We start from the raw sequence: 111,331 nt of genomic DNA, 5'->3' as shown, positions 1-111,331 counted from the left end.
GCGGATCCTGTACTACACCGGTGTCTCGTACAAGATCGGTGAGGTCCACGACGGCGCCGCCACGATGGACTGGATGGCGCAGGAGCAGGAGCGCGGCATCACGATCACGTCTGCCGCGACGACCTGCCACTGGCCGCTCGACGAGGTCGACCACACCATCAACATCATCGACACCCCGGGCCACGTCGACTTCACCATCGAGGTGGAGCGCTCGCTGCGCGTGCTCGACGGTGCCGTGACGGTGTTCGACGGCGTGGCCGGTGTCGAGCCGCAGTCCGAGACCGTCTGGCGCCAGGCCGACCGCTACGGCGTCCCGCGCATCTGCTTCGTCAACAAGCTGGACCGCACGGGCGCCGAGTTCCACCGCTGCGTCGACATGATCTCCGACCGGCTGGGCGCGACCCCGCTGGTCATGCAGATCCCGATCGGCACGGAGGCGGACTTCAAGGGCGTCGTCGACCTGGTCCGGATGAAGGCGTTCGTCTGGTCGCCCGAGGCGAAGCTCGGCGAGGCGTACGACGTCGTCGACATCCCGGACACGCACCTCGAAGCGGCCGACGAGTGGCGCGGCACGCTGCTCGAAGCCGTCGCCGAGAACGACGAGGAGATGATGGAGCTGTACCTGGAGGGCGAGGAGCCCACCGAGGAGCAGCTCTACGCGGCCGTGCGCCGCATCACCATCGGTTCCGGCAAGGGCGAGGGCACCACCGTCACCCCGGTGTTCTGCGGCACCGCGTTCAAGAACAAGGGCGTACAGCCCCTGCTGGACGCGATCGTGCGGTACCTGCCGTCGCCGCTGGACGTCGAGGGCGTCGAGGGCCACGCCGTCGACAACCCCGACGAGGTCATCGTCCGCCGGCCTTCGGAGGAGGAGCCGCTCTCGGCGCTCGCCTTCAAGATCGCCAGTGACCCGCACCTGGGCAAGCTGACCTTCATCCGGGTCTACTCGGGCCGGCTGAACTCCGGCTCGCAGGTCCAGAACTCGGTCAAGGGCCGCAAGGAGCGCATCGGCAAGATCTACCGGATGCACGCCAACAAGCGTGAGGAGATCGAGTCGGTGGGTGCCGGCGACATCGTCGCCGTCATGGGTCTGAAGCAGACCACCACCGGCGAGACCCTCTCCGACCCGGCGAACCCGGTGATCCTGGAGTCGATGGACTTCCCGGCCCCGGTGATCGAGGTCGCCATCGAGCCGAAGTCGAAGGGCGACCAGGAGAAGCTGGGCGTCGCGATCCAGCGCCTCGCCGAGGAGGACCCGTCCTTCCGGGTCAAGACGGACGAGGAGACCGGCCAGACCATCATCTCGGGCATGGGCGAACTGCACCTGGACGTGCTGGTCGACCGCATGAAGCGCGAGTTCAAGGTCGAGGCGAACGTCGGTAAGCCGCAGGTGGCGTACCGCGAGACGGTTCGCCGGCAGGTGGCGAAGCACGAGTACACGCACAAGAAGCAGACCGGCGGCTCCGGCCAGTTCGCGCGCGTGATCATCGCGCTCGAACCGCTGGAGGGCGACGGCTACGAGTTCGTCAACGAGGTCACCGGCGGCCGTATCCCCAAGGAGTACATCCCCTCGGTGGACGCGGGCAGCCAGGAGGCCATGGAGTTCGGCATCCTCGCCGGATACCCGCTGACGGGCGTGCGTGTGCGCCTGCTGGACGGTGCCTACCACGAGGTGGACTCGTCCGAGATGGCCTTCAAGATCGCCGGCTCGATGGCCTTCAAGGAGGCCGCCCGCAAGGCCGCTCCGGTCCTGCTGGAGCCGATGATGAAGGTCGAGGTCACGACGCCCGAGGACTACATGGGCGACGTGATCGGCGACATCAACTCGCGCCGTGGGCAGATCCAGTCCATGGAGGACCGGGGCGGTGCCAAGCTGGTCACCGGCCTGGTGCCGCTGTCGGAGATGTTCGGCTACGTCGGCGACCTGCGCAGCAAGACGTCCGGCCGGGCGAGCTACTCCATGCAGTTCGACTCCTACGCCGAGGTTCCCAAGAACGTCGCCGAGGAGATCATCGCGAAGGCCAAGGGCGAGTGAAGCCGTAGGCTGTAGCAAACGGCATACGGGGCATACCATCGCAGATCCTCCGGGAGCTGCGGCGGGTGCCCTCGCCGCCGACCACAGTCGAACAGGTCAAGGGCATCCCCCTAGGGGTCCTGACCGGTTCGGAACGACCACCTGAACCCCTCCGTAGAAGGCGGGGGGCGTACAGCACCAGTCCACAGGAGGACCCCAGTGGCGAAGGCGAAGTTCGAGCGGACTAAGCCGCACGTCAACATCGGCACCATCGGTCACATCGACCACGGCAAGACCACTCTTACCGCGGCGATCACCAAGGTGCTGCACGACGCGTACCCGGACCTGAACGAGGCTTCGGCCTTCGACATGATCGACAAGGCTCCGGAAGAGAAGCAGCGCGGTATCACGATCTCCATCGCGCACGTCGAGTACCAGACCGAGTCGCGGCACTACGCGCACGTCGACTGCCCCGGTCACGCGGACTACATCAAGAACATGATCACCGGTGCCGCCCAGATGGACGGCGCGATCCTCGTGGTCGCCGCCACCGACGGTCCGATGCCGCAGACCAAGGAGCACGTGCTGCTCGCCCGCCAGGTCGGCGTGCCGTACATCGTCGTCGCGCTGAACAAGGCCGACATGGTGGACGACGAGGAGATCATGGAGCTCGTCGAGCTCGAGGTCCGTGAGCTGCTCTCCGAGTACGAGTTCCCGGGCGACGACGTCCCGGTCGTCAAGGTCTCCGCGCTGAAGGCGCTGGAGGGCGACGCCGAGTGGGGCAAGACCGTCCTCGACCTGATGAAGGCCGTCGACGAGTCCATCCCGGAGCCGCAGCGGGAGGTCGACAAGCCGTTCCTGATGCCGATCGAGGACGTGTTCACGATCACCGGTCGCGGCACCGTCGTCACCGGCCGTATCGAGCGCGGCATCCTCAAGGTGAACGAGGAAGTCGAGATCATCGGCATCAAGGAAGAGAAGACCAAGACCACGGTCACGGGCATCGAGATGTTCCGCAAGCTGCTGGACGAGGGCCAGGCCGGTGAGAACGTCGGTCTCCTCCTCCGCGGCATCAAGCGCGAGGACGTCGAGCGCGGCCAGGTCATCATCAAGCCGGGCACCGTCACCCCGCACACCGAGTTCGAGGCGACGGCGTACATCCTGTCGAAGGACGAGGGCGGTCGGCACACCCCGTTCTTCAACAACTACCGCCCGCAGTTCTACTTCCGCACCACCGACGTGACCGGCGTCGTGCACCTCCCCGAGGGCACGGAGATGGTCATGCCGGGCGACAACACCGACATGAAGGTGGAGCTGATCCAGCCCATCGCCATGGAGGAGGGCCTGAAGTTCGCCATCCGCGAGGGTGGCCGGACGGTGGGCGCCGGCCAGGTCACCAAGATCATCAAGTGACCTGACGGTAAGCGTTCCCGGGGCCCCGGCCCGCCGATTCGTTCGGCGGGCCGGGGCCTTCGGCGTGGGCGGCCGGTACGCGTGTGCCGGCCGCCGGGCGCGTCCCGGGGGGCGTACGTCAGTTCGTGAAGCGGCGCACGGTCTCCGGGTGGATGACGAGACGCACCTGCTCTGCGGCCAGCATCCCGGCGAGGTCGTCGGCGCGGGCCGGGTCGTCGAGGTCCCAGTAGCGCGCGGCCAGGCGGGCGCACAAGTCGTGGGCCCCGTCGGGCTCCACCGTGGTGCGGCCGGCCACCGACACCCAGCGCTCGCGCTCACCCACCGGCGCGGCGACGACGAGGGAGGCGCGGGGGTCGCGGCGCAGCCGCCGTACCTTGAGCGTGTCCGGCTCCGTGAACAACTGGACCGTGCCCGCGTCGGTGGCCTCGAACCACACCGGCCGGGGCTCCGGCGGCAGCGGCCCCGCGGCCACGGACAGGAACCCGTGCAGGGGGCGGCGGAGGAAGTCGAGGTCCTCGGTGGTCAGCGCACTGGCGTCGGTGCTCATCGCGGCCCTTCCGGTCGGCGAGGGGGAATGCGGGTATCCCACCATGATCCCCCCACGCGGTCCCGCACCACCTTGCGCTCGATACGCCTGGTCCCGCCTGCGCGGCCGGGGAGCCGCCGGGTGTCGGCGGCGCCGGTCGAGCCGAGAAGTACGCGGACCGCGGGGTGCAACCGGAACCGGGTGTGTTCGTGTATTGCCGGTTCAGGCAACCGTTCTCCTTCGCAATACAGAATGGAATTTCAATCGCCTGGTAGGGGCCGTTAGCGGAACGTTCCTGTGTATCCGCGTTATCCACAGGTCCAAAAGTGGGGTGGTGTACGCCGCTGCTGCTCCGATAGCGTCGGCTGCCTGACGTATCGTCACCATTACCGGGAGTTGATCGTGTCCCCCCGCGCCCATTCCGCTGCCGTGATGGCGGCTGCCGCTGCCGCCCTGAGCCTGCTGCTGACCGCCTGCGGCGGCGACGACGACGGCGACCCGTCGTCGGACGACAAGATCCAGGGCGCCGGCAAGACGGATGAGTCGCCATCGCCGAGCGCCTCGGAGGAAGAGGCGCCGGGCAGACCGGAGATCAAGCTGCCGGAGGACCTCACAGTTACGTTCAGCCCTGAGGAGACGGGGGACCCCGAGAAGGACGCGGTTCTACGTGACAACGCCGAGCGTATGAAGGCGGTCCAGTCCGCCATCGCTGGCCTGGACCCGGAGTATGAAGCCCTCAACTACTACAACGCCGACGACGCGCTCGGTGCATCGGCCGAGTGGGTCGAGCAGTTCAAGGATGAGAACCTCACCGTGACCGGTGTCGTCCGCTATGTCGACCGGCAGGTGACGTTGGCGGACGACGGTACCGCGTCGCTCATCTTCTGCGCCGACGAGAGCAAGGGCTACACGAAGAACCTGGAGACGGGGAAGGTGAACGTCACTCCGGTCACGAAGGACAGCTACGTGGTCTACAACACCGAATTGCAGAGGAACGACAAGGGTGTCTGGCGGACCACCAGCGTCATCTCCGAAAGGGGAGCAGACCAGTGTCAGCCGTGAAATCCCTCCTGAGGGTGACGCTGACGAGCTTGTGGCTGCTGCTCCTCGCCGCACCGACTGCCCGAGCCGACATCACCCCGGGCGACGGCGGATCCGAGGGCGACCCCGCGCCGCCCCCGCCCGCCGAGGGCGGTGCTGATGGGCAGAATCTGCACGCGGCGGCCGGCGGGATCGTGGTCGACGACTCGGCGAACCGGGCCGGGGCCGGTGGTGGCTCGGGTGGGGCGTTGGACCCGGTGGGGGACTGGTCGCCGCCGCCGTGCTGGTACGTGCCGATGTACACGCCGCAGCAGTTGAAGAAGGAACGGGAGCACACGTGGTCGTTGGGCTCTACCGGGCATGAGTTCGACAGCATGCAGCGGGACAAATACGTGAACGGCGGCGACAAGCCGGGAACGTACAAGAACTTCAACATGGCCAAGTCCGGCGAGGGCTACTGGTGGGACGGCTACGTGCCGGACGGCGGCGAAGGCGTCCCCGGCGCGCTGGAGTGCGATGACGGACCCTTCTGGGTGGACACGGGCGATCCGCCGCCGGCCGAGTACGAGAACGCCGTCACGCCGGAGATCCTCGCCGGCATCGCGTACGACCGCATCCGGGTGCCCGATACGGAGATCAACCTCAAGCCCGACGCGCAGAACGCGCAGAAGGTGAACCTCCCCACCTGGGCCTGGCTGGACAACGCCACCTTCGAACCCGTCTCGGTCACCGCCGAGGTGCCGGTGCTGCGCTTATGGGCCAGAACCACCGCCACCCCGGTGTCGCTCACCCTCGACCCCGGCACCGACGACGCCGAGCTGCACCCCTCCACGGGCACCTGCCCCCTCAACGACGACGGCTCCATCGGTACCCCCTACACCCCGGACTCGTCGGAGGAGACCCCGCCCTGCGGGCTGACCTACCTGCGCGCCACTCCGGACGACGCGACCTACCCGTTCCGCGCGACGATCACGTGGGAGATCAGCTGGGAGGGCTCCGGCGGCACCGGCGGTGACCTGCCCGACGGCACCTTCGGCACGACCACCGAACTCGAAGTCGACGAGATCCAGTCCGTCGTCCGCTGATGCGTGCAAGGAGCGACACGTGAGCGATCTGTACGTGGACATGGAGACCCTCGACCGGGTCCGGCGCAACATCGAACGCATTTCGGAGCTGATGAAGCGGCCGGGCCGGGAGATGAAAGACGTCGATGGCTGGTCGATGGGCGTGGAGGTACTGGCCCGTCGCATGGACGACTTCGGAGATGAGTGGTCCTACGGGATCGGGCAGATCGAGAAGTTCTCCGACGCCGCCGCCGAGGCGCTGCTGAAGATCAAGCAGGAGTTCCAGCGCGTCGACGCCGAACTTGCGGACGCCCTTCCGGCGCGGGGCGGAGGGAGGGGATGAGCGCGTTACGCCCCGCAGACTTCGCCTCCCTCGGCTTCATGCCCTGCCCGGGCGATGTGGAGGGGGCGGAGGACGTTGCCGGGGTGGTGCGGCGGACGGCGCGGGCGCTGTCGGAGATCTGCCACGTGTTGCACGGGACGGGGCCGGGCGACTGGAAGGGTAAGGCGGCGGAGGCGTTCCGGGAGAAGTTCGAGGACGACTTCCGGCCCAAGATGGACCAGGCCCGTGACTCGTTCGGCATGGCCGCCACTGCTTTGGAGGGCTGGGCCCAGTACATGCGCACCCAGCAGGCGACAGCGCGCCGGCTGGAGCGGGAGGCCGAGGAAGCCGAGCGCGAACTGAGCAAGGCGGTGGGCAGGCTCGACGCGGCCACCGGGGACGACGACAAGCCTCCGGCCGAGAGTTCCCCGGAGCGGTACCGGCAAGCGAGTGCGCCGAGGAGCGGCGGAGTCCGCGAGGAGGAGCAGTGCCGCCAGGCGCAGGACGCGGTCGACACCGCTTCGGTGCGGCTCGAAGATGTGCGCCGCCGCGCCCGCGCGCTTGCCGAGGACTACCGGGCGGAGGGCCACGGAGTCGCCCGGCGCCTCCACGGCGCGATGGAGATCGCCCCGGACGAGCCCGGGCTGTTCGACAAGATCGGCGACGCGATCAGCGATCTGTCCGGCTCGTTCGGCGAGTACCTGGAGACGGTGACCGAGGGCATCGCCAACCTGCCCGACGATGTCGCCCAGTGGGTCGAGGACCACGCGGCCAACATCGCAGCCGTCGGAGACCTCTTCGCTGCTCTCAGCGCCCTGACTGGAGTCATATCAGTCGGCCTCTACACCGTTTCCATTTTTGTCCCAGGCCCCCATATCAAAGCTGCTGCTTTCCTCACCGGCGAGGTATCAGCTGGGATGGCGACCGCGGCTCTTGTCACACACGGGACAGCTCGGATCCTTGGTGCTGACGTGTCGAATCGTACGTTGGCGCAGGATGCTATCGGAGCCGTGCCAACTGGCAAGCACATGAAATTTATTGGCAACACTGGCATGGCTATCGCCGGAAGCCGTCACGCCACGGGGGGTTCGAATGTCGCGCTGGTTGATTCGGTAGTTGGTCTTTTTAGGAACCCCGACAGTCTGAAGAACTTCGTGCCCAAGGATAATCGGCAACGCGCTCAGTTCCTAAGTCCGGCTGCTGGCGGGCCGATGCTCGTGGCAATTGAGAACGCCTGGAATTCGGCGCGAGTGACGGGAGGCTATCGAGAACATGGATGAGCATTCGATTATCCGGAGCTTTGACGGCCGTGAAACATCAGACGTCTCCTTCAGTGGATTCAATTTTGGCAATGTGTGGCAAATTATTGAAATAGCCTATGAATTCGGGTATCAACTTACTGGCGTGTCCCACAGGCGTACCAGTATTCGATTCTCGTTCCGGCGAGATGATAGTGGCATCGCGCGCGCCAGAGCAAGCTGGGCGCATGGGTATTATCGTGTGCACGGGACTTGGGCCAGGCCCGTGCCTAGTGTGCGGCTTACACCTTCCTTGGGTGCGCGTATCGATCACCGGCAAGCTGCGCACGCGCGGTATGATTTGGCCTTCGCGCGAGACAGGGGGTGGGTGCTGCAAATTGCAGGTGTCCTAGCTGCACTGCTCGCCGTCGCATGTTGGCGTTTCCGAGAGGAAGTCGCAATTCTGCTGCCCCTGCTGGGTGTGGGGGGAGTACTGGTAGTCGGGGTCGCACTCACCCCCTTCGTAACACTTAAGCGTCACCAGCGCCTGGAGCGCACCGTCGAGATGTATGAACTTCAGCAGGCGGTTGAACGTGGCTTCATGCCTCCCCCGCCAAGCCCTGATGTTGGCGAGTGCAAGGAGTGATTTGCGATGGCGCTCGTGACGTTTGAGATCCCTGCGGGTTACAACCCAATTCCTGTGGGGCTGAGTCTGGTCCAGGCTCGTGAGCTTATTGCAACTCCCGCTTCTGCGGCGGGGCTTGCAGGTGACAAGGCGGACATCCTGGCGGTCCAGATCCAGCAGTGGTCTGCCGCACTGCAAGCGATCGGGGCCATGTATGCGGGGGCGTACTGGCAGTGGGAGGAAGACCAGCCGAGGTTCGGTGTCCTGCTCGTGGCTGCTCAGCCCTTCGCCTACGGTGACGCCCACCTCGCCTCGCGGGGGCTTGTGAACGCATTGCGTGATCCCGAGGGCGATGCGGTGGCGGCCAGGCCGTTCGACTTGCCCTGCGGGCCCGCGTCTGTCTTCGTGCGGCAGGTCGGCCTGCCCATGCATGGGGACTCGGCGGTCGAGGGCGGCGATTCCGTGGTGCCGGTGGGGGAGTTCCAGGCGCTTGTTCCGGTGCCTCGTGAGCTGTCGGCCGGCCGCGAGGAGATGGTCGTCGTCGCTTTCCAGACGCCGGATCTGGACCACTGGGACGCGTATGCGCAGCACCTCGTGTCCCTGCTGAAGAGCATCGAGTTCGCCGAGGAGCCCGGGGGCGGCTGAGGGGGAATCGGTGGGTGCGGTGCCGGAGTGGGAGAGGTGGGTTTCATGATGCTGAGCTCTCTGCTTCTTTCGAGAGGCGACTCACGCTGACGCTCACGTGCTAGACCATGGGAGGGATTTTTGGACATGGAAGCCGCAGAGATCATCGCTTACTTCGACGGTCGCCCAGCCTTCACCTTATACATCTCCAACCGTGATTCCTTTGAGATCCCGCTAATGATCGACTTGGCCTACGAGTTCGGATACGTGTTCCGCTTCGCCTACCCCGGGCGGTGGACGCAGCGGCTCATTTTCGAACGGGACGACGGGGAGCAGGCGCGGGCCAGGGCGTGGTGGTCGGTGTACCACTACCGCCGGTACGGGACCTGGGGACGCCCGCAGCCTCGGGTGCCGCTGCCTGCTCACATGGGTCCCCGCATCGATCCGTTCGAAGCCGCCAAGGCGCGTCACGCCCTCGGTATGCATCTGAACATGTCGTGGCGAGGGGGGATCATTGCCCAGATCGGGGCATTGCTCGTCGTTGCTGTTTGGCGTCTTCACGACGAGCCGGCGATTCTCATCTCGGTGGTGTCGGTAGGAGTTGCGTTGGCGACTCTTTTTGCTCTCCGGGTTCGGTTTCCGAGTAAGCGCGTGAGGCGCCATCAGCGGACGGTGGCGACGTTCGAGTTGCAGCAGGCGGTTGAGCGGGGGTTCATCCCGCCCCCGCCGTCCGGAAGTCCGGGCGGTTGAGGGCCATCCCTGGGCGAAGAAGTCTCCAAAGGACGGGCGGCCTGACGACCGGGGGAGAGGTGCGATGGGTATGACCGCCTTCGATGACCTCTCGCCGTACTCATATCTTCCCGACAGCATCCCGCCGGGCGGCGCCATGCTCAATGTGGGCTGGCTGGATGTGGGTCGGGACTACCCGGTGGGAAGTACGCCCGAGGGGTTTCTTGAGAAGCTCGGGATTCTCTGTGCCGACCACCCTCAGGCGCGAACACGCGGACGGCACTCGTGCCGGTTGCCGCACCCGAGCGCTCCGCCTCCATATCCGATCACCATCGAGGCAGGTGGCCGCTCCGTAACGCTCGGGGGAGCCGAGGTCCGCGTGGTGGACTGCGGTGGCACCTGGCTGGCCGCGCCAGACCTGATCCACCACTACGTCGCAGCACACCGCTATCGTCCGCCGGACGCGTTCATCGAAGGGGTGATAGGGGCCGAGCGGGCTCGTCGGCTGTAGGCGGATGCCCGAGCCCTGCGCCCCAGCGGGTGGGTGCGCACGGCGTACGCGACGGCAGCGCCGATCGCAGTCCGGGGCGGTTCGCTACGTTTGGCCCCCATCCCGTCGAGGCCGAGGGCCGCCGCCGGGCGGTGGAGTACGCGCGTTCCATCAGGGTCCCCGCGCCGCAGCTGGACTGGCGGGACTGACCCCGGCGGGCGCCTGGCCGCCGTGTACGGCGGGAAAAGGGTTTGAGCGGGTGGTGGCGCGCCGCTACGGTCGTGGTGGACCGTGGAATCGGCTGCTGGAGGTGAGACCCGTGAACGCAATAACCCGTGGGTGCTCCCTCAACCCGTCACGGTCCGGCGGCTGACCTTCGGTGTCGCCCGGAGCGCCCGAGATCGAGGCACTCCTGGGAGGGAGACTCCGATGGATACGAAGCCTTTCCTGGCCGGCCCGAGCGAGAACGCGGTGACGATTGCCCGCGTCGCGGACCGGCAATGGCATGCACTGGACGACGACGTGGTCGTGGGCACCGGCTATGCGGAGCACCGCGCCGACGGTCGCCTGTTCGTGGGCATCGACGCCTGGCACGCCGACACCTTCGACCGGCTCGCCGAGGCGATGCTGCCGGAGCTGCCGGCGCCGCTCTACGCCGTGGTCGACGAGGCCGACGCCGGGCTCGCGGATGCCTGGCGGCGCGCCGGGTTCGCGGTCCGGCGGAGGGAGTGGGAGTACGTCGTCGCGACCGACCCGGGCGTCAATGGGCTCGGGGAGGGCCGGCCGCCCGCGGGCGTGACGATCGTGCCCGCCGGCGAGGTGGACGAGGACCTGCTGCGGGCGGCGCACCGTGCGATCCGTAGCGAGGTGGAAGCCGCCGCGGGGTGGTGGCAGTCGATGCCCGCCGAGGTGATCCTCCGCCCCGGGGGCGACACCGTCGTCGATCCGTCGACGTACGCGGTGGCCGCGGCGCCGGAGGGCTACCTGGGGCTCATCCGGGTGGTGACGGCGAAACGGCCGCGCGTGGGGCTCGTCGCGGTACGGGGCGGCGCGCGGCGCCGCGGCATCGCGCGGGCGTTGCTGGCGCACGCGCTGGGGGTACTGCACCGGGACGGGGCGGACGCTGCCTGGACCGAGGTCCAGGAGTCCAACCAGCCGGCCACCGCCCTCTTCGAGGGCGTCGGTGCGCGGCCGGTGAGCAGCAACCTGGAGCTGGTTCGATGACGAAGGACAAGAACGTCATCGAGGCCGAGGGCCGGGTCGTCGAGTGCCTGCGCAGCGCCATGTTCACCGTGGAACTGGAGAACGGCCACCGGGTGCTCGCGCACATCAGCGGGAAGATGCGCAAGCACTACATCAGGATCAACCTGGAGGACCGGGTGCTGGTGGAGCTGCCGCCGTACGACCTGGCCCGCGGCCGGATCGTCTTCCGGTACCGGAACTAGCGGCGGCCGGGGCCCGGTCACGGCGCGTCCGTGCGCGTGGCCGGGCCCCGGTTACGGTGGGCGGGTGGAGCTGGCCGGGGAGTTGCGTCGTCCGCGGACCGTCGAGGAGGCGGTGGCGGAGCAGCGGCGACTGTGGGGTCTCGTCCGGGTCGAGGGGGCGTACGGCGGGTCGGGGTGGCGGACGGCGGCCGGGGTCGACGTGGCGTACGACGACGAGGCGGGGGTGTGCGCCGCGGCGGTTGCCGTGCTGGAGGTGGAGAGTCTCGACGTCGTCGCGTCGGCGACCGCCGTGTCGCGGATCGCGTTCCCGTACGTCTCCGGCCTGCTGGCCTTCCGGGAGGTTCCCGCGGTCGCGGCGGCGCTGCGCCGGCTGGACGGTCCGCCGGACGTGTTCGTGTGCGACGGATACGGGATCGCGCATCCCCGGCGCGTCGGGCTGGCGAGTCACCTGGGGGTGCTGACGGGGGTCCCGTCGTTCGGGGTGGCGAAGAACCCGCTGTACTTCCGGTGTGAGGCGCCGGGGGCGGAGCGGGGTGCTTCGACCCCGCTTCTGGACGGTACGGAGCCGGTGGGGCGCGCGCTTCGTACGCAGCCGGGGGTGAAGCCGGTGTACGTGTCCGCCGGCCACCTGGTCGGGGCGGACGACGCGTGTGCGGTCACGCTCAGGCTGGCGAGGCGGTACCGCCTCCCCGAGACCACGCGGGTGGCGGACAGGCTGTGTCGCGGGGCGCTGCGTGGAGCCGGCCCGTCGTAGCCGGTGGCCGGTGACCCGTGGCTGGGTGATGGCCTGAGGGCGGGGGCCTCGGTGCGCCCCGTACGGGCCCGGACGCCGCCGTAGCGGCGCCTGTTCGACGCGGAGGCCCCGCACTGGGCCTCCGGCCGCCCGGTGGGGCGGGCCGGGCCGGAGGGGATGCCGGACGGTGGGGCGGCGGCGTGGGGTCAGCTGCGGTCGTACAGGTGGAACTGCTCCCAGCCACCGTTGACGGTCTCGGAGCGGGCGCGCAGCACGTACTGCAGGGAGCCGGTGTAGTTGTTCTCCATCGCGACGAACCGGCCGTTCAGCTCCGACTGGAAGGCCCAGCGGTCGAGGTCCTCATTGTACCAGAGCGAGAAGCGCTCCCAGGCGCCGGCGGTGGTGGAGCGGGCGCGCAGCACGTTCGCCGACTTGCCCGTGAAGTTGCGCTCCACCGCCACGAACCGGTTGTTGGCCTTGGACTTCAGGGCATAGGTCTCGGTGCCCTCGTCCCAGATCAGGTCGAAGGTCTCCCAGCCGCCGGGGCGGGCGGAGCGGGCGCGCAGCACGCCGGTGTGCGGAGCGGAGTAGTTGACCTCGGCGGTCGCGAAGCGGTCGTTGCGGACCGACTGGATCGCGACGGGCTCCGCCGCGTCCGCCGCAGCCACGCGTGCCCGCGCCCCGTCGAGCGCACCGGCCGCCTCCGCGCCCTGCACTTCCTGCCACCCGCCGGGCACCGCCGCCGGCGACGAGCCGGGCTGCGCCGCGGCCGTCTCCAGCGCGGAAAGCCCGAGCGCGCTGCACAGGCTGACCAGTACTACAAGCGTGCGTCTCACGTTGTCCTGTCCTTCACGTCGGTGGATGCCGCGCGGCCCGCCGGGAGACCGGGTGCGCCGGCAGTTGTCGCGGAACGGCGGCGGCCGCCCGCCACACAGCAGCGGCGGACACCAGGACACGGAGATCCCACCCTCTGAATTCCTGCGGGCACCGCAGTCGTGCCCGACAGCCCCACCCTTCCCCTGAGGTGCACTTTTGCATCCCTGTACGAACTTCGGATGGGAACTGGCCATCGCAGGCGCAACGTTCCCGTTTCGTTCACCGAGTATTAGCGAGAGGAACGCCTTTCCTTCCGGAACCGGGAGCGGCCGGAGGGTGTCCCGCGCCGTACCACCTGTGGCCCGAGCAGTTCCCGGCCCTGTCGGCGTCCCTGCTGCGCGGTGCGGCGGACGGCCGCCACGTACGTGATGCTCGGCAACCTCCACGCCTACGGCCCGGTGGCCGGCCCCTCACCCCGGACCACTCGCTCGGGGGCACAGCACCTCGCGCATCATGTCGGCCCTGTCCTCGCCGCGCTTCACCCAGCGGTCGGCCATCGTCTCGATCTGCTCCGGCACGACGGCGGTTCCGCGCTCCATCGTCAGTGACTCGGTCCGGTCGAACGTCGCGGCCAGAGCCCCCTTGACGAGCACGTGCTTCTTGGCGCTCTCCGACGAGTCCCCTTTGGCGTCCTCTGCACCTCGGCTGCCGCAGCCACCTCGCGGCGCCGCGCCATGACGCGGGAGCGGGTGGTGCGCCGTGGCCGCTCGACCCGCGCCGCATGTGATTGCCCTTCGCGGGGCACGCCGCGCATCCTGCGGGGATGCGCTTCTCCGTCAACATCCCCAACTTCGGCGACTTCGCCGACCCCCGCCGCGTGGCGACGCTCGCGGCCGCCGCCGAGGACGCCGGCTGGGACGGGCTCTTCGTCTGGGACCACGTTCTGCACCGGCGGCACCAGGGGCGGCCCTTCGGGGACCCCTGGATGCTGCTGACCGCCGCCGCGCTGGCGACCTCCCGGATCCGGCTCGGCCCTCTGCTGACGCCCGTCCCCCGCTACCGTCCGCAGCAGCTTGCCCGGCAGGTCGCCACCCTGGACCGGCTCACCGGTGGGCGGGTGATCTTCGGCGCGGGGCTGGGCGGCCCCGTCGAGGACGAGTACCGCAGCTTCGGGGACAACGCCGAGCTGCCCGTTCTGGGTGAGCGGCTGGACGAGGGGTTGGAACTGCTGGGGCGCTTCTGGTCCGGTGAGCCGGTCGACCACCGCGGGCGGCACTTCGAGGTACGCGACACCGCCCTGCTGCCCGCCACCGTGCAGCAGCCCCGGCCGCCGGTGTGGATCGGCGGGTTCTGGCCGCGGCGGCCGCCGATGCGGCGGGCGGCGCGGTGGGACGGGGCGGTGCCGTTGTTCGAGTCGGCGCGGCACGGATACGTGCCGGAGCTGGCCGAGGTACGGGACCTCGTCGCGTACGTGCGCGAACACCGCGCGGCGGCCGGGGCCGAGGGGCCCTTCGAGTTCGTACTCGGTGGCGCCACGCCCCCGGACGCGGCCGGGGCGCGGGACGTGATCGGCCCGCTGCACGACGTGGGGGCCACGTGGTGGGACGAACGGCAGATCCAGACCGGCCCGGACCTGGACCGCCTGGCGCCGGTGCTGCGCCGGGTGGAGGCGGGGCCGCCGGTGATCTAGCGGGTGCGGGCGGGGCCGGCGTGGCGGGCGGGGCCGGCGTGGCGGGCGGCGGGTTATGCTCGCCGACCTGTTGTTGTGGAGGGGGCCAGAGCATGCGCAGCGCCGTAGTGACCGCCGGGAACGACCGTATTCGCTGGGTCGAGCTTCCGGGCGGCGAGCCCGCCCGCGTGTACGTCCACGGCCTGGGCGCCACGTCGCCCGTGTACTTCACGGAGGTGGCCGTCGAACCCCGGCTCGCCGGTCACCGCTCGGTGCTGGTCGACCTGCTCGGCCATGGTCACAGCGACCGTCCTGCCGACTTCGACTACACGCTGGAGTCCCACGCCGACGCCCTCGCCGCCGCACTGGAGGCGGCCGGCGTGAGCGGCGCCGAAGTGATCGCGCACAGCATGGGTGGATCGGTCGCGATCGTGCTGGCCGCCCGCCACCCGCAGTCGGTCTCCCGCCTGGTCCTCATCGACGCCAACCTCGACCCCGTCCAGCCCGACCGGGCCGCCAACGGCAGCAGGCTCATCGCCGCCTTCGGCGAGCGGGAGTTCCTGGAGGGCGGCTGGGAGACCGTCCGCGACCGGGCGGGGGAGCACTGGTGGTCCACGATGCGCCTGGCGGACCGCACGGCCTTGTACCGCAGCGCCGCGAACCTTGCCCGGGGCACGACGCCGACGATGCGTGAGCTGCTGCTCGGCCTGGAGATCCCCCGCGCTTACCTGCTGCCGGAAGCGGACGGGCCGTTGCGGGGTGCGGATGACCTCGTGGATGCGGGCGTCGCGGTCGTACCGGTCCCGGATTGCGGCCACAACATCATGCTCGACAACCCGGACGCCTTTGTGCGGGCCACGGCTCGGGTCCTGGCGGACGGTCAGGGGGAGCAGCACCGGCCGGTTGCGTAGGCCCTGGGGCGGTGGGCGGGTGCGTGGCGGTGCGCACAAGTCGGGGCTCGTGGGCGGTTTGCCCCCGTTGGTCGGCGGCGTTACCCGCGGTTCGTACCCTTCGCGATCGTCGCCTCGCCGCCGGCCGGCCCCGCCGTAGCGACCGCGTGGGACCATCTACGGTCATGGACCACGAGGAACCGCTGCCGCCGCCGTCGCTGGCCGAACGGCTCGTCGAACAGGGGCCGCTGGACGAGGACGAGGTCATACGCCTCGGCGTCGCGCTGATCGGCGAGCTGGAGACCGTACGCGAAGAAGGGGCGCCGGCGTACGGGATGCTCTATCCCGCGAGCGTCGTACTGGACGAGGACGGGCCCTGGCTCGTGGACCCCGGGAGCGTCGGGCCACTGCCCGACGCCTACCGGGCGCCGGAACTCGGCGGCACCGGGGCGGCCAGCCGGGCCGGCGACCTCTTCGCGCTCGGCGCGGTGCTGGTGGCCGCCGCCGGCGGGAGCGCGTACGAGGCGGACACGCCGCTCATGACCGCGCACCGCATCGCGCACGACGAGCCCGACCTCCACCCCCTCACCCACGACATCCGTCCCCTCGTCGCCGCGTGCCTCGCACCCGAACCGGAACTGCGGCCCACCGCGGCGGAGACGTTGGAGTGGCTGGCGGCCCTCCTCGGCCGCGAACTCGACGTCGAGGACGATCCGGCCGACGCCGAGACCCCGGAGCCCACCCTGTCCGCCCGCGACCACAAGCACGTCCTCACCGCCGGCCCCGACGGCCTCGCGCTCGGCGCCGAGGGCGGCACGGCCGAGTTCGACTGGACGGAGCTGGAGTCGGTGACGGTCGTCCCGCAGCGCCGGTGGCGCGCCCTCGACGTGGAGGCGGCGACCGCCGACGGCTCGGCCTGGCCGTGCACGGTGCACGCCGGGACCGAGGCGGAGCTGGAACGGTGGACCTTCCAGCTCAACCGCATCCTGCGCCGCTACGCTCCTCGGCGCCGTCGACCAACTGGCCGCACGCGTGGTTGACCCCCTGCTGCACGGAGTCGGGGCCCGGCGTAGACCTTCCCGCGTCCTTGCGTCTTGCGGGGCGAAACTCGGTCTATGCGGCCTGTGAGGTGGCCGAAAAGCGCCGGTCACGGCCGACCGTGAACCCGTGCCGCGGGTTCTGGGAGCGCTGTGGCCACACCCGCCAGGGCGCCGTCCAGCCGGCGCCACCAGGGCCGTGACGTTGGGAGGAGGCAGACGCGGCCGCCCAGGATGTTCCCCGGACCGTCATCACGGTCGTTCACCTGACCTGATTGACAAATGATATGTTCATGCCTCGACCGGTGGGATCAAGTCATGAGTATTTTCGGGGGATGCAATGCGCCGTGCCGTTTCGAGCCGGATTCTGACAGGGGCCACCGCGGGTGTGCTCGCGGTGCTGCTCTCCGCCGGGTGCTCGGTCAGCGTCGGAAGCTCGTCCGACAGCATGAGCAAAGAGGACGTCGCGGAGAAGGCATCGGAAGCCCTGGCCAAGGAGGTCGGCCGCCAGCCCGACGACGTCACCTGCGAGGACGACCTCAAGGCCGAGGTGGGCGCGACTGTCCGCTGCGAACTGACCGACGGCGGGACCAAGGTCGGCGTGACGGTCACCGCGAAGTCGGTCGACGGCGACACGATCCGCATGGACGTCAAGGCAGACGACGCCCCCAAGGCTGACCCCTCCGCGTCCCCCGCCGAGGACGGCTCCGCGTCCCCGGGTACCGGAGGCGCGTCGGAGTCGGTGCCGAGCAGCGAGGTCGAGCGCCAGGGCAGGACTGCCCTGGCGGCGCAGGTCGGCCGGGAGCCCGACAGCTTCCACTGCCCCCAGGACCTGCCGGCTCGGGTGAACGCCACGGTCCGCTGCGTACTCGGCGCGGAAAGCCAGCAGTGGGGTGTGACGGTCACCGCGACATCGGTCGCCGGAGACACGGTTCAGATGGACTTCAAGGTCGACTCGACGCCCATGAGCTGACCTGCACCACGCGCGGCGAGGCCCGCCACGGACGTATCACCCGTCCGCGGCGGGCCTCTTGCGGCCCGGCCGGCTCGGCCCAGGGCCTGCCGTCGCCTTCAGCGGGTCCTGGCGCGGCGGGTCCGGCTGACGCCGGCGCGGTACGCCACGCCGGGTGGACACAGTCACACGGCGTCCAGGATCTCCGCCGCCACGTCCGTCTCGTCTATCGACGTCTCGGGCGTGCTCACCCGGTACGGCTTGTCGAACCCGCCGAACTCCCAGAGCACGCCACCGTACTCGACTATCTTCAGCAGGTACGGTCGGCCTTCGGCCGCGACCTGCACCTCCAGCCTGCTCGGTCCCCCCGTGAAGGTGAGCTTGGTGGTCGGCCGGCCGTTCAGGCTCGCGGCTTCCTTCTTGCCGTGCCTGAGGTTCTTCGGGGTCAGGAGCTGCTCCTCCAACTGGGCACGCTGAGCCTCCGGGCGGCACAGCTCCTCGCGCATGATCTCGGCCTTGTCCGCGCCGCGCTTCACCCATCGGCCGGCCATCGCCGTGATCTGCTCCGGCAACACTTGTCCCTGCCGCAGCGCCGTCTCTCGTATCGCTTCTTCTGTGATGCGGGTGTAGACCCCTGAGTCGTTCACCAGGAAATCTATGGAGCTGTCGTCGCCCTTACTTATGTGCATGTGGCACTCGGGGGTGCCGTCGACGACGGTGCTGCGCACGACCACCGTCCCCTTCGTCAGCGCGTCCTTCGTGGACGTCAGCGACGTCGTCGTGTCGAATGTCGCCGCCAGCGCCTGGTTGACGAGCACGACTGGCCTGGTGTCCTGCGCCTCGTTCTTCTTCGCGTCCTCTTCCGCTCTCTCGGCGGTGTCCCGGCTCCCGCAGCCGGCCATCGCGATCGATAACGCGACCGCGACGACGCAGCCGCCGGTTCTCCGGCCGGATCTGCGGAGGTGATCTGCGAACACCCTCATCACCACTCCTGTGACTGGAAGTTGGGAGGCCGCCCCATCTTCCACCACGAGGTTGCGCCCGCTGCCCCGGGTGTCCCGGCCACCGGGACACCCGGGGCAGCGGGCGCGGTTGCCGGCTCGTGCGGGCTGCCGATCTGCGGGCGCCGTCGCGCCCCGGATACCCCGCGACCAGTGCATTCGCTGGCGGACAATCCTCATCGCCAAGCTCGTCCTGGGCACCGTCCGCGAGGAACCGTACCGCCGCCTCGCCGAGCCGCACGGCGCCGGGTAAGCGCGTACCCCGGCGCGGGGGCCGGGTCCGCCCCACCCCGTTCGCGGCTGTCCCGGGCGCCGGGGTGGCGTCGGGCGCCCCGGATGCCGGGTGGTGCGGTCACAGCAGGTGGTCGGCTTTGCCGGCCTTGATGTCGCGGATGAGCGTGCGGAGGGCTTCGAGGGAGTCGGTGATGTGGTGTTCTTCCTGGCCTGCCACGGCGATGTGGGCGTTGCCTTCCGCGTCCGTTCCTATGCGGAAGCACGAGTTGCCTTCGCCGCAGAACGGGTCTTCCCAGTCGATGGTGGCGGTCATCGTGCTGTCTCCCTACAGTCGGTGCGCGATCTCACGGATGAAGTCGCGGGACTCGTCCGGGGGCAGGGCTGCTTCCTCCTGGCGGTCCAGTTGCGTTCGGTACTTCGCCAGTTGTCCTTCCGCGTGCAGGAAGTCCGGCCCATGCGAGTTGTCGATCTGCACGGTATCCAACTGCGGGACCGGTCCCTCGGCGTAGAGGAGGTTCTGCCCGGCTCCCGGGAACGAGCCGTGATCGAACGGCATGACCTGGATGACGACGTTCTCCCGTTCGGACATGTCGAGTAGGTACTCCAACTGCGCGCGTGCGACCCGCCGGCCGCCGAACTGCATGCGCAGCGCTGCTTCGTGCACGACGGCACGGTAGGCGGTGGGGTCGCCCCCGACGAGCACGTCCTGGCGCTTTGCACGGTGGGCCAGGCGCAGGCCGATCTCGTCGCGGGGCAGGGGCGGCAGGACGGCGCGGAAGACGGCGAGGGCGTGGTCCGAGGTCTGGAGCACTCCCGGGATGTGCACGGTGTTCGCCGCGCGCATCCGGGTGGCGTGGGCCTCCAACTCCGCGATGTCCAGCAGCCCGTGCGGGAGGCTTCCCCGGTACTGCTCCCACCAGCCCTTCGATTCGCGCCGCGTCATCTCGACCAGGGCCTCGACGTACTTCTCGTCGGTGCAGTCGCAGTTGCAGGCCAGCGTCCGCAGCCGCTCCGCGCTGATCGTGCGCTGCCCGGACTCCATGTAGGAGATTTTTCCGCTGTCCAGCCCCAGTAATCCGGCGGCGTACGTGGTGGACATGCCGGCTGACGTACGGATCTTCCGCAGCTCGCTGCCCAGGCGCTGCTGCCGCTGGGTCGGTGTCTTCCTGACGGCCATGCCCTGCCTCCTGCACGAAGTAGAGAATCTCTGAAAGCTGGTAGCAATTCTGCCAACCTACGACTACTCTCGGTTCTGCGCAAGGTACTCACAGCGACGCCGGAAGCGCACCGCGCGAGCATGCCCGCTCTCCCTGGGGCGGCGTGCTCGCGCCCAGGGAGGCAGGCCACCGGCGCGTCCACGACCACCCCCAGCCCGGGAGTACGCCATGCCCCCACACCGCTGCCACCCCACTCCACCCCTCCCGACCCTCCCCACCCGCTGGGCCTTCCCCGCCCACCCCCGGTCCGTCCCCCGCGCGCGCCGGGCCGTCCTCGACGCCCTGCCGCACCGCCACCGCCCTCGCCTCGGCCACGACCTGCAGCTCCTCGCCTCCGAACTCGTCACCAACGCCGTACGCCACGGCACCCGGCCCGCCGAGGACCACCGCGTCGAACTCCTCCTCTGGCCCGCCGACGGCCACTACTGGCTCGCCGTCTCCGACCCCGGCCCCGGCTCGCCCGTCCTCACCCCGGCCCCGCCCGGCGCACCCGCCTGCGGCGGCCGCGGGCTCCTCCTCGTCGACACCCTCTCCGCCGCCTGGGGCGTCGTCCCCCGCCGCGTCTGCGGCAAGGCCGTCGTCGCCGGACTCCCACTCGACGGCCGGTGACCGCGACCCCGATGACCTCGACGCGCCCCGCTGAATGCGACTCCGACCCCGGGCGCGGGGGTGAAGGGACACGCCGGCGGGGGCGGTGACCCCGGCCGGGGCGGCCTGCGGGCGGTCACCGCATCGCGGACACGGGAAGGCGGAGTGCCGCCGCGCTCCGGTGCGGAGCCGGCGGCGCGGGCGTGCCCGAATCGTGGGTCCCCTCGACCCCCGTCGCCCCCTCGTGGTATTTGCGCCGATTGGCGCGAGCCGAGCGCCGTGTGGCACACTATCCAGGTTGCTCGGCTGAGCGTCGATGCTGCGCGCCTCCCGCCGGGAGGACCGGAAGCGAGTCCCACGTATTCGTCGCCCCTCGTCAGGGGCGGAAGTACGGGAATCTTCCGGGAAGCGTCAGCGGGGTGCAGGCCAGGGCACTCGGTGGGATCCTCCCCCCTCTTCCGGCAAGGAAAACTCCTGCGGACCGCGGTCCTCCGTGGACGTCCGTAGGAGAAATGCTTTCGCGGGAGAAATGCGGCGAGGGTTGCGACACGCCCGACCGCGTGGGTCGGGCGACGGTCCGCAGCCCCCGCGGCGGAGGACCGTCGGGTGCCGGAGCGCTACGAGAGAACAGGACTGCTGAGAAGCCATGGCGGGACAGAAGATCCGCATCCGGCTCAAGGCCTACGACCACGAGGTCATCGACTCCTCGGCGAAGAAGATCGTCGAGACGGTGACCCGCACTGGTGCGTCGGTCGCGGGCCCGGTGCCGCTGCCCACAGAGAAGAACGTGTACTGCGTCATCAAGTCGCCGCACAAGTACAAGGACTCGCGCGAGCACTTCGAGATGCGCACCCACAAGCGTCTGATCGACATCCTCGACCCGACCCCCAAGACCGTTGACTCGCTGATGCGCCTGGACCTTCCGGCCGGCGTCGACATCGAGATCAAGCTCTGAGAGGTCGCTGAGAGATGGCTAAGCAGATCAAGGGCGTCCTGGGCGAGAAGCTCGGCATGACCCAGGTCTGGGACGAGAACAACCGTGTCGTCCCCGTGACCGTGGTCAAGGCCGGCCCCTGCGTCGTCACCCAGGTCCACACCGCAGACTCCGACGGCTACGACGCCGTCCAGATCGCCTTCGGCGAGATCGACCCGCGCAAGGTGAACAAGCCCCTCAAGGGCCACTTCGCCAAGGCCGACGTCACTCCCCGCCGCCACCTGGTGGAGATCCGCACCGCGGACGCCTCCGAGTACACCCTCGGCCAGGAGGTGACCGCCGAGACCTTCGAGGCCGGCGTGAAGGTCGACGTGACCGGCAAGAGCAAGGGCAAGGGCTTCTCCGGCGTCATGAAGCGGCACGGCTTCAGCGGCGGCAAGGCCAGCCACGGCGCCCACCGCGTGCACCGCAAGCCCGGTTCCATCGGCGGCTGTGCCACTCCCGGCCGCGTGTTCAAGGGCATGCGGATGGCCGGCCGGATGGGCAACCAGCGGGTCACCACCCAGAACCTGACCGTCCACGCCGTTGACGCGGAGAAGGGGCTGCTCCTCATCAAGGGCGCCGTCCCCGGTCCGAACGGCGGCCTCGTCCTGGTCCGTAGCGCGGCCAAGGGGGCCTGAGGTAATGAGCACCGTTGACATCCTTTCGCCGGCGGGCGAGAAGACCGGGACCGTCGAACTCCCCGCGGAGATCTTCGACGCGCAGGTCAGCATTCCGCTGATCCACCAGGTCGTCACCGCCCAGCTGGCCGCTGCCCGGCAGGGCACGCACAAGACGAAGACCCGCGGCGAGGTCCGCGGCGGCGGCAAGAAGCCGTACCGCCAGAAGGGCACCGGCCGCGCCCGCCAGGGCTCGATCCGCGCTCCGCAGTTCGCGGGCGGCGGCATCGTGCACGGCCCCGTGCCGCGCGACTACTCGCAGCGGACCCCGAAGAAGATGAAGGCCGCCGCGCTGCGCGGCGCCCTCTCGGACCGGGCGCGGCTCGGCCGTGTCCACGTCGTCACCGGCGTGGTCGACGGCGAGGTCTCGACGAAGGCCGCCAGGACCCTCCTCGGCAAGGTCAGCGAGCGCAAGAACGTGCTGCTGGTCATCGAGCGGGACGACGACCTGTCGCTGCTGTCCGCCCGGAACCTGCCCGACGTGCACATCCTGGACGCCGGTCAGCTGAACACGTACGACGTGCTCGTCTCCGACGACGTGGTCTTCACGCAGGCCGCCTTCGAGCGGTTCGTGGCCGGTCCCGTCAAGGGCGGCGGCAAGGGCCAGTCTCCCGTCGATGAGGTCGAGCTCCAGAAGGCTGAAGGGAGCGACGCCTGATGGTCGACATGGAGAAGACCGAGGCTGAGACCGGGGCCGAGGCCGCGGACGAGGCGGCGACCGGGTTCACCGTCACCAGCAAGACCTACGACGACCCGCGCGACGTGCTGCTCAAGCCCGTCGTGTCGGAGAAGAGCTACGCGCTGCTCGACGAGAACAAGTACACCTTCATCGTCGACCCGCGGGCCAACAAGACCCAGATCCGGCAGGCCGTGGAGAAGGTCTTCCAGGTCAAGGTCATCGGGGTCAACACGATCAACCGCCAGGGCAAGCGCAAGCGCACCCGCACCGGCTACGGCAAGCGCGCCGACACCAAGCGCGCCATCGTGACCGTCGCCGAGGGCGACCGCATCGACATCTTCGGCGGCCCGGTCTCCTGACGGAGACCGACAGGGCTGTCCGTCACGGACGAGGACTGAAGAAATGGGTATCCGCAAGTACAAGCCGACGACTCCTGGCCGTCGTGGCGCCAGCGTCGCCGACTTCGTCGAGGTAACGCGGTCCGCGCCGGAGAAGTCGCTGGTCCGCCCCCTGCACAGCAAGGGCGGCCGAAACAATTCCGGTCGTGTGACCGTCCGCCACCAGGGCGGCGGCCACAAGCGCGCCTTCCGCGTGATCGACTTCCGTCGGCACGACAAGGACGGCGTCCCCGCCAAGGTCGCGCACATCGAGTACGACCCGAACCGCACCGCGCGCATCGCGCTGCTGCACTACGCCGACGGCGAGAAGCGCTACATCCTCGCGCCGGCCGGCCTGAAGCAGGGCGACCGCATCGAGAACGGGCCCGGCGCCGACATCAAGCCGGGCAACGCGATGCCGCTGCGCAGCATCCCGGTCGGTACCGTCATCCACGCCATCGAGCTGAAGCCCGGCGGCGGCGCGAAGTTCGCCCGCTCCGCCGGTGCGCACGTCCAGCTGCTGGCGAAGGAGGGCCGCATGGCCCACCTGCGTATGCCGTCCGGCGAGATCCGGCTGGTCGACATCCGCTGCCGCGCCACCGTCGGCGAGGTCGGCAACGCCGAGCAGTCGAACATCAACTGGGGCAAGGCCGGCCGCAAGCGCTGGAAGGGCGTGCGCCCGACCGTCCGCGGTGTCGTGATGAACCCGATCGACCACCCGCACGGCGGTGGCGAGGGCAGGACCTCCGGTGGTCGCCACCCGGTCTCGCCCTGGGGCCAGAAGGAAGGTCGTACGCGTTCGCCGAAGAAGGCGAGCAACAAGTACATCGTCCGCCGCCGCAAGACGAACAAGAAGCGCTAGGAGCGGGTGGAGTAGAGATGCCGCGCAGTCTGAAGAAGGGGCCCTTCGTCGACGACCACCTCCTGAAGAAGGTGGACGTGCAGAACGAAGCAGGCACCAAGAACGTCATCAAGACCTGGTCCCGCCGCTCGATGATCGTCCCGGCCATGCTGGGCCACACGATCGCGGTGCACGACGGCAAGAAGCACGTACCGGTGTTCGTCACCGAGTCGATGGTCGGGCACAAGCTCGGCGAGTTCGCGCCTACCCGCACCTTCAAGGGCCACGTCAAGGACGACCGCAAGTCGCGTCGTCGCTGACCTGCGGAGTGCGAAGACCATGACTCACACCGAAGGGACAACCATGGAAGCCAGGGCCTCCGCGCGCTATGTGCGCGTCACGCCCATGAAGGCCCGCCGTGTGGTGGACCTCATCCGTGGCATGACCGCCACGGAGGCTCAGGCGGTCCTGCGTTTCGCTCCGCAGGCCGCGAGCGGGCCCGTCGGCAAGGTGCTGGACAGCGCCATCGCCAACGCCGCGCACAACTACGACCACACGGATGTCGACAGCCTCTTCGTCAAGGAGGCGTACGTCGACGAGGGCCCGACCTGGAAGCGGTTCCGGCCCCGCGCGCAGGGCCGGGCGTACCGGATCCGCAAGCGCACCAGCCACATCACGCTGGTCGTCGGCAGCAAGGAAGGGACCCGGTAATGGGCCAGAAGGTAAACCCGCACGGGTTCCGGCTCGGCATCACCACCGACTTCAAGTCGCGCTGGTATGCGGACAAGCTGTACAAGGACTACATCAAGGAAGACGTCGCCATCCGCCGGATGATGACGAAGGGCATGGAGCGCGCCGGCATCTCCAAGGTGGAGATCGAGCGCACCCGTGACCGCGTCCGCGTCGACATCCACACCGCCCGGCCGGGCATCGTCATCGGCCGCCGCGGCGCGGAGGCCGACCGCATCCGCGGCGAGCTGGAGAAGCTCACCGGCAAGCAGGTGCAGCTGAACATCCTTGAGGTCAAGAACCCCGAGACCGACGCGCAGCTCGTGGCCCAGGCCGTCGCCGAGCAGCTGTCCTCCCGCGTCTCCTTCCGCCGGGCCATGCGCAAGAGCATGCAGTCCGCGATGAAGGCCGGCGCCAAGGGCATCAAGATCCAGTGCGGCGGGCGGCTCGGCGGCGCCGAGATGTCCCGCTCGGAGTTCTACCGCGAGGGCCGGGTGCCCCTGCACACCCTGCGCGCCAACGTCGACTACGGCTTCTTCGAGGCCCGCACGACCTTCGGCCGCATCGGCGTGAAGGTCTGGATCTACAAGGGCGATGTGAAGAACATCTCCGAGGTCCGCGCCGAGAACGCCGCGGCCCGCGCCGGCAACCGCCCGTCCCGCGGTGGCGGTGGCGGCGGCGGTGGCGGCGGCGACCGCCCGCGTCGCGGCGGTGAGCGCGGTGGCCGCGGCCGTCGTCCGCAGCGCGACCAGCAGCAGGCCCCGGTCGCCGAGGCCGCCCGGGCCGAGGCCGCGAGCACTGGCAGTGCCGCGGGCTCTGCTCCCGAAAGCACCGGAACGGAGGGCTGAACCCATGCTCATCCCTCGCAGGGTCAAGCACCGCAAGCAGCACCACCCGAAGCGCCGCGGCCTCGCCAAGGGCGGCACCGAGCTGGCCTTCGGCGACTACGGCATCCAGGCGGCGACGGCCGCGTACGTCACCAACCGGCAGATCGAGGCCGCGCGTATCGCCATGACGCGGCACATCAAGCGTGGCGGCAAGGTGTGGATCAACATCTACCCGGACCGCCCGCTGACCAAGAAGCCCGCCGAGACCCGCATGGGCTCCGGCAAGGGCTCGCCGGAGTGGTGGGTGGCGAACGTCAAGCCGGGGCGCGTGATGTTCGAGCTGTCGTACCCGAACGAGAAGACCGCTCGTGAGGCGCTGACCCGCGCGGCTCACAAGCTTCCGATGAAGTGCCGGATCGTCCGGCGCGAGGGTGGTGAGTCGTGATGGCCGCCGGTACCAAGACGACCGAGCTGCGCCAGCTGTCCAACGACGACCTCGTGGAGAAGCTGCGCGAGGCCAAGGAGGAGCTGTTCAACCTCCGCTTCCAGGCGGCGACCGGACAGTTGGAGAACCACGGCCGGCTGAAGGCCGTCCGCAAGGACATCGCCCGGATCTACACCCTCATGCGGGAGCGCGAGCTCGGCATCGACACGGTGGAGAGCGCCTGATGAGCGAGACGAATGTGACAGAAGAGACCAAGACCGCGCGCGGCTTCCGCAAGACCCGCGAGGGGCTCGTCGTCAGCGACAAGATGGACAAGACCGTCGTCGTCGCCGTCGAGGACCGCGTCAAGCACGCGCTGTACGGCAAGGTCATCCGCCGTACGAACAAGCTCAAGGCGCACGACGAGCAGAACAGCTGCGGCGTCGGCGACCGTGTCCTCCTCATGGAGACCCGGCCGCTGTCGGCGACCAAGCGCTGGCGCGTCGTCGAGATCCTCGAGAAGGCCAAGTAAGTACTCCTGGGGGGAGCCCCCAGGACGGTTCCGCCAGGCTCGGCGGGTCCCCTCGTACGAGGGTCCCGCCGGGAACCGGCAGACGATCAGGAGATAGACGTGATCCAGCAGGAGTCGCGACTCAAAGTCGCCGACAACACGGGTGCAAAGGAGATCCTCTGCATCCGTGTGCTCGGCGGATCGGGCCGCCGCTACGCGGGAATCGGTGACGTCGTCGTCGCCACCGTCAAGGACGCGATCCCCGGTGGCAACGTGAAGAAGGGCGACGTCATCAAGGCGGTCATCGTGCGCACCGTCAAGGAGCGCCGCCGGCCGGACGGCTCGTACATCCGCTTCGACGAGAACGCCGCCGTCATCCTCAAGGCCGACGGCGACCCCCGCGGCACCCGTATCTTCGGCCCTGTCGGCCGTGAGCTGCGCGAGAAGAGGTTCATGAAGATCATCTCGCTCGCGCCGGAGGTGCTGTAGCAATGAAGATCAAGAAGGGCGACCTGGTTCAGGTCATCACCGGCAAGGACAGGGGCAAGCAGGGCAAGGTCATCGCGGCCTTCCCGCGCGAGGACCGCGTCCTGGTCGAGGGCGTCAACCGGGTCAAGAAGCACACCAAGGCCGGCCAGACGGCCCGCGGGTCCAAGACCGGCGGGATCATCACGACCGAGGCCCCGATCCACGTCAGCAACGTGTCGCTGGTGGTGGAGAAGGACGGCCAGAAGGTCGTGACCCGGGTCGGCTACCGCTTCGACGACGAGGGCAACAAGATCCGCGTTGCCAAGCGGACGGGTGAGGACATCTGATGACTGCCACCACTGCGACCGCCGCGGGCACCCCCCCGCGCCTCAAGCAGCGCTACCGGGACGAGATCCAGGCCAAGCTGAAGGACGAGTTCTCGTACGAGAACGTCATGCAGATCCCCGGCCTGACCAAGATCGTGGTCAACATGGGTGTGGGCGACGCCGCCCGCGACTCCAAGCTGATCGAGGGCGCCATCAAGGACCTCGCCACGATCACCGGCCAGAAGCCGTCGGTGACCCGGGCCCGGAAGTCCATCGCGCAGTTCAAGCTGCGCGAGGGCATGCCGATCGGCGCCCACGCCACGCTCCGCGGCGACCGGATGTGGGAGTTCCTCGACCGGCTGCTGTCGCTCGCGCTGCCGCGCATCCGCGACTTCCGCGGCCTCTCGCCGAAGCAGTTCGACGGCCGGGGCAACTACACGTTCGGTCTCACGGAGCAGGTCATGTTCCACGAGATCGACCCTGACAAGATCGACCGGGTCCGGGGCATGGACATCACCGTGGTCACCACGGCGAGCAACGACGACGAGGGCCGCGCCCTGCTTCGTCACCTCGGCTTCCCGTTCAAGGAGGCATGAGCCGTGGCAAAGAAGGCTCTGATCGCGAAGGCGTCCCGCAAGCCGAAGTTCAAGGTGCGCGGCTACACGCGCTGCCAGCGCTGCGGCCGGCCGCACTCCGTCTACCGCAAGTTCGGCCTGTGCCGTGTGTGCCTCCGTGAGATGGCGCACCGGGGCGAGCTGCCGGGCGTGACCAAGAGCTCCTGGTGATCCGCCGGATCACCGGGACGCTTTGACCGACTACTACGCCGTAGGTCCCCGCTCCACACCCGTCCCCACCGCGACGCGGCTGGGGGAGAGGGACGGAGCAGACAGGAAACCGCGGCGAGAGAGGCCGAAGGCCATCACATGACCATGACCGATCCGATCGCAGACATGCTGACCCGTCTGCGGAACGCGAACTCGGCTTACCACGACACCGTGGCGATGCCGCACAGCAAGATCAAGACGCACATCGCGGAGATCCTCCAGCAGGAGGGCTACATCAGCGGCTGGAAGACCGAGGAGGCCCGCGTGGGCCAGAGCCTCGTCCTGGAGCTGAAGTACGGCCCGAACCGCGAGCGCTCGATCGCCGGCATCAAGCGGATCTCGAAGCCGGGTCTGCGGGTCTACGCAAAGTCCACCAACCTGCCGAAGGTGCTCGGCGGCCTGGGCGTGGCGATCATCTCCACCTCCCATGGGCTGCTCACGGACAAGCAGGCTGGCAAGAAGGGCGTGGGCGGGGAAGTCCTCGCCTACGTCTGGTAACGGAAGGGAACGGAGGTAAAGCCATGTCGCGTATTGGCAAGCTGCCCATCCAGGTTCCCGCCGGCGTGGACGTCACCATCGATGGCCGTACGGTCAACGTGCAGGGTCCCAAGGGCTCCCTCTCGCACACCGTGGTCGCGCCCATCGACGTCGCCCGCGGCGACGACGGCACCATCGTCGTCTCCCGCCCGAACGACGAGCGCAAGAGCCGCGCGCTGCACGGCCTGTCGCGCACGCTGGTGGCGAACATGGTCACCGGTGTGACCGAGGGCTACGTGAAGAAGCTGGAGATCAGCGGCGTCGGCTACCGCGTCCAGGCCAAGGGCTCCGACCTGGAGTTCTCGCTGGGCTACAGCCACCCGATCTTCGTCGAGGCGCCCGAGGGCATCACCTTCAGGGTCGAGAACCCGACGCGCTTCAGCGTCGAGGGCATCGACAAGCAGAAGGTCGGCGAGGTCGCCGCGAACATCCGCAAGCTGCGGAAGCCCGACCCGTACAAGGCCAAGGGCGTCAAGTACGAGGGCGAGCGCATCCAGCGCAAGGTCGGAAAGGCGGGTAAGTAAGCCATGGCATACGGTGTGAAGATCGCCAAGGGCAGTGCCCGCAAGGCGGCCGCCGTGAAGCGCCGGCACATCCGGGTGCGGAAGAAGGTCTCCGGTACGCCGGACCGCCCGCGCCTGGTCGTGACCCGTTCGAACCGCCACATGGTCGCGCAGGTCGTCGACGACATCGCCGGCCACACGGTGGCCTCGGCCTCCTCGATGGACACGTCCATCCGCGGCGCCGAGGGCGACAAGACCGCGCAGGCCAAGCAGGTCGGCGCGCTGGTCGCCGAGCGGGCGAAGGCCGCCGGGATCGAGGCCGTGGTGTTCGACCGCGGTGGCAACAAGTACGCCGGGCGCATCGCCGCCCTGGCCGACGCCGCCCGCGATGCCGGGCTGAAGTTCTGAGAGAGGAAGACCAATGGCTGGACCCCAGCGCCGCGGTGGCGGCGCCGGCGGCGGCGAGCGGCGGGACCGTAAGGGCCGGGACGGCGGCGCTGCCGCCGACAAGACCGCGTATGTTGAGCGCGTTGTCGCGATCAACCGAGTCGCCAAGGTTGTGAAGGGTGGTCGTCGCTTCAGCTTCACCGCGCTGGTCGTGGTGGGCGACGGTGACGGCACCGTGGGTGTCGGGTACGGGAAGGCCAAGGAGGTGCCGGCCGCCATCGCCAAGGGTGTGGAGGAGGCCAAGAAGCACTTCTTCAAGGTCCCCCGGATCCAGGGCACCATCCCGCACCCGATCCAGGGTGAGGAGGCCGCGGGTGTCGTGCTGCTGAAGCCGGCGTCGCCCGGTACCGGTGTGATCGCCGGTGGCCCGGTGCGTGCCGTGCTGGAGTGCGCGGGCATCCACGACGTGCTGAGCAAGTCGCTCGGCTCGTCCAACCCGATCAACATCGTGCACGCCACGACGGCCGCACTGCGGGGCCTGCAGCGCCCCGAGGAGATCGCCGCCCGCCGTGGCCTGCCGCTGGAGGACGTGGCGCCCGCCGCCATGCTGCGGGCCCGTGCAGGGGTGAACGCCTGATGGCACGGCTGAAGATCACCCAGAGCAAGTCCTACATCGGGAGCAAGCAGAACCACCGGGACACGCTGCGTACGCTCGGCCTGCGCCGGCTGAACGACAGCGTGACCCGCGATGACAGTCCCCAGGTGCGCGGCATGGTGCACTCCGTCCGCCACCTGGTGACGGTCGAGGAGGTCGACTGACATGGCCGTCAAGGACGTCAAGGACGCGGCGGAGCAGAAGCCGCTGAAGATCCACAACCTGCGGCCGGCCCCGGGCGCCAAGAAGCCGAAGACCCGTGTGGGTCGCGGCGAGGCGTCCAAGGGCAAGACCGCGGGCCGCGGCACCAAGGGCACCAAGGCCCGCTACCAGGTGCCGGCGCGCTTCGAGGGCGGGCAGATGCCGCTGCACATGCGGCTGCCGAAGCTCAAGGGCTTCAAGAACCCCGCCCGCAAGGTGTACCAGGTGGTGAACCTGGACAAGCTGGCCGAGCTGTACCCCGAGGGCGGCGAGGTCACGGTGTCCGATCTGGTCGCCAAGGGCGCGGTGCGCAGGAACGAGCTCGTGAAGGTGCTCGGCAACGGTGACGTCTCCGTGGCGCTGCAGGTGACCGTCGACAAGGTCTCCGGCTCCGCCCGCGAGAAGATCACCGCCGCCGGCGGCTCGGTCACCGAGCGCGCCTGAGTGTGACGGGCAACCGGGGATGTCCCGCACGGGCATCCCCGGTTGGTCGTTCCACGGTGACCGCACCCCCCGGTAAGGTGGCGTGCACTGTCCCTACCCATGCGGGCGTACGCCGGCATGGGACGTGAACCGACCATCCGCTGAACAAATGACCCGTCAGCCCCCGTGATGAACCATGGGGGCCGCAGGAGGCACCGTGCTCACCGCGTTCGCCCGGGCGTTCAAGACACCCGACCTGCGCAAGAAGCTGCTGTTCGTGCTGGGCATCATCGTGATCTACCGGCTCGGTGCGCAGGTTCCCGTCCCCGGAACCGACTACCAGGCCGTGCAGCAATGCATGGACGAGGCCAACGCCAACCAGGGCCTCTTCGGCCTGGTGAACATGTTCAGCGGTGGGGCCCTCCTGCAGATCACCATCTTCGCGCTAGGGATCATGCCGTACATCACGGCGAGCATCATCCTGCAGCTGCTGACGGTGGTGATCCCGCGGCTGGAGGCCCTGAAGAAGGAGGGCCAGTCCGGCACCGCGAAGATCACGCAGTACACCCGCTATCTGACCGTGGCCCTCGCCGTGCTGCAGGCCACCGGTCTGGTGGCCACCGCACGCAGCGGCTCGCTGTTCCCGCAGTGTGCGGTCAACGACCAGATCATCCCCGACGACTCGATCTTCAAGATCATCACGATGGTGATCGTCATGACCGCCGGCACCGCGACGGTCATGTGGCTCGGTGAGCTGATCACCGACCGCGGCATCGGCAACGGCATGTCGATGCTGATGTTCATCTCGATCGCCGCCGGCTTCCCCGGCGCCCTGTGGAACATCAAGCAGTCCGGCAAGATCATCGACGGCTGGGGCGAGTTCGTCGTCGTCATCGCGCTCGGCCTGGCGATGGTCGGCCTGGTGGTCTTCGTCGAGCAGGCGCAGCGCCGCATCCCCGTGCAGTATGCGAAGCGCATGATCGGCCGCCGCTCCTACGGCGGCACCTCGACGTACATCCCGCTGAAGGTGAACCAGGCGGGTGTCATCCCGGTCATCTTCGCGTCCTCGCTGCTCTACATCCCCGCCCTCATCGTGCAGTTCACCGGCTCCACGTCCGGCTGGGCGCAGTGGATCGAGGAGAACTTCGTCACCGGCGACCACCCCGTCTACATCATCACGTACTTCCTCATGATCGTGTTCTTCGCGTTCTTCTACGTGGCGATCACGTTCAACCCCGAGGAGGTCGCCGACAACATGAAGAAGTACGGTGGCTTCATCCCGGGCATCCGGGCCGGCCGTCCCACCGCGGAGTACCTCAGCTTCGTACTCAACCGGATCACCTGGCCGGGCTCGCTCTATCTGGGTCTGATCGCGCTGGTACCGACAGTGGCGTTGGTGCTGTTCAACGCGAACCAGAACTTCCCCTTCGGCGGTACGAGCATCCTCATCATCGTGGGTGTCGGCTTGGAGACGGTGAAGCAGATCGAGAGCAAGCTGCAGCAGCATCACTACGAAGGGTTCCTCCGCTGATGCGAATCGTCCTCGTCGGGCCTCCCGGTGCGGGCAAGGGCACGCAGGCGGCCCTGCTCGCCGAGAACCTGTCCATCCCGCACGTCTCCACCGGTGACCTGTTCCGTGCCAACATCAGCCAGGGCACGGAGCTGGGCCGCCAGGCGAAGGCGTACATGGAGGCGGGCAACCTGGTGCCGGACGAGGTGACCGTGGGGATGGCCTGGGACCGGATGGGGCAGCCCGACGCCGCGGGCGGCTTCCTGCTCGACGGCTTCCCGCGGAACGTGGCGCAGGCGGTGGCGCTCGACGGGCTGCTGAAGGAGGCCGGGCTTGAGCTGGACGCGGTGCTCGACCTGGAGGTGCCGGAGGATGAGGTCGTCAAGCGCATCGCCGGCCGGCGGATCTGCCGCAACGACAGCAGCCACGTCTTCCACGTCGAGTACTCCCCGCCGGAGCGCGAGGGCGTGTGCGACGTCTGCGGCGGCGAGCTGTACCAGCGCGAGGACGACAACGAGGACACCGTCCGCCGCCGGCTGGAGGTCTACCACGAGGAGACCGAGCCGATCATCGACTACTTCAAGGCCCAGGGCCTGGTGACCACGATCTCGGCGCTGGGCTCCGTGGCCGAGGTCACCCGGCGGGCCATGGAGGCCCTGCCCGGACAGCGCGGCTAGGCGGCCGCGAGCCGCCGTTCCGGTCGTCCGCCGGCTCCGCCCCGAGGGGCGGGGCCGGCGAAGCCGTCCAGCGGGCCCGTGCGGGCGCGGTACGGGCGCCGTACGGGCCGCGTGGGGACGTCGTACGCACTGATGTGCGGCCCGCGCCCGGGCGCACGGGCGCGGGCACGTATCGTGGACGGGGGAGAGCGTCCCTCGTCGGCCCAGGAGGCAGCAGTCGAAATGGTGGAGATCAAGACCCCGGAACAGATCGCGAAGATGCGGGCCGCCGGTCTCGTCGTCGCGGCCATGCACCGGGCGTGCGCCGCCGCGGCCGTGCCCGGGGCCACCACGAAGGACCTCGACGAGATCGCCGCCAAGGTCCTCGCCGACCACGGCGCCAAGCCGAACTTCCTGGGGTACGGGGGCTTCCCCGGCAACATCTGCACGTCCGTCAACGACGTCGTCGTCCACGGCATCCCGGACCGCGCGACGGTGCTGCGCGACGGCGACGTGATCTCCATCGACGCCGGCGCCATCGTCGACGGCTGGCACGCGGACGCCGCCCTCACGGTCTTCGTGGGGTCCGGTCACGCCGCCGAGCTGCACGAGCTGAGCCGGGTGACGGAGGAGTCGATGTGGGCCGGCATCGCGGCCGTGCGCAAGGGCAACCGGCTCGTGGACATCTCCGCGGCGATCGAGGGCTACATCCGCCGCCAGCCGCGCCCGGCCGCCGGCAAGTACGGCATCGTCGAGGAGTACGGGGGCCACGGCATCGGCTCGCAGATGCACATGGACCCGCACCTGCTGAACTACGTCGACAAGCGCCGCGGCCGCGGCCCGAAGCTGGTCCCCGGCTTCTGCATCGCGATCGAGCCGATGGTCAGCCTCGGCACCCCGCGCACCCACGTGCTGGCGGACGAGTGGACGGTCAAGACGGACGACGGCAGCTGGTCGAGCCACTGGGAGCACTCCGTGGCCCTCACCGAGGCCGGGCCGCTGGTGCTGACCGCCCCGGACGGCGGCCGGGAGAAGCTCGCCGGGTACGGGGTGACGGCGGCCCCGGACCCGCTCGGCTGACGCCCCCGGCCCGGCGCCCCGGCGGCACCCCGCCGGTCACCCCGCGTCACCCCCGCCCGACGCTTAACGATCTTGCGGAGCGGGCAGACTCCCGATTTCGCCTTTCGGGAGCCGGTCGCGTAGACTGACTCGTCGGTCCCTGTGCACCCGTGTGCCCCGGACCATCCAGGTAGCCGAATCCGGAAGGTGAAGCGCTCAAGCATGGCCAAAAAACAAGGGGCCATCGAGATCGAGGGCACCGTCGTCGAGTCTCTGCCGAACGCGATGTTCAAGGTGGAACTCCAGAACGGGCACCAGGTCCTCGCGCACATCAGCGGCAAGATGCGGATGCACTACATCCGTATCCTTCCCGACGACAGGGTCGTGGTGGAGCTGTCTCCGTACGACCTGACGCGCGGACGGATCGTCTACCGCTACAAATGAGCCCGGGAGGGTCCCGCACCCACCCTCGCGGCCGGAAGGGTCGTGGCTGGACAGGCAAGCCCTGTCAAGCTCCCCGGAGCGATCCAGGGGAGACACTGCGGGCGCGCTCGCAGTGAACTTCAACGCTACAAGTAGATCTTGCTTCGTCCCGCTCCCGTGGGGCGGGGCACCCGACCCGGAGAACCTCCAGACACATGAAGGTCAAGCCGAGCGTCAAGAAGATCTGCGACAAGTGCAAGGTGATCCGCCGTCACGGCCGGGTCATGGTCATCTGCGAAAACCTGCGCCACAAGCAGCGCCAGGGCTGACGTACGCCGACCTGACCCACCGCCTTGCACCGCTCGCAGCTCATCGCGCGACGCAACAAGCGAACAAGTAAAGAAGCAGTCACCCGACCCCCACGAACGTGTGTGGGACGACACCCCCGGCTCGGAGGCCGGGGACCCGGCTCGTAGCGAACCACGGGAACGGTGCTGCGGAAGACCTCCGACAGACACAGGAGCCTTGAATGGCACGCGTTGCAGGTGTCGACATCCCGCGCGAGAAGCGCGTGGAGGTCGCCCTCACCTACGTGTTCGGCATCGGCCGGACGCTCTCCCAGCAGACGCTGGCCGCGACCGGGATCAGCCCCGACACCCGCGTCCGCGATCTGACCGAGGAGGAGCTCGTCAAGATCCGCGAGTTCGTGGACAACAACCTCAGGACCGAGGGTGACCTCCGCCGCGAGATCCAGGCGGACATCCGGCGCAAGGTCGAGATCGGCTGCTACCAGGGCCTGCGGCACCGCCGCGGACTGCCCGTGCACGGCCAGCGCACCTCCACCAACGCCCGCACCCGCAAGGGTCCGCGTCGCGCCATCGCCGGCAAGAAGAAGCCGGGCAAGAAGTAGTCCGCAGCGGTCCGCTCTGTGCGCCCGCATCGCTGCAGGACCGACCACCTCCACGGGAGATAACACCGAATGCCTCCGAAGAGCCGAGCGGCCGGGGCCAAGAAGGTCCGCCGCAAGGAAAAGAAGAACGTGGCCCATGGCCACGCCCACATCAAGAGCACGTTCAACAACACGATCATCTCGATCACCGACCCGACCGGGAACGTGATCTCGTGGGCCTCCGCCGGCCATGTCGGCTTCAAGGGCTCGCGCAAGTCGACGCCCTTCGCCGCCCAGATGGCCGCCGAGTCCGCCGCCCGCCGCGCCCAGGAGCACGGCATGCGCAAGGTCGACGTCTTCGTGAAGGGTCCCGGCTCCGGCCGCGAGACCGCGATCCGCTCCCTCCAGGCCACCGGCCTTGAGGTCGGGTCCATCCAGGACGTCACGCCCACCCCGCACAACGGCTGCCGCCCGCCGAAGCGCCGCCGGGTCTGAGAAAAGCGAAGTAGGAGACGACAAGACATGGCGCGTTACACCGGGGCCGACTGCAAGCGTTGCCGTCGGGAGAAGCAGAAGCTCTTCCTCAAGGGAGCCAAGTGCGAGAGCGCTAAGTGCCCGATCGAGATCCGTCCTTACCCCCCGGGTGAGCACGGGCGCGGGCGCACCAAGGACAGCGAGTACCTGCTGCAGAAGCGCGAGAAGCAGAAGTGCGCGCGCATCTACGGGGTGCTGGAGAAGCAGTTCCGCGGTTACTACAACGAGGCCAACCGGCAGTCCGGCAAGACCGGTGAGAACCTGCTGCGCATCCTCGAAACGCGGCTGGACAATGTGGTCTACCGGGCCGGCTTCGCCAAGTCCCGCGACCACGCCCGCCAGCTGGTCCGGCACGGCCACATCACGGTCAACGGGCGCAAGACCGACATCCCGTCGGCCCGCGTCGTGCCGAACGACATCATCGAGGTCCGCGAGTCCTCCAGGAACCTGACCCCCTTCCAGGTGGCGCAGGCGGAGGCCGGCGACAGGACCGTCCCGGCGTGGCTGGAGGCGATCCCGTCGAACCTGCGGATCCTCGTGCACAGCCTGCCCGAGCGCCAGGTGATCGACACCCAGGTGCAGGAGCAGCTCATCGTCGAGCTCTACTCGAAGTAGTTCTTCGGGGCAGTGCTCGCGGGTGCGGGCGGTACGGCACGTTTGTGGCGTACCGCCCGTATCCTGGTCAGTACAGCGGACGTCATATAGCGGGCGTCCACGACTGAAGGAAACACACCATGCTGATCGCTCAGCGTCCCTCCCTCACCGAAGAGGTCGTCGAGGAGTACCGCTCCCGGTTCGTCATCGAGCCGCTGGAGCCCGGCTTCGGCTACACCCTCGGCAACTCCCTCCGCCGTACGCTCCTCTCCTCGATCCCGGGTGCAGCAGTAACGAACATCCGGATCGACGGCGTCCTGCACGAGTTCACCACCGTGCCGGGCGTCAAGGAGGACGTCACCGACCTCATCCTCAACATCAAGCAGCTCGTCATCTCCTCCGAGCACGACGAGCCCGTCGTGATGTACCTGCGCAAGCAGGGCCCGGGCGTGGTGACCGCCGCCGACATCGCCCCGCCGGCCGGCGTCGAGGTGCACAACCCGGACCTGGTCCTCGCCACGCTCAACGGCAAGGGCAAGCTGGAGATGGAGCTGACCGTCGAGCGCGGCCGCGGCTACGTCTCCGCCGTGCAGAACAAGCAGGTCGGCCAGGAGATCGGCCGGATCCCGGTCGACTCCATCTACTCCCCGGTGCTCAAGGTCAGCTACAAGGTCGAGGCCACCCGCGTCGAGCAGCGCACCGACTTCGACAAGCTGATCGTCGACATCGAGACCAAGGCGTGCATGCGCCCGCGCGACGCGGTCGCCTCCGCCGGCAAGACCCTGGTCGAGCTGTTCGGCCTCGCCCGCGAGCTGAACATCGACGCCGAGGGCATCGACATGGGCCCGTCCCCCACGGACGCCGCCCTGGCCGCGGACCTGGCGCTGCCCATCGAGGAGCTGGAGCTGACGGTCCGCTCGTACAACTGCCTCAAGCGCGAGGGCATCCACTCGGTGGGCGAGCTGGTGGCCCGCTCCGAGGCGGACCTCCTCGACATCCGCAACTTCGGCGCGAAGTCGATCGACGAGGTCAAGGCGAAGCTGGCCGGCATGGGCCTGGCCCTGAAGGACAGCCCGCCCGGATTCGACCCGACCTCGGCCGCCGACACCTTCGGCGCCGAGGACGACGCCGACGCGGGCTTCGTCGAGACCGAGCAGTACTGAGCAGCACCAAGCAGTACTGAGCAGCACTGATGTCTCGGGGGGCCACCGCCCCCCGAACCCCGATCACCGGTACCTGACACGGCCGGTGCGGTAAAGGAGAAACACCATGCCGAAGCCCAGCAAGGGCGCCCGTATGGGCGGCGGCGCGGCGCACGAGCGCGCCATGCTGCGGAACCTGGCCACCGCTCTCTTCGAGCACGGTCGCATCACCACGACCGAGGCCAAGGCCCGCCGGCTGCGTCCGTACGCCGAGCGACTGGTGACCAAGGCGAAGAAGGGCGACCTGCACAACCGCCGCCAGGTCATGCAGCTGATCTCGGACAAGAGCGTCGTGCACACGCTCTTCACCGAGATCGGCCCGCGGTACGAGAACCGCCCGGGTGGCTACACCCGGATCACCAAGATCGGTAACCGTCGCGGCGACAACGCCAAGATGGCGGTCATCGAGCTGGTCGAGGCGCTCACCGTGAAGCAGGAGGCGGTCGGCGAGGCCGAGGCGGCGACGAAGCGTTCCGCGAAGGACGTGGCCGGCGACGAGGCGGTGGCGGACCTGAAGAAGGACGCGGCGGAGGCCGAGGCCACCGAGGGTGCCGAGGCCGCCGAGGTCGAGGACGCCAAGCCGGAGGCCGAGGCCGACGGCGAGGCTGCGGCCGAGACCGAGGCTGAGGCCGAGGGCAAGGACGCCAAGGACGCCTGACGCGCGTTTCGTGCATGTCGACGGGCCCGTTCCCTCCGGGGGGAGCGGGCCCGTCGCGCTGGGAGGAACAGGGCTGTGAGTGACGAGGTGGCCGCCGGCTTCGTACGGGTGCGGCTGGACCTGTCGTACGACGGGAGCGGCTTCTCCGGCTGGGCGCGGCAGCGCGAGGGCCAGCGGACCGTACAGGAGGAGCTGGAGACCGCGCTGCAGGTCGTCCTGCGACAGCCCGCACCGTACGAGCTGACGGTCGCCGGGCGCACGGACGCCGGGGTGCACGCGCGCGGGCAGGTGGCGCACGTCGACCTGCCGGCGGAGGTGTGGGAGCAGCAGGGAGCGGCCGGCGAGCTGCTGCTGCGGCGGCTCGCCGGGCGGCTGCCGCACGACGTGCGGGTGTGGCGGGTCGCGGCGGCGCCGCCGCACTTCAACGCGAGGTTCTCGGCGATCTGGCGGCGGTACGTGTACCGGGTGGCCGACGACCCCGGCGGCGTCGACCCGCTGCTGCGCGGCCACGTGCTGTGGCACAACCGGCCGCTGGACGCCGACGCGATGAACGCGGCGGCGGAGCGGCTGCTCGGCGAACACGACTTCGCGGCGTTCTGCAAGCGCCGGGACGGGGCGACGACGATCCGGCGGCTGCTGGAGCTGCGCTGGGAGCGGCGGGCGGACGGGGTGCTGGAGGCGACGGTGCAGGCGGACGCCTTCTGCCACAACATGGTGCGGGCGCTGGTCGGCGCGATGCTCTTCGTCGGCGACGGGCACCGGGCGCCGGAGTGGGTGGGGCGGGTGCTGGCGGCGGCGGTGCGGGATTCGGCGGTGCAGGTGGTGCGGCCGCACGGGCTGACGCTGGAGGAGGTGGGGTATCCGGGGGCGGCGGAGCTGGCGGCGCGGAACCGCGCTTCGCGGCGGGTGCGCACGCTGGGCACGGGGTAGGGCCCCGGTTGCGCGCGGTTGCGTGCGCTTCCCCGAGGGCTTCGCCCTCGGGCCCCCGGCGGGGTGGCGCTGGGTGGGGGTGTCCCCGATCCCGCCCCTTCCCGAAACCGGGGGCTCCGCCCCCGGTCCCCCGGTTGCGCGCGGATGCGCGCGTTCCGCGGGGGCTTCGCCCCCGGACCCCCGGTTGCGCGCGGATGCGCGCGCTCCCCGGGGGCTTCGCCCCCGGACCCCCTGATTGCCCGCGGTCCGCAGGGGCTGTGCCCCCGTAGCCGTGGCCGCGGGCTGTGCCGCGGGATGGTGCCGGGTGGGCTTTGTCGCCCGCCTCCGTTGCGCCCGGCCCCCGCGGTCCGCGAGGGCTCCGGCCCCGGGGCCCCGGCTCCCCCGGGGGTCCGCGGGGGAGCGTGGGCCCCCGGAACCTCGCCCCCTGGCGGGTGACGCGGCCGCGTCGTCCCGTGTGGCACGGCACGGTGGGGCCGCTGGCTGGGTTGGGTGGGGCGTATGCGTTCCAAGGCCGTGCTCTGTGTGCTCCTCCTCGCCCTCCTCGCCGGCTGTGCCGGTTCCGGCGGAGCCGCCCGCTCCGACCGTCCGGACCGCGCGGGCGACGGCTGCCACGGCGCCGACGACTGCCTCGCCCGGATGACCCTCGCCGAGAAGGCCGGGCAGATGATCCAGCTCCAGAACGCCTTCCTCGACGACCCCCGCGACCTCGCCCGCCTCAGCATCGGCGCCATGCTCAGCGCCGGCGACGACGGCGGTCCCCGGGGCGGCGGGAACGACGCCGCCGCGTGGGCCGGCATGGTCGAGGGGTACCAGCGCGCCGCCCTGCGCAGCAGGCTCCGCGTTCCGCTGCTCTACGGCGCCGACGCCGTGCACGGCATGAGCGGCATCACCGGGTCCGTGATCTTCCCGCACCACATCGGCATGGGCGCCACCCGCGACCCCGCGCTCGTGGCGCGCGCCGAGCGGGTCGCGCGGGACGAGACCCTCGGCGCCGGGGTGCGGTGGGCGTTCACGCCGTGCGTGTGCGTGCCGCGGGACGTGCGGTGGGGGCGTACGTACGAGGGCTACGCCGAGGACCCCGGGGTCGTCGGGGAGCTGGGCGCCGCCTCGGTGCGCGGGTTCCAGGGCGACGCGCTGGGGCCCGGTTCCGTGCTGGCCACCGCCAAGCACTTCGTCGGCGACGGCGGCACCGCGTACGGCAGCGCCGCGGGCGAGGGGCGGCTCCTCGACCAGGGCGACGTACGGGTCGGCGAGGCCGAGCTGCGCCGGGTGCACCTCGCCCCGTACCGCGACGTGGTCGACGCGGGCGTCGGCTCGGTCATGGCGTCCTACAGCAGCGTCCGCGGCGTCAGGACGCACGGCGACCGGCGGCTGCTCACCGGCGTCCTCAAGGGCGAGCTGGGGTTCGAGGGCTTCGTCGTCAGCGACTACGACGCCGTGCAGCAGCTGCCCGGCGGGGAGCTGGCGGCGCAGGTGGCGCGCGCCGTCAACGCCGGCATCGACATGGTCATGGTCTCGAAGGACTACCGCGGCGTGCACCGGGCGATCACCGCCGGGGTGCGGGAGGGACGGATTCCGCGGGCCCGCGTCGACGACGCCGTACGCCGCATCCTGGACGTCAAGGAACGCCTCGGGTTCTTCGACGATCCGTTCACCGACCGCGCCCTGACCGCGAAAGTCGGCTCGCCCCGGCACCGGGCGGTCGCGCGGGAGGCGGTACGGGCCTCGCAGGTGCTGCTGCGCAACGAGGGCGGCGCGCTGCCGCTGCCGCGGCGCGGCTCGTACCGCATCGTCGTCGGCGGCAACGGCGCGGACGACCTGGGGCGGCAGCTCGGCGGCTGGTCGGTCGGCTGGCAGGGCGGCACGGGGCGGACGACGGAGGGGACGACGTTCCTGCAGGCGCTGCGCCGGGCGACAGCCGGCACGGGCATCGAGGTGGCCACGGAGGGGCGCGGCGACGTGGGGATCTGGGTGGGCGGCGAGGACCCGTACGCGGAGTGGTTCGGGGACTCCGAGACGCTGGCGCTGGGGGAGGAGAACGAGGCGGACCTCGCGGACGTGTGCGGGCGCGCGAAGACGTGCGTGGGGGTGCTGTACTCCGGGCGGCCGGTGGTGCTGGGCGGCGCGCTGGCGCGGACGGACGCCTTCGTGGCGGCGTGGCTGCCGGGGACGGAGGCGCGGGGCATCACGGACGCGCTGTTCGGGGCGGGGTTCAGCGGGCGGCTGCCGGTGACGTGGCCGCGCCGGGCGGCGGACGCCGCGGGGCGGTCGCGGGAGGCGGGGGCGGACCCGCTGTTCCGGTACGGGTACGGGATCCGGCCGTACTGACCGCGGCCCGTACGGCGCTGCCGGGCTGCTGCCGGGCGGCTCGCGCTGCTACCGGCCCGCTGATACCGCACCGCCGCGCCGCCCGGCGCCTGCCGCACCGCCCGGCGTCCTCCGCGCCGCCGCGCCGCTACCGCGCCGCCTGCGCCGGCTGTCCCGCGAACACCTCCCTGAATCCCTCCCGCCACGACGGGTGCCCCGGCTGCCACCCCAGCTCGCGCTTCGCCTTGTCGTTCGCCGCCCCCCGGCCCTCCGTCATCACCATCGCCAGCCACCGCCCCGCCGCGAACCGCGCCAGCCACACCGGCACCCGCCGCGGCGGTCGCGCGCCCATCGCCGCCGCCAGCCGCGGCAGCCACTCCCGCTGCGTCGCGGGGTCGTCGTCCGTGATGTTGTAGATGCCGGGCGTGCCCCGTTCCACCGCCGCGGCCGTCGCCTCCGCGGCGTCGTCGATGTGGATCAGGGACAGGACCCCCTCGCCGTTGCCCACCACCGGCAGGAGCCGTCTGCGTACCATCTCCGCCTGTTCGCCGCCCGGGTAGATGGTGGTGCCGGGGCCGTAGAAGCCGCCGTAGCGCAGCACGATCCCCTCGATGCCGGGGGCGGAGGTGACCGCGTCCTCCAGGTGCTTGATGGCGGCGAGGCACTGCTCGGTGCCGGCGGGCGGGTGGGAGTCGAGGGGGTCCTCCTCGGTCTTGACTCCGCCGCCTTCGCGCGCGTACGGCCAGCCGGCGAAGCTCTGCGCGACGAACCGCCGGGTGCCGGCGCCGGCCGCCGCCGCGAGCAGGTTGTCGGTGCCCTCGCTGCGCAGCCGGTTGGTGGTGGCGAAGACGTTGTCGAGGCGGCGGAGTTCGCGCGCGCCCAGGTCGGTCTGGTGGGACAGGGCGGTGGCCTCGTGGACGATCACCTCGGGGGTGGCGTCCGCCACGGCCTCCCGTACGGCCGCGGCGTCGAGGACGTCGAGCACGACCGGCTCCGCGCCCGCCGCGCGCAGCTGCTCCGTCTTCGCCTCGGTCGTCGTGGTGCCGGTGACGGTGTGCCCGGCCGCGGTGAGCAGGGGGACGAGCCGGCTGCCGAGGGCGCCCGTGGCGCCGGTGACCAGGATCTTCATGGCCCCAGCCGACCACCGCGCGCGGCGCCGCACCACGTGCGTTGCGCCGGTCGGGGGATGCCCGTCCCCCGAAAGACGGGCGCCGGCGCCCGGGCGGGCGGGTCCGCCCGGGCGGGTGCTACTGCTCGGTGGACTTCAGGGCCTGCTCCCGGCCGCGGTCCATGATGCGGCGGTAGACGTACGCGCCGGTGTCCCGGACCGCCTCGCTGGTCGGGGTGTCGTCGGCGGTGACGGACTTGCCGTCGGCGTAGCCGGCGATGGTGAAGTAGGCGTAGCGGCCGAGGGTGTTGCTCGTCAGCCGGCAGGCGGTGGCGCGGCAGAACTCCGGCACGCCGTCGCCGGGGAGCGACTCCAGGTTGCCGGTCGCCTGCTCGGCGGCGCGGCCGGCCGGGCCCTCGTCGGCGAAGACGGCGACGCCGACGGTGACGGCGCTGCCGTCGCGGGTGAACGTGGCGCGGAAGAGCCGGTCGCAGCCGTTGGCGCCGAGGACCTTGGCGAGCTTGGTGGAGGCGGCGGAGGCGCACTCGCGGGTGTGGTGGGTCGCCCTGCGCTCGTAGGTGTGGCCGCTGACGGTGATCTTCGCGTCGGGGAAGAAGCTGTCGACGGTCAGCGGGGCTGTGTCCTTGTCCGCGGAGGCGATGAACTCCTTGGGGTCCGGGGGCGGAGCCACGGACGAGAACGTCGGGTCGTCCTTCCCGCTCCCGCTCGCCGCGCCGGATATCCGGTCCTCCGAGGCGCTGCTCGCCGGATCGTCGTCACCCCCGGAGGTGGTGACGCCCGCCGCGGCCACCGCGCCCGCAATCACGACCGTGGCCAGCGCCCCGCCGACGATCATCAGCAGCCGCCGCTTCCGGCGCCGCTCGGCCGCCGCGGAGTCGGCGAGCGCACCCCAGTCGGGCGCGGGCCCGCCGGATCCCGGCGGGCCGAAGCCCGATCCCTGCCCCTGCCCCCCGGGGCCGCCGTAGCCCCCCTGCCCGAAGCTCATGGCGGGCATCTTAACCGGGTCCGCCGTCACCCGGACGGCGGTGTGGGGGCCCGGGCCGGCGGACCGCCTGGCGGTGGACGCGCGAGGGGCGGCCCGGCCGTACGGGACCGGTGCGGCCGGTGGGGCGGAAAACCCGTTTCGCCGCGCCGCCGCGTGCCGCGAGGATGAGGGCATGGGACACCTGGAGGCCGCGCACCTGGAGTACTACCTGCCGGACGGGCGGCCGCTGCTCGGCGACGTCTCGTTCCGCGTCGGCGAGGGCGCCGCCGTGGCGCTGGTGGGGGCCAACGGCGCCGGGAAGACGACCCTGCTTCGGCTGCTCGCCGGCGAACTGCGCCCGCACGGCGGCAGCGTGTCCACCGGCGGCGGGCTGGGCGTGATGCCGCAGTTCGTCGGCTCGGTGCGGGACGAGCGTACGGTGCGCGACCTGCTGGTGTCCGTCGCGCAGCCGCGGATCCGCACCGCCGCCGCGGCCGTCGACGAGGCGGAACTCGCCCTCATGGAGCGGGACGACGAGGCCGCGCAGCTCGCGTACGCGCAGGCGCTGAGCGACTGGGCCGAGGCCCGCGGCTACGAGGCGGAGACGCTCTGGGACAAGTGCACGACGGCCGCCCTCGGCGTGCCGTACGAGCGGGCCCAGTGGCGCGAGGTGCGCACGCTGTCGGGCGGCGAGCAGAAGCGGCTGGTGCTGGAGGCGCTGCTGCGCGGTACGGACGAGGTGCTGCTGCTCGACGAGCCGGACAACTACCTGGACGTGCCCGGCAAGCTGTGGCTGGAGGGGCAGCTGCGCGAGACGCCGAAGACCGTGCTGTTCGTCAGCCACGACCGGGAGCTGCTGGCGCGCAGCGCGGAGAAGATCGTCAGCGTGGAGCCGGGCGCCGCGGGCAGCGACGTGTGGGTGCACGGGGGCGGCTTCGGCACGTACCACCAGGCGCGCAAGGAGCGCTTCGAGCGCTTCGAGGAACTGCGGCGGCGGTGGGACGAGGAGCACGCGAAGCTCAAGCGGCTGGTGATGATGTACAAGCAGAAGGCCGCGTTCAACTCCGACATGGCCTCGCGCTACCGGGCCGCGCAGACGCGGCTGCGGAAGTTCGAGGAGGCGGGCCCGCCGCTGGCGCCGCCGCGGGAGCAGGACATCCGGATGCGGCTGCGCGGCGGGCGTACCGGGGTACGGGCGATCACGTGCGCGGAGCTGGAGCTGACCGGGCTGATGCGGCCGTTCTCGCTGGAGGTCTTCTACGGCGAGCGGGTCGCGGTGCTCGGCTCGAACGGCTCGGGGAAGTCGCACTTCCTGCGGCTGCTGGCCGGGAGCCCCGCGGGAGAGGCAGTGGGCCACGCCGGCGCGTGGAAGCTGGGCGCGCGCGTGGTGCCGGGGCACTTCGCGCAGACCCACGCGCACCCGGAGCTGGCGGGGCGCTCGCTGCTGGACATCCTGTGGAAGGACCACGCGAAGGACAGGGGCGCGGCGATGCCGGCCCTCCGCCGCTACGAGCTGGACCGCGCGGCGGAGCAGCCCTTCGACCGGCTCTCCGGCGGGCAGCAGGCGCGGTTCCAGATCTTGTTGTTGGAGCTGGCGGGGGCGACGGCGTTGCTGTTGGACGAGCCCACGGACAACCTGGACCTGGAGAGCGCGGAGGCGTTGCAGGAGGGTCTGGAGGCGTACGAGGGGACGGTGCTGGCGGTGACGCACGACCGCTGGTTCGCGCGCAGCTTCGACCGGTTCCTGCTCTTCGGCGCGGACGGCCGGGTGCGGGAGACGGCGGAGCCGGTGTGGGACGAGGGGCGGGTGGCCCGGCGGCGGTGATCTTGAGGTGCGCTCTCGGTTGCGGTGGTGGGGCGGGGGTGTTTTGACCTGGTGGTGCGGGCACCGGTATTCTGCTGGTTCGTTGTGCGTATTGGCTGCTCGTTCTCACGCGTGAGGCCGTTACGCCTGGTCCACCAGGGCGATTTACCAGCGATCAGCTGTCGGTTTGCGTCGCCGACTCGGTCTTCTGCTGCCGTGATCTCCGGGTGACCTTGTCAGAGAACACTCACTGAAGAAGCGAAGGCTACGACCGTGCGTACGTACAGCCCCAAGCCCGGCGACGTCCAGCGTCAGTGGCACGTCATCGACGCCACCGACGTCGTACTGGGCCGCCTGGCCTCCCAGGTCGCCCAGCTGCTGCGTGGCAAGCACAAGCCGGTGTACGCGCCTCACGTCGACGCTGGTGACTTCGTCATCATCATCAACGCCGACAAGGTGCACCTCTCCGGCGACAAGCGGACCCAGAAGCTCGCCTACCGTCACTCCGGCTACCCCGGCGGCCTCCGTTCCGTCCGCTACGACGAGCTGATGGACAAGAACCCGGAGAAGGCCGTCGAGAAGGCCGTCCGCGGCATGCTGCCGAAGAACACGCTGGGCCGTCAGATGCTCAGCAAGCTGAAGGTGTACCGCGGTGCCGAGCACCCGCACGCCGCCCAGCAGCCGGTCCCGTATGAGATCAACCAGGTCGCGCAGTAGTCCCGGCCACACCCCCTAGAGACAGAGAAGCTGAGGAGAATCGTGGCTGAGACCACCGCTGAGGCGCCCGTCGAGGACGTCGAGGAGTACACCACCGAGACGCCCGCCGAGGACTACACCACCGAGTCCGTCGCGGCGCACTTCGGCGACCCGCAGCCGGCCGCGGGCACCGGCCGCCGCAAGAACGCCATCGCCCGGGTGCGCATCGTCCCCGGCTCCGGCAAGTGGAAGATCAACGGCCGCACCCTTGAGGGCTACTTCCCGAACAAGGTGCACCAGCAGGAAGTCAACGAGCCCTTCAAGGTGCTGGAGCTGGACGACCGCTACGACGTCGTCGCGCGCATCGCCGGCGGCGGCATCTCCGGTCAGGCCGGCGCGCTGCGCCTGGGCGTGGCGCGGGCGCTGAATGAGGCGGACGCCGACAACAACCGCGGCCCGCTCAAGAAGGCCGGCTTCCTGACCCGTGACGACCGTGCGGTCGAGCGGAAGAAGGCCGGTCTGAAGAAGGCCCGTAAGGGAACGCAGTACAGCAAGCGCTGATCATCGTACTGCTATCGTGCTCGGCCCCGGCGGCCTCCGGAGCGATCCGGAAGCCGCCGGGGCGCGCTTGTATGGTCGGCATACGGTCGACGGGTATGGTCGCGTGAGGACTATTAACGGTCAGTAGTCGACCATATCTGCTCAGTTTTGAGCACTCGGGAGCACTCGGAGGAGATCAGTGGGACGACTCTTCGGCACCGATGGCGTGCGCGGCGTCGCCAACGCGGACCTCACCGCGGAGATGGCCCTCGGGCTGTCCGTGGCGGCGGCGCACGTGCTCGCCGTCGCCGACGCCGCCCAGCCGGCCGGCCAGCGCCCGAAGGCGGTGGTCGGGCGCGATCCGCGGGCGTCCGGAGAGTTCCTGGAGGCGGCCGTCGTCGCCGGACTGGCCAGTGCGGGCGTCGACGTGCTGCGCGTCGGCGTGCTGCCGACCCCCGCGGTCGCGTACCTCACCGGCGCGCTCGGCGCCGACCTCGGCGTGATGCTCTCCGCCAGCCACAACCCGATGCCCGACAACGGCGTCAAGTTCATCGCCCGCGGCGGCCACAAGCTCTCCGACGAGCTGGAAGACGAGATCGAGGCGCTCTACCACAAGCACGAGCGCGGCGAGCCCTGGCGGCGCCCCACGGGTGCCGGCGTCGGCCGCGTCCAGCGCTACGAGGAGGGCTTCGACCGCTACGTCGCCCACCTCCTCGGCGTGCTCCCGCACCGCCTCGACGGGCTCAGGGTCGTCGTAGACGGCGCCCACGGCGCCGCCGCCCGCGTCTCCCCGGAGGCGTTCCAGCGGGCCGGCGCCGAGGTGATCCCCATCGGCACCGACCCCACCGGCCTCAACATCAACGACGGCTACGGCTCCACCCACCTCGACCAGCTGCGCGCCGCCGTCGTCGAACACGGCGCCGACCTCGGCATCGCCCACGACGGCGACGCGGACCGCTGCCTCGCCGTCGACGCCGCCGGGCAGGAAATCGACGGCGACCAGATCCTCGCCGTCCTCGCCCTCGGCCTGCGCGAGGCCGGCCGGCTGCGCAAGAACACCGTCGTCGCCACCGTCATGTCCAACCTCGGCTTCAAGCTCGCGCTGGAGCGCGAGGGCGTCGAGCTGATCCAGACCGCGGTCGGCGACCGCTACGTGCTGGAGGAGATGAAGCGCGGCGGCTACGCGCTGGGCGGCGAGCAGTCCGGCCACGTCATCGTCCTCGACCACGCCACCACCGGCGACGGCACCCTCACCGGCCTGCTGCTCGCCTCCCGGGTGGCGGCCAGCGGGCGGCCGCTGGCGGAGCTGGCGGCGGTGATGGAGCGGCTGCCGCAGGTGCTGATCAACGTACGGGACGTGGACAAGGCGCGGGCCGCCGGCTCCGCGGAGCTGCGCCAGGCGGTCGTCGAGGCGGAGCGGGAGCTGGGCGCGACGGGGCGGGTGCTGCTGCGGTCGTCGGGTACGGAGCCGGTGGTGCGGGTCATGGTGGAGGCGGCCGACATCGACCAGGCGCGGTCGGTGGCGGGGCGGCTGGCGGACGTGGTGAAGTCGGCGCTGGGCTGAGGGACGGCCGGCGGTCGCCGTGCGCCGTGCGCTGTACGGGGCCGGGCCGCCGTCTGCCCGTACGGGAACGGGCCGCGTGCCGCGTACGGCGTACGGCCGTCAGAGCCGCCGGTGCGGCTGGTGCGGGTGGTGTGCGTGGTGCGCTGCCCGCGTCTGCCGCAGGTGCTGGCCGAGGGTCTGCTCCGTATGCCGGGCCCAGTACAGCTTCTGCCCCAGCAGCGTCAGCGTGCCCGCGACGACGATGCCCAGCAGGTTGAGCAGCAGCTGCTCGGCCGAGCCGCGGGCCTGGTTCCACTGCGCGTAGCTGAGCGCGACCCCCGCGTTGGCCGCCGCCGGCACGGTCGTCACCGAGATGGCGACCCCCACCAGCGCCCCCGACTTCGACGTCGTCAGCGACAGCGTGCCCGCGACGCCCGCCAGCAGGGCCACGATGAACGAGTACCAGCCCGGCGCCCAGATGAACCCCGTCTGCGGCCGTGCAGCGTCCAGATGTGCCGCCGTGAACAGCCCGAGCACGTCCATGAGCAGGCTGAACACCACCGTCAGCGCCACCGCCGCCGTGAACCCGGCCAGCAGCGTGCCCAGCGACCGCGCCGCCAGCCGCGACCGCCGCTGCACCAGCGCCACGCACACCCCCGCCAGCGGCCCGAACTCCGGCCCCACCGCCATCGCCCCGACGACGAGGATCGCGCTGTCGATCATCACGCCGCACGACGCCAGCAGCGTGGCGACGCCGAGCAGGGCGAGGAACGTGAGCGACAGCGCCGACTCCTCGTCCGTCTCCTCGACCAGCGACTCCCACACCACCGCGTCCGCCGCCTCGCCCGGCGCGGCCTCCTCGGCGCGGTCGGCGCGGCGCGAGAGCGTCAGGCCGAGGTGCTCGACGCAGACCGCCCCCTCCTCGTACAGCCCGCGCCCGCGCAGCTCCTGCAGCAGCCTGTCGGCGGCCTCGCGGACCACGTCGCACAGCACGACGTCGCCCTCGGGGTCGCGGGAGGCCCCGCGGAGCACGGCGAGGTGGGCGGTGCCGGCGGTTTCCTGCAGGAGCCCGACGACGTCGTCGGTACGGACGGCGGGGCACTGGATCCGCAGGTGCAGCATGGCTGGAGGCTAGCCGCTGCCGGTGCGCGGCCCGGGTATTACAGCTTGCGCAGCGACAGCCGCTGGACCTTGTGGTCCGGGCCCTTGCGCACGATGAGGGTGGCGCGGCCACGGGTCGGGGCGATGTTCTGGCGCAGGTTGGGCTCGTTGATCGTGCGCCAGTTGCGCTCCCCGTACGCCATCGCCTCGGCCTCCGGCACCTCGGCGTAGCGGCGGAAGTACGACAGCGGGTTCTGGAAGGCCGTCTCGCGCAGCTTGCGGAACCGCTCCATGTACCAGCGCGCGACGTCCTCGGTGCGCGCGTCCACGTAGACGCTGAAGTCGAAGAAGTCGGCGAGCGCGACGCGGGTGCGGCCGTCGTGGCCCGGGAGCGCGGGCTGCAGCACGTTCAGGCCCTCGACGATGAGGATGTCGGGGCGCTGCACCTTCAGCCGCTCGCCGGCGACGATGTCGTAGGTGAGGTGGGAGTAGACGGGCGCGGTGACCTCGTCCTTCCCGGACTTCACGTCGGCGACGAAGCGCGTCAGCGCGCGGCGGTCGTACGACTCGGGGAAGCCCTTGCGCGACATCAGCCCGCGGGCCGCCAGCTCGGCGTTAGGCAGCAGGAAGCCGTCGGTGGTGACCAGCTCCACGCGCGGGTGCTCGGGCCAGCGCGCGAGCAGCGCCTGCAGCAGCCGGGCGACGGTCGACTTGCCGACGGCGACGCTGCCGGCGAGACCGATGACGAAGGGCGTGCCGGACTGCGGGCCGGCGGCGGCGCCGGGGCCGCCGAGGAAGGTGTTGACGGCGTGCCGGAGGCCGTGGGTGGCGCCGACGTAGAGGTTGAGCAGCCGGGAGAGCGGCAGGTAGACGTCCCGCACCTCGTCCAGGTCGATCACGTCGCCGAGGCCGCGCAGCCGCTCGACCTCGGCGGCGGTCAGGGGCAGCGGCGTCCGGTCCCGCAGGGCGCTCCACTCGGCGCGGGAGAGGTCGACGTAGGGGGAGGGGCTGTGCGTGCTCGTCGGCGAGGCCACGGGGCCATTGTGCGCGGGGGCGAGTTGGGCCGCGCGGGCGGGGGCGTACGGGCGGGGCGCGCGGGTCCGGGGGGCCCCGCCTCTGGCCGGGGGAGGGGCGGGCGGATACGATCCGGATGCCTATTCGATTCGCGGGGATTCTGGTGGGGGACGACAAGATGTCCGTACTGCAGGCTGCGTGGAGCCGGAGATCCGAGCGGCTCGCCGCGGCAAAGGGCCGGCGGCGGCGGGCCCGGGCGGCGCGGGAGGCGTTCGCGGAGCGCGTCCGGGACGACCTCGCGGCGGAGCTGCCGGACGAGGACTTCAGGGAGGACCTCGTCGAGGCGCTGGAGCTGTACCGCGTGGGCAGCAGGCCGGACTGCGAGGAGGCCGAGTACCTGGGCCTGCTGCGGGAAGCGGTGGAGCGGACGGCGCGGGGCCGGTAGGCCGGGATCGCCCCCCGGCGGGGCTCACCCTTCGGCGATGACGACGGCGGAGGCGACGCCGGCGTCGTGGCTGAGCGACACGTGCCAGCTGCGCACCCCCAGCTCGGCGGCCCGCGCCGCGACGGTGCCGCGGACGCGCAGATGGGGCCGCCCGTTGTCGTGCACGCACACCTCGGCGTCGTGCCAGTGCAGCCCCGGCGGCGCCCCCAGCGCCTTGGCCAGCGCCTCCTTCGCCGCAAACCGCACCGCCAGCGACGCCGTCCCCCGCCGCCCCCCGTCGGGCAGCACCTGCTCCGCGGGCAGGAACAACCGGTCCAGCAACTCCGGCGTCCGCTCCAACGCGGCCCCGAACCGCCCCACCTCGGCGACGTCGATGCCGACTCCGACGATTCCGCTCATGCGCGGCAGGGTATCCGGTGGGGCCCCGCAGGCGGTGCGGTCACGGTGTGCCTTCGCCGTCGCCCTCGGGTGCGGGCCTGTACGGGATGACCGCCCCCAGACGGTCTTGCCGATTCCTCCGGCTCGTGGCGTGACGCCCCACACGTCGGCAAGCGCGTCGACGATCCGCAGACCGCGGTCGTCCTCCGCGTCGTCGGGCTCGTGTGTGAGGACGGGTGACGTGGGGGCGGCGTCATCGACTTCCACCTGGAGTCGACCGCCTCCGCGGGTGACTCGTACGAGGAAGCGACGGTCGGGTAGGCGGCCGTGGCGCACGGCGTTGACCGTCAGCTCGGCCGCGACCTGTGCGGCGTCGCAGATCGCCGCACGGTCGATGCCCCAGCCGGCGAGCGTGTCGGCGACGTCTCTCCGTGCTTGTCGCTGAGGGAGGGGAGGCGGTGAGCGGTAAGGGGGTGGCGGTCATGGTGCCTCGCTGTCGTGAGCGCGGTGAGTAGCGGCGACATGACCCATAGTGGACCGGTGGACCGGTGGACCGGTGGACCGGTCCAATCATGGGATATTTAGCGGTCTCCGCCCATCGGGTACTCATCGCTGCGTTCCCACAACTCCCCGGGCGTGACGCGCTCTTCGCACACGAGCGGCTGCCCGGCACCGTCGTACGCAGTGTGCAGGTCCACCGCGACCGCCAGCGGCAGTGACCGCTCCAGATGCTCCGCTTCGGCCGCCGTGGCCAGCCGCACGCTGGCGAGGTCGACGCCGCGGGCGGGTGGGCGGCCGGTCTGCCGGGTGACGTAATGCGTGGTGCCCTCCGCCAGCGGGCCCGACTGCGCGAGCCGCGGGCACGCCGCGGCCACGTCCGGGGGAAACCAGGCGCTCACATATGTCAGCGGGGTGTCGTCCTCCAGCACCACCAGCCGGTCCCTGCGCAGCGCCCGCTCACCCGGCTCCAGCCTCAGCTCCCGCGCCACGTGCGGCGGCGGCTCCTCCTCGCCGGGGCGGCCCACGCGGCGGAACGGATGGCCGCCCGCGAGCCGGCTGCTCCCCGCAGCCCGGTGCCCGGCAGGCCGGGCCAACGGCGTGTCCACGACCCGGAAGCCCTGACCCTGCCGCTCCCGGTCGATCAGCCCGTCCAGCCGCAGCACGTCCATCGCCTTGATGGCGGTGGCGCGCGAAACGCCCCAGCGCTCGCACAACTCCCGTTGCGAAGGAACCAACGCCCCTGGCCGCAGCTCACCTTCGGTGATCCGCACGCGGATCCAGTCCGCGATCTGCTCGTACTTCAGTATGGCCATGCGCCCTCCAGATGGCTTCCGATGCACTGGACTGGTCAACCGGTCAAGAGAGAGCATTGCCGACATGAGTGTCACACCCCAAGTCGCCCCCGAGATCCTGCACTTCTACGGCACCGCTTTCGACGAGGCCACCCGGCTCACCGGCACCGCGGACGGGCGGCTGGAGCTGGTGCGTACGCGGGAGCTGCTGCGGCGGCACCTGCCCGGGGCGCCGGCCGACGTGCTCGACGTGGGCGGCGGGCCCGGGGCGCATGCGGCGTGGCTGGTGGGGGACGGGTACCGGGTACACGTCGTCGACCCCGTGCCGCGGCACGTCGAGGCCGCCGGCGACACCGGGGCCACCGCGGAGCGCGGGGACGCCCGCGCGCTGCCGGTGGCCGACGCCTCGTACGACGTCACGCTCGTCCTGGGGCCGCTGTACCACCTGCTGGAGCGCGCCGAGCGCGACCGGGCGCTGGCCGAGGCGCGGCGCGCCACCCGGCCCGGAGGGCTCGTCGCCGCGGCGGCGATCGGCCGGTACGCGTCGCTCTTCGAGCACACCGCCACCACGCTCCTCGCCCAGGACCGCGTCCACGATGCCGTACGCGACATCCTGGCCACCGGCCGCCACGACCCCGGCCGCAAGGGGTTCACCGCCGCCTACTTCCACACCGCGGCGGAGCTGGAGGGCGAACTGCGCGACACGGGGCTGGGCGACGTGACCGTGTACGGGGTCGAAGGGCCGGGGTGGGGGCAGGTGAAGGCCGTCGAGCAGCACGGCGGGGGGCTGATGGCAGCGGACCACCCGGTCTTCGAGGCGGCGCTGCGCGCGGCGCGGCTGGCGGAGGGGCATCCCGAGCTGCTGGCCGCGGCGTCGCACCTGCTGGCCGTCGCCCGCCGCTGACGGACACCCGGCTGCGGCCCTCGCCGGGGCCGTGGAGGATGGGGGCATGAGGACCGCGTACGGGGTGGAGACGGTACGGAGTGCCGAGGCGGCGCTCATGGCGGAGTTGCCCGCGGGGGCGCTCATGCAGCGGGCGGCGGCCGGGCTGGCCGCCGCGGCCGCGGGGCTGCTGGGACGGGTGTACGGGCGGCGGGTGGTGCTGCTGGTGGGCAGCGGGGACAACGGCGGGGACGCGCTGTACGCCGGCGCGCGGCTGGCGCGGCGCGGGGCGCGGGTGACGGCGGCGCAGCAGGGGGAGCGGCTGATGGAGCGGCAGCTCGACCCGGCCGCGGCGCGGCTGCTGCGGGCGCACCTGGAGGAGCTGGGGGTGGAGGTGCACACCGAGTGCCGGGTGCGGGGGGTGCGGACGGGCCCGGCGCCGTCCGGGGGCGGGGGGCGGACCGCCACCGGCGTCGAACTCGCCGACGGCTACGTCCTCGACGCCCGGCTCGTCGTCCTCGCCTGCGGCGTCCGGCCCCGCGTCGGGCTCGCCCGGGCCGCCGGGCTCGACGTCGCCAAGGGCGTCGTCGTGGACGACGAACTCCGCACCTCCGACCCCGCCGTCCACGCCATCGGCGACTGCGCCGAGCACGCCGGGGTCCTCTACGGCCTCGCCACCCCCGCGCTCGAACAGGCCGACCTCCTCGCCCGGGTCCTCACCGGCGCCGGCGGCGACGGGTCCGGCCGTACGCACCGCTACGCCGGCACCCGCGCGCTGACCCGCCTCACCCTCCCCGCCGCCGACGGCTCCCTCGACCTCGCCGCCTTCGGCGAGACCGAGCCGGCCCCCGGCGACGACGTCGTGCACCTCGCCGACGCCACCCGCCGCGTCTACCGCAAGGTCGTCGTCCGCGCCGACCGCCTCGTCGGCGGCATCCTCCTCGGCGACCTCGGCGCGGTCGGCTCCCTCGCCCGCGCGTGGGAGGGCGACGAGCCGCTGCCCGCCGACGCCCCGCTGCACCACCTGCTCATCGACCACCTCGGAGGCTCCTGACGATGGCGACCACCACGACCCATCCGTCCCGCACCATCGTGCTCGTCGGTCACGGCATGGTCGGGCAGCGCTTCCTCGAAGCGCTCGCCGAGCACGGCGTCACCGACAGCGACCGCGTCGTCGTCTTCTGCGAGGAGCCCCGCCCCGCCTACGACCGCATGCACCTGACCTCCTACTTCTCCGGCACCAGCCCCGACGAGCTGTCCGTCACCCCCGACGACTTCATGGCCGGGCACGGCATCGAGCTGCACGTCGGCGACCCCGCCGTCGCCGTCGACCGCGAGGCGCGCACCGTCACCTCCGCCGCCGGCCGCACCGTCGGCTACGACGTGCTGGTGCTGGCGACCGGCTCGTACCCCTTCGTCCCGCCGGTCCCCGGCAAGGACGCCCGCGGCTGCTTCGTGTACCGCACCGTCGACGACCTGCTGGCCATCGAGGCGTACGCGCAGGGCGCGGCCGCCGGCGTCGTCGTCGGCGGCGGGCTGCTCGGGCTGGAGGCGGCGGGTGCGCTGCAGGGGCTGGGGCTGCGGACGCACATCGTGGAGTTCGCGCCCCGGCTCATGCCCGTCCAGGTCGACGAGGGCGGCGGCGCCGCGCTGCGCCGCACCATCGGCGACATGGGGCTCGACGTGCACACCGGTGTCGCGGGGAAGGAGATCCGCACCGACGCGGCGGGCGCGGTCACGGCGATGGAGCTGTCCGACGGCTCGGCCGTCGACGCGGACCTCGTCGTCTTCTCCGCCGGGGTACGCCCCCGCGACCAGCTCGCCCGCGAGGCGGGCCTGGCCGTCGGCGAGCGCGGCGGCGTCACCGTGGACGAGCGGTGCCGGACCTCCGACCCCGCGGTCTTCGCGATCGGGGAGTGCGCGCAGGCCGCCGACGGCCGGGTGTACGGTCTGGTGGCGCCCGGGTACGAGATGGCGGAGACCGCCGCCGCCACGATCGCGGCCGAGCCGGCGGCGGCCGAAGCCGACGCCGAAACCGACACCAACACCGGGGCCGAAGCCGCGGCGGACCGGACCTTCACCGGCGCCGACACCTCCACCAAGCTCAAGCTCCTCGGCGTCGGCGTCGCCTCCTTCGGCGACGCCCTCGGCGCCGCCGACGGCTGCCTCGACGTCGTCTACTCCGACTCCCGTGCCGGCCTGTACAAGAAGCTCGTCGTCGACCGCGACGGCACCCTCCTCGGCGGCGTCCTCGTCGGCGACACCGACGCGTACGGCATGCTGCGCCCGCTCACCGGCAGCGTGCCGCCCGTCCCGCCCGAGCAGCTGGTGCTGCCCCCGGGCGCCGGCGCCCCCGCCGCCCTCGGGCCGTCCGCGCTCCCGGACGACGCGGTCGTCTGCAACTGCCACAACGTCACCAAGGCCGCGATCCGCGGCGCCGTCGCCGACCACGACTGCACCACCGTCCGCGAGGTCGGGAAGTGCACCCGCGCCGGCTCCGGCTGCGGCTCCTGCGAGAAGGTGCTCGCCGCCCTCGTCAACGACGAGCTGGAGGCGCGCGGCGTGGCCGTCGACAAGGGCCTGTGCGGCTGCTTCGCCCACACCCGGACCGAGCTGTACGAGATCGTCCGCGTCAAGCGCATCAGCTCCTACGTCCGCCTCCTCGACGAGCACGGCCGCGAGGAGGCCCGCAGCGGCGACGGCTGCGAGGTGTGCAAGCCGGCCGTGGCCTCGATCCTCGCCTCCCTCGCGCCGGTCATCGGCGCCGACGGCTACGTACTCGACGGCGAACAGGGCGCGCTGCAGGACACCAACGACCACTTCCTCGCCAACCTCCAGCGCAACGGCTCGTACTCCGTCGTCCCGCGCGTGCCCGGCGGCGAGATCACCCCCGAGAAGCTGATCGTGCTCGGCGAGGTGGCGCGCGAGTTCGGGCTCTACACGAAGATCACCGGCGGCCAGCGCATCGACCTCTTCGGCGCCCGCGTCGACCAGCTCCCCGCGATCTGGGCCCGCCTCGTCGACGCCGGGTTCGAGTCCGGGCACGCGTACGGCAAGGCGCTGCGCACCGTGAAGTCCTGCGTCGGGTCCACCTGGTGCCGCTACGGCGTGCAGGACAGCGTCCGCATGGCCATCGACCTGGAGCTGCGCTACCGCGGGCTGCGCTCCCCGCACAAGCTGAAGGCCGCCGTCTCCGGCTGCTCCCGCGAGTGCGCCGAGGCGCAGAGCAAGGACTTCGGCGTCATCGCCACCGCGAACGGCTGGAACCTGTACGTCTGCGGCAACGGCGGCGCCACCCCGCGCCACGCCGACCTGCTCGCCCAGGACCTCTCCGACGAGGAGCTGATCCGGCTCATCGACCGGTTCCTGATGTTCTACATCCGCACCGCCGACCGGCTGGAGCGCACCTCGGTGTGGCTGGAGCGGCTGGAGGGCGGGCTCGACCACCTGCGGGACGTCGTCGTGGCCGACTCGCTCGGCATCGGCGCCGAGCTGGAGGAGCTGATGGCCGCGCACGTCGCGCACTACCGCGACGAGTGGGCCGCCACCCTGGCCGACCCGGAGCGGCTGGCGCGCTTCGTGTCGTTCGTCAACGCGCCGGGCGTGCCCGACCCCAGCGTGCAGTTCGTCCCCGAGCGCGACCAGGTCAAACCCGATCTCACCCTGCTGTCAGGCCCCGCCATCCCGGTGCGCGGGGCGCTGGAAGGAGCCTCCGCATGACCACGACGATGACGACGGCGGACTCCCCGGCGCGGACCCTGCTGCGCGTCGAGATCCGCACCGCGGCCGGCTGGCACCCGGTGTGCGACCTCAACCTGCTCACCCACGGCCGCGGCGTCGCCGCGCTGCTCCCGGACGGCACCCAGGCCGCGGTCTTCCTCGGCCGCACCGGCGACGTCTACGCGATCGGCAACCGCGACCCGTTCACCGGGGCGTACGTGCTGTCGCGGGGGCTGCTGGGCTCGGCGCCCTCCGCCCAGGGGAGCCGGCCGTTCGTGGCGTCGCCGCTGCTGAAGCAGCGCTTCGACCTGGCGACGGGGCGCTGCCTGGACGACGAGGAGGTGGCGGTGCCCGCGTACCCCGCGCGGATCGCGGAGGTGGCGGCGTAGCGGGGGTACGCACCCGGGGGACCGGCCCCTACGCACCGGGGGCGCGGCCCGTACGGACCGCGGGCGCGGCCCCCTCCCGCCGCGGGCCGCCGCGCCACCACCGGGCCCGCCGCGCCGCCCCCGGGCTACCGTTCGCCCCATGGGGTACACCGACGCCGACCTCGAACGCTGGGCCCCCGAGCCTGACAAGCGCCCCGGCCGCACCGCCTTCCAGCGCGACCGCGCCCGCGTGCTGCACTCCGCCGCGCTGCGCCGGCTCGCCGGCAAGACCCAGGTCGTCACGCCCGGCGTCGACGGCGAGGGCGAGGTTGGGGGTACCCCCGCCAGTGAGGGCGTAGCCGGCGGGGGAGGCCGGACCGTGACGTTCGCCGACGCCACGCCCCGCACCCGCCTCACGCACTCGCTGGAGTGCGCCCAGGTCGGCCGCGAGCTGGGCGCCGCCCTCGGCTGCGACCCCGACCTCGTCGAGGCCGCGTGCCTCGCGCACGACCTCGGGCACCCGCCGTTCGGGCACAACGGCGAGCAGGTCCTCGACGAGCTGGCCGCGCCCTGCGGCGGCTTCGAGGGCAACGCGCAGTCGCTGCGGCTGCTCACCCGGCTGGAGCCCAAGCGCTTCACCGCCGACGGCCGGCCCGTCGGGCTCAACCTCACCCGGGCGGCCCTGGACGCCGCGACCAAGTACCCCTGGCCGCGCAGCGGCCACCCGGCCGGACCGGACGCGGCCAAGTTCGGCGTCTACCCCGACGACCTGCCGGTCTTCACCTGGGTGCGGGAGGGGGTGCCCGCGCCGCGCACCTGCTTCGAGGCGCAGGTCATGGACTGGTCCGACGACGTGGCGTACTCCGTGCACGACGTCGAGGACGGCCTGCACGCCGGCCACCTCGACCCCGCGATGCTGCTCGCCGGGCCGGAGCGCGCCGAGGTCCTCGGCGTCGCCGCCGGCCGCTACGCCCCGGGCACGGCGGCGGCCGAACTCGCCGACGCGCTCGACCGGCTGCTGGCCCAGGAGTGGTGGCCGCACGGCTACGACGGCACCGCCGCCGCGCAGGCCCGCCTCAAGGACGCCACCAGCCAGCTCATCGGCCGCTTCTGCCTCGCCGCCGAGGGCGCCACGCGTGCCGCGTACGGCACGGGCCCGCTCTCCCGCTACGCGGCCGAGCTGATCGTGCCGCGCGCGGCGCGGCTGGAGTGCGCGGTGCTCAAGGCGGTCGCGGACCGGTTCGTGATACAGCGGCCGGACCAGGCGCGGCTGCGGGCGGACCAGCGGGTCGTGCTGGCGGAGCTGGCGGAGGCGCTGACGGCGGGGGCGCCGGAGGGGCTCGACCCGCAGTTCCGCGCGCTGCACGCGGCGGCGGCGGACGACGCGGGGCGGCTGCGGGCGGTGGTGGACCAGATCGCGGCGCTGACGGACGCGGCGGCGCGGCGGCTGCACGCCCGCCTGACGGGGTGACCGGCGAGATCCGGCCGACCCCGCGCCGGTGGGCGCGGGGGCGGGCGCGGACCCGGGAGCGCCCCCGGCCGCGTACCGGGGCGAGGTTCCCCGTTCGTACCCGGTCGTCACCGCCCCCACCAGCCCGTTTCGCCCCCATCCGCCCCTGCTCCGCGGCCCGCCCCCGGACCGGCCCGCGGCCCGCCGGCCCCGTGCACGGCTCCGTCCGCCCGCGCAGCCCTGGCGCGCCAGCCCCTTCCGCCACCACGCCGCGTGCGGGAGGCTCGCGGTGGCGGCAACGCGGCCGGGGACACGGCAAAATGGATGGTCGGGGCCCGGGAGCCAGAGGAGGGCGTGAAGTGGTCGACGCACATCAGACGTTCGTCATCGTCGGAGGAGGACTGGCCGGAGCGAAAGCGGCGGAGACGCTGCGCTCGGAGGGATTCACCGGCCGGGTCATCCTCATCGGCGACGAGCACGACCACCCGTACGAGCGACCGCCGCTGTCCAAGGGCTACCTCCTCGGCAAGGAAGAGCGCGACAGCGTCTTCGCCCAGCCGCCCGGCTGGTACGCCGAGGCCGAGGTCGAGCTGCACCTCGGCCAGACCGTCACCGCGCTGGACCGCGCCGCGAAGGCCGTGACCCTCGGCGACGGCACCCGGGTGCACTACGACAAGCTGCTCCTGGCCACCGGCGCCGAGCCGCGCCGGCTGGACATCCCCGGCACCGACCTCGCCGGCGTCCACCACCTGCGCCGCCTCGCCCACGCCGAGCTGCTGCGCGGCGTCCTCGCCGCCCTCGGCCGCGACAACGGGCACCTCGTCATCGCCGGCGCCGGCTGGATCGGCCTGGAGGTCGCCGCGGCGGCGCGCACGTACGGGGCGGAGGTCACCGTCGTCGAGCCGGAGCCCACGCCGCTGCACGCGGTCGTCGGCCCGGAGATCGGCCAGGTCTTCGTCGACCTGCACCGCGAGCACGGCGTCCGGTTCCACTTCGGCACCCGGCTGACGGCCATCACCGGCAAGGACGGCATGGTGCTGGCGGCGCTCACCGACGACGGCGACGAGCACCCGGCGCACGACGTGCTCGCCGCCATCGGCGCCGCCCCGCGCACCGCGCTCGCCGAGGCCGCCGGCCTCGACGTCGTACCGCGCGAGCAGGGCGGCGGCATCGCCACCGACGCCGCGCTGCGCACCTCCGACCCGGACGTCTACGCCGCCGGCGACGTCGCCGCCGTCGCTCATCCCGCCGCCGTCTCCCCTGCCGCGGTCTCCCCGGCCGCCGGCGGTGCCCCCCTGCGGGTGGAGCACTGGGCGAACGCGCTCAACGGCGGCCCGGCCGCGGCCCGCGCGATGCTCGGGCGGGACGTGACGTACGACCGCGTGCCGTACTTCTTCTCCGACCAGTACGACATGGGCCTGGAGTACTCGGGGCACGCGCCGCCCGGGTCGTACGACCAGGTGGTGTGCCGCGGCGACGTCGGGCGGCGGGAGTTCGTCGCGTTCTGGCTGAAGGAGGGCCGGGTGCTGGCGGGGATGAACATGAACGTGTGGGACGTCACCGGGGGCATCCAGAACCTGATCAGGTCCGGCACGGCGGTGGACCCGGAGCGCCTGGGCGACCCGGCGGTGCCGCTGGAGGACCTCATGTAGCGGCGCGGTGGGCGGTCCACCATACGGAACATGCCCGGGGAACCGGCTAGTTATTGCTATGCGTCAGGGCCGCCCGCCTCGGGCATTGCCGTGCCGGCGTACGGGTCGCGCTCGTAGGGTGATCGCCACGACTCCGTCTGCGGGGAGGACTCCACATGCCCACTCGGAGACCGCCGATGAACATCGGCGCGCTTTTCGACTGGCACGCCGGCCTGAAGCGCCAGACTGCCGCCTGGCTCGACCGTCCGTTCGATATCGCCCCGGCCGGTGGCGTGCACTACGACGCGGAGGCCCTGGCCGCGCTGGTACGGGACTTCGCCGGCCGGCTGTACGCGGCCGGGGCGCGGCCGGGCGACCGGGTGGCCATCATCAAAGAGAACCACCTGGACATCACCCTCGCCGCCGCCTCCGCGGCCCGTATCGGCGCGCTGCCCGCCACGATCGCGGGGGTCGGCGCGCCCGAGGCGCACCGGAAGATGATCGAGCGGCTCGACCCCAGCGTCGTGGTGGTCTCGCCCGCGGTGCTGGCACGGGCCGACGCCGCCGGGGTCAAGCTGGGCGGCCCGGAGATACGGTTCCTGGTGCTCGGCGAGCCGGGCCCGGGGGCGCCCGAAGGGGCGCTCACCCTCGGCGACCTGGAGGGGGCGCCCGAGGCACCGGTGCAGCTGCGCGGCCCGGACGAGCCCATGCTCATCATGCACACCTCCGGCACCACGGGGGTGCCGAAGCTCGTCGTGCACTCCGGCACCAGCCTGCTCGGCGGCGCGGCGAAGCTGGAGCGGATACGGTTCCCCCTGCTCGCCAGCAACCGCAGCACCGTGTACGCGTCGTCGATCTCCTTCGCCCACGGGCGCACGGTGACGTGGCTGATGGGCCAGTTCACGCTGGCCCCCGAGAAGCTGGTCGCCATCTCCCGGCACGACCCCGACAACGCCGCCCGGGTGCTCGCCGAGCACCGGCCCACCACGCTGGAGGCGTGCCCGAACATCTTCCAGCGCTGGGAGTCGCTCGCGCACCGCCGGCCCGAGCTGTTCCACCGCGTCCGGATGTACGTCGGCACGTTCGACGCGGTGCACCCGCGGACCGTACGCACCTTCCTCGGCGTCTCCCGGCGGCGCCTCCCGCTGTGGGGGCAGAGCTGGGGGCAGAGCGAGGCGGGGCCGATCTGCGCGGCCGTGTACACCCGCAGGATGCTGCGCCGTACCACCGACGCCAAGGCGGTCACCAGCCTGATCGGCCGGCCGATGCCCGGCTTCGCGAAGGTCCGGGTGGTCGACGTCGAGACCGGTGAGCCGGTGCGCCGCAGGGGCGAGCCCGGGATGATGCTCGTCGCCAGCAGCGGCCGCTGCCTCGACTACCTCGGCGAGAGCGACCGGTACCGGGAGAAGGCCACCGGCAGGTGGTGGAACACCGGGGACATCGGCGAGCGAACGAAGGGCGGGCAGTTCAAGCTCATCGACCGCGAGGTCGACGTCATCCCCGGGATGAGCGGGATCGAACTGGAGAGCATCCTGCTGGACCGGCTGCCCGACGTCTCCGACGTCACCGTCCTCGGCACGCCCGGCGAGAAGCCGGTGCCGGTGCTCAGCCTGGACGGCGACGAGCTCGACCCGCAGGCGTGGCAGCGGGCGACGGCCGACCTGCCCGAGCTGGGCGAGCCCCGGGTGATCCCCTGGGAGGACGTGCCGCGCACCGCGACCTGGAAGGTCCGACGGCTGGAGCTGCGCGAGAAGGTGCTGGGCAGCACGGGCACCATCGGCACCGGCCGCTGGACGTAGGCGCGCGGCGGAGGGACGGGCCCGGGCCGGCGGTCAGCCGGCCCGGCGCCGGTGCAGGGCCAGGTGGGTGAGCACCCCGGCCAGCAGCCCCCAGAACGCCGACCCGACGCCGAGCAGTTCGACGCCGGAGGCGGTGACGAGGAACGCGATCAGCGCGCTGTCGAGCCGGCTCGCGTCCCGGGTGGCCGCGGCCAGCGCGCCGCCGGTCGCGCCCAGCAGCGCGATTCCGGCCGTCGCCGCCACCAGCGCCGCCGGCAGCGTCGCGAACAGGGCGAGGAAGGTCGAGCCGGAGATCCCGACGATCAGGTAGCCCGCGCCGGCCGCCACCCCGGCCCCGTACCGCCGGCCCGGGTCCGGGTGGGCGGAGGGGCCGGTGCAGATGGCCGCGGTGATGGCGGCGAGGTTGATGGCGTGGCCGCCGAACGGGGCCAGCGCCAGCCAGGCGGCGCCGGTCGAGGTGACCAGCCGGTCGGCGTCGGGCCGGTAGCCCGCGGCGTTGAGCACGGCCAGCCCGGGGGCGTTCTGCGACGCCATGGTGACCAGGAAGAGCGGCAGCGCGAGGCCCACCGCGGCGTCCGCGGTGAACTCCGGCGCCGTGAACGCCGGGACGGCCAGGCGCACCTCGCCCGACCAGCTGCCGAAGCCGGCGGTGGCGGCGGTCCAGGCGCAGCCGGCGAGCAGCGCCAGCGCGGTCGCCCAGGACGCGGCGAAGCGCCGGCCGGCGAGGTACGCGGCGAGCATGAGGACCACCAGCGCCAGGTCGCCGTCGGCGGTGCGGAACAGCCGCAGCCCGAACTCCAGCAGGATGCCCGCCAGCGTGGCCGCCGCGACCTCCGGCGGCAGCAGCCGCAGCAGCGTGCCGAACAGCCGGCTGAGGCCGAGCAGCACGGTGAGCACCGCGGCGATCACGTACGCGCCGACGGCCTCGGCGAAGGAGTACGTGCCCAGCGCGGTCACCAGCAGCGCCGCGCCCGGCGTCGACCACGCGGTCAGCACCGGCGCCCGGTACGCCAGGCTCAGCACCACGCACGTCACCCCGCTGCCGATGGACAGCGCCCACAGCCACGACTCCAGCCGGTCCGCGCCGATGTCCCCGGCGCGGGCGGCCTGCAGCACCACGGCCACCGGCCCGGTGTACGAGACCACGACCACGACGACGCCGGCCACCAGCGTCGAGACGGTCAGCGCCGGCCGCCGCTTCTCCGCCGGCCCCGCGCCTGGCGCCTCAGGGGTCAACGACGCGCCCCGTCAGACGTGTTCGACGAGGATGTTGAGGCCGACCAGCACCGGCACGCCCCACCGGTGCAGCTTGATGCCCAGCAGCCGGGCCCGCAGCACCTCGCCGCGCGCGAGGCCGGAGCGGGCCTGCTGGAAGCGCATCGCGTACAGCGGGATCATCGGCAGGACGAACCAGAACGGTACGGCGCCGAGCGCGATCGCCGCCGCCACCGTCAGCGGCTCCAGCAGGTGCACCGCCGCCACGACGCGGCGGTAGCCGGCCGGGGTGGTGAGCGTGGCCAGGTTCCGGCGGCCGACCTGGCGGTCGCCCTCCACGTCGTTGATGTTCGAGTAGATCGACACCATCAGGCTCCAGAGCCCCACCAGCAGGGTCTCCGTCCAGATCAGCCCGCTGACGGAGCCCTCGATGAGCACGAACGGCAGCAGCACCGCGAGCCCCGGGGTGAGCAGCAGCAGCTCCTGCCCGCCGCGGTAGCTGAGCTTCAGGCCGTACGAGTACTGGAGGTTGCTGACCAGCGCGGCGAGCAGCGCGAACGCCGCCCAGAGCGGCGGGTCGGGCGCCGTGGCGTACGTCAGCGACCACAGGGCGAGGCCCCAGAGCGCGGCGACCCCGGCGAACCGCTCCGCCTCCCGCGCCGTCAGCACGCCGCTGAGCAGCGGCTTGCGCGACCGGTCGCGCAGCGCGCCCTGCTCCGGCGCGTAGTTGCGCTCGTCGCTGCCGTCCCGGATGCCGGTGACGTCGTCCAGCGTCGCCGAGGCCGCGACCACCCCGGCGTAGCCGGCGAAGTACAGCACCAGCGTCACGTAGCTGCCCGGGTTGTCGAGCCGGGACGCGGGCAGTGCGGCGATGACGACGAAGGCGGCGAGGTAGTAGTCGTAGAAGGCGAGTTTGCCGAGGACGACGTACGCCCTCAGACGGCTCGGCGCGTCGGGCTGCGGGGAGGAGCCGGCCACGGTCACGGCTGCCCCGTCCCTCGCGGCCGGCGGCCGTAGGTGGAGATCAGGATCTGGCTCAGCCAGCGGTTCGCCGGGTCGGCCATCTCCGCCAGCGCCTCGTCGATGCGCGCGTCGTCGAGGAGCCCGGCCCCGACGACCCGCGGGCGCATGAACTCCAGCCACAGCTGGTAGTGCCGGGCCTGCGGCGAGCCGCCCTGCACCATCACCGTCCGGCCCTCCGCGGACACGTCCTCCAGGCCGCACTCCAGCGCGGCCGCAAGGTCGTAGTGGCCGCCGCGGGGCTCGTGGCCCGACTCGCGCATCAGCCCGTACCCGGCCTGCCGGACGTCCTGGAGGAAGTCCTCGGAGACCACGCTGCGGAAGAGCGGCAGCGAGTCGGTGTCCTCCAGGAACAGCAGGCCGCCGGGCTTCAGGGCGGCGACCATCTTGCGGACCGCGGCGACGCGGTCGGGCAGGTGCTGGACGAGCATGCGGGAGTGCACCAGGTCGTACTGCCCGGTCGGCAGGTGCCCGGTCGTGATGTCGACCTGGAGCACCTCGACGCCCTTCTCCTTCAGCCGCACCAGCCGGCCGGTCTCCAGGTCGGCCGCCGTGACCTGGCCGGCGGGACCCACGAGTTCGGCGAGCCGCTCTGCGGTGCCGCCGTGGCCGGCGCCGACCTCCAGCACGGACCAGCCGGCACCCACGCCGAGCCGGTCGAACCGCTCGGCCGTGCCGGGGTCCCAGATCGCCTCGTTGGTGGCCAGCCGCTCGGTCTCCTGATCCCACAGCGGGTCGAAGACGTAACTCTTGGCTGGCCGCTCGGAGAAGGACACACGCGCCCCCAGATCGTCCGGTCTCGGGCTGGGAGCCTAGGGAGCGCGGAAGACCGGCGGCCATGACAATTCCGTGCCCCTTGCACACCCGGGGGAAGCAAGTATCTGCTACCGGTCCGGCCTCGCTTCTCCGCGTAGCGTGACCTGCCTCGCTTCGTTGCCGGACGGATAAAGGAATGCGGTGTTGCGTACATTCATCGTCGGATTGGGACGCTCCGGCCGGGAGCTCCATCTGCCGGTGCTGCTCCGGCTGCGGCGACAGTTTCCCGGGCTCTTCGCCGCGGCGCCGCCGCTCGGCTACGACGTACACCCGGCCGGCGGGCCGGGCGGGGGCCCGGACGGCGACGACCCGGACATCCGGACGGTCGGCTCGCCGGCCGCCGCGCGGGCGGAGCTGGACCCGGAGACGACGGTGGTGCACGTGTGCACCCCGCCCGGCGAGCGCGCCGGCGTCCTGACCGAACTCGGCGAGCTGGGGTTCGGCCGCATCCTGGTGGAGAAGCCGCTCGCGGACACGGCCGGCGCGCTCGACGAACTGGAGTCGATACGCGACAAGTACGGGCTGCGCATAGCCGTGGTCGCGCCGTGGCTGCACAGCTCACTCACCCGGCGGCTCGCGGAGATCGTCGACGGCGACCGCCTCGGCCGGCTGCACCGCATCGGCATCCGGCAGCACAAGCCCCGTATCCACCGCACCCTGAACAGCCGGAGCCACCGCACGGCCTTCGACGTCGAGCCGCCGCACGCGGTGGCCGTGGCGCTGCGGCTGGCCGGCGACGCCGAGGTGGCGCACGCCGCCCTCACCGACGTGAACGTCTGCGGCCGGCGGGTGCCGGGCATGGGCGGGGCCGAGCTGGGGCTGCGGCACCGCTCGGGGGCGGTCAGCCGGGTCGAGTGCGACCTCACCTCGCCGCGCCGCGAGCGCCGCATCGAGCTGGACTTCGAGTCCGGGCGGGCGGTGGGCCACTACCCCGTCGGCAGCGAGGACCACTACGCCCACCTGACCGTCAGCCCGGCGGGCGGCACCCCCGAGGACTCCGTCTTCCCGGACCTCGCCCTCGACGCCTGCCTGCTCGACACCTACCGGCACTTCGCCGGCGAGCTGGGCGACGCCGCCGCCCTCGACGAGGAGCTGCAGCGCCAGATGCGCCTCGTGCGGCTGCTCGACGCGGCGAAGCACCTGTCCGGTACGACCACGGAGTCACCTGATGCCGGTTGACACCCTCCCCCTCTGCGGCATCGGCGACGAGGCGGGCGCCTCGGCCGCCGTCCAGACGGGGGCCCTGAACGAGCTGGGCTGGCCGCTGATCGAGCTGCGCTCGGTGGACGGCACCGCCCTGGCGGACCTCGGCGAGGCCGCCTTCGCCGACCTGGCCGGGGCGGTGCACGCCGCCGGCCTGCGCGTGCACTGCGTGGACTCCCGGATCGCGAACTGGGCCCGTCCCGTCACCGGCGACTTCGACGACGACCTGCGCGAGCTGGACGTGCTCGCCGAGCGCTGCGCCCGGCTCGGCACCCGGTACGTACGCGTCATGTCCTACCCCAACGACGGGCTGCGCCCCGGCGCCTGGCGCGCGGTCGTCCTCCGGCGCATGGCGGCCCTCGCCGCCCGGGCCGAGCGCGCCGGGCTCGTCCTGCTGCACGAGAACTGCGCCGGCTGGGCCGGCGCCAGCGCCGACCGCATGCTCCAGCTGCTGCGCTACGTCGACAGCCCGGCGCTGCGCCTGGTCTTCGACACCGGCAACGGCCCGGCGTACGGCTACCGGGCGCTCGACCTGCTGCCCGCGCTCACGCCGTGGATCGAGCACGTGCAGATCAAGGACGCCGTCGTCGAGGGCGACGAGATCCGCTACACGCTGCCCGGCCACGGCGAGTGCCGCGTCGCCGACTGCCTGCGCCACCTGCTGGACCGCGGCTACACCGGCGCGCTGTCGATCGAGCCGCACGTCAAGGTGCGCCCGCACGAGTCCGCGACCGCCGGCGACGACGAGACCCGGGCGGCCTTCGTCGCCTGCGGCCGGGCGCTGGAGGAGCTGCTGGGCCGGATCCGCAAGGCGGCCGCATGACGGCAGTGCCGGTGCGGCTGTCGCGGGCGGACCGCGACCTGCTGCTCCACCTCATCGGGTTGCCGACCGCGGGGCCGATGGAGACGGGCCCGGACGCGGAGCCGCCGCGGCTGCGCGAGGCACAGACGGCCTACGCCGAGGCCGCCGCCGAGCTGGGCTTCGAGGTGGTGCACCACGCCGCCCCGGACCCGGAGTGGCTGGCGCGCCCGGACGTGCCCGCGCAGGTGCGCGACATGGCGCGGCGGGTGGCCGGGTTCCTCGACAGCCAGCCGAGCATGGTGCTGCGCCTCGGCGGCGAGCAGCCGCCGGAGCGGACCCTCATGTTCAACGTGCACCTCGACACCGTGGCCGGCGGCGAGCCGCCGCGGCTGGCGGACGACCGCTTCCACGGCCGCGGCGCCGTCGACGCCAAGGGCCCGGCGGTGGCGCTGCTCGCCGGGCTGCGGGCGGCGGCGGCCCGGGTGCCCGGGCTCGGCACCGACGTCGGCGTGCTCGTCCAGGCGGTGGCCGGCGAAGAGGGCGGCGCCATGGGCGTCTTCGGCACCCGGCCGCTGGTGGAGCAGGGCTGGACCGGGCGGATCAACGTGTTCTGCGAGCCGACCCGCGGCCTGCTCGTGCCCCGCGCCACCGCGGCGGCCACCGCCCGCATCGCCGTCGCCGGCACCGACTCCATCGACGACCACCCGGAGGCCGGCCACAACGCCACCGTGCTCCTCGGCTTCCTCGCCCAGCACCTGGCCCGCCGGCTGCCCGGCGCGGTCGACGGCGGCCGGGTCTGCGTCGCGGGGCTGCACACCGGCACCGTGCACAACAAGGTGTACGGCACCGGGGCGCTGCTGCTGAACCTGGCGTACCGTACGGCCGCCGCCGGCCGCGCGCAGGAGGAGGCGCTCGAACGCGAACTCCGCGCCGGCACCGAGGAGTTCGCCGCCGCCTTCGCCGGGCTGCCGGACTTCGCCAGGACCGCCCGGGACGCCCGCCGGATCACCGAGCTGACGTGGGCCAAGCGCGGGCTGCCCGCGCTCGACAGCCGCGACCCGTGGGCGGAGCGGCTGCTGACCCGGGCCGGGCTGACGTACGCCCCGCCGGACGTCCCCGCCTGCACCTGCGACGCCATCTGGACCCACGCCCTGCCGAACGCGCACACGGTCGTCTACGGCCCCGGAGACCTCGACGCCAACGGCGCCCACGCCGCCGGCGAGTACGTCGACACCCGGGACCTGGAGCACTACGCCGACGGCATCGCGTCCCTGGTGGCCGGCTTCGCCTCAGCTACGAACGGATCGTCATGAACCTGCTCCCCTACCACCAGCTGACCGACTTCACCACCGAGGTCTTCCAGTCCCGCGGCGTGCCCGAATCCCGTGCCCGCACCGCCGCCGACGCGCTCGTCTACGGCGACCTTGTGGGCATGCGCTCCCACGGGCTGGCCAACCTCACCCGCCTGTACCTGCCGCTGTTCGAGTCCGGCCGGGTGGCGCCCGCGGCCGAGCCGGAGGTGCTCGCCGACCGCGGCGCCGCCGTGCTGCTCGACTCCCGGAAGGGCCTGGGCCTGTGGGCCGCCGCGGAGGCCATGGACCTCGCCGTCGAGCGGGCGGGGCAGTACGGCATCGGGATGGTGTCCGTACGCGACGCGACCCACCTGGGCTGCGCCGGCTTCCACGCCGCCCGCGCGGTCGACAGCGGCATGGTCGGGCTGGTCGCCTCCAACTGCGGCCGGCAGCGCATCGCCCGCCCGCCGGGCGGCAGCGTCGCCATGCTGGGCACCAACCCGCTCGCCGCGGCCGCCCCCGCCGGGCCGGGGCAGGCCCCGTTCGTGCTCGACATGAGCACCACGGTCGCCCCCACCGGCAAGGTGCGCGAGGCGGCCCGGGCCGGGAAGCCCATACCCGAGGGCTGGCTGCAGGACGCCGAGGGCCGCTGGGTGACGGACCCCCACGCCCTCGACCGCGGCGAGGCCTTCCCGCTGTTCCTCGGCGGCCACCCGGAGACCGGCGGCTACAAGGGCTACGGGCTGGCCCTGCTCGTCGAGGTGCTGGCCGCGCTGGTGCCCGGCGCCGGCCTCGGCCCCGATCCCGACGCGTACGCCGGCACCGGCGGGCCGAGCGGCCGGGACGACGACATCGGCTTCTTCGTCCTCGCCGTCGCGCCCGCCGCCCTCCGCCCCGAGCAGGACTTCACCGGCCAGGCGGCCGGGCTGTTCGCCGCCCTCACCGGCAGCCCGACGCTGCCGGGCACCGACCGGGTGGCCTACCCCGGCTGCCGGGAGGCCGACCTCAGGGCCGCGGCGCTGGCCGAGGGCGTGCCCGTGGCCGACCCGCTCCTCGACGAACTGCGCGCCGTCGCCGACGACCTGGGGCTGAAGCTCCCGGAGGGAGACCGCGATGACCGCTGACGACCCGACCCGCCCGCTGCGCGTCGGCCTGATCGGCCTGGGCGTCATCTCCCGCTTCTACGCCGCCGCCCTGGCGGAGGTGCCCGGGGTCGAGCTGGCCGCGGTGTGCGACCTGCGGGACGAGGCGCTGGCCCCGTACCGGGACCGCGTCCCCTGCCACACCGGCCACCGGGAGCTGCTGGCCGCCGGCGGGCTGGACGCGGCCGTGGTCAACGTGCCCAACGACGCCCACGCCGAGGTGTGCGGCGACCTCGTCGCGGCCGGCCTGCCGGTGTGCGTGGAGAAGCCGCTGGCCACCCGGCTGGCGGACGGCCGCGCGCTGGTACGCGCCGCCCGCGAGCGGGGCGTCGTGCTGTTCACCGCCTTCCACCGGCGCTACAACGCCAACGCGCTGGAGCTGCTGGAGTCCGTCCCGCCCGGCGTCAGCATCGAGTCGGTGGTCGTGCGCTACCTGGAGAAGATCGAGGAGCACGCCGGCGCCGACGCCTGGTACCTCGACGCCGACCGCTGCGGCGGCGGCTGCGTGGCGGACAACGGACCCAACGCCTTCGACACCGTCCGGCAGTTCCTCGGCCCGGTCGAGCTGGCCGGGGCCGAGGTGGTGCGCGACGCGGCCGGCACCGACCGGCAGGCGACGGTGACGCTGACCGCGGCCTCCGGCGCCGGCGGCCGGGTGGAGCTGGACTGGTCGTACGAGGGCGAGTGCAAGGACGTCACGCTCCGGCTGACCGACGGCTCCGTGCACAGCGCCGACATGCTCGACGGCTACCCGGAGTTCAAGCAGTCGCTGTGGCACGAGTACCGGGGCATCGTCGCGGACTTCGCCCGGGCCGTACGCGCCGGCGAGGACCGCGCCGAGGGCGGGCTCGCGGCCCTGGAGCTGGTGGCCGAGATCTACCGCGGGGAGCAGCGCCCCGCGACCGACCCGACGACGACGGGAGCAGCGCGGTGAACCCGCAGGAAGACGGCGACAAGCTGGCGGTCTCCGGCCGGCTGGTGAAGATCCTCATCCACCGCCGCGAGGACCGCGGCATGTCCGTGGACGAGTGGGCCAGCCGCTGCGTCCGGCGCGGCGAGGTGCACGAGCTCGTCACCACCGACCAGCACGACACGGCCACGGGCGCGCGGGTGGACCGGGTCGGGTTCCTCGGCTTCGTGGAGCTGGCCGGCGGCGGCGTCATCGACCGCGGCGACCCGGTGGTGATCGACGGCGAGCAGGTCGGCACCGTCCTCGGCTTCGACTCCTGCCACTTCCCCAACCACTACAACATCCTCATCGCGGTCGACGAGCCCCGCACCGGCCGGGACCTCGGGCTGCGGCCGGCCATGGAGGTGAGCTTCGGCCCCCGGCCGTGACCGGGGCGGCCGGGGCGAACGGGACGGCCGGGCCGTGCCCCGGGGCGCCGCGAGCGCCCCGGGGCACGGTCAGAGGTACTCCACGTTGGCCGCTTCGGGGACCCGGTGCCGGCAGTCGAAGACGTAGCCGGCCGTGTCCACGAGGTGCGCGTAGTCGACGTCGTCGTGGTCCGTGACGACCAGCACGACGTGCGCCGCCTCGACCTCCTCGTCCGACAGCGCCACCCGCTCCAGGCCCGCAAGACCCGGGTCCTCCGACACCAGCGGGTCCGCCACCCGTATCGCGGCGCCCTCCGCGAGGAGCTGCTCCGCGACGCGGATCGCGGGCGACTCCCGTACGTCGCCGGTGTTCGGCTTGTACGCGAGGCCCAGCATCAGCACCCGGGCGCCGTGGAGCGTCTGCCCGCGCCGGCCGAGGCCCCGGGTGAGCCGGCGGACGACGTACTCGGGCATCTGGGTGTTCAGCTCGTCGGCGAGCGCGACCATGCGGAACGGCCTGCTGAGCGCCCGCTCCACCTTCCACGAGAGATACAGCGGGTCCACCGGCAGGCAGTGGCCGCCGACCCCGGGGCCGGGGGTGAAGCGCATGAAGCCGAACGGCTTCGTGCCGGCGATGTCCAGCGCCTGCCAGACGTCGACGCCGAGGGCCTCGGCGTGCATGGCCAGCTCGTTCACCAGGGCGATGTTGACGTGCCGGAAGGTGTTCTCCAGCACCTTCGCCATCTCGGCCACGCGCGGCGAGGGGGCGGGGACGACCTCGTCGACGAGGGAGCCGTAGAAGTCGGCGAGGCGCTCGCGGGAGCCCTCGTCCACCCCGGCCACGACCTTCGGCGTGGTGGTGAACGTCCACCGGGTGTTCCCCGGGTCGATGCGCTCGGGGCTGTAGCCGAGGTGGAAGTCGTCGCCCGCGGCCAGCCCGGAGAGCTTCTCCAGCAGCGGGGCGAGGACGTCCTCCGTGGTGCCGGGGTAGCTGGTCGACTCCAGCGACACCGCCGCCCCCGGCTGCAGCCAGCGGCCGAGGGTGCGGCCCGCGGACTCGATGTACGACAGGTCCGGCAGGCCGTCGCGCAGCGGCGTCGGCACGGTGACCACCGCGATGTCGAAGTCCGCGAGGTCTCCCGGTTCCAGCGTGGGCCGGTAGGCCCCGCTCGCCAGCAGCGCCGCGAGCCGCGCGGAGGACACGTCGCCGACGTACGACTCGCCCGCCGCGAGCTTCTTGGCCCGGGCCTCGTCGACCTCGAAGCCGACGACCTCGTACCCCCGTTCGGCGGCGGCGACGGCCAGTGGCAGACCCACGTAGCCCTGACCCATGACGACGACCTTCGAGCCCATCCGCGTCCCCTTAGTCGAAGAACTCACACACGGAGTCCGCGATGAACTCCACCTGGGCGTCGCCGAGGTGGGGCCAGATCGGGATGGCCAGGTTGCGCGCGCTGACCTGCCGCGCCCGCGGCCAGTCCGCCCCCTCGGGGGCGTACTTCGCGAACGCCGGCTGGAGCGGCAGCGGCACCGGGTAGTAGATGTGCGAGCCGATCTGCTTCTCGGTGAGCCAGGCGCGCAGGTCCTCGCGCCGCTCCACGAGCAGCGAGTACACGTAGTAGCAGCGGCCGTTGCGGCCCGCCGGCGGCGCCACCAGGCCCCGGTCGGCCAGGGGGGCGAAGCGCTCCGTGTAGTAGTCGGCGATCCGGGCCCGGCGCTCCAGCCGGTCCGCGAAGCCGGCCGCCCGGTGCAGCTGGAAGGCGGCGAGGATCTCGTCGAAGCGGCTGTTCTGGCCGATGTCGTGGTGCAGGAACCGGTTGACGCCGTCCTGGCCGTGATTGCGGAGCATCCGCACCCGACGGGCCAGCTCGGCGTCGTCGGTCACCACCATGCCGCCTTCGCCGGCCGTGCCGAAGGCCTTGACCTGGAAGTAGGAGAACACCCCGAGGTCGCCCCAGGCGCCGGACGGGGTGCCGTCGAGCACCGCCCCCTGGGCGACGGCGGCGTCCTCGATCACCGTCAGCCCGTGCGCCCGGCCGATCTTGTTCATGGCCGGCATGTCGGCCATGATCGAGAAGACGTGGGCGGGCATCAGGGCCCGGGTGCGCTCGGTGATCAGCTCCTCGGTGCTCGCCGGGTCCATCACCATGGTGTGCGGGTCGACGTCGGCGAAGACCGGCGTCGCGCCGCGGTTCGCCACCGAGCTGGCCACCGGCTGGCAGCAGAACGCCGGGACGATCACCTCGTCGCCGGGGCCCACGCCCACGGCCTGCACGGCGAGGTTGAGCCCGCCGGTCCCGCTGGAGCAGGCGACGGCGTGCTCCACCCGGGCCGCGGCGGCCGTCTCGCGTTCGAGCTGCGCGGTGCGCCGGCCGAGGATGAACTTCTGCTCCTCGTCCGTGCCCACCTCGTACAGCAGGTCGAGGAACGCCTGCCGGTCCGCCTCGAAGAGGTCGTCGGGGAAGAACGGGATGGTCACCGGTCGGCACCTCCGGCGTAGAAGTCGGCGATGGCCCCGCACACGACGTCCACCTGCTCCTCGGTGAGGTCCGGGTAGAAGGGCAGGCCCAGCGTGCGCTTGCAGGCCTGCTCGGCGACCGGCAGCGACCCCTCGGGGTGCTCGGGTCCGGCGTAGCACGGCTGCAGGTGGAGCGGGCGGGGGTAGTAGGTCTCGGTGCCGATGCCGCGGGCCGCGAGGTGCTCGACGAGCGCGTCCCGCTCCTCGACCTCGACGAGGTAGACGTAGAAGACCGGGTCCGACCGGACCGGCCGGGGCACCAGGCGGGGCAGGGCGTGGATGCCCGGCTGCCCCCGCAGCCGCTCGTCGTACGCCTCCGCGAGCTGTCTGCGCCGCGCGATGTCGGCGTCCAGGCGGGTCAGCTTGGCCAGCAGCACGGCGGCCTGGACGTCGTCCATCTTGCTGTTGGTGCCGGAGACGCCGGAGAGGTTGGAGATGCCGGCGATGTGGTCCAGCGTCTTCCCCATCCGCCCGTGGTGGCGCAGGATCGCGGCCTGCTGGGCGATGTCGTCGTCGTCCGTGAGGATCATCCCGGCGTCGCCGAGGGCGCCGAGGGTCTTGGTGGGGAAGAAGGACAGCACCCCGCCGGCGCCGAGCAGCCCGGCGTGCACGCCGTCCCAGCGCATGCCGATGCCCTCCGCGCTGTCCTCCAGCACCGTGAGGTCGTGGCGGCGCGCCAGGTCCTGCAGCCGGTCCATGGGGGCGAGCTGGCTGAACAGGTGCACCGGCATCACGGCGCGGGTGCGCTCGGTGACGAGGTCCGCCGCGGAGTCCGGGTCCATGGCGTAGTCGCCGTCCGCGGTGATGTCGGCGAAGACGGGCCGGGCGCCGGCCATGGAGACGGCGGAGGCGGAGGCGAAGAAGGTGAACGCGGGCACGATGACCTCGTCGCCCGGGCCGATGCCCGCCGCCCGGAGCAGGAGGACGAGGGCGTCGGTGCCGCTGTTCACGCCGAGGGCGTGCCGGGCGCCGGTGTACTCGGCGACGGCGCGCTCCAGCTGGCCGACCTGGCGGCCGTGGGAGTACTTGCCCCGGTCGAAGACCGCGTTGACGTGCTCACTGATCTGCGGCCACAGCTCGGTGAAGCTCCGTGCCTGGGAGAAGAACGGCACAGGTGGGGCTGCCGGTGTGGGGGATTCGGAGATCACCATGCGCGCCAGAGTAGGGAGCGCCGGGGGTGGGGACTACGGCAAGAAGTTGCTGTGCGGAAGGGGAACATGCGGGGTGAGCGGGGTCCTGCCGGCCGTCCTCCGGTACGGATCCCGCGCGGTGCCGGCGCGGTGGTGTATAAGGGCCGTGGGCTGTCGGCGCTGTCGGTGCGCGGCCGTAGACTGCACCCGTGGCAGGCAGGATCAACGACGACGACGTGCGGGCGGTCAGGAACGCGGTTCCGATCGACGCCGTCGTCTCCGAGTACCTGCAGCTCCGCCCCGGCGGCGGCGGAAACCTCAAGGGGCTGTGCCCCTTTCATGATGAGAAGTCCCCTTCCTTCCACGTAAGCCCGGCAAAGGGGCTCTACCACTGCTTCGGGTGCCAGGAAGGCGGGGACACGGTCGACTTCGTCATGAAGGTCGAGCACCTGTCCTTCTCGGAGACCATCGAGCGCCTCGCCGCCCAGGCCGGCATCACCCTGCGGTACGAGGAGGGCGGATACACCCCCGGCCGCCAGCAGGGGGAGCGCACCCGGCTGCTGGAGGCGCACAAGGTCGCCGCCCGGTTCTACGCCGAGCAGCTGGGGTCCGCGGAGGCGGAGACCGGGCGGGCGTTCCTCGCGGAGCGGGGGTTCGACCAGGCGGCGGCCGGGCGCTTCGGCGTGGGGTACGCGCCGGCCGGCTGGGACCACCTGACGCGGTTCCTGCGCGGCCGGGGGTTCACCGACAAGGAGCTGACGCTCTCGGGGCTGGCGCAGGACGGCCGCCGCGGGCCCATCGACCGGTTCCGGGGGCGGCTGATGTGGCCGATCCGGGACATCACCGGGGAGGTCGTCGGCTTCGGTGCCCGGCGGCTGCGCGAGGACGACAACGGGCCGAAGTACCTGAACACGCCGGAGACGCCGATCTACCGCAAGTCCCAGGTGCTGTACGGGATCGACCAGGCCAAGCGGGACATCGGCAAGCAGGGCCGGGCGGTCGTCGTCGAGGGGTACACCGACGTCATGGCCTGCCACCTGGCCGGGGTGACGACGGCCATCGCGACCTGCGGCACGGCCTTCGGCGGCGAGCACGTGAAGATCCTGCGGCGGGTGCTCACGGACAACTCCCGCTCCGAGGTCGTGTTCACGTTCGACGGCGACGCGGCCGGCCAGAAGGCGGCGCTGCGCGCGTTCGAGGACGACCAGAAGTTCGCCGCCCGTACGTCCATCGCGATCAGCCCGGGCGGCATGGACCCGTGCGACCTGCGGCTGGCGAAGGGCGACGAGGCGGTGCAGCAGCTGATCGAGGACCGGTCGCCGCTGTTCGAGTTCGCCATCCGCTCGTTCGTCACCCAGCACAACCTGGACACGGCGGAGGGCCGTTCGGCGGCGCTGGAGCAGGCGGCACCGGTGGTGGCGCGGATCAAGGACGTGTCGATCCAGCACGACTACGCGGTGCGGCTGGGCGGGATGCTGGGGATCCTCGACGAGCGGTTCGTGATCAACCGGGTGCGGCAGCTCGCGCGGTACGCGGCACCGGGCGGCCGGGGCGGCCGGCCGGGCCAGAGCCAGGGGCCGGGGCTGTACCTGCGGACGCCGGAGCTGCACCGCGAGCGCGAGCAGCTCCGGCTGGCGCTGCAGCACCCCCAGCTGGTCGCCCCCGCCTTCGACGCCTACCTCGCCGACGAGTTCACCGCCGCCCCGTACGCCACGGTCCGCGCCGCCATCGACGCGGCCGGCGGCGTCACCGACGCCGGCGACGGCGCCGCCTACCTGGCCCGCGTCCGCGACGCCGCCCCCGACGACGGCGTCCGGTCGCTGATCACGGAGCTGGCCGTCGAACCGCCCCGCAGCCGCCGCGAGCCCGACGCGATCTACGCGGGCGAACAGCTCGCCGGCGTCCGCCTGGCGGCGGTCAACCGCCGCATCGAGGACGTCCGCAGCGCGGTCCACCGTCTGGGCGCGCAGGGCCCGCCGGAGCAGTTCGAGGCGGCACAGCAGGAGCTGTGGACGCTCCAGCAGTACCGCGAATCCCTCCGCGCCCGCGGCGCGGCGGCGCTCTGACGCGGACGCGGAGGGGCGGCGCCGGTCAGCCGCCGTCCGCGGCCGGCTCCGGCGGGTTCATACCGAGGTGTTCCATGATGGCCACCTGGCCGGAGACCAGTGCATTGAGCAGCTTGCCGTGCTCCTCAAGGGTCTTGCTGTGCGAGTCAAGGACCTTGCTGTGCGAGTCAAGGACTTTGCCCTGCTCAAGCTGGGTCTGCCGCAGCGCCTGAAAAAGCTGTATGTCGGCGCGCCGCTGCTCCTGCAGAGCGGCCACATCGCGATCCGAGTTGACCGCCAGGTGCCGGGTGGCAGCCTGCTGTTCGGTCAGCTCGTGCACTTGCGCCTCCAACGCCTCCATACGTCGACGAAGCTCGTCGATCTCGCCCATGAGCAGGGGTTCCTTTCGTGCTGAGGGCCCCAGTGTGGCCGCCGCGACGCATGGCGGTCAAATCACCAGTGTGACCATAGGGTCACGCTGTGCGAGGAGTTGTGCTGCCCCGAGCGTGCCCTTTCGTCCGTTGCGTAACCATCCGGTCACGGCCCGGGCACAAAATATGGCCGCACAACTCTACTGCCAGGCGTGTGTCGTACCCCACACTGGGGGCGGTGCCTGAGTCCTCGGAGCGTGGCGGTGCTGCCCGGAAGGGGCGACAAGCCGCCAGGGATCCGCTATCCACGATCGGGACGGAAGGCGGCGAGTACGCCGCAGCCGTTCCGCTGCCCCACGTCCCCGAACCGGCAGTGACCACCCTGGAGGTCGCCCCCGTGCAGACCCAGACCCTCGACACTTCCGTACTGCCCGGGCGCGAGGTCGCGCCGGATGTCCTGACGCTGCCGAACGGGGCTCCGGCCGGGCTCGACGAGCCCGCGGGCGCGGGTGAGCCGGCGATGCCCGCTCCGCCGCCGGCCTCGGCCGTGCGGCCCGAGCGCGGCGGGCCCTCGTCCGACCTGTTCCGCCAGTACCTGCGGGAGATCGGCCGGATTCCGCTGCTCAGCGCCGTGGAGGAGGTGGAGCTGGCCCGGCGCGTCGAGGCCGGCCTGTTCGCCGAGGAGAAGCTCGCCAGCGAGCCGGACCTGGTCTCGCAGCTCGCGCTGGACCTGGACCGGCTCGTGGTGCTGGGCCGCATGGCCAAGCGCCGGCTGATCGAGGCGAACCTGCGCCTGGTCGTCTCCGTCGCCAAGCGGTACGTGGGCCGCGGGCTGACGATGCTCGACCTGGTCCAGGAGGGCAACCTCGGGCTGATACGCGCGGTGGAGAAGTTCGACTACGCCCGCGGCTACAAGTTCTCCACGTACGCGACCTGGTGGATCCGCCAGGCCATGTCCCGCGCCCTCGCCGACCAGGCACGCACGATCCGGGTGCCGGTGCACGTCGTCGAGCTGATCAACCGGGTCGTACGCGTCCAGCGCCGCATGCTGCAGGAGCGCGGCTACGAGCCGACGCCGGAGGAGGTCGCCGCCCACCTCGGGCTGCCCGAGGAGCGGGTGAGCGAGGTGCTGCGGCTCGCCCAGGAGCCGGTGTCGCTGCACGCGCCGGTCGGCGAGGAGGAGGACGTCGCCCTCGGCGACCTCATCGAGGACGGCGACGCCGCGTCCCCCGTGGAGTCGGCGGCGTTCCTGCTGCTGCGCGAGCACCTGGAGGCGGTGCTGTCCACGCTGGGGGAGCGGGAGCGCAAGGTCGTGCAGCTGCGCTACGGGCTGATCGACGGCCGGCCGCGGACGCTGGAGGAGATCGGCCGCATCTTCGGCGTGACGCGCGAGCGGATCCGGCAGATCGAGTCCAAGACGCTCAACAAGCTGCGGGACCACGCCTTCGCGGACCAGCTCCGCGGCTACCTGGACTGATCCCCGTACCCGCGGCCGCGGTCACCACCGCCGGGACCGCGTGGAAAGATTTTGCAAGCGTCTTTCCCGGCACCCGGCCCCGGCGGGGCCGTTCACCCGGGCGCCGAGGCCGTCGACCCCCGCACCACCAGCTCCGGGTGGAACACGAACTCGCTGTGCGGCGCCGGCGTGCCGCCTATCTCCTCCAGCAGCGCCCGCACCGCCGCCTGCCCCATGGCCGTCACCGGCTGGCGCACCGTCGTCAGCGGCGGGTCGGTGAAGGGGATGAGCGGCGAGTCGTCGTAGCCCACCACCGACACCTGCCGCGGCACCGCAAGCCCCCGCTGCCGCGCCGCGCGGATCGCGCCCAGCGCCATCATGTCGCTGGCGCACACGATCGCCGTGCAGCCGCGGTCCAGCAGCGCCGCCGCGGCGGCCTGCCCGCCCTCCAGCGAGTACAGCGAGTGCTCGATGTCCGCCCGCGCGTCGTCCTCGGCCACGGACAGCAGGTCGCGCATGGAGTCGAGGAACCCCTCGACCTTCCGCTGCACCGGCACGAAGCGGCCGGGGCCGAGCGCGAGCCCGATGCGGCGGTGGCCCAGGGATGCCAGGTGGGTCACCGACTGCCGCATCGCGTCCCGGTCGTCGGGGGAGATGAACGTGCCCTGGAACTTCTCCGAGTAGCCGCCGACCATCACGAACGGCACGCCCTGGCCGCGCAGCCGCGGGTAGCGGTCCATGTCGGCGGTGGTGTCGGCGTGCAGCCCGGAGACGAAGACGATGCCGTCCACGCCGCGCTCCACCAGCATCTCGGTCAGCTCGTCCTCGGTCGAGCCGCCGGGCGTCTGCGCGGCGAGCACCGGGGTGTAGCCCTGCCGGGTCAGGGCCTGGCCGATGACCTGGGCGAAGCCGGGGAAGATCGGGTTGTCCAGCTCGGGTATGAGCAGGCCGATCAGGCCCGCGCTGCGCCGGCGCAGCTTCACCGGCCGCTCGTAGCCGAGCACGTCGAGCGCGGCCAGCACGGCCTGCCGGGTGGTGTCGGCCACGCCCGGCTTGCCGTTCAGGACCCGGCTGACGGTGGCCTCGCTCACCCCGGCCTGGGCCGCGAGGTCGGCAAGCCGCGCCGTCGCGGCACCTGACTGTTCCTGGCGCACGTGGTGCCTCCCTGGTTCTCGGCAAGGACCGTAACGCCTTGCAGAAATTCATTGCAAGGTCTTTCGGTCGCGTTTCAATCCTGTTAGCTTCCTCGGCGTCCGGCGCCGCGCTGTGCGGTCGCGGTTCCCTGCTGAAGGAGAGTTCACTATGCGACGTGGCATAGCCGCCACCGCCCTGGCCGCATCACTTGCGCTGGTGGCGACGGCCTGCGGCGACGACGGCGACGGCGGGAGCGCCGGCGGCTCGGTGACGATCACCTGGTGGGACACCTCCAACGCCACCAACGAGGCACCCGCGTACCGGGCGTTGATCAAGGAGTTCGAGAAGGCCCACCCCGACATCGACGTCGACTACGTCAACGTCCCCTTCGACCAGGCCCAGAACAAGTTCACCACCGCCGCCGGCACCAAGGGCGCCCCGGACGTCATCCGCACCGAGGTCGGCTGGACCGCCTCCTGGGCCAAGTCGCAGTTCCTCGCCCCGCTCGACGGCACCGCGGCCCTCGCGAAGCCGGACGACTTCACGCCGTCGCTGCTCAAGCAGGCGCAGTACGAGGGCCAGACCTACGGCGCCCCGATCGTCACCGACACGCTCGCGCTGATGTGGAACAAGGACCTGCTGCAGAAGGCCGGCCACGACGCGCCGCCCGCCGACTGGGACGAGCTGATGGACGTCGCCGCCGACGTCGAGGACAAGGCCGGCGCGGACGGCTTCTGGCTCCACAAGGACCCGTACTACACGCTGCCGTTCCTCTTCGGTGAGGGCACCGACATGGTCGACGCCGGGGCCGGGAAGATCACCGTCGACTCGCCCGCGGCCGTCACCGGCGTGACGAAGGCCAAGGAGATCGTCGACGCCCCCGGCACCGCCGACCTCGACGTCACCGCCGACGCCTACGCCCACATGCAGGACGCGTTCGTCAACGGCGAGGTCGCCATGATCATCCAGGGGCCCTGGGAGCTGACGAACGTCTACGCCGGCTCCGCGTTCGAGGCCAAGTCCAACCTCGGGATCGCCCCCGTCCCGGCCGGCTCCACCGGCGCGGCCGGCGCCCCCACCGGCGGCCACAACCTCTCCGTCTACAACGGCTCCGACGAAGCCCACCGGGACGCCGCCATCGAGTTCGTCGGCTGGATGACCTCCGCGAAGACCCAGTCGGAGATCGCGCTGCGGAACGGCACCCTGCCCACCCGCACCTCCGCCTACACCGACGAGGTCAAGGCCGCCCCGGGCATCGCCGACTACCAGCGGGTGCTGGCCGACACCGCTCAGCCGCGCCCCGCGCTGCCCGAGTACAGCACGCTGCTCGGCGACGCCTTCGCGCAGAACCTCGCCGCGATCTTCCAGGGCGACACCGGCGTCGAGGACGGACTCGGCGCCACCGCCGAGGAGTTCGGCGAGCTGGTCCCCGACTTCGCGTAGAGCCGCAGCGCGCCGGAAGGGCACCGAAGTGATCAGCAGCCTCAAGAAGTCGTACAGCCGGCACTGGTACGCCTACGCCATGGTGGCACCGGTGGCCGCCGTCCTCGCCGTGCTCGTGGCGTACCCCCTCGGCCGCGGCATCTACCTGTCGCTCACCGACGCCACCAGCGACAACGTCGGCCGCACCATCGGCGTCAACGAGATCCCGGACAGCTTCTCCTTCGTCGGCTTCGACCACTACGTCGAGATCCTCACCGGCAGCGCCGCCGACACCTTCTGGAAGCAGTTCGTCTGGACGCTGTTCTGGACCGCCGCCTGCGTCACCCTCCACTACGGCATCGGCCTGGCCCTCGCCGTCCTGCTCAACCGCAGGATGCGCGGGCGCACGGTGTACCGGCTGGCGCTGATCCTGCCCTGGGCGGTGCCGGTCTTCGTCACCGTCTTCTCCTGGCGGATGATCCTCGCCGACGGAGGCGTGCTGAACACCGCGTTCGCCTCCGTCGGCCTGCCCGAACCGGCCTGGCTCAGCGAGCCGTTCTGGCAGCGGACGGCGGCGATCGTCGTCAACACCTGGTGCGGGGTGCCGTTCATGATGGTCTCGCTGCTCGGCGGGCTGCAGGCGATCCCGAACGAGCTGTACGAGGCCGCGGAGACGGACGGCGCCACGCCCTGGCAGCGGTTCCGGTACGTGACGCTGCCCGGGCTGCGCGCGGTGAGCAGCACGGTGGTCATGCTGGGCGTCATCTGGACGTTCAACCAGTTCATCGTCATCTTCCTGCTGTTCGGCTCCACCGCGCCGGACACCGAGATCCTGGTCACCTGGGCGTACCGGCTCGGCTTCGGGCAGACGCCGCGGGACTACGCGGGCTCCGCAGCGTACGGCGTGATCATCCTGTCCATGCTCGTCGTGCTGGTGTCGGTCTACCGGCGCTGGCTGAACCGCAACGAGGAGGCGGCCCTCCGATGACCAGCCGGCCCCGTACCGCCGTCTCCCGCCCACCCGGCCCCGCTGCCGCCCGCCCGCGCCGCCGCGGCGAGCGCAGCACCGCCGCGTCCGTCGCGCTGCACGGCACGCTGCTCCTGGCCAGCTTCGTCGCGCTCTTCCCGGTCGCCTGGCTCGCCTGGATCTCCCTCGGCCCCGACAAGACCGACTTCCTGCACGCCGACGAGATCGCCGGGAAGCTCAGCCTGTCGAACTACTCGACCGTGCTGGCCGACACCGACTTCCTCCGGTGGGTCGGCAACTCGCTGATCGTCAGCCTCGGCACCTGCCTGGTCGGCGTCTTCGTCTCCGCCAGCGCCGCGTACGCCGTCTCGCGCCTGCGCTTCCCCGGCCACCGGCAGCTGATGTGGACGTTCCTGGTCACGCAGATGTTCCCGTTCGCGATCCTGATCGTGCCGCTGTACAACATCCTGGCCGGGCTCGACCTGCTGGACACGTACTGGGCGCTGATCGCCGTCAACCTCACCCAGGCGGTGCCGTACTGCGCCTGGCTGCTCAAGGGCTACTTCGACACCATCCCGCACGAGATCGACGAGGCCGGGCGGGTCGACGGGCTCACGCCCTTCGGCACGTTCTGGCGGCTGGTGCTGCCGCTGGCCCGGCCCGGCATGGCGGTCGCCGCGTTCTACACCTTCATCACCGCGTGGTCGGAGTTCGCCTTCGCCTCGGTGTTCATGCTCAGCTCCGACAAGTACACCCTGCCGATCGGCCTGGCGACCTTCGTCAGCGAGCACGACCAGCAGTGGAACCTGATGGCCGCCACCGGCGTGCTCATCGGGATCCCCGCGGCCGCGTTCTTCTACCTCGTCCAGCGCCACCTGGTGACCGGCCTGACGGCCGGCGCCGCGAAGTCGTAGCCCGCCTCTCCCGCACGCCCCTTTCCGTACCCCTTTTCCGTACGCCCCTCCCGCAAGCCACTGGACGCGGCCCGCGCGGCCGCCCGCCCACTTCACGACCCGGGGAAGACATGACCCAGCACCTTGCCGCCCGTACGGCCGCCGACTCCGCCGACGCCCTCGACTGGTGGCGCGACGCGGTGATCTACCAGGTCTATCCGCGCAGCTTCGCCGACGGCGACGGCGACGGCACCGGCGACCTGCCCGGCATCCGCGCCCGGCTGCCGTACCTCGCCGGGCTCGGCGTCGACGCGGTGTGGCTCAGCCCGTTCTACGCCTCCCCGCAGGCCGACGGCGGCTACGACGTCGCCGACTACCGCGCCATCGACCCCGCCTACGGCACCCTCCACGACGCCGACGCCCTCATCCGCGACGCCCACGAGCTGGGCCTGCGGATCATCGTGGACGTCGTCCCCAACCACTCCTCCGACCGGCACGAGTGGTTCCGCCGCGCCCTGCGCGAAGGCCCCGGCTCCCCGCTGCGCGCCCGCTACCACTTCCGCCCGGGCAAGGGCGCGAACGGCGAACTGCCGCCCAACGACTGGGAGTCCATCTTCGGCGGCCCCGCCTGGACCCGCTGCCCCGACGGCGAGTGGTACCTGCACCTCTTCGCCCCCGAGCAGCCCGACTTCGACTGGGACCACCCGGCGGTCGCCGACGAGTTCCGCTCCATCCTGCGCTTCTGGCTCGACATGGGCGTGGACGGCTTCCGCGTCGACGTCGCCCACGGCCTGGTCAAGGCGGCCGGGCTGCCCGACATCGGCGTCGTCGACGACCAGCTGAAGCTGCTCGGCAACGCCCCCATGCCGTTCTTCGACCAGGACGGCGTGCACGACATCTACCGCAGCTGGCGCCGCGTCCTGGACGAGTACCCGGGGCGGCGCATCGCCGTCGCCGAGGCGTGGACGCCGACCGTGGAGCGCACGGCCAACTACGTACGCCCCGACGAGCTGCACCAGGCCTTCAACTTCCAGTACCTCGGCACGTACTGGGACGCCGCGGAACTGCGGCCCGTCATCGACGCCTCCCTGGCGGCCATGCGCCCCGTCGGCGCCCCCGCCACCTGGGTGCTGTCCAACCACGACGTCACCCGGCACACCACCCGCTTCGCCAACCCGCCCGGCCTGGGCACCCAGCTGCGCTCCGCCGGCGACCCGGCGCTGGGCCTGCGCCGCGCCCGCGCCGCGACGCTGCTGATGCTCGCGCTGCCCGGCTCCGCGTACCTCTACCAGGGCGAGGAGCTGGGCCTGCCGGACGTCACCGACCTGCCCGACGAGGTGCGCCAGGACCCGGCGTTCGCCCGCGGGGCGGGGCAGGACGGGTTCCGTGACGGCTGCCGGGTGCCGATCCCGTGGACGGTGGCGGGCCGTTCGTACGGCTTCGGCGCCGGCGGCAGCTGGCTGCCGCAGCCGGCGGGCTGGGGCGAGCTGAGCGTCGAGGCGCAGAGCGGCGACCCCGGCTCCACGCTGGAGCTGTACCGGGCGGCGCTGGCGGTACGCCGCGAACACCCGGCGCTGGGCGCGGGCGACGGGGTGGAGTGGCTGGCGGCGCCGGAGGGGGTGCTGCTGTTCCGGCGGGAGCCCGGAGGCGGCGGCGCCGGCGCGGCGTTCGTCTGCGCGGCCAACACCACGGGCGCCCCGGTGCGGATCACGGTGCCGGCGGGGCGGGTGCTGCTGGCGAGCACGGAGGCCGTGGGCGGCGCGGTGGGCGCGGTGGGCGCCGCCGCGGGCGGCGTGGTCGAGCTGCCGGGCGACACGACGGTGTGGTGGTCGGCGGAGGACGCCTGAGCCGAACGGACCAGGTTCCCCGGTCCGCCGCACCCCGGACCCCCGGTAGCAGATAGCCTCGGTGAGCTGGACTGGGGCGAGTGCGGAGGCAGTTGATGCCGGGTCAACAGGCGCGGACGCCGGACGTCCGCTTCGGCCGGGGCAGACACCGCGACCTGCGGGGCCGCCCCTTCCCCGGCGCCGCGCTGGAGCCGTCGCCCGGCGGGCAGCGGGAGGTCCTGCGGGAGCTGCGGGCATGGGCCGAGCGCGAGGCCGAGGACACCATCGAGTGGTACCTGCACGACAAGCGCCTCAAGCGCCGCGGCTCCCGCGTCATCAGCGCGCTGACGATCCTGCTCGCCGTCGCCGGCACCCTCGTCCCGCTGGCGAGCGTCGTCTCCGGCGGCCCGCCGCAGGGCTGGGGGTACGTGCTGCTGGCGCTGGCGGCCGGATGCAAGGGCTTCGACCACTTCTTCGGGCTGTCGTCGGGCTGGATGCGCGACATCGCGGCGGCGCAGACGCTGCGCGCGGAGCTGAACGACTTCCGGCTGGCCTGGGCGGCGGAGCAGCTGCGGTCGCCCGGCGCCGCCGGTGAGGACGGTGCGGGCGGCGCGGGCGGTGCCGCCGCCGCGGGCGGTGCCCTCGACCCGGCGGCGCTGGAGCGCCGGCTCGCGCTGCTGACGTCGCTGGTGGAGGCCGTACGACGGCAGGTGGAGTCGGAGACGGCGGAGTGGCTGACGGAGTTCCGGGCCACGGCGCAGCAGCTCCAGGACCACGCGGGCCCGCCGCCCGCCGCGGGAGCGTGAGGCGCCGGTGGCCGCGGAGCGGATGCTGACGGTCGTCCTGCCGGACGGCGGCGAGCGGGACGTCGTGCTGGAGGCGCCGGACGACGCGTGGTTACCGCTGGTGTCCCGGCACCTCGCCGAGTGGTTCTGCCGGCCCCACCTCGGGGACCAGCTGTTCCTCGCCGACGGCACCGAGCTGCCGCGCGACGCCAGGCTCTCGGACGTGCCCGTACGCTCCGGCATCCGGCTCTGGCTCGGCGCACCGCCGGCCGCCGCGGGCCCGGACGGCACCACCCCCGACGCGGTCCACCGCGGACTCCTGCAGTCGGGTCTCGTCCACCACGGCGAGGGCGGCACGCTGCTCTTCTCCCGCCCGCCCGACGGGACGGAGGCCGCGGTGCCCGAGCGCGGCGGCTGGCGCCGGCTGCTGCCCGGCGCCCGGCGCCCTCCGGACACCCCGCCGGAGATCCGGCCGGACTTCCGGCCGCGGTTCGCGGACCCCGGCCGGCTGCTCGCGGACCCCCGGACGGCCGCGGACGAGCTGTGGCCGTACGCTCCGGACGGCGACCGGTTCCTCCACCTGGAGCTGGGCCACGCCCCCGACCCGTACGACCCGCCGCGGCGGCTGCCGGTCACGGTGGACCTGCCCCGCGCCGGGGTCCTCGGCGTCGCGGCGCCGCGGGCCGCGGACGGCCCCGGCCCGTGGCTCGTCGCCCAGCTCCTGGCCACGCACAGCCCGGCCCACGTCGACGTACGCGTCCTGACCGCCGGCGGCCGGGACCGTGCCGTCTGGGACTTCCTCCGCTGGCTCCCCGCCACCGCCGCCGGCCCCCGGGTCACCCCCGCCGGGGCGTCGGAACCGCACCTCGACGACCTGCTCGGCCGCACCCGCTCCGGGGCCGGGGGCCGCCGGCCCACCGCCGCCGTCCTCGTCCTCGACGGCGCCGGCCAGCTGGCCGCGCTGCCCGGGGTCACCGAACTGCTCAGGAACGGGCCCGCGTACGGGGTGTTCACCCTCTGCCTGGACGCCGAGGCGCGGCTGCTGCCCCCGGAGTGCCGCGCGGTGGCCGAGGTCGACGGCGGTACCCGGCTGACGCTGGGGGGAGAGCACGTCCACCGGGGCTGGCACCCGCACCTGGCCGCACCCGGCACGACCGACCGCATCGGCCGCGTCCTCGCGGCACTCCGCGACCCCGCCGCCCGCGTCGAGCCGGCGGACAGCCCCCGCCTGCTCGACCTGCTCGGCCTCCCCGGCCCCGGCCCCCACGACGTCGTCTCCCGCTGGCGGCGCCGCCGCGACGGGCGGCTCTCTGCGCCCGTCGGCGAGTCCCTGGGCGTACCGGTGTTCATCGACCTCGCCCGCGACGGCCCGCACGCCCTCGTCGCCGGCACGACCGGCTCCGGCAAGACGGAGTTCCTGCGCACCTGGATCGCCTCCATGGCCGCGGCGCACCCGCCCGACGAGGTGTCGTTCCTGCTGGTGGACTACAAGGGCGGCAGCGCGTTCGCCGACTGCGCCCGGCTGCCGCACACCGTGGACGTGCTCGCCGACCTCGACGGCTACGCCGCCGAGCGCACCCTGGCCGGCCTGGCCGCCGAGCTGCGCAGGCGCGAGTACGTCATGACGAGGGCCCAGGTACCCGACGTCGGCGCCTACGCCGAGCTGTACGCGGCCCGGGACCCGCGGGCCCCCGAGCCGCTGCCCCGGGTGGTCATCGTCGTGGACGAGATCGCCTCCCTCACCCGGGAGCTGCCCGGCTTCGTCTCCGGCCTGGTCGACCTCGCGCGGCGGAGCCGCTCCCTCGGCGTCCACCTGGTGCTCGCCACCCAGCGGCCCGGCGGCGGCGTGGCCACGGCCGAGATCAGGGCCAACACCAACCTCCGTATCGCCATGCGCCTCGCGGACCGGCAGGAGAGTGCGGACGTCATCGACGCACCGGACGCGGCCTGGCTCGGCACGTCGGAGCCCGGCGCCGCCTACGTGCGCACCGGCGCCGAGACCCTCGTCCGCCTGCGCACCGCGCGCGTGGGCGACCTCCCCCCGCCGCCCCCGGCCAGCCGCCCGCCCGTGCAGATCCGCGGCGCCGACGGCAAGGACCGCGCGGACACCGCGGGCGCGCTGCGCGTCGAGCCGGAGCCGACCGGGCCGACGGACCTCGCCGTCCTGGTCGACTCCCTCCGCGACGCCACCGCCGCCCTCGACATCGCCTGGCCCACCGCCCTCTTCCCGCCGCCGCTCGCCGACGAGATCCAGCTCCACGGGCCGCTGACCGAGGACAACCTGCCCGAGGGCGCGCGCGACCTCCTGCCCGTGCCCATCGGACTGGCCGACGTACCCGAGGACCGGGTCCAGGGCTTCGCCGTGCTCGACCTCGCCGACAAGCTGCCCCTGCTCGTCTCCGGCGGCCCCCGCAGCGGGCGCTCGCAACTGCTGCGCACGGTCGCCGGCTCGGTCGCCCGTCAGCACAGCCTCGCCGACGTGCACCTCTACGGCATCGACTGCGGCACCGGCGGACTGCAGGCGCTCGCCGAACTGCCGCACTCCGGCGCCGTCGTCTCCCGCAACGAACGCGACCGGCTGACCCGGCTGCTGGACCGGCTCTCCACCACCGTGCGGGTACGGCAGTCGCAGCTCGCCGCGGAGGCGTTCGGCGACATCGCCGACCAGCGGCAGGCGGTGGCGGCGCACCGGCGGCTGCCGTACCTGCTGGTGCTCGTGGACGGCTGGGAGGGCTTCGTCGACGCGATGGAGGACGTCGACTACGGCAAGCCCGTGGACGACTTCGTCCGGCTCTGCCGCGAGGGCCCGCGGGTCGGCGTCTGCCCCGTCGTCGTCGGCGGGCGGACCGTGCTCCACGGCCGCATCAGGGCGGCCGCGGCGGACGTGCTCGTCCTGCGGCAGGCGGACGAGCAGGGCTACCTGGACGCGGGCATCAGGCCCTGGTACGTGCCCGGCCGCATGCCGCCGGGCCGCGCCCTCTACGCCGAGGGCAGGGACCGCACCGTCGTGCAGATCGCGCTGCTGGCCGGCGACCCCACCGCCCGCGGCCAGGCCGAGGCGCTGGCCCGGATCGGCGCGGCGGCCCGGGAGCGGGACGCCGGGGTGCCGCCCACCGGGCGCCCCTTCCGGGTGGACGCGCTGGACCTCGCCGCCGACCGCTTCCACGTCGGCGGCGGCACGGGCCGCCCCGTGGGCCGCGACGCGGAGCTGGCGTGGCTGCGCGACCGGTACGCCACCGGCACCTCCGTCGCGCTGCTCGGCCCGCGCCGGGCGGGCAAGACGTGGGTGCTCGGCGAGCTGGAGCGGCGGCTCGTCGCCGACGGCGCGCGGCGGGTGCGCAAGCTCACCGTCCCGCACCGCGCCAGCCCCGTCGCCAGCCCGGACGAGCTGGCCGCCCTCCTCGACCCGGCGGTGTCCGGCGCGGCGAGCCCCGCCGAGGCGCTGCTGGCCCGGGCGAACGAGCCCGCGGCGCGCGCCGACCGGGCGGCGTTCCTGCTCGACGAGGTCGGCCGGCTCGCCGAGTACCACCCCGCCGCCGTCTCCTGGCTGCGCGACCTCGGCCAGGCCGGCGCGTGGCTCGTCTACACCGGCACCGAGAAGGACTGGCAGACCGTCGTACGCTCCGCCCTCACCGCCCCCGGCTCCAGCTTCGGCAACGACGTCGACAAGCGCATCCTCGGCCCGCTCGGCGAACCGCACGCGCTGGCGTTCCTCACCGGCACCGCCGCGAACCTCGGCGTCGACATCGCCGCCGACCGCGCCGGCGCGTGGATCCTGGCGCAGGTCGGCACCTGGCCGTTCTACCTGCAGGTGATGGGGGACGCGGTGGTACGGGCCGTGCAGGCCGACGACCGCCGCCCGCTCACCAGCCCCGCGGCGCTCGCGGAGCTGCGCCGGCAGGAGCTGCTGATCGGCCGCGGCGAGCAGTTCCGGTCCCGCTGGGCGGAGATAGGCCCCGCCGGCCGCGCCGCCCTGCTGCACACCCCCGGCGAACCGCCCCCGGACCCGGCGCCGGCGCAGCGCATGGAGCTGCGGGACGTGGGGCTGCTGCGGCCGGGCGACGTGTGGCTGGCGGACCGGCCGTTCTTCGACTGGATCGCGCTGAGCCAGGTGTCGCTGCGCGACGAGTCGTTACGGGCCGGGGGACGGCGCGAGCCCCCGGCGGACAACTCGGCGGACAAGCCGCGGGCCGAAGGCGGCCCCCCAAGCGAGGAGGAGTCGGCCAGATGAGCCGCTACCGGCCGAGCCGGGCCTACCAGCAGGAGCTGGACGTCCGGTTCCCCGGCGACCACGTGCCCGGCTGGGCGCGGCCCCTGGTCGAGGGGCAGCTGCCCAACTCCGCCGCGTGGCTGGTGGAGCTGCCCCGCCGGGCCGGCAAGACGTGGTTGGCGCACGCCGTCGAACGGGCCCGGGGCGCGCTCCGGCCGTCGCGCCGGGTGGACCTGCGCTCGCCGGCCGAGGCGGCGCGGCGCCGCGGCCTGGGCTGCCTGCGGGGCGGCAAGCAGGCGCCGGGGGTGCCGGCGGGGTGCGTGGTACTGGTCGACGAACCGGCGCGGGCCCGCGGCGGCGCGGTCGTCGCCGCCGGCGGGCGCACCGCCGGTACCGGGGCCCCCGCCCACGGCGGCGTCGACCCCGCCGCCCTCGCCACCGGACTGGCGCAGGTACGGGACGCCGGCGCCGTGCCCGTCGTCCTCGCCACCCCCGCCGAGCACCTCCTCCTCGCCCCGCACCTCGGCGCCGACGCACCCAAGGACGTGCTGCGCCCGCCGCGGCTCGGCGCCGACGAGTGCGCGCGCATGGCCGCTCGTGCGGCGGAGTGGGCGCCCGGCGTCGTGGCGCTGCTGCGCGAGGCGGAACCGGGGTGGCTGCAGACCCCGTTCCTCCTCGAACTCGCCCTGCAGACCGCCGAGGAGCACCCCGCGCTCCGCACCGACCCGGCGCGGCTGGCGACGGCCGCGTACGAGGAGGCCTGCGGCCGGCACCAGTACGTGCCGCAGTGGTTCCACGACGGCCTCGCCGCCGAGCACCGCGCCGCGCTGCGGGCCCGGCGGTGGCGCGACGCGGGCGTGGAGGTCGCCGTGCCGGCCGCGCACCCGCCGCCCGCGGACGACCCCGTGCTCGTCCGCCACCTGCCCGACGTGCTGCGCATCCACCACATCACCGACCTCCACCACGGCGGCGGGCTGCGCGCGAACGTCGACGCCAAGGACACCTCGCAGGCCGGGCAGCGCCTCGCGGAGCTGGCCGGCGCGGGCTCGCCGCTCGACGCGTACCTCGAACACGTACGCCAGCTCGCGGGCCAGGGCCGGGCCCCGCACCTGGTCATCGCCACCGGCGACCTCGTGAACCGGCCCGTCGACGCCGACGGCGAGACGGCCCTCGGCTGGCTGCGCACGCTGGCGGGCCACCTCGCCGACCACCCCGACCTGCGCCCCGACGACCCGCGGGTGCTGCTCACGGGCGGCAACCACGACGTGTCGTGGGAGCTGTGCCTGGACGCGGACCCGCAGGCGCGGCACCGCTGGTTCGCCCGCGTCTTCGCCGACTACCCGCACCCCGACCTGCACGAGCCCGACCCCGCGGCGCGCCGGCTCTACGTCACGTACCCGGGCGCGGGGCTGCGCGTGGCGCTCCTGGGCACCGCGGAGTCCGGCGGCGAACCGGCGCACGACCGGGACCGGGAGCGGCTGGAGCGCTTCCGCGCGGAGTACGTGGCGGCGGCGGGTGCGGCGGACGACGACGCCGTACGCCGTATCGTCCTCGACTTCGAGCGCCACGACCCCGGCGTCATCGCCCGCGGCGTCCTCGACCGGCTCACGCGCGAACCCGGCTACGTCACCCTGGCGGCCCTGCACCACCCGCTGTCGCCGGTGCCCGCGGTGGAGATCGCCCCGTACTCGGGGGTGGTCAACGCCGGCCAGGCGAAGTGGACGCTGGCGGACGCCGCCACGTCTCTGGTCCTGCACGGCCACACCCACCTGGGCTTCACCGCCGCCGAACGCCTGCTGGGCACCGCCCGCCCCTGGACCACCCGCATCGCGGGCGCCCCGGCGCTGGGCAGCCGCGAGTCGGACGAGCGCAACGGCTACAACGAGGTGTTCGTCGCCCGCGAGGGCGGCGAACACGCGCTGGCGCTGCGGACGGTGCGCTTCGAGGCGGGCGCCTGGACTCCGGCGGAGCCGGTGGCCTTCCACCCCGGCGCCCCCGACGAAACCCCCCTCCGAGACCTCTGCACGATCCCGCGGTAACGCTCCGCGGGGTGCCGGGTGGTCGTGCCGGCGGCCGCGGCGTTCCCAGGCGGAGCCACCACCCACGACGGCGGTACGCGCGCTCTGCGCGGCTGCCGCGATGCGGTCCCGGCCGGGGCGGGTCGGCTGAGCGGGCGCGCTGCGTGGGCGGGGGTGCGTCGTCGCGGCAAAGCCGCGCGGTGCGCCGGCCGCCTCGGCGGCTCCGCGGGGGTCCGCGCGACCGGCGGGCCCGCCTGCGCCTTCCGCAGGCACACCTCGCGGCCGGCGGGCCCGGCCGTGCCCCGACCCGCGGCAGGCGGCGGCGTACGTCTGCCTGCCTGCGGGCCGCGGGCCCGCCCCGCGCTCAGCTCTGCGCGACTTCCCGCCCGGCTCCCGGGTGCTCTCCCTGCTCCTCCTGCCCCTGCCCCGGCCCGCCGCCGGCCACTGCACCGACCGCGCCCGCCGCAGCCGCCGCCGCACCCGCCGTGCCCGCGGCAGGCGTCAGCGCGCCGGGGTACACCGACTCCCGTACCGACGCATACTGCTGCCGTACCGCCTGCCCCAGCACCAGGTCCTCGTCCGGCTCGAACGTCTCGTGCGGCCCCGTCTCCCACACCGGCGGCGCCTCCGCGCTCAGCCGGCCCTCCGCGGCCCCCAGCGCCCAGGCCGCCTGCCGGGCCGCGCCGAGGGCCGCGTAGTCGGCGGACGCCGGGACCACGACCTGCGCCTGGAAGACGGCCGGGGCCAGCGCCTGGACCGCCGGGAGGCCGGCCGCGGCGCCGAGGAGGAAGACGCGGCGTACGGTGACGCCGCGGGCGCGCAGCACCTCCAGCGCGTCCGCGAGGCCGCACAGCATGCCCTCGAAGGCGGCCCGGGCCAGGTGCTCCGGGCGCATGCTCTCGCGGCGCAGGCCGTGCAGGGAGCCGGCGGTCTGGGGGAGGTTCGGGGTGCGCTCGCCGTCGAGGTACGGCAGGAGTACGAGGCCGTGGGCGCCGGGCGTGGAGGTCAGGGCCAGCTCGGAGAGCCGCTCCAGGTCGGCCGGCGCCAGGCCCTGCAGCTCGGCGGCGCCGCGCAGGGCGCGTACGGCGTTGAGGGTGTGGACGACCGGCAGGTGCATGCCGGTGGCGTCGGCGAGGGCGGTGATGGTGCCGCCGGCGTCGGGCAGCGCCGCGTCGTGGACGGCGTAGACCGCGCCGGAGGCGCCGAGGGTGACGACCGCGTCGCCGGCGCCGACGCCGAGGCCGAAGGCGGCGGCCATCGTCTCGCCGGTGCCGGCGGAGATCAGCAGCCCCTCCGGCGTGCGGCCGGCGGCCTCGGCGGGGCCCAGCACGTCCGGCAGGCCCGCCTCGTGGCCCAGGGCCAGCTCGACGAGGTCGCGGCGCCACTCGCCGGCGTGCGCGGACCAGTAGCCGGTGGTGGAGGCCGAGCCGCGGTCGGTGGTGCGGCGGGGCGGCTTGCCGAGGAGCTGCCAGACGAGCCAGTCGTGCGGGGTCATCAGCTGGGTGGTGCGCGTGGCGTGGTCGGGCTCGGTGGCGGCGAGCCGGCGCAGCTTGGTGACGGGCAGCTTCGCGTCCGGCACGGCGCCGACGGCCTCGGCCCACGCGGCCCGGCCGCCCAGCTCGTCGACGAGGTCGGCGGCGGCTCCCTGGGCCCGCTTGTCGTTGCCGGTGAGCGCGGGGCGTACGGGCGCGTCCGCGGCGTCCAGCGGGATGACCGCGTGCTGCTGGGCCGTGACGCCGATGGCCTGCACGCCTTCGAGCAGGCCGCCGTCGGCGGCCTCGCCGAGGGAGAGCAGCCACGTCTGCGGGTCGGCCTCGTACGGCGCCGGCACCTCGGCGGACTCGGGCACGGGGTGCGGGGCGTAGCCCTGCTTGAGTACCGCGCCGGTGTCGGCGTCGCAGACGACGATGTTGGTGCCTTCAGGCGAGCTGTCCAGACCGGCGACTATCCCCATGCCGCAGATGATGCCCTATCGGCCGGGCCGGTCGGGCACCGGAGCGGTTTCGGCCGCGGGACCGACAAGATCCGGCCCATCTGGGCGGGGCCTGCTCGAACCGGTGCTCGCCCGGCAGCTGCTCCGGGGTCAGGTGTTCGTCGTACCCCAGTCGTCGGCCTCCTCGCGCCGGCTGCCGCCGTTCGCGTGCCCGTTCCCGTGGCGGAGGTGCATGCGCGAGGCGAAGTTCTCCGGCACCACGTCCGCGAACTTCACGGAGATCGAACTCGCCGCCTTGGTCACCGCGTCCCGGCCGGTCAGCGCCGCGGCCTCGGCCGCGTTGCGCACCGCCGGGGACTCGCTGAACTGCTGCGCCGCCTTCCGCAGCTGCTCATAGCGCTCACGTCCCGCCCGACTGCCCAGGACGTACCCGACGGCGATCCCCACGACGAAGCTCACCCGGTACCGCATGTCTCCACCTTCCCTCGGCCGACATCGACTGGGCTGTCCCGCCCTGCCGTCACCGGTACGGCTACCCGGGGAGGGGGAGGGGTGAATACCGATTTCGGAGCGGACCCAGCCATGCGCTAATGTATTGCGAGCAGCACAGGAGCGCCCCCCGGGAGCCGGAAGGGCCTCCGTGCGGAGCAGTCCTCCGTAGCTCAATCGGCAGAGCAGCCGGCTGTTAACCGGCAGGTTACTGGTTCGAGTCCAGTCGGGGGAGCAGGTACGCGAAGGCCCCGACCGGGGCCTTCGTCCTTTCTGTCCCGCACGGCCCGCCCGGCCCCGCCGCCCGTCCCGGAACCGGACGCGGTCTTCCCGCGTCCTTCCGGGCATGCGCAGCGGCCCGGGCTCCACTCCGGCAACGGGGTCTCCGGGCGACAGATCGTATGAGCGGCTATGCTGCGGCAGACGGCGCGCACATCTGTGCGTGACGCGCCGTACGGGGCGGTAGCTCAGCCGGTTAGAGCAACGGACTCATAATCCGTCGGCCGTGGGTTCGAGTCCCACCCGCCCCACCCACCCCTCTTCCCGAAGGATCGTTTCTACCGCCGGACAACCCTCGGGAGCACGCCGAGGACTGTCCGCCGTGCGGGCCACCCCCTGGAGCGCTCCCTCAGGGCTCTGCCATGGGGATGGCCAGGGAGGCTGCGCCGCTCATGTCGAGCCATACCGCGTCCCTTGTCCGTGTCAGACGCAGCATGACGCGCCCGCACTGCTGGCAGCGTGCGACCAGGCCGGGTGCGTGCCGGTAGACGTGCAGGCGGGCGAGGGGGCCCGTGCAGCCGCAGTGGGCGCACCGGCTCGGCGCGGTGAGCCCGCGGGAGCCTCCCTGCTGTAGAGGTACGTCGTGTCCAGCCCCGGGGCCCCCTTGCGCAGCTCCGAGCGGTACAGCAGGTCCGAGGGCGCCCGCACGGCGTACAGGAGCCGGAACGGGGTTCGGCTGCCGGCCGCCTCCCGGGCGCGGACCATGGACATGAGCGGCACGAGTCCCGATCCGCCCGCCACCAGCAGAACCGGCTCTGTCTGCTGCTGTCCCCACACGAGGTAGGGCGACACCTCCCCGTCGGGTGTGCGCTGGACCGTCAGCTCCAGGGTCCGGCCGTTGGGGGCCGAGGCGATCGAGTAGCTGCGCTGGGTGCTGTAGCCGTCTTCCGCGGTGAGCCTGACACGTGCTGTCCGGCCAGGTGCCCGGGCCAGTCCGGCAGGTCCAGCGTCAGGGTGACGGCCGTCTCGGACTCCGCGTGCCGGTCCGTCACCGAGGCGATCCGCCACCGGAGCCGGTCGCCTGGTCTCCCTGGTACCGCTGCTCTCGCCATGGATCTCCGTAGTCGTGGTAGCCGGCGCTCTCCCAGAAGCCGGGCGGGGCCGCCGTGTTCGGGCGCGAGATCGCTGCCCCCGTAGCCGTAGGCGATCCATGCTTTGCCGTCGACCAGATCGGCCAGGGGGATGTTCGGGGAATCGGCCGGGAGCGCCGTCAGGCCCGCCCAGTCCCACACGTGCCGCTTGCCGGCTTCCGTGGTCACCGGCAGTTCCCAGCCCTCTCGCCGGACGCGGGGAGTGGGCCCGGCGGACAGCACCGGGAAGCCGGTCGTCTCGTACTGCCCCGGCGGCAGCTTCGTGCTCGCCGGCGGCCTTCGGCCGTGGAACCCACGCGAGATGAGCGCCATACGCGCCGTCCTTGTTCGTCTCCAGCTCAGGCGCTCAGCGCCGTCGCCACTGCGTCGCGTACGGCCTCGACCAGCTCCTGCGCCTGCCGGTGACCGGCGGGGTCGATGCCGGACCGGTCGGTGACTCATGGACCGGTAGGTCTGTGACGACGCTTGCGCAGTGCGCTTGCCGCCGCCGCCGCGGCGAGCGCCGCGCCCGTCAGCGCAGGGCCCGGGTAGCGCGCGAGCGAGGCTTGCCAGGAGCGGCTGTGGGAGGAGTCGTCGAAGACGCCGTGGGCGCCGTGGTCGCTGCCCGGTGGCTGGTCGACGGGCTTGAAGAGATTGTTCTCGCCGGTCGGCCGGTCATCGGTCTGCTGGGCGTCGAAGCCGGTACGGGCGAGGTAGCCGTCGAGGAGGGCGGGGACGAGCTTGCACGATCGTGCCGTGGTCGCGCGGGAGCATGCGTGTCAGCGCGGTCCGGGTGCCGTTGACGATGTTCGCGCCGCGTTCGGCGTACAGACGCGCGGTCGCCCTGCCGACGCCTGCGCTGGCACCGGTGATCACGACGTGAACGGGCACGGTCATCCTCCTGCTTCCGGCTCAGGGTGCCATCCGCCTCAGCTCCGTCGGTGGGCACGGTGCAGACGGCCGTCTCCAGCCGTTCCACGGTCGGGGCGGGCGTCACTGATCCCCGTCGGCGTCCGGCCGGTTCTCCCGGCGTGCACCGCCCGGGAGCATTTCCTGGGCTTTGGACTTGATGCCCTGGCGGAGCATGGCGGTGCGGTCGGTGTCGCCTTTGAGGACGGAGGCCGTGGCGGCCTGGATCTGGTCGAGGGTGGCGTGGGGTGGGATGGGGGGCACGGCGGGGTCGGTGTGGAAGTCGAGGACGTAGGGCCGGTCCGCGGCCAGGGCCGTCTCCCAGGCGTGCCGCACCTGGCCGGGCCGGTCGATGCGGAGGTCGCCGAGGCCGAGGGAGCGGGCGAAGTCGGCGTAGGGGATGTCGGGAAGGGATTGCGAGGGCAGGAACTGGGGTGCGCCGTTCATGGCGCGCATCTCCCAGGTGACCTGGTTGAGGTCGTGGTTGTTGAACACGGCCACGATCAGGCGGGGGTCTTCCCAGTCCTGCCAGTACTTGCGGATCGTGATGAGTTCGGCGAGGCCGTTCATCTGCATCGCGCCGTCGCCGACCAGGGCGATCGCGGGCCGGTCGCCGTGGGCGAACTTGGCGCCGATGGCGTAGGGGACGCCGGGGCCCATGGTGGCCAGGGTGCCGGACAGCGAGCCGCGCATGCCGTCACGCATCCGCAGGTGGCGGGCGTACCAGTTGGCGGCGGAGCCGGAGTCCGCGGTGAGGATGACGTCCTCGGGCAGCAGGGCGTTGAGGGTGTGTGCGACGTGTTCGGGGTTGATCGGGTCGGCGTCGACCGCGGCGCGGCGCTCCATGACCTCCCACCAGCGGGCGGTGTCCTGCTCGATCTTCTTGCGCCAGTCGCTGTCCCGGGCCTGCCGCAGGTGCGGGAGGAGCCTCTGGAGGGTGGTGCGGGCGTCGCCGATGAGGTTGATCTCGAAGGGGTAGCGCAGGCCGACCATGTGCGCGTCGACGTCGATCTGCACGGCGCGCGCCTGGCCGTACTCGGGGAGGAACTGGGAGTAGGGGAAGCTGGAGCCGATGACCAGCAGGGTGTCGCAGTCCTGCATCAGCTCGTACGAGGGCCGGGTGCCCAGCAGGCCGATCGCCCCGGTGACGTAGGGGAGTTCGTCGTCGAGGACGTCCTTGCCGAGGAGCGCCTTGGCCACGCCGGCACCCAGCCGGTCGGCGGTCTCCATGACCTCCCGGCGGGCGCCGCGCGCGCCCTGGCCGACGAGGATCGCGACCCTCTCACCCGCGTTGAGCAACTCCGCCGCGCGTTCGATGTCGGGGTCGGCCGGGACGGGCGCGGAGTTCGACATGTCCAGGCTGGAGGGCACCATCTTGAACGCGTGCTCGGGCGCGGAGTAGTCGAGGTCCTGTACGTCGGCCGGGATGATGAGGGCGGTGACGGTGCGGCGGGCGATGGCGGTGCGCATGGCGCGGTCGAGGACGTTGGGCAGCTGCTCCGGGACGGTGACCATCTCGCAGAAGTCGGACGCGACGTCCTTGTAGAGGCTCAGCAGGTCGACCTCCTGCTGGTAGGAGCCCCCCATGGCGCTGCGGTCGGTCTGCCCGACGATCGCGACCACGGGTACGTGGTCGAGCTTGGCGTCGTACAGGCCGTTCAGGAGATGGATGGCACCGGGCCCGGACGTGGCGGCACACACCCCCACCCGCCCGGAGAACTTGGCGTAACCCACCGCCTGGAAAGCGGACATCTCCTCGTGCCGCGCCTGGACGAACCGGGGCTCGTTGCCCGCCCGGCCCCATGCGGCGAGAAGTTCGTTGATGCCGTCGCCGGGATAGGCGAAGACGTGCTCGACCTTCCACGCACGCAACCGGTCCAGGACGTAGTCGGAAACCTTGGTCGGCATACCGCCGCCTTTCGATGGTGGGTGAGCGCGCCCCGCGGATCGCGCGGGAGGGCTCAGGGGGGCGCTGGGCGAGGCGTTCGGGACGCTCGTGCGGCAGGTCTTCGTCGAGGCCGAGGGCCGGTGCCTCTGCGAGATGCAGGGCGTGGCGGCGGCGGCCGGTGTCGGCCTGATCGATCTGCGTACGGCAGCCGTCCGTCGTGTACGCTCCCCTGCTGCCGGCATCGAAACGGACCTCGCCATCGACCGCCCCGACCAGCTCGGCCGCCACCGTTCCGCCCACTCGGACGAAATCGCAGAGCAGGATCGCCGATCGGCTGTCCGGGTGAGCCGACGTCCGGCTGAGGGCTCTCAGCGCCCGAGCGTGCGCTTGAGCTGGGCCTTGTTCATGGACGAGCGGCCATGGATGTTGCGGCGGCGGGCTTCCGCGTAGAGCTGGTCGTAGGTGGGCCCGCCGGGGCCCGAGTGGGAGCGCAGGCCGCCCCTGCGGCCGGAGGAGATGTCCTTGGTGGAGGCACGGCTGGCGGTGCGTGCCTCGCCGGTGCGGGCGCGCTCCTTGTTCACCGTGCGGGCGGCGATCTCCTTCGCCCGCCGCGTGCCGGTGCCGCGCTTCTGCGCGCCCTCCTTGATGTACTCGTACTGACGTTCCCGCTTCTGGCTGGACCCACTCGGCATGGCGCCTCCTGTCGGCTTCGTAGGGCGGATCACACCATCGTGTGCCACTCCCAATGCGACATCAAACGGGCAGAACGCCCCAGAGACTCAGCCGCCGCCAAGCGCTACGCGGCTGCGGTGCGGTCGGCCCGGACGCGGCCCGCACCGTTGGTGAGCCGTCAGCCGGTGGTTGCGGTGTGTGCGGGCAGTACCCAGTCCGGCCGCGGGAAGTGGCAGGTGTAGCCGTTCGGGTAGGTGATCAGATAGTCCTGGTGCTCGGGCTCGGCCTCCCAGAACGGGCCGGCGGGCTCGATGGTCGTGACCGCCTTGCCCGGCCACAACCCCGACGCGTCCACGTCCGCGATCGTGTCGCGGGCGACCTTCTCCTGTTCGGGGGTGAGCGGGAAGATCGCCGACCGGTAACTCGTGCCGACGTCGTTGCCCTGGCGGTTCAGGGTCGACGGGTCGTGGATCTGGAAGAAGAACGCCAGGATGTCACGGTAGGTCGTCCGCGCCGGGTCGAACATGATCTCGACGGCTTCGGCATGGCCCGGGTGGTTGCGGTACGTCGCGTGATCGTTCTCGCCGCCGGTGTATCCGACACGGGTGGCCAGCACCCCTGGCTGCCGGCGGATGAGATCCTCCATGCCCCAGAAGCACCCCCCGGCCAGAACGGCCGTCTCCGTGCCCGGTTCGCGGGTGATCTGTCCAGTGTCGTGTATTCCGCTGGTCATGGTGTGCGCCCCTCTGTGCTGGTGTCGTCGGTCCCGAACAGCGAGCGGTACCGGCCGTAGCCCTGCGCCTCCAGCTCGGAGAGCGGGATGAAACGCAGCGCGGCAGAAGCTCGGCCAACCGGTGCCGCTGTCGTACTTGTCGAGAGACGAGAACAACGGCTGGCCGAGACCACGTCCACGTAGATCCCGGCCTCGTGGTTGTTCCAGTACTCGTTCCGGAACGCGGGCTCGGTCCCGTCCTTCTGCGTGACGCGGAACTGACTGTCGGTGAGGCGGCTCAGCGCCTCCGGGGTCTTGCCGTAGCCGTGTGCCACGATCCTCTCCTTTCCCGACGTCGCTGGCTACGACGCCACCGGGGACAACACTGCACGGAACGGTTTTGGTCCCGGCCCCTGAGGACTCACTGTGATCTCGATCTCAGATGCGGGGAAGAGCAGGTCTGGAATATCCGCGGCAGTGCGCTCAGTGGACTCAGCGTGACCCCTCCGCCGGGGCGCGTCACCGGCGGGCGCTTCGCGGCTCCAGGAGGCGGGAGGCCGCCCAGGCGCCCGTGGCCGCGGCGCTGTCCGTCCACGGCAGGCCGGTGTAGTCGCCGGCGAGGATCAGGGGGCGGCCGTGCGGCGGGGTGCGGCGGTAGGCGGCGACGGCGCGGGCGCGGCCTACGGGGGAGCGGGGTTCGGCGGCGGGCCAGCGGACGACGTGGGCCGTGGTCACGGCGTCGCCGATGCCGGGGAGGCGGCGTTCGACCTCCGGCAGGACCGCGGTCACCACGTCGGCGTCGCCGTGCGCACGCAGCCGCTCGGCGGCGTCGCCGGTGAGGAAGACGCCGAGGAGTTCGCCGCGGCCCGCCGTGCGGTCCGGGGACTTGTTGCCCTCCACGCTCAGCGCGGCGACGTCCTGGCGCTCGCGCTCGGGGAGGAGCACGCCGTAGACGTCCCGCAGCGCGTCGGGCGGCCGCCAGGTCCGTGCCGTGCCGAGCATCAGGGTGGCCGTGGCGCTGTAGGTGCAGGCGAGCAGGTCGGCCTCGGCCGGGGTCGCCTGCGTGCCGAGCAGCTCTGCGGCGGTGTGGGCAGGCGCGGCGAGGACGACGTGGTCGCCTTCGAAGCCCCCCTCCGGCGTCGTGACGTGCGCTCCGTCCGCCCCGAGCGCGAGGCCGGTCACCGGGTGGCCGGTGCGTACGTCGAGGGGGTCGGCCAGGGCCTCGGGGATGCGGCCGATCCCGCCCTCCACGGTCATGGTCCGCGGTCTGCGGTAGCCGAAGGCGGCCATCGCCATCGCCAGCGCGCGCGAGGTGCCGTGCAGCGGCTGAAAGTAGAAGCCCTGCAGCATCGGCTCGTAGAAGTAGTCCGCGACCGCGGGGACGGTGTCGTCGGCGAGCCACCCCGCGGCGTCGCGGTCGTCGAACGGGGCCCACGCGCCGTAGTCGGTGAGCGACCTGCCGCGTACGTGGCGGCGGAGGGCGGCGAGGTGGCGTGCCAGGGCGAGGAGTTCCCGCGGGCGCAGCAGCCCGCCGGTGGTGACCGACAGCGGGTTGCCGTAGCGGATGCGCCGCGGCGCCCCGTCGCGGACGACCGCGGCGTACGGGCTCGTCGGCCGCCAGGCGGCGCGCAGCCCCGTCTCCCGTACGAGGCCGGGGAGTTGCTCGTACGCCCGGGAGAGGAACTGGGCGCCGCGGTCGATCACGTACCCGTCGACGGTCTCGCTCGTCATCCGCCCGCCGACGCGGTCCGCGGCCTCCAGCACGGTCACGGCCGCCCCCGCGGCGGCGAGCCGGCGCGCGGCGACGAGCCCCGCGATCCCCGCCCCGACGACGATCACCCGCGGCCCGCGTCCCATTCCGCCTCCGTCTCGGGCGTGCGTCCGGCTCCCGTGTCGCGGCCTCATGCGAGCCGGGCGCCGCCCTCGACCCGCTGCCGCACCCGGCCCGTACGGGACTGCCCGCGGCCGCCGCGCGCCGGGCGAGCCGGCGTGGTGCGCGGCGCTCCGGCCGCTGCCCGTCGGCGGCCTGCCGGGCGGGGGGAAACTGTTCTTCTTCTCGTTCTTTGACATGCAGAGAACCCTGGCTTTTACTCAACATACTCACCACGGACGGCACGGGCAGCGGCGGCTGCGGCAGGGGGGACGTGGGCATGGAGATCGAGGTGCTCGGCGGGCTCGAAGTCCGCAGAAACGGCAGGTCGATCGTGCCGAGCGGGTCGGAGGCGCAGCAGGTGCTGGCGCTGCTGGCGGCCCGGGCCGACCAGGTCGTGCCGATGACCTCGCTCATCTGCGAGATCTGGCAGGACACCCCGCCGCACGACGCGCGCCGCCGCGTGGAGGCGCTGGTGTGCCAGTTGCGCAAACGTCTCGCGGCGGCCCTCCAACTCGGCGGTGAGCCCGCCGCCGCAGCGTCGAGCATCCTCGTCTCCGTACCCGGGGGCGTGCTGCTGGACAGCAGGTGCAGCACGGTCGACTTCCGTGCCTTCCAGCGCAGCGTCGGCGCGGGTCTCCGGCTCCTGGAAGCCGGCCGGGTCGCCGAGGCCGCCCGGCGGCTGCGGGACGCTCTGGACCTGTGGCGGGGCCCCGTCTTCGCCGGCGTGCGGCAGGGGCCGTACCTGGAGGCCGAGGCGCGCCCGCTAAAGGAGGCCCGCCTCGGCGCGCTCGATCAGTGGGCGGAGGCGGAACTGCGGCTGGGCCGGCAGGCCGAGCTGGTTCCGGAGCTGACCCTGCTCACCGGCCGCCACCGGACCGACGAGGGGCTGCACGGGAAGCTGATGACGGCCCTGCACCGCTGCGGCCGCAGCGATGAGGCGCTCGCGGTGTACAACTGGTTCCGCGCCGCGCTCGCCCGAGAGCACGGAACGGAACCGTCCGACCGGCTCGGCCGGATCCGGCACGGAATCCTGCTGGAGGTGCACGACACGAAGCCGACGTCTCTGCTGCTCAGGGACGACTTCCTGCTGCAGGTGGCCTGACGGCCGGAGCCACCGGAGCAACGGCCGTCACCGGTGCCGTCAGCCAGCGCAACCTGCTCAAGGCGCCGCCTCCTCGGGCCGCCGGGCGGGCCGGTCGAGTGCCGCGGGGGCGAGCGCCTCGGTGAAGTCCCGGGCCCCGTGCAGCCACGCCGCCTTCCGGTACAGGCCGTCGGTGCCCAGGGAGCTGAGCATCGCGTTCCGCGCCCGTGCCGCGGGGCCCGCCGGGTGGTAGAGCCGGCGTCCCATCTCCCGCGCCACCAGCTGGGCGCACGCGGTGCGTGCGCGGCGTTGGGCGTTGTACGTCGCCAGGTGCCGGGCCACCTCGCCGGTGCCGCGGCCGAGCACCCTGCCGATCACGACGGCGTCCTCCAGCGCCTGGCAGGCGCCCTGTGCGGCGTACTGGAGCATGGGGTGCGCGGCGTCGCCGAGCAGCGCCACCCGGCCGTCGACCCAGACGTCGACGGGGTCGCGGTCGCAGAGGACCCAGGTCCGCCACTCCTCGCCGAGTTCCAGCAGCGCCCGCGCGGTCTCCCCGAGGCCGGGGAACTCGCCGAGGACGTGGGCCTTCCCGGCGGGTACGCCCGTCACGGCCCGCGTTGCCCCGTCGTCGCGCGTGGCGGCCAGGTTGAGGTGTGCGCCGCCGCCGATCGGATAGTGGACGAAGTGCCATCGGGGGCCGGCCCAGAGGGTCACGGTGTTCCAGCGCAGTTCGCGGGGGACCCTGGCCATCGGGATGACGGACCGGTAGATGGTGTGGCCGGACACGCGCGGCCCGCCGTCGCCGACGAGCTGCCGGCGTATCGCCGAGTGGATGCCGTCGGCGCCGATGAGCACGTCGGCGGTGAACGTCCGGCCGTCCCCGGTGAGCGCGGTGACCGAGGCAGGGTCCTGCGCGTAGCCGACGACCGGGTGGCCGGTGCGGAGTTCGACCGCGGGGGCGGCGCGGCAGGCGTCCAGCAGCGGCTGGTACAGGTCGCGGCGGTGGACGACGGCGTACGGGTTGCCGAACCGCTCCCGGTACGCGCCGGTGAGCGGCATGCCGGCCACCCGTTCGCCGGTCGTGCCGTCCATGAAGCGCAGTTCGTCGATGAAGACGGCCGCGTCCCGTACGGCCTGGCCGACGCCGAGCAGGTCGAGGGCGTGGAAGGCGTTGGGCCCCAGCTGGATGCCGGCGCCCAGTTCGGTGAAGGCGTCCTGGCGTTCCAGGACCGTCACCCGGTGTCCGCGGCCGGCGAGTGCCAGGGCCGTCGCGAGGCCGCCGATGCCGCCGCCGACGACGACTGTGTCCGCCATGACTGGTCGGTTCCTCTCATCCGGTGGATCGGTTGCGTGCCGCCGAGCGGTCGTGGCGGTCCGCGGGGCCGGCCGTTCGCCCGGGGTCACCGCTCCCAGACCAGGCCGCGGCGGCCGAGGGCGGCCACCTCGTAGGCGCCCTCGACGGTGGCCTCCACGTCGAACTCGGCCCTCTCGACGGGCGGGCGGCCGATGAGTTCGGCCGCGCGCTGGGGGATCGGGGCCGCCGCGGCCTCGGGCGACTCCCACAGCAGCACGGCACCCCAGCGGTTGCGGTCCGGGTCGGAGATCCACAGCTTCAGGCGCAGGCCGGGCACCGCGGCGAAGCGGTCGACCGCCTCGTCGCGCAGGAAGTCCCGCAGCGAGGCGATGGTCTGCCCGGACCCCTCCAGGTCCCACCACACGATCACCGCTCGCATGTGCGCAGCACCTCCGTCAGCAGGCCGCCGAGGATGCGCACACCGTCCCGGGTGAGGACGGACTCGGCATGGAACTGCGTCGAGGCGAAGCTGCGTCCGCGCAGCGCGTACACCTCGCCGGTACGGGGATCCCGGCTCACCTCGACCAGGCCGCGCGCAGGGTGGTCCAGCTTGTCGTCGGTGCTGCGGGCGGCGAAGGTGTTGTAGAAGCCGACCCGTTCGCGCCTGCCGAAGAGGTCGATCTCGCGCTGAACGCCCTGGTTGGGGACCCGCCTCCGCACCAGGGGCAGGCCAAGCCGGGTGCTGAGCACCTGGTGGCTGAGGCAGACCGCCAGCAACGGCAGGCCGCGGGCGAGCGCACGGTCGGCGGCGGTGGCCAGATGGGCGATCTTCGGGTGACCGGTCTCGCGCGGGTCGCCCGGTCCCGGGCCCAGCACGAGCAGGTCGTGGCCCTCGGTCCGGTACGGCTCGTCGAACCGCCGTACCGTCACCCGCAGGCCCAGGGCCGTCAGCTGATGGGCGATCATCGCCGTGAAGGTGTCCTCCGCGTCGATGACGAGCACGCGGCGTCCGGCCAGGTGCGGCGCGGGGCGTGTCCGCCCCGCGGGTTCCGCCAGCCAGAACCCGGCGATCCCGTCGTTGCGGCGGCCGAGCGCCGCACGCACCTCGGGACGGTCGGCGAACCGCCGCGGCGCTTCCGCGCTCAGCGCCGCCAGCAGCCCGTCGGCCTTGGCGCGGGTCTCCGCGGCCTCGCCCGCCGGGTCGGAGTGCCGTACGAGGGTGGCGCCGACGCCGATGCGCAGCCGCCCGCGGGCGTCGATGTCGGCCGTGCGGATCAGGATCGCGGAGTCCATGGTCTGGCCGTCGTGCTCGTCGCGACCGACCAGGGCGGCGACCCCGCTGTAGTAGCCGCGGCCCTCCGGCTCGTACCGGCTGATCACCCTGCAGGCGCTCTCCAGCGGCGAACCGGTCACGGTCGGCGCGAACATCGTCTCCCGCAGGATCTCGCGCACATCCCGGGAGCTGCGGCCCTCGATGACGTACTCGGTGTGCGCGAGCCGGGCCATCTCCTTCAGGTACGGGCCGACGACCCGGCCGCCGCCTTCGCAGATCCGCGCCATCATCTTCAGCTCTTCGTCGACGACCATGTACAGCTCGTCGGTCTCCTTGCGGTCGGCGAGGAACTCCAGCACGCCCGCCAGCTCCGGTCCGGCGCCGGGGTAGCGGTAGGTGCCGCTGATGGGGTTCATCACGGCGACGCCGCCGTGCAGGCTGACGTGCCGCTCCGGGCTGGCGCCCACGAGGGTGCGGTCGCCGGTGCGGATGAGGAACGTCCAGTACGCGCCGGTCTCGCGGCGCGCCAGCCGCCGGAAGAACGACAGCGCGCTGTGCGGCGTGCAGTCGGTGATGTCGGCGGTGAAGGAGCGTCTGATAACGAAGTTGGCGCCCGTGCCGGTGCCGATCTCCTTGTCGATCACGTCGCGCACGATCGCCGCGTACCGGTCGTCGTCCGGCTCGAAGCGGCCGTCGGCGAGCGCGACCGGCTCGTCGGGGAGCCGGCGCAGCGCGTCGTCGAGCGGCAGCGCGGCCTGGGCGCGGACGGTCATGGTGAGCAGGGGCTCGCCGTCGTCGTTGACGGCGTACCCGCGCTCGGCGATGTGCCGGTAGGGGATGAGGGCCAGCACGTCGTGCCGGGGGCCGGGCGGCGACGGGTCCGCCGCGGACAGGGGGACGGCGTCGACGGTGTCCACCGCCCGCACGTCGCCGGCGAGGACCTCCAGTGCCGCCGCGCCCGTGGCCTCCGGCCGGTGCAGCAGCGCGTACGCCGCGTGCCGGCCCGACAGCACCTCGGCGAGCAGGTCCGGGGCGCCTTCCCCGGTCACGGGCGGGCACCTTCCGCCACGAGGCCGCTGCCGAGCCCGCGCACCGCGGACGCGGTGGGGAGCACGACCGCGCACCGTTCGGCGGCGTAGGTGAGGGCCTGCCGGTGGTAGGCCGCGGAGAAGTCGGCCACGGCGTCGGCGACCAGGAACGGCTGGATGTCGTGGGTGAAGGCGTCCACGGCGCTCGTCAGCACGCCGACATGTGCGTACACACCGCAGACGATCAGCTGGTCGCGGCCGTGGTCGCGCATCCGCGCCAGCAGGTCGGAGCCGAAGAAGGCGCTGTAGCGCCACTTGGCGAGTTCCCAGTCCCCGGGAGCGGGGGCGAGGGGCCCGACGACCTCGCGGTCCTCCGGGTCGACCCGCATGCCCGGCCCCCAGAAGTCCTTCAGCAGCCCGCGCTGTTCGTCGGTCATGCCGCCGGGCTGGACCGTGTACGCGACGGGGACACCGAGCCGGGCGCACGCCGCGCGCAGCCGCACCGCGTTGCGTACCAGCGTGTCGCGCGGGGCGGCCGGCAGCGGCCGCAGGAAGTAGTGCTGCATGTCGTGGACGAGCAGGACCGCCCGGTCCGGGGAGACGGCCCAGTCGGGCGTGGGGGCGGGGAGTTCGTCCGCGGTGGGCATGGCGTAGGGGGCGATGGCGGGGATGCCGGCCATGGGTCTGCCTTTCCGGGCCCTTCGGGCCGCGTCCGGGTGCGTGCGATCGCTGCCGGGGCGCCGTCAGACGCCGAGGGCCGCGCCGCCGTCGACGGTGAGGGAGTGCATGGTGATGTGCGCGGCCCGGTCGGAGAGGAGGAACGCGACGGCGTCGGCGACGTCGTCGGGGCGGGCGAGCCGGCCCAGCGGGATGCCGACCCGGAACGCCGCGGGCACGCCGTCGACGGACGCCTGCGCGCCGTCGGCCTCCTGCCACATGGCGGTGAGCATCGGCGTGTCGGTCGAGCCGGGGGCGACGAGGTTGCAGCGGATGCCGTGCCGGGCGACTTCGAGGCCGAGGCACTTGGTGAACAGGGTCGCCGCCGCCTTTGAGGCCGCGTAGGCGGCCATGTCCTGGCGGGCGGTTCCGGCGGCGTTCGACGCGACCGTGACGAGGGCGCCGGAGGACCGCTCCACCATGCGGCGGACCACGGCGCGGGACATGTGGAACACGCCCAGGGTGTTGACCGCGAAGGTGGCGGACCAGTCCGCGTCGGTGAGGTCGACCACCTTGCCGAGCCGCAGCACACCGGCCGCGTTGACGAGGCAGTCCAGCGCGCCGAGGCCGTCCTCGGCCCGGTCCACGGTCCGCTCCACCTGCGCCGCGTCGGTGACGTCGCAGGGGAACGCCGTCACCTTCAGGCCGCCGGCGGCCAGCTTGCCGACGGTCTCCGCCAGGCGCTCGGCGTCCACGTCGACCGCGGCCACGTGCGCGCCGCGCTCTGCGAGGACCCGCGCCACCGCCGCGCCGATGCCGCCGGCCGCGCCGGTGACCAGGGCGTTCTTCTCAACCATGTCTCTCGCTCTCCGAGGTCGGCCACTCGCACGTCGGTGCGGTGGCGAACGGAAGGGGACGGAACAGGGGGACGCACGGGGGGACTCGGCCGACCGGTGTTCACCCCCGCCAGGCCGAGGCCACCGCGACGGCCTGGCGGGGGTTCAGGCGCGGGTCGCACAGGCTCGTGTACTTGTCGCTCACCCGGTCCATCTCCGACCGGTCCGTCACGCACTCCGTCACCTCGTCCGGGGTGGTCTCCAGATGGAGCCCGCCGGCTGTGCCGCCGGACTCCGTGACGGCGGTGTGGAAGTCCTCGACCTCGCGCACGATGGACTCGACCAGCCGCGTCTTGAATCCGTCGTCGGTGGTGACGGTGTTGCCGTGCATGGGGTCGGTGAGCCAGATCACCGGGTGGCCGGCCGCGCGGACGGCCGCGACCAGCCCGGGCAGCAGCGCCGCAACGGTCTCGCCGCCCATCCGGGCGATGAGGGTGAGCCGGCCGGGGACCCGGTCGGGGTCCAGCCGCTCGCACAGGGCGAGCAGCTCGTCCGCGGTGACGGCGGGGCCGACCTTGCAGGACACCGGGTTGGCGACGGCGGCGAGCAGGGCGGCGTGGGCCCCGTCGACCTGGCGGGTGCGCTCCCCGATCCACGGCCAGTGCGTCGAGGTGAGCAGCAGCCGGCCGTCCGGCTGCCGGTGCAGCTGCGGCAGTTCGTAGTCGAGCAGCAGCGCCTCGTGGCTGGTCCACACCCGGGCGTCGAGCCCCGGGACGGCGGAGCCGTGCGGCCAGCCGAGGTGCCGCAGCACGTCGGCCGCCGCCCGGTAGCCGCGCAGGAGCCGGCGGGGATCGGGGCACCGCAGCCGGGGGTCGGGTTCGGGCGAGTTCACCATGTGGCCGCGGTAGACCGGGAGTTCGGCGCCGGAGACCACCTCGGTGGGCCGGGACCGGGGCTTGGCGAACTGCCCGGCCATGCGGCCCACCCGCAGCACGGGCCGGTGCGCGGTCATCCGCACCGAGCCGGCCAGCATGTCCAGCAGCCCCGACTTGCGGGCGACCTCCGAGGGCGTGGCCTCGTCCCAGTCCTCCGCGCAGTCCCCGGACTGGACGACCTGCACGCGCCCGGCGGCGGCCTCCGCGAGGTGGGCGCGCAGCGCGTCCGTCTCCGCGAGGGTGACCAGCGGCGGAAGTGTGCCGAGTTCTTCCCTGACCCGCTGGATTTCCGGATTCCCCGCCCAATCGGGCTGCTGCTGCGCGGGCAATGAGCGGATGAATTCGTGGACGCGGTTCACCAGACGCCTCCCAGTCGGCAGTTTCCAAGGACTCTGGCCATACCGGGGACCGGAACACCACGGGCGCCACGGAACTATGTCAGGTCAGGGAGCGCGGCCGGAGTGACCTGACGTAGTACGTCCATCCGGTTGCCCCGCGTTCTTTCACCGGCACAGACTCGCCTGTGCCATTCAGGTCATGTGGGCGCTCGTTCGCCAGCGCGGAACGGAGTCGGTCTCAGTGAGCTTCGAGGATCAGCCGGTACGCCGAGTTGTCCATGTTCCACCAGGTGAAGGGCCTAGTCGCTGGGCATTCGGGGACAAGTACACGGTCAAGTCGGGTGCGCACAACACCGGCGGCCACTTCTTCATGATGGAGGCGCTTGTGCCGCCCGGCGGGGGCCCGCCCCCGCATATACACCACCACGAGGAGGAGGCATTCTACGTACTTGAGGGAAAGGTGGACCTCTTCGCCGGAACGGAGCGCGTCGGGCTGGAATCCGGATCCTACGTACACGTTCCGCGCGGCTCGGTGCACAATTTCAAGAACATGAGCGACGAGCCGTCCAGACTCCTCATCATGTTTCTGCCCGGCGGTAAGGACAGGTTCTTCCTGGAGGCCGGGATATCCGCGGACAACGGCGCACCGCCGCCGCCCCCCGGCCAGTACGAGCTGGACGTGGAGCGGGCGCTCCGCGTGGCCGCCGAGTTCGGCGACGAATACCTCTCATGACCCACCGGACCCCGACGACCCCCGGGAGCAGCCAGTGACGAACGACAGCCAGCACGTCATCCCGTCCGGTTCCACCGGCCTGGTCGACGTCCACCACCACGCCGTACCCCCGGCGTACCGGGCGGCGCTCGGCGACCGGGTGGCCATCCCCGGAGTCGACTACCCCGGCTGGAGTCCCGACGACAGCCTGGAGGTGATGGACCGCCACGGGATCGACGCGGCGGTGCTGTCCATCACCGCTCCGGGCGTCTCCTTCGTCCCGGGCGACGAGGCCGCCAAGCTCGCCCGCCAGGTCAACGAGTACTTCGCCGCCCTGATCGCGGAGCGGCCGGCCCGCTTCGGGGCGTTCGCCGTCCTGCCGCTGCCCGACGTGACCGCCGCCCGGGCGGAGCTGGCCTACGCCGTCGACGAGCTGGGGCTCGACGGCGTCGGGCTGCTGACCGGCTACGGCGACCGCTATCTCGGGGACGCGGAGTTCGAGCCGCTGCTCGCGGAGATCTCGGAGCGCGGGACCGCGGTCCACGTGCACCCCATGACCCCGCCCGCGCGGGATCTGGCGACCTTCGGACTGCCGCCGTCGCTGTACGAGTTCACCTTCGAGACCACCCGCACCGCGGTCAGCCTCCTGTACAACCGGGTCCTCGACCGGCTGCCGGACCTGAAGCTGATCCTGTCGCACGCCGGCGGCACCCTGCCGTTCCTGGCCCGCCGGCTGACCCACGGGCCCACCATCGGGGCACACCTCGCCGAGCGGGCCCCCGCGGACGTGATCGGCTCGCTGGCCCGGCTCCACTACGACATCGCGATGTCCGCGAACGAGTTCGCGCTGCCGGCGCTGACGCGGCTGGCGGGCACCGGGCACATCCTGTTCGGCAGCGACTTCCCCTTCATGCCGGCCTCGCACACCACCGAGAACACCGAGGGATTCCGGACCTTCGCCGGCTGGACCGGCCACGAGCGCGCCGCGGTCGGGCGGTCCAACGCGCTGCGGCTGCTGCCGACGCTGGCCGCCCGGCTGAAGTCCGCGTGACGCCGCCACACCACCCCACCGGCCGTCGCCGGACGGCACCCCGTCGCTCCGGTACCCACCGCGCGACCGAACCACCGCTAGCAGAAGGGTTTCCGTCACCGTATGAGTACTGAGCAGCATGGAAAGCTGAGCCGCAGAACGCTGCTGGGCAGCCCCGCCGCCGTGGG

At 72.5% G+C, this 111,331-nt stretch carries 114 protein-coding genes, 2 tRNA genes and 4 pseudogenes (1 of these 120 cut by a window edge); 83 read left to right on the top strand and 37 right to left on the bottom strand.

Translation table 11 applies throughout. The annotated features are described in order from the left end of the window. Together fusA and tuf are read left to right on the top strand one after the other, a co-directional pair. On the top strand, positions 1-2,035 hold the 3' portion of the coding sequence (gene fusA, locus ABD317_RS00600; RefSeq protein WP_027754780.1) for an elongation factor G. It extends 86 nt beyond the left edge of the window; the window shows 2,035 of its 2,121 coding nt (coding positions 87-2,121); its start codon lies beyond the left edge, outside the window; the stop codon is at positions 2,033-2,035. A gap of 198 nt (positions 2,036-2,233) precedes the next feature. Further along, positions 2,234-3,427: an elongation factor Tu gene (gene tuf, locus ABD317_RS00595; protein WP_027754779.1), complete on the top strand. Its 1,194-nt coding sequence runs from the start codon at positions 2,234-2,236 to the stop codon at positions 3,425-3,427. Between the two features lie 118 nt (positions 3,428-3,545). Here the strand turns inward: tuf and ABD317_RS00590 are convergent, their stop codons facing one another. Beyond that, positions 3,546-3,974, bottom strand: coding sequence for a pyridoxamine 5'-phosphate oxidase family protein (locus tag ABD317_RS00590; RefSeq protein ID WP_344286656.1), 429 nt, complete (start codon positions 3,972-3,974; stop codon positions 3,546-3,548). A 411-nt stretch (positions 3,975-4,385) separates the two neighbouring features. Between ABD317_RS00590 and ABD317_RS00585 the strand changes: the two genes are divergently transcribed. From ABD317_RS00585 to ABD317_RS00535, 11 genes are all read left to right on the top strand, one after another. Then, on the top strand, positions 4,386-5,015 hold the full coding sequence (locus ABD317_RS00585; protein ID WP_344286654.1) for a hypothetical protein: 630 nt from the start codon (positions 4,386-4,388) through the stop codon (positions 5,013-5,015). Next, on the top strand, positions 5,003-6,079 hold the full coding sequence (locus ABD317_RS00580; protein ID WP_425582233.1) for a hypothetical protein: 1,077 nt from the start codon (positions 5,003-5,005) through the stop codon (positions 6,077-6,079). Before ABD317_RS00585 ends, ABD317_RS00580 begins: the two co-directional genes overlap by 13 nt. Before the next feature lie 19 nt (positions 6,080-6,098). Further along, the gene (locus ABD317_RS00575; protein WP_344286650.1) at positions 6,099-6,401 is read left to right on the top strand and encodes a hypothetical protein; all 303 of its coding nucleotides are present in this window, start codon (positions 6,099-6,101) and stop codon (positions 6,399-6,401) included. Next, positions 6,398-7,660, top strand: coding sequence for a WXG100 family type VII secretion target (locus ABD317_RS00570; protein WP_344286648.1), 1,263 nt, complete (start codon positions 6,398-6,400; stop codon positions 7,658-7,660). The genes ABD317_RS00575 and ABD317_RS00570 overlap by 4 nt, the downstream gene beginning before the upstream one ends. Further along, on the top strand, positions 7,653-8,264 hold the full coding sequence (locus ABD317_RS00565) for a hypothetical protein (protein WP_344286646.1): 612 nt from the start codon (positions 7,653-7,655) through the stop codon (positions 8,262-8,264). Before ABD317_RS00570 ends, ABD317_RS00565 begins: the two co-directional genes overlap by 8 nt. 6 nt (positions 8,265-8,270) lie before the next feature. Then, positions 8,271-8,888 carry a hypothetical protein gene (locus ABD317_RS00560; protein WP_344286644.1) on the top strand — a complete coding sequence of 206 codons (618 nt, stop codon included), beginning with the start codon at positions 8,271-8,273 and terminating at the stop codon, positions 8,886-8,888. A gap of 126 nt (positions 8,889-9,014) precedes the next feature. Continuing rightward, positions 9,015-9,617 carry a hypothetical protein gene (locus ABD317_RS00555; protein WP_344286642.1) on the top strand — a complete coding sequence of 201 codons (603 nt, stop codon included), beginning with the start codon at positions 9,015-9,017 and terminating at the stop codon, positions 9,615-9,617. Positions 9,618-9,687: 70 nt separating this feature from the next. Continuing rightward, entirely contained in the window at positions 9,688-10,107 is a 420-nt protein-coding gene (locus ABD317_RS00550; protein ID WP_344286640.1) for a DUF7919 family protein, read from the top strand. A gap of 408 nt (positions 10,108-10,515) precedes the next feature. Further along, a complete protein-coding gene (locus tag ABD317_RS00545; RefSeq protein ID WP_344286638.1) occupies positions 10,516-11,310 on the top strand; it encodes a GNAT family N-acetyltransferase in 795 nt (264 codons plus the stop codon). Next, the gene (infA, locus tag ABD317_RS00540; RefSeq protein WP_018834859.1) at positions 11,307-11,531 is read left to right on the top strand and encodes a translation initiation factor IF-1; all 225 of its coding nucleotides are present in this window, start codon (positions 11,307-11,309) and stop codon (positions 11,529-11,531) included. The genes ABD317_RS00545 and infA (ABD317_RS00540) overlap by 4 nt, the downstream gene beginning before the upstream one ends. Before the next feature lie 64 nt (positions 11,532-11,595). Continuing rightward, complete coding sequence (locus ABD317_RS00535; RefSeq protein WP_344286635.1) at positions 11,596-12,285, top strand: endonuclease V; 690 nt, start codon at positions 11,596-11,598, stop codon at positions 12,283-12,285. Between the two features lie 185 nt (positions 12,286-12,470). Here the strand turns inward: ABD317_RS00535 and ABD317_RS00530 are convergent, their stop codons facing one another. Beyond that, positions 12,471-13,100 (bottom strand): fascin domain-containing protein, encoded by a 630-nt coding sequence (locus tag ABD317_RS00530; RefSeq protein WP_344286633.1) that lies wholly within the window; start codon positions 13,098-13,100, stop codon positions 12,471-12,473. A 450-nt stretch (positions 13,101-13,550) separates the two neighbouring features. After that, entirely contained in the window at positions 13,551-13,733 is a 183-nt protein-coding gene (locus ABD317_RS00525) for a hypothetical protein (protein WP_344286631.1), read from the bottom strand. Between the two features lie 170 nt (positions 13,734-13,903). Between ABD317_RS00525 and ABD317_RS00520 the strand changes: the two genes are divergently transcribed. The 4 genes from ABD317_RS00520 to ABD317_RS00505 all read left to right on the top strand — a co-directional run bounded on the left by ABD317_RS00520 (position 13,904) and on the right by ABD317_RS00505 (position 17,649). Beyond that, the gene (locus ABD317_RS00520; protein ID WP_344286629.1) at positions 13,904-14,770 is read left to right on the top strand and encodes an LLM class flavin-dependent oxidoreductase; all 867 of its coding nucleotides are present in this window, start codon (positions 13,904-13,906) and stop codon (positions 14,768-14,770) included. 92 nt (positions 14,771-14,862) lie between these two features. Continuing rightward, positions 14,863-15,660, top strand: coding sequence for an alpha/beta fold hydrolase (locus ABD317_RS00515; RefSeq protein ID WP_344286627.1), 798 nt, complete (start codon positions 14,863-14,865; stop codon positions 15,658-15,660). 164 nt (positions 15,661-15,824) lie between these two features. Further along, positions 15,825-16,679 carry a protein kinase family protein gene (locus tag ABD317_RS00510; protein WP_344286625.1) on the top strand — a complete coding sequence of 285 codons (855 nt, stop codon included), beginning with the start codon at positions 15,825-15,827 and terminating at the stop codon, positions 16,677-16,679. 337 nt (positions 16,680-17,016) lie between these two features. Further along, entirely contained in the window at positions 17,017-17,649 is a 633-nt protein-coding gene (locus ABD317_RS00505; protein ID WP_344286623.1) for a DUF4333 domain-containing protein, read from the top strand. 164 nt (positions 17,650-17,813) lie between these two features. Here the strand turns inward: ABD317_RS00505 and ABD317_RS00500 are convergent, their stop codons facing one another. The 3 genes from ABD317_RS00500 to ABD317_RS00490 form a co-directional block, all read right to left on the bottom strand. Continuing rightward, the gene (locus ABD317_RS00500) at positions 17,814-18,611 is read right to left on the bottom strand and encodes a hypothetical protein (protein WP_344286621.1); all 798 of its coding nucleotides are present in this window, start codon (positions 18,609-18,611) and stop codon (positions 17,814-17,816) included. Positions 18,612-18,981: 370 nt separating this feature from the next. Then, positions 18,982-19,176: a hypothetical protein gene (locus tag ABD317_RS00495; protein WP_344286619.1), complete on the bottom strand. Its 195-nt coding sequence runs from the start codon at positions 19,174-19,176 to the stop codon at positions 18,982-18,984. Between the two features lie 12 nt (positions 19,177-19,188). Continuing rightward, entirely contained in the window at positions 19,189-20,040 is an 852-nt protein-coding gene (locus tag ABD317_RS00490; RefSeq protein ID WP_344286617.1) for a helix-turn-helix domain-containing protein, read from the bottom strand. 208 nt (positions 20,041-20,248) lie between these two features. Here ABD317_RS00490 and ABD317_RS00485 point away from each other — a divergent pair, with 208 nt between their 5' ends. The 34 genes from ABD317_RS00485 to ABD317_RS00320 all read left to right on the top strand — a co-directional run bounded on the left by ABD317_RS00485 (position 20,249) and on the right by ABD317_RS00320 (position 41,816). Next, on the top strand, positions 20,249-20,689 hold the full coding sequence (locus ABD317_RS00485) for an ATP-binding protein (protein WP_344286615.1): 441 nt from the start codon (positions 20,249-20,251) through the stop codon (positions 20,687-20,689). A gap of 625 nt (positions 20,690-21,314) precedes the next feature. Further along, a complete protein-coding gene (gene rpsJ, locus ABD317_RS00480) occupies positions 21,315-21,623 on the top strand; it encodes a 30S ribosomal protein S10 (RefSeq protein ID WP_003948644.1) in 309 nt (102 codons plus the stop codon). A gap of 14 nt (positions 21,624-21,637) precedes the next feature. Then, positions 21,638-22,282 (top strand): 50S ribosomal protein L3, encoded by a 645-nt coding sequence (gene rplC, locus ABD317_RS00475; RefSeq protein WP_344286613.1) that lies wholly within the window; start codon positions 21,638-21,640, stop codon positions 22,280-22,282. Between the two features lie 4 nt (positions 22,283-22,286). Next, complete coding sequence (gene rplD, locus ABD317_RS00470) at positions 22,287-22,979, top strand: 50S ribosomal protein L4 (protein WP_344286611.1); 693 nt, start codon at positions 22,287-22,289, stop codon at positions 22,977-22,979. Then, positions 22,979-23,359, top strand: a complete 381-nt coding sequence (gene rplW, locus ABD317_RS00465) for a 50S ribosomal protein L23 (RefSeq protein ID WP_027754759.1) — start codon at positions 22,979-22,981, stop codon at positions 23,357-23,359. The genes rplD and rplW overlap by 1 nt, the downstream gene beginning before the upstream one ends. A gap of 43 nt (positions 23,360-23,402) precedes the next feature. Then, a complete protein-coding gene (gene rplB / locus ABD317_RS00460; RefSeq protein ID WP_027754758.1) occupies positions 23,403-24,239 on the top strand; it encodes a 50S ribosomal protein L2 in 837 nt (278 codons plus the stop codon). A gap of 17 nt (positions 24,240-24,256) precedes the next feature. Beyond that, on the top strand, positions 24,257-24,538 hold the full coding sequence (gene rpsS / locus ABD317_RS00455; RefSeq protein ID WP_027754757.1) for a 30S ribosomal protein S19: 282 nt from the start codon (positions 24,257-24,259) through the stop codon (positions 24,536-24,538). Between the two features lie 43 nt (positions 24,539-24,581). Next, positions 24,582-24,929, top strand: coding sequence for a 50S ribosomal protein L22 (gene rplV, locus ABD317_RS00450; protein WP_344286608.1), 348 nt, complete (start codon positions 24,582-24,584; stop codon positions 24,927-24,929). Then, the gene (rpsC, locus tag ABD317_RS00445; RefSeq protein WP_344286606.1) at positions 24,929-25,795 is read left to right on the top strand and encodes a 30S ribosomal protein S3; all 867 of its coding nucleotides are present in this window, start codon (positions 24,929-24,931) and stop codon (positions 25,793-25,795) included. Before rplV ends, rpsC begins: the two co-directional genes overlap by 1 nt. 4 nt (positions 25,796-25,799) lie before the next feature. After that, positions 25,800-26,219 carry a 50S ribosomal protein L16 gene (gene rplP, locus ABD317_RS00440; RefSeq protein ID WP_027754754.1) on the top strand — a complete coding sequence of 140 codons (420 nt, stop codon included), beginning with the start codon at positions 25,800-25,802 and terminating at the stop codon, positions 26,217-26,219. Continuing rightward, positions 26,219-26,443 carry a 50S ribosomal protein L29 gene (gene rpmC, locus ABD317_RS00435; protein WP_027754753.1) on the top strand — a complete coding sequence of 75 codons (225 nt, stop codon included), beginning with the start codon at positions 26,219-26,221 and terminating at the stop codon, positions 26,441-26,443. The genes rplP and rpmC overlap by 1 nt, the downstream gene beginning before the upstream one ends. Beyond that, positions 26,443-26,730, top strand: a complete 288-nt coding sequence (gene rpsQ / locus ABD317_RS00430; RefSeq protein WP_344286603.1) for a 30S ribosomal protein S17 — start codon at positions 26,443-26,445, stop codon at positions 26,728-26,730. The genes rpmC and rpsQ overlap by 1 nt, the downstream gene beginning before the upstream one ends. Positions 26,731-26,829: 99 nt before the next feature. Next, positions 26,830-27,198 (top strand): 50S ribosomal protein L14, encoded by a 369-nt coding sequence (rplN, locus tag ABD317_RS00425; RefSeq protein ID WP_027754751.1) that lies wholly within the window; start codon positions 26,830-26,832, stop codon positions 27,196-27,198. Between the two features lie 2 nt (positions 27,199-27,200). Beyond that, entirely contained in the window at positions 27,201-27,524 is a 324-nt protein-coding gene (gene rplX / locus ABD317_RS00420; protein WP_344286602.1) for a 50S ribosomal protein L24, read from the top strand. Next, positions 27,524-28,099 carry a 50S ribosomal protein L5 gene (rplE, locus tag ABD317_RS00415; RefSeq protein ID WP_027754749.1) on the top strand — a complete coding sequence of 192 codons (576 nt, stop codon included), beginning with the start codon at positions 27,524-27,526 and terminating at the stop codon, positions 28,097-28,099. The genes rplX and rplE overlap by 1 nt, the downstream gene beginning before the upstream one ends. Positions 28,100-28,102: 3 nt before the next feature. After that, the gene (locus ABD317_RS00410; RefSeq protein WP_027754748.1) at positions 28,103-28,288 is read left to right on the top strand and encodes a type Z 30S ribosomal protein S14; all 186 of its coding nucleotides are present in this window, start codon (positions 28,103-28,105) and stop codon (positions 28,286-28,288) included. A 138-nt stretch (positions 28,289-28,426) separates the two neighbouring features. Continuing rightward, positions 28,427-28,825: a 30S ribosomal protein S8 gene (gene rpsH / locus ABD317_RS00405; RefSeq protein ID WP_027754747.1), complete on the top strand. Its 399-nt coding sequence runs from the start codon at positions 28,427-28,429 to the stop codon at positions 28,823-28,825. A 23-nt stretch (positions 28,826-28,848) separates the two neighbouring features. Further along, positions 28,849-29,388, top strand: coding sequence for a 50S ribosomal protein L6 (gene rplF, locus ABD317_RS00400; protein ID WP_344286600.1), 540 nt, complete (start codon positions 28,849-28,851; stop codon positions 29,386-29,388). A 3-nt stretch (positions 29,389-29,391) separates the two neighbouring features. Further along, the gene (rplR, locus tag ABD317_RS00395; RefSeq protein ID WP_027754745.1) at positions 29,392-29,775 is read left to right on the top strand and encodes a 50S ribosomal protein L18; all 384 of its coding nucleotides are present in this window, start codon (positions 29,392-29,394) and stop codon (positions 29,773-29,775) included. A gap of 13 nt (positions 29,776-29,788) precedes the next feature. Then, a complete protein-coding gene (gene rpsE, locus ABD317_RS00390; RefSeq protein WP_027754744.1) occupies positions 29,789-30,391 on the top strand; it encodes a 30S ribosomal protein S5 in 603 nt (200 codons plus the stop codon). After that, positions 30,391-30,573, top strand: a complete 183-nt coding sequence (gene rpmD, locus ABD317_RS00385) for a 50S ribosomal protein L30 (RefSeq protein WP_027754743.1) — start codon at positions 30,391-30,393, stop codon at positions 30,571-30,573. The genes rpsE and rpmD overlap by 1 nt, the downstream gene beginning before the upstream one ends. A gap of 1 nt (position 30,574) precedes the next feature. Beyond that, entirely contained in the window at positions 30,575-31,054 is a 480-nt protein-coding gene (gene rplO / locus ABD317_RS00380) for a 50S ribosomal protein L15 (protein WP_344286599.1), read from the top strand. A 196-nt stretch (positions 31,055-31,250) separates the two neighbouring features. Beyond that, positions 31,251-32,564 carry a preprotein translocase subunit SecY gene (secY, locus tag ABD317_RS00375; protein WP_344286597.1) on the top strand — a complete coding sequence of 438 codons (1,314 nt, stop codon included), beginning with the start codon at positions 31,251-31,253 and terminating at the stop codon, positions 32,562-32,564. After that, the gene (locus ABD317_RS00370; protein ID WP_344286595.1) at positions 32,564-33,220 is read left to right on the top strand and encodes an adenylate kinase; all 657 of its coding nucleotides are present in this window, start codon (positions 32,564-32,566) and stop codon (positions 33,218-33,220) included. The genes secY and ABD317_RS00370 overlap by 1 nt, the downstream gene beginning before the upstream one ends. Positions 33,221-33,442: 222 nt before the next feature. After that, a complete protein-coding gene (gene map / locus ABD317_RS00365) occupies positions 33,443-34,279 on the top strand; it encodes a type I methionyl aminopeptidase (protein ID WP_027754737.1) in 837 nt (278 codons plus the stop codon). A gap of 201 nt (positions 34,280-34,480) precedes the next feature. Next, positions 34,481-34,702, top strand: coding sequence for a translation initiation factor IF-1 (gene infA, locus ABD317_RS00360; protein ID WP_003948620.1), 222 nt, complete (start codon positions 34,481-34,483; stop codon positions 34,700-34,702). A gap of 194 nt (positions 34,703-34,896) precedes the next feature. Continuing rightward, positions 34,897-35,010 (top strand): 50S ribosomal protein L36, encoded by a 114-nt coding sequence (gene rpmJ, locus ABD317_RS00355; protein ID WP_009740505.1) that lies wholly within the window; start codon positions 34,897-34,899, stop codon positions 35,008-35,010. Positions 35,011-35,210: 200 nt separating this feature from the next. Continuing rightward, positions 35,211-35,591, top strand: coding sequence for a 30S ribosomal protein S13 (gene rpsM / locus ABD317_RS00350; RefSeq protein WP_027754736.1), 381 nt, complete (start codon positions 35,211-35,213; stop codon positions 35,589-35,591). A gap of 69 nt (positions 35,592-35,660) precedes the next feature. Next, positions 35,661-36,065, top strand: coding sequence for a 30S ribosomal protein S11 (gene rpsK, locus ABD317_RS00345; protein WP_027754735.1), 405 nt, complete (start codon positions 35,661-35,663; stop codon positions 36,063-36,065). Positions 36,066-36,092: 27 nt separating this feature from the next. Further along, positions 36,093-36,719 carry a 30S ribosomal protein S4 gene (rpsD, locus tag ABD317_RS00340; RefSeq protein WP_027754734.1) on the top strand — a complete coding sequence of 209 codons (627 nt, stop codon included), beginning with the start codon at positions 36,093-36,095 and terminating at the stop codon, positions 36,717-36,719. Between the two features lie 119 nt (positions 36,720-36,838). Then, positions 36,839-37,861: a DNA-directed RNA polymerase subunit alpha gene (locus ABD317_RS00335; RefSeq protein WP_027754733.1), complete on the top strand. Its 1,023-nt coding sequence runs from the start codon at positions 36,839-36,841 to the stop codon at positions 37,859-37,861. A gap of 106 nt (positions 37,862-37,967) precedes the next feature. Then, a complete protein-coding gene (gene rplQ, locus ABD317_RS00330) occupies positions 37,968-38,558 on the top strand; it encodes a 50S ribosomal protein L17 (protein WP_027754732.1) in 591 nt (196 codons plus the stop codon). A 75-nt stretch (positions 38,559-38,633) separates the two neighbouring features. Continuing rightward, positions 38,634-39,488, top strand: coding sequence for a tRNA pseudouridine(38-40) synthase TruA (truA, locus tag ABD317_RS00325; protein ID WP_344286589.1), 855 nt, complete (start codon positions 38,634-38,636; stop codon positions 39,486-39,488). 498 nt (positions 39,489-39,986) lie between these two features. After that, positions 39,987-41,816 (top strand): glycoside hydrolase family 3 protein, encoded by a 1,830-nt coding sequence (locus ABD317_RS00320; RefSeq protein ID WP_344286587.1) that lies wholly within the window; start codon positions 39,987-39,989, stop codon positions 41,814-41,816. Between the two features lie 127 nt (positions 41,817-41,943). On the opposite strand, the gene ABD317_RS00315 is transcribed toward ABD317_RS00320, so the two are convergent. Continuing rightward, positions 41,944-42,924: an NAD-dependent epimerase/dehydratase family protein gene (locus ABD317_RS00315; protein WP_344286585.1), complete on the bottom strand. Its 981-nt coding sequence runs from the start codon at positions 42,922-42,924 to the stop codon at positions 41,944-41,946. A gap of 118 nt (positions 42,925-43,042) precedes the next feature. Further along, positions 43,043-43,909 carry a hypothetical protein gene (locus tag ABD317_RS00310; protein ID WP_344286583.1) on the bottom strand — a complete coding sequence of 289 codons (867 nt, stop codon included), beginning with the start codon at positions 43,907-43,909 and terminating at the stop codon, positions 43,043-43,045. A gap of 172 nt (positions 43,910-44,081) precedes the next feature. Here ABD317_RS00310 and ABD317_RS00305 point away from each other — a divergent pair, with 172 nt between their 5' ends. The 4 genes from ABD317_RS00305 (at position 44,082) to glmM (ending at position 48,492) form a co-directional block, all read left to right on the top strand. Next, the gene (locus tag ABD317_RS00305; RefSeq protein WP_344286581.1) at positions 44,082-45,713 is read left to right on the top strand and encodes an ABC-F family ATP-binding cassette domain-containing protein; all 1,632 of its coding nucleotides are present in this window, start codon (positions 44,082-44,084) and stop codon (positions 45,711-45,713) included. A gap of 252 nt (positions 45,714-45,965) precedes the next feature. After that, positions 45,966-46,409: a 50S ribosomal protein L13 gene (gene rplM, locus ABD317_RS00300; RefSeq protein WP_027754726.1), complete on the top strand. Its 444-nt coding sequence runs from the start codon at positions 45,966-45,968 to the stop codon at positions 46,407-46,409. A gap of 42 nt (positions 46,410-46,451) precedes the next feature. Then, on the top strand, positions 46,452-46,949 hold the full coding sequence (gene rpsI / locus ABD317_RS00295; RefSeq protein ID WP_027754725.1) for a 30S ribosomal protein S9: 498 nt from the start codon (positions 46,452-46,454) through the stop codon (positions 46,947-46,949). A gap of 178 nt (positions 46,950-47,127) precedes the next feature. Beyond that, entirely contained in the window at positions 47,128-48,492 is a 1,365-nt protein-coding gene (gene glmM, locus ABD317_RS00290; protein ID WP_344286578.1) for a phosphoglucosamine mutase, read from the top strand. A gap of 99 nt (positions 48,493-48,591) precedes the next feature. Here glmM and ABD317_RS00285 read toward each other — a convergent pair whose 3' ends face one another. Together ABD317_RS00285 and coaA are read right to left on the bottom strand one after the other, a co-directional pair. Further along, positions 48,592-49,593, bottom strand: coding sequence for a DUF389 domain-containing protein (locus ABD317_RS00285; protein WP_344286576.1), 1,002 nt, complete (start codon positions 49,591-49,593; stop codon positions 48,592-48,594). 38 nt (positions 49,594-49,631) lie between these two features. After that, positions 49,632-50,606 carry a type I pantothenate kinase gene (gene coaA / locus ABD317_RS00280; protein ID WP_344286574.1) on the bottom strand — a complete coding sequence of 325 codons (975 nt, stop codon included), beginning with the start codon at positions 50,604-50,606 and terminating at the stop codon, positions 49,632-49,634. 116 nt (positions 50,607-50,722) lie between these two features. Between coaA and ABD317_RS00275 the strand changes: the two genes are divergently transcribed. Then, a complete protein-coding gene (locus tag ABD317_RS00275; RefSeq protein WP_344286572.1) occupies positions 50,723-51,031 on the top strand; it encodes a hypothetical protein in 309 nt (102 codons plus the stop codon). Positions 51,032-51,055: 24 nt separating this feature from the next. Here ABD317_RS00275 and ABD317_RS00270 read toward each other — a convergent pair whose 3' ends face one another. The 3 genes and pseudogenes from ABD317_RS00270 to ABD317_RS00260 form a co-directional block, all read right to left on the bottom strand. Then, a complete protein-coding gene (locus ABD317_RS00270; RefSeq protein WP_027754720.1) occupies positions 51,056-51,430 on the bottom strand; it encodes a holo-ACP synthase in 375 nt (124 codons plus the stop codon). A 192-nt stretch (positions 51,431-51,622) separates the two neighbouring features. Further along, positions 51,623-51,790, bottom strand: a pseudogene (locus ABD317_RS00265) (ATP-binding protein); the annotation flags it as partial. A 200-nt stretch (positions 51,791-51,990) separates the two neighbouring features. Continuing rightward, entirely contained in the window at positions 51,991-52,722 is a 732-nt protein-coding gene (locus ABD317_RS00260) for a GntR family transcriptional regulator (protein ID WP_344286568.1), read from the bottom strand. A gap of 64 nt (positions 52,723-52,786) precedes the next feature. Here ABD317_RS00260 and ABD317_RS00255 point away from each other — a divergent pair, with 64 nt between their 5' ends. The 7 genes from ABD317_RS00255 (at position 52,787) to ABD317_RS00225 (ending at position 62,552) form a co-directional block, all read left to right on the top strand. Next, complete coding sequence (locus ABD317_RS00255; RefSeq protein ID WP_344286566.1) at positions 52,787-53,605, top strand: class I SAM-dependent methyltransferase; 819 nt, start codon at positions 52,787-52,789, stop codon at positions 53,603-53,605. A gap of 46 nt (positions 53,606-53,651) precedes the next feature. Next, positions 53,652-54,638: an FAD-dependent oxidoreductase gene (locus tag ABD317_RS00250; RefSeq protein ID WP_344286564.1), complete on the top strand. Its 987-nt coding sequence runs from the start codon at positions 53,652-53,654 to the stop codon at positions 54,636-54,638. A gap of 2 nt (positions 54,639-54,640) precedes the next feature. Then, the gene (nirB, locus tag ABD317_RS00245; RefSeq protein WP_027753289.1) at positions 54,641-57,304 is read left to right on the top strand and encodes a nitrite reductase large subunit NirB; all 2,664 of its coding nucleotides are present in this window, start codon (positions 54,641-54,643) and stop codon (positions 57,302-57,304) included. An 8-nt stretch (positions 57,305-57,312) separates the two neighbouring features. Next, positions 57,313-57,693 carry a nitrite reductase small subunit NirD gene (gene nirD / locus ABD317_RS00240; RefSeq protein WP_344286691.1) on the top strand — a complete coding sequence of 127 codons (381 nt, stop codon included), beginning with the start codon at positions 57,313-57,315 and terminating at the stop codon, positions 57,691-57,693. A 139-nt stretch (positions 57,694-57,832) separates the two neighbouring features. Further along, entirely contained in the window at positions 57,833-59,143 is a 1,311-nt protein-coding gene (locus tag ABD317_RS00235) for a deoxyguanosinetriphosphate triphosphohydrolase (RefSeq protein WP_344286562.1), read from the top strand. A 338-nt stretch (positions 59,144-59,481) separates the two neighbouring features. Beyond that, the gene (locus ABD317_RS00230; RefSeq protein WP_344286560.1) at positions 59,482-60,774 is read left to right on the top strand and encodes an NAD(P)/FAD-dependent oxidoreductase; all 1,293 of its coding nucleotides are present in this window, start codon (positions 59,482-59,484) and stop codon (positions 60,772-60,774) included. 155 nt (positions 60,775-60,929) lie between these two features. Beyond that, positions 60,930-62,552, top strand: a complete 1,623-nt coding sequence (locus ABD317_RS00225) for a class I adenylate-forming enzyme family protein (RefSeq protein WP_344286558.1) — start codon at positions 60,930-60,932, stop codon at positions 62,550-62,552. Between the two features lie 33 nt (positions 62,553-62,585). Here the strand turns inward: ABD317_RS00225 and ABD317_RS00220 are convergent, their stop codons facing one another. The 3 genes from ABD317_RS00220 to ABD317_RS00210 are packed head-to-tail and all read right to left on the bottom strand — an operon-like array spanning position 62,586 to position 65,563. After that, complete coding sequence (locus tag ABD317_RS00220; RefSeq protein ID WP_344286557.1) at positions 62,586-63,788, bottom strand: benzoate/H(+) symporter BenE family transporter; 1,203 nt, start codon at positions 63,786-63,788, stop codon at positions 62,586-62,588. 12 nt (positions 63,789-63,800) lie between these two features. Beyond that, positions 63,801-64,751 (bottom strand): UbiA family prenyltransferase, encoded by a 951-nt coding sequence (locus ABD317_RS00215; RefSeq protein ID WP_344286556.1) that lies wholly within the window; start codon positions 64,749-64,751, stop codon positions 63,801-63,803. Continuing rightward, the gene (locus ABD317_RS00210) at positions 64,748-65,563 is read right to left on the bottom strand and encodes a class I SAM-dependent methyltransferase (RefSeq protein WP_344286554.1); all 816 of its coding nucleotides are present in this window, start codon (positions 65,561-65,563) and stop codon (positions 64,748-64,750) included. The genes ABD317_RS00215 and ABD317_RS00210 overlap by 4 nt, the downstream gene beginning before the upstream one ends. 181 nt (positions 65,564-65,744) lie before the next feature. On the opposite strand from ABD317_RS00210, the gene ABD317_RS00205 reads away from it, so the two are divergent. From ABD317_RS00205 to ABD317_RS00180, 6 genes are read left to right on the top strand one after another with little or no spacing between them, the layout of a single operon-like run. After that, on the top strand, positions 65,745-66,782 hold the full coding sequence (locus ABD317_RS00205; protein WP_344286553.1) for a Gfo/Idh/MocA family oxidoreductase: 1,038 nt from the start codon (positions 65,745-65,747) through the stop codon (positions 66,780-66,782). Continuing rightward, positions 66,772-67,629, top strand: coding sequence for a sugar phosphate isomerase/epimerase family protein (locus ABD317_RS00200; RefSeq protein WP_344286552.1), 858 nt, complete (start codon positions 66,772-66,774; stop codon positions 67,627-67,629). Before ABD317_RS00205 ends, ABD317_RS00200 begins: the two co-directional genes overlap by 11 nt. After that, complete coding sequence (locus ABD317_RS00195; protein ID WP_344286551.1) at positions 67,626-68,921, top strand: M20/M25/M40 family metallo-hydrolase; 1,296 nt, start codon at positions 67,626-67,628, stop codon at positions 68,919-68,921. The genes ABD317_RS00200 and ABD317_RS00195 overlap by 4 nt, the downstream gene beginning before the upstream one ends. Beyond that, positions 68,918-70,024: an Ldh family oxidoreductase gene (locus tag ABD317_RS00190; protein WP_037781371.1), complete on the top strand. Its 1,107-nt coding sequence runs from the start codon at positions 68,918-68,920 to the stop codon at positions 70,022-70,024. The genes ABD317_RS00195 and ABD317_RS00190 overlap by 4 nt, the downstream gene beginning before the upstream one ends. Continuing rightward, positions 70,014-70,976: a Gfo/Idh/MocA family protein gene (locus ABD317_RS00185; RefSeq protein WP_344286548.1), complete on the top strand. Its 963-nt coding sequence runs from the start codon at positions 70,014-70,016 to the stop codon at positions 70,974-70,976. Before ABD317_RS00190 ends, ABD317_RS00185 begins: the two co-directional genes overlap by 11 nt. After that, positions 70,973-71,380, top strand: coding sequence for a DUF6917 domain-containing protein (locus ABD317_RS00180; RefSeq protein ID WP_344286547.1), 408 nt, complete (start codon positions 70,973-70,975; stop codon positions 71,378-71,380). The genes ABD317_RS00185 and ABD317_RS00180 overlap by 4 nt, the downstream gene beginning before the upstream one ends. Positions 71,381-71,449: 69 nt before the next feature. Here the strand turns inward: ABD317_RS00180 and ABD317_RS00175 are convergent, their stop codons facing one another. From ABD317_RS00175 to ABD317_RS00165, 3 genes are read right to left on the bottom strand one after another with little or no spacing between them, the layout of a single operon-like run. Beyond that, positions 71,450-72,712 carry a nucleotide sugar dehydrogenase gene (locus ABD317_RS00175; protein WP_344286545.1) on the bottom strand — a complete coding sequence of 421 codons (1,263 nt, stop codon included), beginning with the start codon at positions 72,710-72,712 and terminating at the stop codon, positions 71,450-71,452. Between the two features lie 10 nt (positions 72,713-72,722). Continuing rightward, positions 72,723-73,838, bottom strand: a complete 1,116-nt coding sequence (locus ABD317_RS00170) for a DegT/DnrJ/EryC1/StrS family aminotransferase (protein WP_344286543.1) — start codon at positions 73,836-73,838, stop codon at positions 72,723-72,725. Then, the gene (locus tag ABD317_RS00165) at positions 73,835-75,028 is read right to left on the bottom strand and encodes an aminotransferase class I/II-fold pyridoxal phosphate-dependent enzyme (protein WP_037781368.1); all 1,194 of its coding nucleotides are present in this window, start codon (positions 75,026-75,028) and stop codon (positions 73,835-73,837) included. The genes ABD317_RS00170 and ABD317_RS00165 overlap by 4 nt, the downstream gene beginning before the upstream one ends. A 188-nt stretch (positions 75,029-75,216) precedes the next feature. Here ABD317_RS00165 and dnaG point away from each other — a divergent pair, with 188 nt between their 5' ends. Next, entirely contained in the window at positions 75,217-77,073 is a 1,857-nt protein-coding gene (dnaG, locus tag ABD317_RS00160) for a DNA primase (RefSeq protein WP_344286540.1), read from the top strand. Between the two features lie 25 nt (positions 77,074-77,098). Here dnaG and ABD317_RS00155 read toward each other — a convergent pair whose 3' ends face one another. After that, positions 77,099-77,443: a hypothetical protein gene (locus ABD317_RS00155; RefSeq protein WP_344286538.1), complete on the bottom strand. Its 345-nt coding sequence runs from the start codon at positions 77,441-77,443 to the stop codon at positions 77,099-77,101. Positions 77,444-77,796: 353 nt separating this feature from the next. Between ABD317_RS00155 and ABD317_RS00150 the strand changes: the two genes are divergently transcribed. Next, a complete protein-coding gene (locus ABD317_RS00150) occupies positions 77,797-78,900 on the top strand; it encodes an RNA polymerase sigma factor (RefSeq protein WP_425582231.1) in 1,104 nt (367 codons plus the stop codon). A 92-nt stretch (positions 78,901-78,992) separates the two neighbouring features. Here ABD317_RS00150 and ABD317_RS00145 read toward each other — a convergent pair whose 3' ends face one another. Further along, entirely contained in the window at positions 78,993-80,033 is a 1,041-nt protein-coding gene (locus ABD317_RS00145) for a substrate-binding domain-containing protein (protein WP_027753275.1), read from the bottom strand. Between the two features lie 148 nt (positions 80,034-80,181). On the opposite strand from ABD317_RS00145, the gene ABD317_RS00140 reads away from it, so the two are divergent. The 7 genes from ABD317_RS00140 (at position 80,182) to ABD317_RS00110 (ending at position 92,155) form a co-directional block, all read left to right on the top strand. Beyond that, positions 80,182-81,456 carry an extracellular solute-binding protein gene (locus ABD317_RS00140; RefSeq protein WP_344286533.1) on the top strand — a complete coding sequence of 425 codons (1,275 nt, stop codon included), beginning with the start codon at positions 80,182-80,184 and terminating at the stop codon, positions 81,454-81,456. Positions 81,457-81,484: 28 nt separating this feature from the next. Then, complete coding sequence (locus tag ABD317_RS00135) at positions 81,485-82,423, top strand: carbohydrate ABC transporter permease (protein ID WP_425582230.1); 939 nt, start codon at positions 81,485-81,487, stop codon at positions 82,421-82,423. Next, positions 82,420-83,316, top strand: coding sequence for a sugar ABC transporter permease (locus tag ABD317_RS00130; protein ID WP_344286531.1), 897 nt, complete (start codon positions 82,420-82,422; stop codon positions 83,314-83,316). The genes ABD317_RS00135 and ABD317_RS00130 overlap by 4 nt, the downstream gene beginning before the upstream one ends. A gap of 110 nt (positions 83,317-83,426) precedes the next feature. Then, a complete protein-coding gene (locus tag ABD317_RS00125; RefSeq protein WP_344286529.1) occupies positions 83,427-85,142 on the top strand; it encodes a glycoside hydrolase family 13 protein in 1,716 nt (571 codons plus the stop codon). A gap of 95 nt (positions 85,143-85,237) precedes the next feature. After that, the gene (locus tag ABD317_RS00120; RefSeq protein WP_344286527.1) at positions 85,238-85,927 is read left to right on the top strand and encodes an SLATT domain-containing protein; all 690 of its coding nucleotides are present in this window, start codon (positions 85,238-85,240) and stop codon (positions 85,925-85,927) included. 7 nt (positions 85,928-85,934) lie between these two features. Then, positions 85,935-90,137, top strand: a complete 4,203-nt coding sequence (locus ABD317_RS00115) for an FtsK/SpoIIIE domain-containing protein (RefSeq protein ID WP_344286525.1) — start codon at positions 85,935-85,937, stop codon at positions 90,135-90,137. Beyond that, positions 90,134-92,155: a metallophosphoesterase gene (locus ABD317_RS00110; protein WP_344286524.1), complete on the top strand. Its 2,022-nt coding sequence runs from the start codon at positions 90,134-90,136 to the stop codon at positions 92,153-92,155. Before ABD317_RS00115 ends, ABD317_RS00110 begins: the two co-directional genes overlap by 4 nt. A 343-nt stretch (positions 92,156-92,498) precedes the next feature. Here ABD317_RS00110 and ABD317_RS00105 read toward each other — a convergent pair whose 3' ends face one another. Continuing rightward, the gene (locus tag ABD317_RS00105; protein ID WP_344286522.1) at positions 92,499-94,088 is read right to left on the bottom strand and encodes a xylulokinase; all 1,590 of its coding nucleotides are present in this window, start codon (positions 94,086-94,088) and stop codon (positions 92,499-92,501) included. A gap of 129 nt (positions 94,089-94,217) precedes the next feature. Then, complete coding sequence (locus tag ABD317_RS00100) at positions 94,218-94,538, bottom strand: YtxH domain-containing protein (protein ID WP_344286520.1); 321 nt, start codon at positions 94,536-94,538, stop codon at positions 94,218-94,220. Between the two features lie 180 nt (positions 94,539-94,718). On the opposite strand from ABD317_RS00100, the gene ABD317_RS00095 reads away from it, so the two are divergent. Then, positions 94,719-94,791, top strand: a tRNA-Asn gene (locus tag ABD317_RS00095). A 221-nt stretch (positions 94,792-95,012) separates the two neighbouring features. Next, a tRNA-Ile gene (locus ABD317_RS00090) sits at positions 95,013-95,086 on the top strand. 98 nt (positions 95,087-95,184) lie between these two features. Here the strand turns inward: ABD317_RS00090 and ABD317_RS00085 are convergent. The 8 genes and pseudogenes from ABD317_RS00085 to ABD317_RS00050 form a co-directional block, all read right to left on the bottom strand. Next, positions 95,185-95,331, bottom strand: a complete 147-nt coding sequence (locus ABD317_RS00085; RefSeq protein ID WP_344286686.1) for a DUF6510 family protein — start codon at positions 95,329-95,331, stop codon at positions 95,185-95,187. Between the two features lie 164 nt (positions 95,332-95,495). Further along, a pseudogene (locus ABD317_RS00080) lies at positions 95,496-95,540 on the bottom strand (hypothetical protein); the annotation flags it as partial. Positions 95,541-95,823: 283 nt separating this feature from the next. Continuing rightward, positions 95,824-96,238, bottom strand: a pseudogene (locus tag ABD317_RS00075) (molybdopterin-binding protein). Between the two features lie 660 nt (positions 96,239-96,898). Then, entirely contained in the window at positions 96,899-98,722 is a 1,824-nt protein-coding gene (locus ABD317_RS00070) for a thiamine pyrophosphate-requiring protein (protein ID WP_344286518.1), read from the bottom strand. A gap of 348 nt (positions 98,723-99,070) precedes the next feature. Further along, positions 99,071-99,394, bottom strand: coding sequence for a plasmid stabilization protein (locus ABD317_RS00065; RefSeq protein WP_344286516.1), 324 nt, complete (start codon positions 99,392-99,394; stop codon positions 99,071-99,073). A gap of 158 nt (positions 99,395-99,552) precedes the next feature. Next, positions 99,553-100,107, bottom strand: coding sequence for a peptide-methionine (S)-S-oxide reductase MsrA (gene msrA, locus ABD317_RS00060; RefSeq protein WP_027753265.1), 555 nt, complete (start codon positions 100,105-100,107; stop codon positions 99,553-99,555). A gap of 153 nt (positions 100,108-100,260) precedes the next feature. Then, positions 100,261-100,421 (bottom strand): annotated as a pseudogene (locus ABD317_RS37655) (peptide-methionine (R)-S-oxide reductase); the annotation flags it as partial. A 184-nt stretch (positions 100,422-100,605) separates the two neighbouring features. Further along, positions 100,606-101,943: a protoporphyrinogen/coproporphyrinogen oxidase gene (locus tag ABD317_RS00050; RefSeq protein WP_344286514.1), complete on the bottom strand. Its 1,338-nt coding sequence runs from the start codon at positions 101,941-101,943 to the stop codon at positions 100,606-100,608. 293 nt (positions 101,944-102,236) lie between these two features. Between ABD317_RS00050 and ABD317_RS00045 the strand changes: the two genes are divergently transcribed. Next, positions 102,237-103,061 carry an AfsR/SARP family transcriptional regulator gene (locus tag ABD317_RS00045; RefSeq protein WP_344286512.1) on the top strand — a complete coding sequence of 275 codons (825 nt, stop codon included), beginning with the start codon at positions 102,237-102,239 and terminating at the stop codon, positions 103,059-103,061. 57 nt (positions 103,062-103,118) lie between these two features. Here ABD317_RS00045 and ABD317_RS00040 read toward each other — a convergent pair whose 3' ends face one another. The 6 genes from ABD317_RS00040 to ABD317_RS00015 all read right to left on the bottom strand — a co-directional run bounded on the left by ABD317_RS00040 (position 103,119) and on the right by ABD317_RS00015 (position 109,422). Further along, a complete protein-coding gene (locus tag ABD317_RS00040; RefSeq protein ID WP_344286510.1) occupies positions 103,119-104,354 on the bottom strand; it encodes a 3-hydroxybenzoate 6-monooxygenase in 1,236 nt (411 codons plus the stop codon). Between the two features lie 86 nt (positions 104,355-104,440). Beyond that, positions 104,441-104,773 carry a hypothetical protein gene (locus ABD317_RS00035; protein WP_027753262.1) on the bottom strand — a complete coding sequence of 111 codons (333 nt, stop codon included), beginning with the start codon at positions 104,771-104,773 and terminating at the stop codon, positions 104,441-104,443. After that, entirely contained in the window at positions 104,761-106,656 is a 1,896-nt protein-coding gene (locus tag ABD317_RS00030; RefSeq protein WP_344286507.1) for an anthranilate synthase family protein, read from the bottom strand. Before ABD317_RS00030 ends, ABD317_RS00035 begins: the two co-directional genes overlap by 13 nt. Beyond that, positions 106,653-107,315 (bottom strand): isochorismatase family protein, encoded by a 663-nt coding sequence (locus tag ABD317_RS00025; RefSeq protein WP_344286505.1) that lies wholly within the window; start codon positions 107,313-107,315, stop codon positions 106,653-106,655. The genes ABD317_RS00030 and ABD317_RS00025 overlap by 4 nt, the downstream gene beginning before the upstream one ends. Before the next feature lie 63 nt (positions 107,316-107,378). Continuing rightward, entirely contained in the window at positions 107,379-108,149 is a 771-nt protein-coding gene (locus ABD317_RS00020) for a 2,3-dihydro-2,3-dihydroxybenzoate dehydrogenase (RefSeq protein ID WP_344286503.1), read from the bottom strand. 100 nt (positions 108,150-108,249) lie between these two features. After that, on the bottom strand, positions 108,250-109,422 hold the full coding sequence (locus tag ABD317_RS00015; RefSeq protein WP_344286501.1) for a 3-deoxy-7-phosphoheptulonate synthase: 1,173 nt from the start codon (positions 109,420-109,422) through the stop codon (positions 108,250-108,252). A 178-nt stretch (positions 109,423-109,600) separates the two neighbouring features. On the opposite strand from ABD317_RS00015, the gene ABD317_RS00010 reads away from it, so the two are divergent. Next, positions 109,601-110,134, top strand: coding sequence for a cupin domain-containing protein (locus ABD317_RS00010; RefSeq protein ID WP_344286499.1), 534 nt, complete (start codon positions 109,601-109,603; stop codon positions 110,132-110,134). A gap of 34 nt (positions 110,135-110,168) precedes the next feature. Further along, positions 110,169-111,164: an amidohydrolase family protein gene (locus ABD317_RS00005; RefSeq protein WP_344286497.1), complete on the top strand. Its 996-nt coding sequence runs from the start codon at positions 110,169-110,171 to the stop codon at positions 111,162-111,164. The last annotated feature ends 167 nt before the right edge of the window (positions 111,165-111,331 follow it).

Source organism: Streptomyces synnematoformans (assembly GCF_039531005.1).
Classification (GTDB): domain Bacteria; phylum Actinomycetota; class Actinomycetes; order Streptomycetales; family Streptomycetaceae; genus Streptomyces; species Streptomyces synnematoformans.
The sequence above is the reverse complement of the archived record's forward strand: the minus strand, read 5'-3'. Positions and strand labels throughout refer to the sequence as shown.

Bases quoted from the DNA above. Each gene is read 5' to 3' on its own strand.
- ABD317_RS00590 (WP_344286656.1), bottom strand. From the start codon at position 3,974: ATGAGCACCGACGCCAGTGCGCTGACCACCGAGGACCTCGACTTCCTC.
- ABD317_RS00585 (WP_344286654.1), top strand. From the start codon at position 4,386: ATGGCGGCTGCCGCTGCCGCCCTGAGCCTGCTGCTGACCGCCTGCGGC.
- ABD317_RS00570 (WP_344286648.1), top strand. From the start codon at position 6,398: ATGAGCGCGTTACGCCCCGCAGACTTCGCCTCCCTCGGCTTCATGCCC.
- ABD317_RS00565 (WP_344286646.1), top strand. From the start codon at position 7,653: ATGGATGAGCATTCGATTATCCGGAGCTTTGACGGCCGTGAAACATCA.
- ABD317_RS00560 (WP_344286644.1), top strand. From the start codon at position 8,271: ATGGCGCTCGTGACGTTTGAGATCCCTGCGGGTTACAACCCAATTCCT.
- ABD317_RS00555 (WP_344286642.1), top strand. From the start codon at position 9,015: ATGGAAGCCGCAGAGATCATCGCTTACTTCGACGGTCGCCCAGCCTTC.
- ABD317_RS00550 (WP_344286640.1), top strand. From the start codon at position 9,688: ATGACCGCCTTCGATGACCTCTCGCCGTACTCATATCTTCCCGACAGC.
- ABD317_RS00545 (WP_344286638.1), top strand. From the start codon at position 10,516: ATGGATACGAAGCCTTTCCTGGCCGGCCCGAGCGAGAACGCGGTGACG.
- infA (WP_018834859.1), top strand. From the start codon at position 11,307: ATGACGAAGGACAAGAACGTCATCGAGGCCGAGGGCCGGGTCGTCGAG.
- ABD317_RS00520 (WP_344286629.1), top strand. From the start codon at position 13,904: ATGCGCTTCTCCGTCAACATCCCCAACTTCGGCGACTTCGCCGACCCC.
- ABD317_RS00515 (WP_344286627.1), top strand. From the start codon at position 14,863: ATGCGCAGCGCCGTAGTGACCGCCGGGAACGACCGTATTCGCTGGGTC.
- ABD317_RS00510 (WP_344286625.1), top strand. From the start codon at position 15,825: ATGGACCACGAGGAACCGCTGCCGCCGCCGTCGCTGGCCGAACGGCTC.
- ABD317_RS00505 (WP_344286623.1), top strand. From the start codon at position 17,017: ATGCGCCGTGCCGTTTCGAGCCGGATTCTGACAGGGGCCACCGCGGGT.
- ABD317_RS00500 (WP_344286621.1), bottom strand. From the start codon at position 18,611: ATGAGGGTGTTCGCAGATCACCTCCGCAGATCCGGCCGGAGAACCGGC.
- ABD317_RS00495 (WP_344286619.1), bottom strand. From the start codon at position 19,176: ATGACCGCCACCATCGACTGGGAAGACCCGTTCTGCGGCGAAGGCAAC.
- ABD317_RS00490 (WP_344286617.1), bottom strand. From the start codon at position 20,040: ATGGCCGTCAGGAAGACACCGACCCAGCGGCAGCAGCGCCTGGGCAGC.
- ABD317_RS00485 (WP_344286615.1), top strand. From the start codon at position 20,249: ATGCCCCCACACCGCTGCCACCCCACTCCACCCCTCCCGACCCTCCCC.
- rpsJ (WP_003948644.1), top strand. From the start codon at position 21,315: ATGGCGGGACAGAAGATCCGCATCCGGCTCAAGGCCTACGACCACGAG.
- rplC (WP_344286613.1), top strand. From the start codon at position 21,638: ATGGCTAAGCAGATCAAGGGCGTCCTGGGCGAGAAGCTCGGCATGACC.
- rplD (WP_344286611.1), top strand. From the start codon at position 22,287: ATGAGCACCGTTGACATCCTTTCGCCGGCGGGCGAGAAGACCGGGACC.
- rplW (WP_027754759.1), top strand. From the start codon at position 22,979: ATGGTCGACATGGAGAAGACCGAGGCTGAGACCGGGGCCGAGGCCGCG.
- rplB (WP_027754758.1), top strand. From the start codon at position 23,403: ATGGGTATCCGCAAGTACAAGCCGACGACTCCTGGCCGTCGTGGCGCC.
- rpsS (WP_027754757.1), top strand. From the start codon at position 24,257: ATGCCGCGCAGTCTGAAGAAGGGGCCCTTCGTCGACGACCACCTCCTG.
- rplV (WP_344286608.1), top strand. From the start codon at position 24,582: ATGGAAGCCAGGGCCTCCGCGCGCTATGTGCGCGTCACGCCCATGAAG.
- rpsC (WP_344286606.1), top strand. From the start codon at position 24,929: ATGGGCCAGAAGGTAAACCCGCACGGGTTCCGGCTCGGCATCACCACC.
- rplP (WP_027754754.1), top strand. From the start codon at position 25,800: ATGCTCATCCCTCGCAGGGTCAAGCACCGCAAGCAGCACCACCCGAAG.
- rpmC (WP_027754753.1), top strand. From the start codon at position 26,219: ATGGCCGCCGGTACCAAGACGACCGAGCTGCGCCAGCTGTCCAACGAC.
- rpsQ (WP_344286603.1), top strand. From the start codon at position 26,443: ATGAGCGAGACGAATGTGACAGAAGAGACCAAGACCGCGCGCGGCTTC.
- rplX (WP_344286602.1), top strand. From the start codon at position 27,201: ATGAAGATCAAGAAGGGCGACCTGGTTCAGGTCATCACCGGCAAGGAC.
- rplE (WP_027754749.1), top strand. From the start codon at position 27,524: ATGACTGCCACCACTGCGACCGCCGCGGGCACCCCCCCGCGCCTCAAG.
- rpsH (WP_027754747.1), top strand. From the start codon at position 28,427: ATGACCATGACCGATCCGATCGCAGACATGCTGACCCGTCTGCGGAAC.
- rplF (WP_344286600.1), top strand. From the start codon at position 28,849: ATGTCGCGTATTGGCAAGCTGCCCATCCAGGTTCCCGCCGGCGTGGAC.
- rplR (WP_027754745.1), top strand. From the start codon at position 29,392: ATGGCATACGGTGTGAAGATCGCCAAGGGCAGTGCCCGCAAGGCGGCC.
- rpsE (WP_027754744.1), top strand. From the start codon at position 29,789: ATGGCTGGACCCCAGCGCCGCGGTGGCGGCGCCGGCGGCGGCGAGCGG.
- rpmD (WP_027754743.1), top strand. From the start codon at position 30,391: ATGGCACGGCTGAAGATCACCCAGAGCAAGTCCTACATCGGGAGCAAG.
- rplO (WP_344286599.1), top strand. From the start codon at position 30,575: ATGGCCGTCAAGGACGTCAAGGACGCGGCGGAGCAGAAGCCGCTGAAG.
- ABD317_RS00370 (WP_344286595.1), top strand. From the start codon at position 32,564: ATGCGAATCGTCCTCGTCGGGCCTCCCGGTGCGGGCAAGGGCACGCAG.
- map (WP_027754737.1), top strand. From the start codon at position 33,443: ATGGTGGAGATCAAGACCCCGGAACAGATCGCGAAGATGCGGGCCGCC.
- infA (WP_003948620.1), top strand. From the start codon at position 34,481: ATGGCCAAAAAACAAGGGGCCATCGAGATCGAGGGCACCGTCGTCGAG.
- rpmJ (WP_009740505.1), top strand. From the start codon at position 34,897: ATGAAGGTCAAGCCGAGCGTCAAGAAGATCTGCGACAAGTGCAAGGTG.
- rpsM (WP_027754736.1), top strand. From the start codon at position 35,211: ATGGCACGCGTTGCAGGTGTCGACATCCCGCGCGAGAAGCGCGTGGAG.
- rpsK (WP_027754735.1), top strand. From the start codon at position 35,661: ATGCCTCCGAAGAGCCGAGCGGCCGGGGCCAAGAAGGTCCGCCGCAAG.
- rpsD (WP_027754734.1), top strand. From the start codon at position 36,093: ATGGCGCGTTACACCGGGGCCGACTGCAAGCGTTGCCGTCGGGAGAAG.
- ABD317_RS00335 (WP_027754733.1), top strand. From the start codon at position 36,839: ATGCTGATCGCTCAGCGTCCCTCCCTCACCGAAGAGGTCGTCGAGGAG.
- rplQ (WP_027754732.1), top strand. From the start codon at position 37,968: ATGCCGAAGCCCAGCAAGGGCGCCCGTATGGGCGGCGGCGCGGCGCAC.
- ABD317_RS00320 (WP_344286587.1), top strand. From the start codon at position 39,987: ATGCGTTCCAAGGCCGTGCTCTGTGTGCTCCTCCTCGCCCTCCTCGCC.
- ABD317_RS00315 (WP_344286585.1), bottom strand. From the start codon at position 42,924: ATGAAGATCCTGGTCACCGGCGCCACGGGCGCCCTCGGCAGCCGGCTC.
- ABD317_RS00310 (WP_344286583.1), bottom strand. From the start codon at position 43,909: ATGAGCTTCGGGCAGGGGGGCTACGGCGGCCCCGGGGGGCAGGGGCAG.
- ABD317_RS00305 (WP_344286581.1), top strand. From the start codon at position 44,082: ATGGGACACCTGGAGGCCGCGCACCTGGAGTACTACCTGCCGGACGGG.
- ABD317_RS00285 (WP_344286576.1), bottom strand. From the start codon at position 49,593: ATGCTGCACCTGCGGATCCAGTGCCCCGCCGTCCGTACCGACGACGTC.
- ABD317_RS00275 (WP_344286572.1), top strand. From the start codon at position 50,723: ATGCCTATTCGATTCGCGGGGATTCTGGTGGGGGACGACAAGATGTCC.
- ABD317_RS00270 (WP_027754720.1), bottom strand. From the start codon at position 51,430: ATGAGCGGAATCGTCGGAGTCGGCATCGACGTCGCCGAGGTGGGGCGG.
- ABD317_RS00260 (WP_344286568.1), bottom strand. From the start codon at position 52,722: ATGGCCATACTGAAGTACGAGCAGATCGCGGACTGGATCCGCGTGCGG.
- ABD317_RS00255 (WP_344286566.1), top strand. From the start codon at position 52,787: ATGAGTGTCACACCCCAAGTCGCCCCCGAGATCCTGCACTTCTACGGC.
- ABD317_RS00250 (WP_344286564.1), top strand. From the start codon at position 53,652: ATGAGGACCGCGTACGGGGTGGAGACGGTACGGAGTGCCGAGGCGGCG.
- nirB (WP_027753289.1), top strand. From the start codon at position 54,641: ATGGCGACCACCACGACCCATCCGTCCCGCACCATCGTGCTCGTCGGT.
- nirD (WP_344286691.1), top strand. From the start codon at position 57,313: ATGACGACGGCGGACTCCCCGGCGCGGACCCTGCTGCGCGTCGAGATC.
- ABD317_RS00235 (WP_344286562.1), top strand. From the start codon at position 57,833: ATGGGGTACACCGACGCCGACCTCGAACGCTGGGCCCCCGAGCCTGAC.
- ABD317_RS00225 (WP_344286558.1), top strand. From the start codon at position 60,930: ATGCCCACTCGGAGACCGCCGATGAACATCGGCGCGCTTTTCGACTGG.
- ABD317_RS00200 (WP_344286552.1), top strand. From the start codon at position 66,772: ATGCCGGTTGACACCCTCCCCCTCTGCGGCATCGGCGACGAGGCGGGC.
- ABD317_RS00195 (WP_344286551.1), top strand. From the start codon at position 67,626: ATGACGGCAGTGCCGGTGCGGCTGTCGCGGGCGGACCGCGACCTGCTG.
- ABD317_RS00190 (WP_037781371.1), top strand. From the start codon at position 68,918: ATGAACCTGCTCCCCTACCACCAGCTGACCGACTTCACCACCGAGGTC.
- ABD317_RS00185 (WP_344286548.1), top strand. From the start codon at position 70,014: ATGACCGCTGACGACCCGACCCGCCCGCTGCGCGTCGGCCTGATCGGC.
- ABD317_RS00175 (WP_344286545.1), bottom strand. From the start codon at position 72,712: ATGGGCTCGAAGGTCGTCGTCATGGGTCAGGGCTACGTGGGTCTGCCA.
- ABD317_RS00165 (WP_037781368.1), bottom strand. From the start codon at position 75,028: ATGGTGATCTCCGAATCCCCCACACCGGCAGCCCCACCTGTGCCGTTC.
- ABD317_RS00155 (WP_344286538.1), bottom strand. From the start codon at position 77,443: ATGGGCGAGATCGACGAGCTTCGTCGACGTATGGAGGCGTTGGAGGCG.
- ABD317_RS00140 (WP_344286533.1), top strand. From the start codon at position 80,182: ATGCGACGTGGCATAGCCGCCACCGCCCTGGCCGCATCACTTGCGCTG.
- ABD317_RS00130 (WP_344286531.1), top strand. From the start codon at position 82,420: ATGACCAGCCGGCCCCGTACCGCCGTCTCCCGCCCACCCGGCCCCGCT.
- ABD317_RS00125 (WP_344286529.1), top strand. From the start codon at position 83,427: ATGACCCAGCACCTTGCCGCCCGTACGGCCGCCGACTCCGCCGACGCC.
- ABD317_RS00120 (WP_344286527.1), top strand. From the start codon at position 85,238: ATGCCGGGTCAACAGGCGCGGACGCCGGACGTCCGCTTCGGCCGGGGC.
- ABD317_RS00110 (WP_344286524.1), top strand. From the start codon at position 90,134: ATGAGCCGCTACCGGCCGAGCCGGGCCTACCAGCAGGAGCTGGACGTC.
- ABD317_RS00105 (WP_344286522.1), bottom strand. From the start codon at position 94,088: ATGGGGATAGTCGCCGGTCTGGACAGCTCGCCTGAAGGCACCAACATC.
- ABD317_RS00100 (WP_344286520.1), bottom strand. From the start codon at position 94,538: ATGCGGTACCGGGTGAGCTTCGTCGTGGGGATCGCCGTCGGGTACGTC.
- ABD317_RS00070 (WP_344286518.1), bottom strand. From the start codon at position 98,722: ATGCCGACCAAGGTTTCCGACTACGTCCTGGACCGGTTGCGTGCGTGG.
- ABD317_RS00065 (WP_344286516.1), bottom strand. From the start codon at position 99,394: ATGCCGAGTGGGTCCAGCCAGAAGCGGGAACGTCAGTACGAGTACATC.
- msrA (WP_027753265.1), bottom strand. From the start codon at position 100,107: ATGACCAGCGGAATACACGACACTGGACAGATCACCCGCGAACCGGGC.
- ABD317_RS00050 (WP_344286514.1), bottom strand. From the start codon at position 101,943: ATGGGACGCGGGCCGCGGGTGATCGTCGTCGGGGCGGGGATCGCGGGG.
- ABD317_RS00045 (WP_344286512.1), top strand. From the start codon at position 102,237: ATGGAGATCGAGGTGCTCGGCGGGCTCGAAGTCCGCAGAAACGGCAGG.
- ABD317_RS00040 (WP_344286510.1), bottom strand. From the start codon at position 104,354: ATGGCGGACACAGTCGTCGTCGGCGGCGGCATCGGCGGCCTCGCGACG.
- ABD317_RS00035 (WP_027753262.1), bottom strand. From the start codon at position 104,773: ATGCGAGCGGTGATCGTGTGGTGGGACCTGGAGGGGTCCGGGCAGACC.
- ABD317_RS00025 (WP_344286505.1), bottom strand. From the start codon at position 107,315: ATGGCCGGCATCCCCGCCATCGCCCCCTACGCCATGCCCACCGCGGAC.
- ABD317_RS00020 (WP_344286503.1), bottom strand. From the start codon at position 108,149: ATGGTTGAGAAGAACGCCCTGGTCACCGGCGCGGCCGGCGGCATCGGC.
- ABD317_RS00010 (WP_344286499.1), top strand. From the start codon at position 109,601: ATGTGGGCGCTCGTTCGCCAGCGCGGAACGGAGTCGGTCTCAGTGAGC.